Source organism: Streptomyces sp. NPDC014676, from assembly GCF_043084105.1.
Classification (GTDB): Bacteria; Actinomycetota; Actinomycetes; order Streptomycetales; family Streptomycetaceae; genus Streptomyces.
On sequence record NZ_JBIBZI010000006.1, the window covers coordinates 282,507 to 394,987 of the forward strand.

The 112,481-nt window shown below is 72.6% G+C and carries 107 protein-coding genes, 3 pseudogenes and 1 riboswitch (1 of these 111 only partly in view); of the genes and pseudogenes, 54 read left to right on the forward strand and 56 right to left on the reverse strand.

Going from position 1 to position 112,481, the window contains the following annotated elements; all coding sequences use genetic code 11:
- Positions 1–313 precede the first annotated feature (313 nt).
- Positions 314–1,087, forward strand: coding sequence for a helix-turn-helix domain-containing protein (locus ACF1DX_RS19365; protein WP_391792383.1), 774 nt, complete (start codon positions 314–316; stop codon positions 1,085–1,087).
- A gap of 119 nt (positions 1,088–1,206) precedes the next feature.
- Here the strand turns inward: ACF1DX_RS19365 and ACF1DX_RS19370 are convergent.
- Positions 1,207–1,392: pseudogene (locus tag ACF1DX_RS19370) on the reverse strand (MFS transporter); the annotation flags it as partial.
- 71 nt (positions 1,393–1,463) lie between these two features.
- Between ACF1DX_RS19370 and ACF1DX_RS19375 the strand changes: the two are divergent.
- Positions 1,464–2,489: a GlxA family transcriptional regulator gene (locus tag ACF1DX_RS19375; protein WP_391792384.1), complete on the forward strand. Its 1,026-nt coding sequence runs from the start codon at positions 1,464–1,466 to the stop codon at positions 2,487–2,489.
- 555 nt (positions 2,490–3,044) lie between these two features.
- Here the strand turns inward: ACF1DX_RS19375 and ACF1DX_RS19380 are convergent.
- The 3 genes from ACF1DX_RS19380 to ACF1DX_RS19390 all read right to left on the reverse strand — a co-directional run bounded on the left by ACF1DX_RS19380 (position 3,045) and on the right by ACF1DX_RS19390 (position 5,048).
- A complete protein-coding gene (locus ACF1DX_RS19380; RefSeq protein WP_391792588.1) occupies positions 3,045–3,485 on the reverse strand; it encodes an ATP-binding protein in 441 nt (146 codons plus the stop codon).
- A 519-nt stretch (positions 3,486–4,004) separates the two neighbouring features.
- Positions 4,005–4,517, reverse strand: a complete 513-nt coding sequence (locus ACF1DX_RS19385) for an EF-hand domain-containing protein (RefSeq protein ID WP_391792385.1) — start codon at positions 4,515–4,517, stop codon at positions 4,005–4,007.
- A gap of 150 nt (positions 4,518–4,667) precedes the next feature.
- Positions 4,668–5,048: an STAS domain-containing protein gene (locus tag ACF1DX_RS19390; protein ID WP_391792386.1), complete on the reverse strand. Its 381-nt coding sequence runs from the start codon at positions 5,046–5,048 to the stop codon at positions 4,668–4,670.
- 357 nt (positions 5,049–5,405) lie between these two features.
- Between ACF1DX_RS19390 and ACF1DX_RS19395 the strand changes: the two genes are divergently transcribed.
- On the forward strand, positions 5,406–5,987 hold the full coding sequence (locus ACF1DX_RS19395; RefSeq protein ID WP_391792387.1) for a sigma-70 family RNA polymerase sigma factor: 582 nt from the start codon (positions 5,406–5,408) through the stop codon (positions 5,985–5,987).
- The gene (locus ACF1DX_RS19400) at positions 5,984–7,117 is read left to right on the forward strand and encodes a maleylpyruvate isomerase N-terminal domain-containing protein (protein ID WP_391792388.1); all 1,134 of its coding nucleotides are present in this window, start codon (positions 5,984–5,986) and stop codon (positions 7,115–7,117) included. The genes ACF1DX_RS19395 and ACF1DX_RS19400 overlap by 4 nt, the downstream gene beginning before the upstream one ends.
- A 115-nt stretch (positions 7,118–7,232) precedes the next feature.
- Here the strand turns inward: ACF1DX_RS19400 and purU are convergent, their stop codons facing one another.
- Both purU and ACF1DX_RS19410 read right to left on the reverse strand, forming a co-directional pair.
- Positions 7,233–8,114: a formyltetrahydrofolate deformylase gene (purU, locus tag ACF1DX_RS19405; RefSeq protein ID WP_391792389.1), complete on the reverse strand. Its 882-nt coding sequence runs from the start codon at positions 8,112–8,114 to the stop codon at positions 7,233–7,235.
- 47 nt (positions 8,115–8,161) lie between these two features.
- Positions 8,162–8,686, reverse strand: coding sequence for a hypothetical protein (locus ACF1DX_RS19410; RefSeq protein ID WP_391792390.1), 525 nt, complete (start codon positions 8,684–8,686; stop codon positions 8,162–8,164).
- A gap of 94 nt (positions 8,687–8,780) precedes the next feature.
- On the opposite strand from ACF1DX_RS19410, the gene ACF1DX_RS19415 reads away from it, so the two are divergent.
- Positions 8,781–10,094, forward strand: coding sequence for an ABC transporter substrate-binding protein (locus tag ACF1DX_RS19415; protein WP_391792391.1), 1,314 nt, complete (start codon positions 8,781–8,783; stop codon positions 10,092–10,094).
- 46 nt (positions 10,095–10,140) lie between these two features.
- On the opposite strand, the gene ACF1DX_RS19420 is transcribed toward ACF1DX_RS19415, so the two are convergent.
- Both ACF1DX_RS19420 and ACF1DX_RS19425 read right to left on the reverse strand, forming a co-directional pair.
- Complete coding sequence (locus tag ACF1DX_RS19420) at positions 10,141–11,832, reverse strand: hypothetical protein (protein WP_391792392.1); 1,692 nt, start codon at positions 11,830–11,832, stop codon at positions 10,141–10,143.
- A 177-nt stretch (positions 11,833–12,009) separates the two neighbouring features.
- Complete coding sequence (locus ACF1DX_RS19425) at positions 12,010–13,395, reverse strand: transcriptional regulator (RefSeq protein WP_391792393.1); 1,386 nt, start codon at positions 13,393–13,395, stop codon at positions 12,010–12,012.
- A gap of 315 nt (positions 13,396–13,710) precedes the next feature.
- Here ACF1DX_RS19425 and ACF1DX_RS19430 point away from each other — a divergent pair, with 315 nt between their 5' ends.
- The 3 genes from ACF1DX_RS19430 (at position 13,711) to ACF1DX_RS19440 (ending at position 16,897) form a co-directional block, all read left to right on the forward strand.
- Entirely contained in the window at positions 13,711–14,364 is a 654-nt protein-coding gene (locus ACF1DX_RS19430) for a bifunctional DNA primase/polymerase (RefSeq protein ID WP_391792394.1), read from the forward strand.
- Between the two features lie 164 nt (positions 14,365–14,528).
- Positions 14,529–15,293 (forward strand): ABC transporter ATP-binding protein, encoded by a 765-nt coding sequence (locus tag ACF1DX_RS19435; RefSeq protein ID WP_391792395.1) that lies wholly within the window; start codon positions 14,529–14,531, stop codon positions 15,291–15,293.
- Between the two features lie 5 nt (positions 15,294–15,298).
- Positions 15,299–16,897, forward strand: coding sequence for a transporter (locus ACF1DX_RS19440; protein ID WP_391792396.1), 1,599 nt, complete (start codon positions 15,299–15,301; stop codon positions 16,895–16,897).
- Positions 16,898–16,904: 7 nt separating this feature from the next.
- On the opposite strand, the gene ACF1DX_RS19445 is transcribed toward ACF1DX_RS19440, so the two are convergent.
- Positions 16,905–17,792 (reverse strand): alpha/beta fold hydrolase, encoded by an 888-nt coding sequence (locus tag ACF1DX_RS19445; RefSeq protein ID WP_391792397.1) that lies wholly within the window; start codon positions 17,790–17,792, stop codon positions 16,905–16,907.
- 518 nt (positions 17,793–18,310) lie between these two features.
- Complete coding sequence (locus ACF1DX_RS19450; protein ID WP_391792398.1) at positions 18,311–19,003, reverse strand: metal-dependent transcriptional regulator; 693 nt, start codon at positions 19,001–19,003, stop codon at positions 18,311–18,313.
- A 237-nt stretch (positions 19,004–19,240) separates the two neighbouring features.
- Between ACF1DX_RS19450 and ACF1DX_RS19455 the strand changes: the two genes are divergently transcribed.
- Positions 19,241–19,996: an SIS domain-containing protein gene (locus ACF1DX_RS19455; RefSeq protein ID WP_391792399.1), complete on the forward strand. Its 756-nt coding sequence runs from the start codon at positions 19,241–19,243 to the stop codon at positions 19,994–19,996.
- 116 nt (positions 19,997–20,112) lie between these two features.
- On the opposite strand, the gene ACF1DX_RS19460 is transcribed toward ACF1DX_RS19455, so the two are convergent.
- Both ACF1DX_RS19460 and ACF1DX_RS19465 read right to left on the reverse strand, forming a co-directional pair.
- Positions 20,113–21,507, reverse strand: a complete 1,395-nt coding sequence (locus ACF1DX_RS19460) for a PAS domain-containing protein (protein ID WP_391792400.1) — start codon at positions 21,505–21,507, stop codon at positions 20,113–20,115.
- A gap of 521 nt (positions 21,508–22,028) precedes the next feature.
- Positions 22,029–23,129, reverse strand: a complete 1,101-nt coding sequence (locus tag ACF1DX_RS19465) for a citrate synthase 2 (RefSeq protein ID WP_391792401.1) — start codon at positions 23,127–23,129, stop codon at positions 22,029–22,031.
- A gap of 299 nt (positions 23,130–23,428) precedes the next feature.
- Between ACF1DX_RS19465 and pdxH the strand changes: the two genes are divergently transcribed.
- Together pdxH and ACF1DX_RS19475 are read left to right on the forward strand one after the other, a co-directional pair.
- Entirely contained in the window at positions 23,429–24,097 is a 669-nt protein-coding gene (gene pdxH / locus ACF1DX_RS19470) for a pyridoxamine 5'-phosphate oxidase (RefSeq protein ID WP_391792402.1), read from the forward strand.
- Positions 24,094–24,252, forward strand: a complete 159-nt coding sequence (locus tag ACF1DX_RS19475) for a hypothetical protein (RefSeq protein ID WP_391792403.1) — start codon at positions 24,094–24,096, stop codon at positions 24,250–24,252. Before pdxH ends, ACF1DX_RS19475 begins: the two co-directional genes overlap by 4 nt.
- 12 nt (positions 24,253–24,264) lie before the next feature.
- Here ACF1DX_RS19475 and ACF1DX_RS19480 read toward each other — a convergent pair whose 3' ends face one another.
- From ACF1DX_RS19480 to ACF1DX_RS19520, 9 genes are all read right to left on the reverse strand, one after another.
- A complete protein-coding gene (locus tag ACF1DX_RS19480; RefSeq protein ID WP_391792404.1) occupies positions 24,265–24,846 on the reverse strand; it encodes a hypothetical protein in 582 nt (193 codons plus the stop codon).
- 34 nt (positions 24,847–24,880) lie between these two features.
- Positions 24,881–25,495, reverse strand: coding sequence for a TetR/AcrR family transcriptional regulator (locus ACF1DX_RS19485; protein WP_391792405.1), 615 nt, complete (start codon positions 25,493–25,495; stop codon positions 24,881–24,883).
- Positions 25,483–26,217: an enoyl-CoA hydratase family protein gene (locus ACF1DX_RS19490; RefSeq protein WP_391792406.1), complete on the reverse strand. Its 735-nt coding sequence runs from the start codon at positions 26,215–26,217 to the stop codon at positions 25,483–25,485. Before ACF1DX_RS19490 ends, ACF1DX_RS19485 begins: the two co-directional genes overlap by 13 nt.
- Positions 26,214–27,794: a 4-coumarate--CoA ligase family protein gene (locus ACF1DX_RS19495; RefSeq protein ID WP_391792407.1), complete on the reverse strand. Its 1,581-nt coding sequence runs from the start codon at positions 27,792–27,794 to the stop codon at positions 26,214–26,216. Before ACF1DX_RS19495 ends, ACF1DX_RS19490 begins: the two co-directional genes overlap by 4 nt.
- 34 nt (positions 27,795–27,828) lie before the next feature.
- On the reverse strand, positions 27,829–28,965 hold the full coding sequence (locus ACF1DX_RS19500; RefSeq protein ID WP_391792408.1) for an acyl-CoA dehydrogenase family protein: 1,137 nt from the start codon (positions 28,963–28,965) through the stop codon (positions 27,829–27,831).
- Positions 28,966–29,072: 107 nt separating this feature from the next.
- Positions 29,073–30,917: an acetyl/propionyl/methylcrotonyl-CoA carboxylase subunit alpha gene (locus ACF1DX_RS19505; protein ID WP_391792409.1), complete on the reverse strand. Its 1,845-nt coding sequence runs from the start codon at positions 30,915–30,917 to the stop codon at positions 29,073–29,075.
- A gap of 7 nt (positions 30,918–30,924) precedes the next feature.
- The gene (locus ACF1DX_RS19510; RefSeq protein ID WP_391792410.1) at positions 30,925–32,523 is read right to left on the reverse strand and encodes an acyl-CoA carboxylase subunit beta; all 1,599 of its coding nucleotides are present in this window, start codon (positions 32,521–32,523) and stop codon (positions 30,925–30,927) included.
- Complete coding sequence (locus ACF1DX_RS19515) at positions 32,520–34,202, reverse strand: acyclic terpene utilization AtuA family protein (protein WP_391792411.1); 1,683 nt, start codon at positions 34,200–34,202, stop codon at positions 32,520–32,522. The genes ACF1DX_RS19510 and ACF1DX_RS19515 overlap by 4 nt, the downstream gene beginning before the upstream one ends.
- Complete coding sequence (locus tag ACF1DX_RS19520; protein ID WP_391792412.1) at positions 34,199–34,993, reverse strand: TIGR03084 family metal-binding protein; 795 nt, start codon at positions 34,991–34,993, stop codon at positions 34,199–34,201. The genes ACF1DX_RS19515 and ACF1DX_RS19520 overlap by 4 nt, the downstream gene beginning before the upstream one ends.
- Positions 34,994–35,108: 115 nt before the next feature.
- On the opposite strand from ACF1DX_RS19520, the gene ACF1DX_RS19525 reads away from it, so the two are divergent.
- Both ACF1DX_RS19525 and ACF1DX_RS19530 read left to right on the forward strand, forming a co-directional pair.
- Positions 35,109–35,504 carry a type II toxin-antitoxin system RelE/ParE family toxin gene (locus ACF1DX_RS19525; protein WP_391792413.1) on the forward strand — a complete coding sequence of 132 codons (396 nt, stop codon included), beginning with the start codon at positions 35,109–35,111 and terminating at the stop codon, positions 35,502–35,504.
- A 14-nt stretch (positions 35,505–35,518) separates the two neighbouring features.
- Entirely contained in the window at positions 35,519–35,809 is a 291-nt protein-coding gene (locus ACF1DX_RS19530; RefSeq protein ID WP_391792414.1) for a helix-turn-helix domain-containing protein, read from the forward strand.
- 11 nt (positions 35,810–35,820) lie between these two features.
- On the opposite strand, the gene ACF1DX_RS19535 is transcribed toward ACF1DX_RS19530, so the two are convergent.
- Entirely contained in the window at positions 35,821–36,771 is a 951-nt protein-coding gene (locus ACF1DX_RS19535; protein ID WP_391792415.1) for a DMT family transporter, read from the reverse strand.
- Positions 36,772–36,996: 225 nt separating this feature from the next.
- Here ACF1DX_RS19535 and ACF1DX_RS19540 point away from each other — a divergent pair, with 225 nt between their 5' ends.
- Entirely contained in the window at positions 36,997–37,449 is a 453-nt protein-coding gene (locus ACF1DX_RS19540) for an NUDIX hydrolase (protein ID WP_391792416.1), read from the forward strand.
- Between the two features lie 107 nt (positions 37,450–37,556).
- On the opposite strand, the gene ACF1DX_RS19545 is transcribed toward ACF1DX_RS19540, so the two are convergent.
- Entirely contained in the window at positions 37,557–40,424 is a 2,868-nt protein-coding gene (locus ACF1DX_RS19545; protein WP_391792417.1) for an FAD-linked oxidase C-terminal domain-containing protein, read from the reverse strand.
- A 299-nt stretch (positions 40,425–40,723) separates the two neighbouring features.
- Between ACF1DX_RS19545 and ACF1DX_RS19550 the strand changes: the two genes are divergently transcribed.
- From ACF1DX_RS19550 to serC, 7 genes are all read left to right on the forward strand, one after another.
- Positions 40,724–42,793 (forward strand): ATP-binding protein, encoded by a 2,070-nt coding sequence (locus tag ACF1DX_RS19550; protein WP_391792418.1) that lies wholly within the window; start codon positions 40,724–40,726, stop codon positions 42,791–42,793.
- Positions 42,790–43,197, forward strand: coding sequence for a roadblock/LC7 domain-containing protein (locus ACF1DX_RS19555; RefSeq protein WP_391792419.1), 408 nt, complete (start codon positions 42,790–42,792; stop codon positions 43,195–43,197). The genes ACF1DX_RS19550 and ACF1DX_RS19555 overlap by 4 nt, the downstream gene beginning before the upstream one ends.
- The gene (locus ACF1DX_RS19560) at positions 43,194–43,541 is read left to right on the forward strand and encodes a DUF742 domain-containing protein (protein WP_391792420.1); all 348 of its coding nucleotides are present in this window, start codon (positions 43,194–43,196) and stop codon (positions 43,539–43,541) included. Before ACF1DX_RS19555 ends, ACF1DX_RS19560 begins: the two co-directional genes overlap by 4 nt.
- The gene (locus tag ACF1DX_RS19565) at positions 43,522–44,139 is read left to right on the forward strand and encodes an ATP/GTP-binding protein (protein ID WP_391792421.1); all 618 of its coding nucleotides are present in this window, start codon (positions 43,522–43,524) and stop codon (positions 44,137–44,139) included. The genes ACF1DX_RS19560 and ACF1DX_RS19565 overlap by 20 nt, the downstream gene beginning before the upstream one ends.
- Complete coding sequence (locus tag ACF1DX_RS19570) at positions 44,136–45,371, forward strand: cytochrome P450 (RefSeq protein ID WP_391792422.1); 1,236 nt, start codon at positions 44,136–44,138, stop codon at positions 45,369–45,371. The genes ACF1DX_RS19565 and ACF1DX_RS19570 overlap by 4 nt, the downstream gene beginning before the upstream one ends.
- A complete protein-coding gene (locus ACF1DX_RS19575; protein ID WP_391792423.1) occupies positions 45,368–46,618 on the forward strand; it encodes a cytochrome P450 in 1,251 nt (416 codons plus the stop codon). The genes ACF1DX_RS19570 and ACF1DX_RS19575 overlap by 4 nt, the downstream gene beginning before the upstream one ends.
- Before the next feature lie 114 nt (positions 46,619–46,732).
- A complete protein-coding gene (serC, locus tag ACF1DX_RS19580; protein ID WP_391792424.1) occupies positions 46,733–47,851 on the forward strand; it encodes a phosphoserine transaminase in 1,119 nt (372 codons plus the stop codon).
- A 126-nt stretch (positions 47,852–47,977) separates the two neighbouring features.
- On the opposite strand, the gene ACF1DX_RS19585 is transcribed toward serC, so the two are convergent.
- Positions 47,978–48,952 (reverse strand): WD40 repeat domain-containing protein, encoded by a 975-nt coding sequence (locus ACF1DX_RS19585; protein ID WP_391792425.1) that lies wholly within the window; start codon positions 48,950–48,952, stop codon positions 47,978–47,980.
- 98 nt (positions 48,953–49,050) lie between these two features.
- On the opposite strand from ACF1DX_RS19585, the gene ACF1DX_RS19590 reads away from it, so the two are divergent.
- The 3 genes from ACF1DX_RS19590 to ACF1DX_RS19600 all read left to right on the forward strand — a co-directional run bounded on the left by ACF1DX_RS19590 (position 49,051) and on the right by ACF1DX_RS19600 (position 51,463).
- A complete protein-coding gene (locus tag ACF1DX_RS19590; protein ID WP_391792426.1) occupies positions 49,051–49,728 on the forward strand; it encodes an SGNH/GDSL hydrolase family protein in 678 nt (225 codons plus the stop codon).
- A gap of 109 nt (positions 49,729–49,837) precedes the next feature.
- Positions 49,838–50,440, forward strand: coding sequence for a Uma2 family endonuclease (locus ACF1DX_RS19595; protein WP_391792427.1), 603 nt, complete (start codon positions 49,838–49,840; stop codon positions 50,438–50,440).
- A gap of 30 nt (positions 50,441–50,470) precedes the next feature.
- A complete protein-coding gene (locus ACF1DX_RS19600) occupies positions 50,471–51,463 on the forward strand; it encodes an aldo/keto reductase (RefSeq protein ID WP_391792428.1) in 993 nt (330 codons plus the stop codon).
- A 158-nt stretch (positions 51,464–51,621) separates the two neighbouring features.
- Here the strand turns inward: ACF1DX_RS19600 and thpR are convergent, their stop codons facing one another.
- Genes thpR through ACF1DX_RS19615 form a run of 3 tightly spaced genes read right to left on the reverse strand, consistent with a single transcriptional unit; the run spans position 51,622 to position 54,108 of the window.
- Entirely contained in the window at positions 51,622–52,242 is a 621-nt protein-coding gene (gene thpR, locus ACF1DX_RS19605; RefSeq protein WP_391792429.1) for an RNA 2',3'-cyclic phosphodiesterase, read from the reverse strand.
- A gap of 15 nt (positions 52,243–52,257) precedes the next feature.
- On the reverse strand, positions 52,258–53,625 hold the full coding sequence (locus tag ACF1DX_RS19610) for an MFS transporter (RefSeq protein ID WP_391792430.1): 1,368 nt from the start codon (positions 53,623–53,625) through the stop codon (positions 52,258–52,260).
- A gap of 45 nt (positions 53,626–53,670) precedes the next feature.
- Complete coding sequence (locus ACF1DX_RS19615) at positions 53,671–54,108, reverse strand: MarR family winged helix-turn-helix transcriptional regulator (RefSeq protein ID WP_030868977.1); 438 nt, start codon at positions 54,106–54,108, stop codon at positions 53,671–53,673.
- Between the two features lie 155 nt (positions 54,109–54,263).
- Here ACF1DX_RS19615 and ACF1DX_RS19620 point away from each other — a divergent pair, with 155 nt between their 5' ends.
- Entirely contained in the window at positions 54,264–54,446 is a 183-nt protein-coding gene (locus ACF1DX_RS19620; RefSeq protein ID WP_037873132.1) for a ribbon-helix-helix protein, CopG family, read from the forward strand.
- 16 nt (positions 54,447–54,462) lie between these two features.
- Here ACF1DX_RS19620 and ACF1DX_RS19625 read toward each other — a convergent pair whose 3' ends face one another.
- Complete coding sequence (locus ACF1DX_RS19625) at positions 54,463–55,914, reverse strand: NCS2 family permease (protein ID WP_391792431.1); 1,452 nt, start codon at positions 55,912–55,914, stop codon at positions 54,463–54,465.
- A 181-nt stretch (positions 55,915–56,095) separates the two neighbouring features.
- Between ACF1DX_RS19625 and ACF1DX_RS19630 the strand changes: the two genes are divergently transcribed.
- Positions 56,096–56,386: a DUF2530 domain-containing protein gene (locus tag ACF1DX_RS19630; RefSeq protein ID WP_391792432.1), complete on the forward strand. Its 291-nt coding sequence runs from the start codon at positions 56,096–56,098 to the stop codon at positions 56,384–56,386.
- A 154-nt stretch (positions 56,387–56,540) separates the two neighbouring features.
- Positions 56,541–58,946 (forward strand): HAD-IC family P-type ATPase, encoded by a 2,406-nt coding sequence (locus ACF1DX_RS19635; protein WP_391792433.1) that lies wholly within the window; start codon positions 56,541–56,543, stop codon positions 58,944–58,946.
- Between the two features lie 10 nt (positions 58,947–58,956).
- On the opposite strand, the gene ACF1DX_RS19640 is transcribed toward ACF1DX_RS19635, so the two are convergent.
- The 3 genes from ACF1DX_RS19640 to ACF1DX_RS19650 form a co-directional block, all read right to left on the reverse strand.
- Positions 58,957–59,847, reverse strand: a complete 891-nt coding sequence (locus tag ACF1DX_RS19640) for a hypothetical protein (protein ID WP_391792434.1) — start codon at positions 59,845–59,847, stop codon at positions 58,957–58,959.
- 160 nt (positions 59,848–60,007) lie between these two features.
- Positions 60,008–60,787 (reverse strand): DUF5707 domain-containing protein, encoded by a 780-nt coding sequence (locus ACF1DX_RS19645; protein WP_391792435.1) that lies wholly within the window; start codon positions 60,785–60,787, stop codon positions 60,008–60,010.
- Between the two features lie 167 nt (positions 60,788–60,954).
- Complete coding sequence (locus ACF1DX_RS19650; RefSeq protein ID WP_391792436.1) at positions 60,955–64,086, reverse strand: sacsin N-terminal ATP-binding-like domain-containing protein; 3,132 nt, start codon at positions 64,084–64,086, stop codon at positions 60,955–60,957.
- Positions 64,087–64,193: 107 nt separating this feature from the next.
- On the opposite strand from ACF1DX_RS19650, the gene ACF1DX_RS19655 reads away from it, so the two are divergent.
- Positions 64,194–65,456: an SLC13 family permease gene (locus ACF1DX_RS19655; protein ID WP_391792437.1), complete on the forward strand. Its 1,263-nt coding sequence runs from the start codon at positions 64,194–64,196 to the stop codon at positions 65,454–65,456.
- A 351-nt stretch (positions 65,457–65,807) separates the two neighbouring features.
- Entirely contained in the window at positions 65,808–66,410 is a 603-nt protein-coding gene (locus ACF1DX_RS19660) for a M23 family metallopeptidase (RefSeq protein WP_391792438.1), read from the forward strand.
- A gap of 69 nt (positions 66,411–66,479) precedes the next feature.
- Here the strand turns inward: ACF1DX_RS19660 and ACF1DX_RS19665 are convergent.
- Together ACF1DX_RS19665 and ACF1DX_RS19670 are read right to left on the reverse strand one after the other, a co-directional pair.
- Positions 66,480–66,688: pseudogene (locus ACF1DX_RS19665) on the reverse strand (DUF397 domain-containing protein).
- A pseudogene (locus tag ACF1DX_RS19670) lies at positions 66,654–66,833 on the reverse strand (transcriptional regulator); the annotation flags it as partial. The pseudogenes ACF1DX_RS19670 and ACF1DX_RS19665, both read right to left, overlap by 35 nt.
- On the opposite strand from ACF1DX_RS19670, the gene ACF1DX_RS19675 reads away from it, so the two are divergent.
- The 3 genes from ACF1DX_RS19675 to ACF1DX_RS19685 all read left to right on the forward strand — a co-directional run bounded on the left by ACF1DX_RS19675 (position 66,825) and on the right by ACF1DX_RS19685 (position 68,464).
- Entirely contained in the window at positions 66,825–67,217 is a 393-nt protein-coding gene (locus ACF1DX_RS19675) for an ATP-binding protein (protein WP_391792439.1), read from the forward strand. The pseudogene ACF1DX_RS19670 and the gene ACF1DX_RS19675 overlap by 9 nt on opposite strands.
- A 210-nt stretch (positions 67,218–67,427) precedes the next feature.
- On the forward strand, positions 67,428–67,874 hold the full coding sequence (locus ACF1DX_RS19680; RefSeq protein WP_391792440.1) for a hypothetical protein: 447 nt from the start codon (positions 67,428–67,430) through the stop codon (positions 67,872–67,874).
- 23 nt (positions 67,875–67,897) lie between these two features.
- Positions 67,898–68,464 (forward strand): hypothetical protein, encoded by a 567-nt coding sequence (locus ACF1DX_RS19685; protein WP_391792441.1) that lies wholly within the window; start codon positions 67,898–67,900, stop codon positions 68,462–68,464.
- A 64-nt stretch (positions 68,465–68,528) separates the two neighbouring features.
- Here ACF1DX_RS19685 and ACF1DX_RS19690 read toward each other — a convergent pair whose 3' ends face one another.
- Positions 68,529–69,455, reverse strand: coding sequence for a DUF3027 domain-containing protein (locus tag ACF1DX_RS19690; protein ID WP_391792442.1), 927 nt, complete (start codon positions 69,453–69,455; stop codon positions 68,529–68,531).
- A 344-nt stretch (positions 69,456–69,799) separates the two neighbouring features.
- Between ACF1DX_RS19690 and ACF1DX_RS19695 the strand changes: the two genes are divergently transcribed.
- The 4 genes from ACF1DX_RS19695 (at position 69,800) to ACF1DX_RS19710 (ending at position 73,433) form a co-directional block, all read left to right on the forward strand.
- Positions 69,800–71,233, forward strand: a complete 1,434-nt coding sequence (locus ACF1DX_RS19695) for an MFS transporter (RefSeq protein ID WP_391792443.1) — start codon at positions 69,800–69,802, stop codon at positions 71,231–71,233.
- 64 nt (positions 71,234–71,297) lie between these two features.
- Positions 71,298–71,798 (forward strand): DUF2771 domain-containing protein, encoded by a 501-nt coding sequence (locus ACF1DX_RS19700; protein ID WP_391792444.1) that lies wholly within the window; start codon positions 71,298–71,300, stop codon positions 71,796–71,798.
- Between the two features lie 11 nt (positions 71,799–71,809).
- Complete coding sequence (locus ACF1DX_RS19705) at positions 71,810–72,529, forward strand: futalosine hydrolase (protein WP_391792445.1); 720 nt, start codon at positions 71,810–71,812, stop codon at positions 72,527–72,529.
- Positions 72,516–73,433: a 1,4-dihydroxy-6-naphthoate synthase gene (locus ACF1DX_RS19710; RefSeq protein ID WP_391792446.1), complete on the forward strand. Its 918-nt coding sequence runs from the start codon at positions 72,516–72,518 to the stop codon at positions 73,431–73,433. Before ACF1DX_RS19705 ends, ACF1DX_RS19710 begins: the two co-directional genes overlap by 14 nt.
- 7 nt (positions 73,434–73,440) lie before the next feature.
- Here ACF1DX_RS19710 and ACF1DX_RS19715 read toward each other — a convergent pair whose 3' ends face one another.
- Positions 73,441–73,824: a cold-shock protein gene (locus ACF1DX_RS19715; protein WP_030864536.1), complete on the reverse strand. Its 384-nt coding sequence runs from the start codon at positions 73,822–73,824 to the stop codon at positions 73,441–73,443.
- Between the two features lie 164 nt (positions 73,825–73,988).
- Here ACF1DX_RS19715 and ACF1DX_RS19720 point away from each other — a divergent pair, with 164 nt between their 5' ends.
- Positions 73,989–74,267, forward strand: coding sequence for a hypothetical protein (locus ACF1DX_RS19720; RefSeq protein ID WP_391792447.1), 279 nt, complete (start codon positions 73,989–73,991; stop codon positions 74,265–74,267).
- Between the two features lie 11 nt (positions 74,268–74,278).
- On the opposite strand, the gene ACF1DX_RS19725 is transcribed toward ACF1DX_RS19720, so the two are convergent.
- Together ACF1DX_RS19725 and ACF1DX_RS19730 are read right to left on the reverse strand one after the other, a co-directional pair.
- Positions 74,279–74,908: an HAD family hydrolase gene (locus ACF1DX_RS19725; RefSeq protein ID WP_391792448.1), complete on the reverse strand. Its 630-nt coding sequence runs from the start codon at positions 74,906–74,908 to the stop codon at positions 74,279–74,281.
- A 419-nt stretch (positions 74,909–75,327) separates the two neighbouring features.
- The gene (locus tag ACF1DX_RS19730) at positions 75,328–76,353 is read right to left on the reverse strand and encodes a hypothetical protein (protein ID WP_391792449.1); all 1,026 of its coding nucleotides are present in this window, start codon (positions 76,351–76,353) and stop codon (positions 75,328–75,330) included.
- A 117-nt stretch (positions 76,354–76,470) separates the two neighbouring features.
- Here ACF1DX_RS19730 and ACF1DX_RS19735 point away from each other — a divergent pair, with 117 nt between their 5' ends.
- From ACF1DX_RS19735 to ACF1DX_RS19745, 3 genes are all read left to right on the forward strand, one after another.
- Complete coding sequence (locus ACF1DX_RS19735; RefSeq protein ID WP_391792450.1) at positions 76,471–79,155, forward strand: helicase-associated domain-containing protein; 2,685 nt, start codon at positions 76,471–76,473, stop codon at positions 79,153–79,155.
- Positions 79,156–79,618: 463 nt separating this feature from the next.
- Entirely contained in the window at positions 79,619–79,804 is a 186-nt protein-coding gene (locus ACF1DX_RS19740; protein WP_391792451.1) for a hypothetical protein, read from the forward strand.
- Between the two features lie 96 nt (positions 79,805–79,900).
- Positions 79,901–81,544 carry a DNA repair helicase XPB gene (locus ACF1DX_RS19745; RefSeq protein ID WP_391792452.1) on the forward strand — a complete coding sequence of 548 codons (1,644 nt, stop codon included), beginning with the start codon at positions 79,901–79,903 and terminating at the stop codon, positions 81,542–81,544.
- Between the two features lie 3 nt (positions 81,545–81,547).
- Here ACF1DX_RS19745 and ACF1DX_RS19750 read toward each other — a convergent pair whose 3' ends face one another.
- The 4 genes from ACF1DX_RS19750 to ACF1DX_RS19765 all read right to left on the reverse strand — a co-directional run bounded on the left by ACF1DX_RS19750 (position 81,548) and on the right by ACF1DX_RS19765 (position 84,539).
- The gene (locus ACF1DX_RS19750; RefSeq protein WP_391792453.1) at positions 81,548–81,931 is read right to left on the reverse strand and encodes a hypothetical protein; all 384 of its coding nucleotides are present in this window, start codon (positions 81,929–81,931) and stop codon (positions 81,548–81,550) included.
- Positions 81,932–82,096: 165 nt separating this feature from the next.
- Positions 82,097–82,888 carry an ABC transporter permease gene (locus ACF1DX_RS19755; RefSeq protein WP_391792454.1) on the reverse strand — a complete coding sequence of 264 codons (792 nt, stop codon included), beginning with the start codon at positions 82,886–82,888 and terminating at the stop codon, positions 82,097–82,099.
- On the reverse strand, positions 82,885–83,841 hold the full coding sequence (locus tag ACF1DX_RS19760) for an ATP-binding cassette domain-containing protein (protein WP_391792455.1): 957 nt from the start codon (positions 83,839–83,841) through the stop codon (positions 82,885–82,887). Before ACF1DX_RS19760 ends, ACF1DX_RS19755 begins: the two co-directional genes overlap by 4 nt.
- Before the next feature lie 29 nt (positions 83,842–83,870).
- Positions 83,871–84,539, reverse strand: coding sequence for a DUF4097 family beta strand repeat-containing protein (locus tag ACF1DX_RS19765; protein ID WP_391792456.1), 669 nt, complete (start codon positions 84,537–84,539; stop codon positions 83,871–83,873).
- Between the two features lie 221 nt (positions 84,540–84,760).
- Between ACF1DX_RS19765 and ACF1DX_RS19770 the strand changes: the two genes are divergently transcribed.
- On the forward strand, positions 84,761–85,516 hold the full coding sequence (locus tag ACF1DX_RS19770) for a helix-turn-helix domain-containing protein (protein ID WP_391792457.1): 756 nt from the start codon (positions 84,761–84,763) through the stop codon (positions 85,514–85,516).
- 52 nt (positions 85,517–85,568) lie between these two features.
- On the opposite strand, the gene ACF1DX_RS19775 is transcribed toward ACF1DX_RS19770, so the two are convergent.
- The gene (locus ACF1DX_RS19775; RefSeq protein ID WP_391792458.1) at positions 85,569–85,754 is read right to left on the reverse strand and encodes a hypothetical protein; all 186 of its coding nucleotides are present in this window, start codon (positions 85,752–85,754) and stop codon (positions 85,569–85,571) included.
- Positions 85,755–86,025: 271 nt separating this feature from the next.
- Between ACF1DX_RS19775 and ACF1DX_RS19780 the strand changes: the two genes are divergently transcribed.
- On the forward strand, positions 86,026–88,107 hold the full coding sequence (locus ACF1DX_RS19780; RefSeq protein ID WP_391792459.1) for a HelD family protein: 2,082 nt from the start codon (positions 86,026–86,028) through the stop codon (positions 88,105–88,107).
- Between the two features lie 228 nt (positions 88,108–88,335).
- Here ACF1DX_RS19780 and ACF1DX_RS19785 read toward each other — a convergent pair whose 3' ends face one another.
- Both ACF1DX_RS19785 and ACF1DX_RS19790 read right to left on the reverse strand, forming a co-directional pair.
- Positions 88,336–89,025: a copper homeostasis protein CutC gene (locus ACF1DX_RS19785; RefSeq protein WP_391792460.1), complete on the reverse strand. Its 690-nt coding sequence runs from the start codon at positions 89,023–89,025 to the stop codon at positions 88,336–88,338.
- A 95-nt stretch (positions 89,026–89,120) separates the two neighbouring features.
- Complete coding sequence (locus ACF1DX_RS19790) at positions 89,121–89,801, reverse strand: maleylpyruvate isomerase family mycothiol-dependent enzyme (RefSeq protein WP_391792461.1); 681 nt, start codon at positions 89,799–89,801, stop codon at positions 89,121–89,123.
- Between the two features lie 138 nt (positions 89,802–89,939).
- Between ACF1DX_RS19790 and ACF1DX_RS19795 the strand changes: the two genes are divergently transcribed.
- Both ACF1DX_RS19795 and ACF1DX_RS19800 read left to right on the forward strand, forming a co-directional pair.
- The gene (locus ACF1DX_RS19795) at positions 89,940–90,602 is read left to right on the forward strand and encodes a hypothetical protein (protein ID WP_391792462.1); all 663 of its coding nucleotides are present in this window, start codon (positions 89,940–89,942) and stop codon (positions 90,600–90,602) included.
- Positions 90,603–90,636: 34 nt separating this feature from the next.
- Positions 90,637–91,698, forward strand: a complete 1,062-nt coding sequence (locus ACF1DX_RS19800) for a GNAT family N-acetyltransferase (RefSeq protein ID WP_391792589.1) — start codon at positions 90,637–90,639, stop codon at positions 91,696–91,698.
- On the opposite strand, the gene ACF1DX_RS19805 is transcribed toward ACF1DX_RS19800, so the two are convergent.
- Positions 91,680–91,958, reverse strand: a complete 279-nt coding sequence (locus tag ACF1DX_RS19805) for a DUF4031 domain-containing protein (protein WP_073934401.1) — start codon at positions 91,956–91,958, stop codon at positions 91,680–91,682. The two genes, ACF1DX_RS19800 and ACF1DX_RS19805, sit on opposite strands and share 19 nt — an antisense overlap.
- Entirely contained in the window at positions 91,955–92,368 is a 414-nt protein-coding gene (locus tag ACF1DX_RS19810; protein ID WP_391792463.1) for a hypothetical protein, read from the reverse strand. Before ACF1DX_RS19810 ends, ACF1DX_RS19805 begins: the two co-directional genes overlap by 4 nt.
- 56 nt (positions 92,369–92,424) lie before the next feature.
- Here ACF1DX_RS19810 and ACF1DX_RS19815 point away from each other — a divergent pair, with 56 nt between their 5' ends.
- Entirely contained in the window at positions 92,425–93,366 is a 942-nt protein-coding gene (locus ACF1DX_RS19815; RefSeq protein WP_391792464.1) for a MurR/RpiR family transcriptional regulator, read from the forward strand.
- A gap of 128 nt (positions 93,367–93,494) precedes the next feature.
- Positions 93,495–94,433 (forward strand): N-acetylmuramic acid 6-phosphate etherase, encoded by a 939-nt coding sequence (murQ, locus tag ACF1DX_RS19820; protein ID WP_391792465.1) that lies wholly within the window; start codon positions 93,495–93,497, stop codon positions 94,431–94,433.
- Positions 94,434–94,450: 17 nt separating this feature from the next.
- Here the strand turns inward: murQ and ACF1DX_RS19825 are convergent, their stop codons facing one another.
- Positions 94,451–95,080: a hypothetical protein gene (locus ACF1DX_RS19825; RefSeq protein ID WP_391792466.1), complete on the reverse strand. Its 630-nt coding sequence runs from the start codon at positions 95,078–95,080 to the stop codon at positions 94,451–94,453.
- A 102-nt stretch (positions 95,081–95,182) separates the two neighbouring features.
- On the opposite strand from ACF1DX_RS19825, the gene ACF1DX_RS19830 reads away from it, so the two are divergent.
- The gene (locus tag ACF1DX_RS19830; protein WP_391792467.1) at positions 95,183–95,752 is read left to right on the forward strand and encodes a hypothetical protein; all 570 of its coding nucleotides are present in this window, start codon (positions 95,183–95,185) and stop codon (positions 95,750–95,752) included.
- Positions 95,753–95,920: 168 nt separating this feature from the next.
- Here ACF1DX_RS19830 and ACF1DX_RS19835 read toward each other — a convergent pair whose 3' ends face one another.
- Together ACF1DX_RS19835 and ACF1DX_RS19840 are read right to left on the reverse strand one after the other, a co-directional pair.
- Positions 95,921–97,408, reverse strand: a complete 1,488-nt coding sequence (locus ACF1DX_RS19835; protein WP_391792468.1) for an MFS transporter — start codon at positions 97,406–97,408, stop codon at positions 95,921–95,923.
- A gap of 287 nt (positions 97,409–97,695) precedes the next feature.
- A complete protein-coding gene (locus ACF1DX_RS19840) occupies positions 97,696–98,826 on the reverse strand; it encodes an NADH:flavin oxidoreductase (protein ID WP_391792469.1) in 1,131 nt (376 codons plus the stop codon).
- Positions 98,827–98,984: 158 nt separating this feature from the next.
- Between ACF1DX_RS19840 and ACF1DX_RS19845 the strand changes: the two genes are divergently transcribed.
- Complete coding sequence (locus tag ACF1DX_RS19845) at positions 98,985–99,338, forward strand: hypothetical protein (protein WP_391792470.1); 354 nt, start codon at positions 98,985–98,987, stop codon at positions 99,336–99,338.
- A gap of 82 nt (positions 99,339–99,420) precedes the next feature.
- On the opposite strand, the gene groL is transcribed toward ACF1DX_RS19845, so the two are convergent.
- From groL to thrC, 4 genes are all read right to left on the reverse strand, one after another.
- The gene (gene groL / locus ACF1DX_RS19850; RefSeq protein WP_391792471.1) at positions 99,421–101,043 is read right to left on the reverse strand and encodes a chaperonin GroEL; all 1,623 of its coding nucleotides are present in this window, start codon (positions 101,041–101,043) and stop codon (positions 99,421–99,423) included.
- A gap of 368 nt (positions 101,044–101,411) precedes the next feature.
- Positions 101,412–101,615, reverse strand: coding sequence for a cold-shock protein (locus ACF1DX_RS19855; RefSeq protein WP_004929928.1), 204 nt, complete (start codon positions 101,613–101,615; stop codon positions 101,412–101,414).
- 430 nt (positions 101,616–102,045) lie between these two features.
- A complete protein-coding gene (locus tag ACF1DX_RS19860; protein WP_189729287.1) occupies positions 102,046–102,321 on the reverse strand; it encodes a ubiquitin-like small modifier protein 1 in 276 nt (91 codons plus the stop codon).
- A gap of 120 nt (positions 102,322–102,441) precedes the next feature.
- Positions 102,442–103,740, reverse strand: coding sequence for a threonine synthase (thrC, locus tag ACF1DX_RS19865; protein WP_391792472.1), 1,299 nt, complete (start codon positions 103,738–103,740; stop codon positions 102,442–102,444).
- A 17-nt stretch (positions 103,741–103,757) separates the two neighbouring features.
- Positions 103,758–103,905, reverse strand: a riboswitch (SAM riboswitch).
- A 140-nt stretch (positions 103,906–104,045) separates the two neighbouring features.
- Here thrC and ACF1DX_RS19870 point away from each other — a divergent pair.
- From ACF1DX_RS19870 to otsB, 3 genes are read left to right on the forward strand one after another with little or no spacing between them, the layout of a single operon-like run.
- Positions 104,046–104,990, forward strand: a complete 945-nt coding sequence (locus ACF1DX_RS19870) for a glucosyl-3-phosphoglycerate synthase (protein WP_391792473.1) — start codon at positions 104,046–104,048, stop codon at positions 104,988–104,990.
- Positions 104,991–105,049: 59 nt separating this feature from the next.
- A complete protein-coding gene (locus ACF1DX_RS19875) occupies positions 105,050–106,456 on the forward strand; it encodes a trehalose-6-phosphate synthase (protein ID WP_391792474.1) in 1,407 nt (468 codons plus the stop codon).
- A 59-nt stretch (positions 106,457–106,515) separates the two neighbouring features.
- Positions 106,516–107,379, forward strand: coding sequence for a trehalose-phosphatase (gene otsB / locus ACF1DX_RS19880; RefSeq protein ID WP_391792475.1), 864 nt, complete (start codon positions 106,516–106,518; stop codon positions 107,377–107,379).
- A gap of 196 nt (positions 107,380–107,575) precedes the next feature.
- On the opposite strand, the gene ACF1DX_RS19885 is transcribed toward otsB, so the two are convergent.
- Together ACF1DX_RS19885 and ACF1DX_RS19890 are read right to left on the reverse strand one after the other, a co-directional pair.
- Entirely contained in the window at positions 107,576–107,833 is a 258-nt protein-coding gene (locus ACF1DX_RS19885; RefSeq protein ID WP_391792476.1) for a DUF3263 domain-containing protein, read from the reverse strand.
- A gap of 10 nt (positions 107,834–107,843) precedes the next feature.
- Entirely contained in the window at positions 107,844–109,112 is a 1,269-nt protein-coding gene (locus ACF1DX_RS19890; protein ID WP_391792477.1) for an extracellular solute-binding protein, read from the reverse strand.
- Positions 109,113–109,231: 119 nt separating this feature from the next.
- Here ACF1DX_RS19890 and ACF1DX_RS19895 point away from each other — a divergent pair, with 119 nt between their 5' ends.
- The 3 genes from ACF1DX_RS19895 (at position 109,232) to ACF1DX_RS19905 (ending at position 112,428) form a co-directional block, all read left to right on the forward strand.
- The gene (locus ACF1DX_RS19895; RefSeq protein ID WP_391792478.1) at positions 109,232–110,194 is read left to right on the forward strand and encodes an ROK family protein; all 963 of its coding nucleotides are present in this window, start codon (positions 109,232–109,234) and stop codon (positions 110,192–110,194) included.
- The gene (nagA, locus tag ACF1DX_RS19900; protein ID WP_391792479.1) at positions 110,194–111,378 is read left to right on the forward strand and encodes an N-acetylglucosamine-6-phosphate deacetylase; all 1,185 of its coding nucleotides are present in this window, start codon (positions 110,194–110,196) and stop codon (positions 111,376–111,378) included. Before ACF1DX_RS19895 ends, nagA begins: the two co-directional genes overlap by 1 nt.
- 120 nt (positions 111,379–111,498) lie before the next feature.
- A complete protein-coding gene (locus ACF1DX_RS19905; protein WP_391792590.1) occupies positions 111,499–112,428 on the forward strand; it encodes a 1-phosphofructokinase family hexose kinase in 930 nt (309 codons plus the stop codon).
- Between the two features lie 6 nt (positions 112,429–112,434).
- On the opposite strand, the gene ACF1DX_RS19910 is transcribed toward ACF1DX_RS19905, so the two are convergent.
- Positions 112,435–112,481, reverse strand: partial view of a carbohydrate-binding protein gene (locus tag ACF1DX_RS19910; RefSeq protein ID WP_391792480.1) — the final stretch only. 886 nt of this gene lie beyond the right edge of the window; only the last 47 of its 933 coding nucleotides appear in the window; its start codon lies off the right edge, out of view; its stop codon occupies positions 112,435–112,437.

The window sequence follows — 112,481 nt, forward strand, 5'->3', positions numbered from 1 at the left end:
GCCTCCACGTAATTGGGGGTCCGTGGTGCTCCGGTCATGTCGCCCACCCCTGCACTTGGCGCACAGGCACGGCGGCATCAGGCCAGTAGCGAGGGGTTCCCCGCCCTCACCCTCGTACAGGGTTCGTGGCTTTGTCTGAGTGCCGTCGGCTCTCACCGTGTAAGCGCTGATGCGGATGGACATGACGACCATGTTCCGGATCGATCACGACCATTGCGGCGACGTTCAAGGCGTCTCTCGGGCGTCATGTCGGTGTCACCCCCAGGGCGTCAAACCGGTGTCATTGGAGACGTGGCGTGGCTACCCTCGGATCATGACGACTACGGCCGAGCGTGAGCGAGTCCCCAACGACGTGCTGACCTCCGTACGCAAGTCGATGAACCTCAGCCAAGACGAGTTCGCCCGAGGCTTACGCGGCGCAGGCGAGGAGCTGGGGGAACCGAACGACGCCTCCAAGCGACTCGTGCAACGCTGGGAGTCCGGGGAGACCAGGACATGCCGCCCGCTGTATGCGCGGGCACTGAAGCGGTTCACCGGCCGTACCCCTGAGTCGCTGGGGTTCGCGATCCCGATGGCACGCGTCCACTCAGACGGGGCAGGAGGCCACGACATGGAGGCCGAGGAAGTCGGCACGGCTGACGCTGCCACAAGCCCGGAGCCGGAGCCGCAGAGCGAGTACGCGGGCATCTGGCTGTCCCGCTACGAGTTCTACTCGTCCAGCCGTGACGAGACGTTCGACTGTAAGCACCACGTCGTGATCGTCCAACACGGCAACCGGCTGACAGCCCAGAGTCTGCCCGGAGCGTCGACCAACCCGGACAGCCCATTGTCTTTGGATCTCACCGTTGATCGGAACGTCGTCACCGGTACGTGGACCGAGCAGACGGCGACTGACGGATACTACCAAGGCGCCCGGTACCACGGTGCGATTCAGCTACTCATCGAGCCGACAGGCCGACGCATGGCAGGCAAGTGGGTCGGGTTCGGCAAGGACTTCGATGTGAACACAGGCCCGTGGGAGCTGCACCTACTCGACCGATCGACAGGCCGCGCGAGCATCGAGCGGTACTCGACCACGCCGCAGTGAGGGATCGGGGCGCTCCCCCTGGGGGCCGCCCCGTGCGGGCGCCTGGCCGCCGAATCCGCCCCGCCCGGTTCGAACTGGCAGGTACCAAGAGACCCGCCTTCAAATTCCCCAAAGCATCACCACGCGAACTCGTCGTGCAGCGGGTCGATGAATAGGCCCGGTACGGAGCGGAAGGCGGCGGCACCGATGATCGTCACGAAGGTGACGGCGGCGACGAACCACGCGCGGTGCACGCGCGTGCGGCTTGGCTTCGGGCCGCTCGCGGGCGGCTCCACGACGACGGCTGTCTCGCTTGTCTGGGTCACGCCCTAGAGCTTCCGGGATCGGTCCCGCCACAACGAGTGGCCCGGAGGACAGCATTCACTAGGATCGGGCCATGGATCCGGTCGAATTCCCCCGAGTGTCCGCCGACTTCCGGCCCCACCGGGTCGTGGTCCTCGCCCTCGACGGACTGCTCCCCTTCGAGCTGGGCATCCCGCACCGCGTCTTCGGCCGCCCTCAGGACGGGCGGGGGCGGCACCTGTACGAGGTGATCACCTGCTCGGTCCGGCCGCCCGGGCCGGTGGAGACCGACGCCGACTTCACCCTCCACGTCGCCCACGGCCCCGAGGCCCTCGCCACCGCCGACACGGTGATCGTCCCGGCGTCCTACGAGCTCGGCCCGGTGTTCGAGCGGGGCGAGCTGACCGACGAGCTGGCCGCCGCCCTCGCCCGTATCCGTCCCGGCACCCGGCTCGCCTCCATCTGCACCGGCGTGTACGTCCTCGCCGCCGCCGGGTATCTCGACGGCCGGCCCGCCACCACCCACTGGGCCGACGCCGAGCGCTTCCAGCGGCTGTTCCCGCGGATCGAGGTCGATCCGGACGTGCTGTTCGTCGACGACGGGGACATCCTGACCTCGGCGGGCGTCGCGGCCGGGATCGACCTGTGCCTGCACATGGTGCGGCGCGACCACGGCGCCGTCGTGGCCAACGAGGTGGCCCGCCGTACGGTCGTACCGCCGCACCGGGACGGCGGGCAGGCGCAGTACATCGAGCGGCCGGTGCCCGATCCGCAGCAGTCCTCCACGAGCGGTGCCCGTGCGTGGGCGCTGGGCCGGCTGCACGAGCCGATCCAGTTGCGCGACATGGCCGCGCGGGAGGCGATGTCGGTCCGCACCTTCACGCGCCGCTTCCGGGAGGAGTCCGGGGTCAGTCCGGGGCAGTGGCTGACCCGGCAGCGGGTGGAGCGGGCCCGGCAGTTGCTGGAGTCCACCGATCTGTCCGTGGACCAGGTGGCCCGCGACGCCGGTTTCGGCACGGCCCAGTCGATGCGGCAGCACCTCCAGGCGGCGCTGGGGGTGACGCCGACGGCGTACCGGCGGACCTTCCGGGCCGGGACGGCCGCGCCGGCCCGGGGGTGAGCGGGAGGCCGCCCACAGGCTGTGGAGAACCCGGGTCCCCGCCGGCGGTGGCGGTGCGGCGCTGTCCGCCCCGAGCACGGCAGCGCCGCACCGCTCTTCGGCTTCGGCGTTCCCGCCCGGGGTTCCCCCCTCGGCCCTGGGGGAACCGACGCCGAATCACGACCCACACTCGTCGAGGACCCCCGTCGTCGGGCCCTCGCCGTCCCCTCGCGGCGAATCGCTGACGAACAGAGTGATCAAACGGTCACCGAACGTCAATACCGATTCGGGTGACAATGACCTGCTTGAGGCATATGCCCTGTTGGCCGAGACCGCGCACGGAAGCACACCCGGCGCACCACGTCACACCCCCGCCCGCCGACCTGGCCCCTCGTGCACCCGTGCACCTGCGGAGACGCGGACGACCGGGCGAGAAGGGACGCGGACAACTCCCCAAGGGGCACGGGGCCGTAGCGATATGCGGCTCCGCCGCGCGGGCGCGGTCAACCGCGAGGAACCCGCACACCCCGGCCGCCCGAGCCCTTCCGCGCCCACGCACCACGCGCCCCGCGCGTACTACACCGCCTCGTAAGCCAGCCCGCCACACGCCGGCGCCCCGTCGGGCACCTGCCCGCAGCGGTCCAGCTCGCACCAGATCCGCTTGCCGGCGCCCTCCGCACTCCACCCCCACCGATCCGCCAGCCCGTCCACGAGCGCGAGCCCGCGCCCGCCCGTGGCCTCACCGTCCACACAGCGCGGCACCGGGGCCCGTTCACTGCGGTCGGTCACCTCCAGGCGGACGGTGGCCTCCTCGGCGTCCTCCCCGGGCAGGGAGAGCCGCAGTACGGCCGGACGGCCGGTGTGCACCACGGCGTTGGTGACGAGTTCCGAGACGAGCAGGATCAGGGTCTCGGCGAGCGGTTCGTCGGCCTCTATGCCCGAGCCGGCCAGCCGCGAACGGGTCCACTGCCGGGCCCGTCCCACCTCAGCGGGGTCGGGCCGGATCTCCAGTTGCACTTGAAGCACCTGCACCGCTCACACCATCCGAACCGGCGGACACTTGGACTCGCGCCTCACGATGGCCACGATCGTAGCCATTTCCTGCATGGCCAGAACAACGGCCGGGACAGGGGTCACGGAACGTGAATCCCTTGTGGAACAGCATGGTTGACGTACAGTCACCCCAACAAGCGCTTCGGGCATATTCCAGCGCGAAGGAGTACACGTACGGCATACTGTGCGACGCCCGCCGCGGGGAGCCGCACGGGTGCCGGCGTTTCGCCTGGCCACCCGGCGGGAAGTCGCAGGCACCGGCCGGTACGGAGTCGCCTCGGGGGCGACTCCGGCGCGGTGCGTACGCGGGACCACTCGCATCCCACACAAGGTACCGGAGGGGACGTCCGACTCCGGGCCGTGACGAGTGCCGCACAGGACACAAGCCGGTATCAACCCTCCGTGATCATGAAAATGCCACGATCCGTGACATCCGCGCGGAGGTGTTCCACCGGGCCACCCGGACCGTCAGGGCCACCGGAGCTACTCGGGGACGGTGAAGTAGCGGGCGAAGGACCGGACGACCTCCTCCTCGCCGATCCTGCCGTCGCCGTCCGGGTCCAGCGCGGCGGCGGCCGTACGGGCGAGGTCCTCGGGGACGCCGAGCACCTTGAGGACCCGCGCGACGTCCTCGACGCCGGCCGTGCCGTCCCCGCCGGTGCCGGCGACGGCGAGCGCCGCGTGCAGGAAGGGGCGGGCGATCTCGGCGAACCGCTCCGGGTTGTCCCGCAGCCGCTTGACCGCGCCGTTCACGAACTCCTCGCGCGTGATGCGCTGGTCGCCGTCGCGGTCCGCGATCCCCGCCATGCCCTGCCAGAACGCCTCGGCGCCGACGTACAGGGCCTGGCCCCGGTCGGAGCGGGCCGCGACGGCGAACTCGGTGAGCAGCGCCTTGGCCGCTCCGCTGAAGTCCTCGCGGTCGATGTAGCCGTTGCCGTCCTGGTCGAAGCCCGCGAAGCGGGCCGCGATCCTTCGCTCGTACTCGCTGGTGACCATGTCTCTCTCAGGCCGCCTTAGGTCAGTGGGTCGTCTCGCTGGGAGCGTACGTGGTGGTGGGCCGCCGGGAAGCCGGAAAACGACGCCTGGACCAAGACCGGGGGAATAACGGGACAAGCGTGTGACACGTGTGAGCGCCCGCGCGTGCCGTCATGCCGACAGCGGGCGGGAGTCCTCGTCGACCGCGGAGGGGACGTCCGGGTGGATCTCGAAGAGCCGGCGGACCCCGAGGGCGCCGAGCACCTTGTTGACGTGACTGCCGTCGGCGGCCCCCCGCGCGGGGAGGATCAGCCGCAGGCTGCCCCGGCAGGAGCGGAGCAGTCTGCGGGAGGCTATGAGCACGCCGACCCCGCTCGAGTCGCAGAACCACACCTCGGAGAGGTCGAGGACGAGGCTGTGCCCGCCCCCGGCCACCACGTCGTGCACCCGCTGGCGCAGCACCGGGGACGTCACCAGGTCCAGCTCGCCCGAGACCCGGAGCACGGTCCACTCGCCGTGCTCCTTGTCGGTCACTTTGAAGGTCACCACCACGCCCCTCGCTCGCCGAAACGGAAGCAGTCCCTACGCTTCCTTGCAGCGCGGCTGCCCACCGGCCGTTCCCTGAAACGCGAGCCGAGAAACGGGTACCGAACAGAAAGGGCTTATTTTGGTCGTCTTCGATCCGATTCGATCGGTTCCGATCGGTGCGGAGGTGGGCGGATGCGGCCCGGACGGCGTCCGACGTGGGCGGGCGGCCCCTTACCATCCACGGCTCCTCCAGGGGCGCACATTGCCATAAAGGGGCGTGCGCCCTCCTGTGCGCCGACTACATTCTTGGGGTCGCAGGCCACACCGGAACCGGGTACCGACCAACCCGGGACCGGGAAGGAACAGGGGGTGAGGGGCCGCATGCCGAAAACGGACGTACCGCCCCGCTGGGACCGCAGGATGCAGCAGCGGCTCGCGCGCGGGGAGGCGGCGGCCCTCGGCGAGCTCTACGACCGGTTCGCCTCGCTCGTGCACGGCCTCGCCCACCGCGTCGTCGGCGACGAACACGCCGCCGACGCCATCACCCGCGACGTCTTCGCCCACGTCTGGGAACACCCGGACTCCTACGACCCCGCGCAGGAACCCCTGCGCACCTGGCTCGCCACGCTGACCAGCCTGCTGGCCGTACGACGGCTGCGCACCACAAAGACCGCGGCGCTCGCCCGCGGCGGCCCCGGCACCACGGAGGACCTGGAGCGCACGGTGCGGCACGCCTCGGTGGCGGCCCGCGCCGACTACATCGTCCAGTCCATGCCGGCGCCGCTGCGGGACGCCCTGGAACTGGCGTACTTCCAGCGCAGGGACTACCGCCAGACCGCCGCCGACCTGGGCGTCACCGACGACGAGGCGCGCCGCCGGCTCCGCCTCGGCCTGCAGTTGCTGGCCACCGCGCACGACACCGGGGCCCCGGGCGACCCGCCCGGGATCGGGGGCGCCGCGTGAGCGAGCACCGTGCCGGACCGCTCGTACTGGAGCACCACGTGCTGAAGTCGCTGCTGGGTGCCTGGGCGCTGGCCGCCTGCGCGCAGGCGGAGGCGGACGCCGTCGAGGAGCACCTCGGCGCCTGCGGGCCCTGCGCGGACGAGGCGCTGCGGCTGCGCGAGGCGGTCGGCCTGCTCCAGCGGCCCGAGAGCCTGGACCTGGACCCCGGCCTGCGCACCCGCGTCCTGGAGGCCTGCCTGGAGCGGCGCCCGCCCCGCGTCCCCGTGCCGGAGTGGGCCGCCGCGTACGACGCCGAGACCGCGCGGCTGGACGCGCTGCTCCAGGACTTCGGCGACTCCGAGTGGCACGCGCCGGTGCGGCTGCGCTGGTACGAGTCCGACGAGGCGAGCAGCCGCCGTACCACCGTCGCCGGGGTCATCGCGCATCTGCTGACGGTCGACGGACTGGTCGCGGTCGCCCTCGGCCTCGACGACCCGCTCGGCGACGCCACGGCCGCCCGGCCCACCCCGACGGACCGCACCGAGGCGTACTGGCGGGCGGCCCGCTTCCCGCCCACCCGCTCGGTGCGGGCGCCCTGGCGGGAGCAGAGCCACGACCTCGTGCGGACGGTGTCCTTCACGGGCGGCGGCACCGGACGGCTGCCGGTGTCGTACGGCGACTACGAACTGCCGCTGCACGACGCGATGCTGGACCGGGCCTTCGAGTGCTGGGTGCACGCGGAGGACATCGCCGAGGCGGTGGACTACCCGTACGACCCGCCCTCCGGGCGGCATCTGCACCGCATCGTCGACCTGGCCGCGCGCATGCTGCCGGCCGTGCTGGAACACCGCCGGCAGCACGGGCTGGCCTCCCCCGTGGAGCGGCACCTGGTCGCCGCCGGGGCGCCGGGGCGCAGCCTGCGGCTGGAGATCGAGGGGTCCGGCGGGGGCGAGTGGCTGATCCCGCTGGACTCTCCGGCGGCGAAGGGGTCGGCCGAGCACGAGGTGGCGCACGTCGCGCTGGACGGGGCGGAGTTCTGCAGGCTCGCGGCGGGGCACGTGTCTCCGCGCGAGGCCGCGGTGGGGCAGGTCGGAGACCGTGACGCCATCAAGGACGTGCTGTTCGCGGCGGCGAGCATGAGCCGGATGTAGGGGCGGGTTCCGTCTCGTCGGCGGGCGCGGGTGCGTGGGGGTTGCCCGCGCGGTTCCCCGCGCGACCGGCCACAGACCACCCGCAGTCGCCACCGAGCCGGAACCCCCCGAGCCCTCAGGCGAAAACGACCGTCCTCCGCCCGTTCAGGAGGATCCTCCGCTCCGCATGCCACTTCACCGCCCGCGCCAGCGCCTGGCACTCCACGTCCCGCCCGATCGCGACGAGCCCCTCGGGCGTGACGTCGTGCCCCACCCGCTCGACCTCCTGCTCGATGATCGGCCCCTCGTCGAGGTCGGCGGTGACATAGTGCGCGGTCGCGCCGATGAGCTTCACGCCCCGCGCGTGCGCCTGGTGGTACGGCTTCGCGCCCTTGAAGCTCGGCAGGAAGGAGTGGTGGATGTTGATGATCCGCCCGGAGAGCTGCTTGCACAGGTCGTCCGAGAGGACCTGCATGTAGCGGGCGAGGACGACGAGCTCGACCTCGTCCTCGCGCACGATCTCCAGCAGCCGGGCCTCGGCCTCCGCCTTGCCGTCCTTCGGCACCGGGATGTGGTGGAAGGGAATGTTGTACGAAGCCACCAGTTCGGCGAAATCGGTGTGATTGGACACCACCCCGGCGATCTCCACCGGCAGCGCACCGGTCCGCGCGCGGAACAGCAGGTCGTTCAGGCAGTGCCCGAACCGGCTGACCATGAGCAGGACGCGCATCTTCTCGTCGGCCCGGTTGATCCGCCAGTCCATGTGGAAGGAGTCACCGATCGCCGCGAAGCTCGCCCGCAGCTTCTCCACGGTCACCGGGGCGTCCGCCGAGAAGTGGACGCGCATGAAGAACAGTCCCGTGTCGTGGTCGCCGAACTGCTGGCTGTCCTCGATGTTGCAGCCGGTCATGAAGAGGTAGCTCGACACGGCGTGCACGATGCCCTGCTTGTCGGGACAGGACAGGGTGAGGACGTACTGGTCGGCGGGGGCCGCGGCTCGGGTGGACTGCTCGCTCATGCGGAAAAGGGTCCCACACACGCGGGAACGGCCGGCCGTCCGTTCCGCTACGCGGACCGCGTCACGATCCGCAGCACCTCGAGGGTGCTCGGCGGGGCGTCGGGGTCGTCGCCGTCGCTCGCCGCCATCCGCACGTGCGCGTCCCGCGCGGCCCGTACCGCCTCCGGCCACCCCTCGTGCTCGAGATAGGCGGCCACCGGCGCGTCCGGGCCGACCTGGTGCATGATCCGCAGGACGCGCAGCACCGCGGTGTCGACGAGCGCCGCCTCCTGGGAGTCGCGGAAGATCGTGCCGACGTACTTCTCGGCGGACCAGTTGTCCAGCCAGGTGTCCTCGACCAGCCGGTAGACGGCGTCGGTGACGTCGCCGTAACCGTCGGCCCCGGCCAGCCAGACGCCCCGCTGGAAGGCGGGGTCGGAGAGCATGTGCAGCGCGGAGCGCACATTGCTGCGCCAGCGCCACCACGGCATGTCGTTGAGTGGCATGCCGCCCATGGTGAAGGAGCGACGGCCACGACGGGAAGAGTTCTCCGAACCTTGCACGATCGTCGATCGTACGTTTCCGCGCCACATGAGTCATACGGGACCCCGTAATTCACCTCGGCGTCACCATCCGTTGACCAAGGGTCACTCCGAGGTTGGCCGTGTGGCGGAATCGTGGGGGAGCATGACCGGCAGGCGACGCATCCGCAGCATTCTCCTCCCCCGCCTCCTCCACCGGCCCGTCAGGGCCCGCGTCCTGGCCACGGGCGCGCTGGTGGCGTGCGCGTCGCTCGCCGCCGGGTGCGGGGTCGTCCCCGGTGCCACGGGGGGTTCCGGGGACGACGGCCCCATCACCGTGATGACGTGGGCACCCCAGGACACCGAGGCCACCAACAAGCCCGGAATGCCCGCGTTCGCCGAAGCGTACGCCCGCTGGATCAACTCCCAGGGCGGTATCAACGGCCGCCGGCTCACCGTACTGACCTGCAACGACAAGAACGACACCGTGGCCGCCGCGCGATGCGCCCGGCGCGCGGTGCAGGAGAACGCCGTCGCGGTCGTCGGCTCCTACAGCCAGCACGCCGACTCCTTCATGCCCACCCTGGAGGGCGCCGGAATCCCGTACATCGGCGGTTACGGCATCACCACCAACGAGTTCACCAGCCCGCTGTCCTATCCCGTCAACGGCGGCCAGCCGGTGCTGCTGGCCGGTCTCGGCCGCACCCTGGCCGACACCTGCGGGCCGGTCACCCTGATCCGGCCCGACACCATCGTGGGCGACCAGCTCCCCCCGCTGCTCGACTCGGGCCTGGCGGCGGGCGGGCACGCGCGCTCCAGTGACCAGCGGGCGGCGGAGGACGCCACCTCCTACGAGAGCCAGGCGCGGCAGGCCCTGGAGCGCGCCACCGCGGACACGGCCGCGCAGGGCTGCGTGGTGCCCGCACTCGGCGACCGCACGGGCACCTTCATGGACTCCTTCCGGCGGGCCCGCGCCGACTATCCCGAGGTGCACACCGCGACCGTGCTGGGCAGCGTCGACCAGAGCACGATCGACGCGTCCGGCGGGGCGTCGGGGCCGTACGAGGGGTCGTACGTCACCGGCTGGTACCCGGCGGCGAGCGACGCCCGCTGGAACCCGATGAAGAAGGTGATCAAGGAGGAGGCGTTCGGCGACAACCGGATCGACGCCGCGGACGCCGGGGTGCAGACCACCTGGATCGCCTACACCGTGTTCAAGCAGGTCGTCGAGGAGCTGGGGGACGGCGAGGTGAGCGCCGACACGGTGAGCGGGGCGCTGGACGGCGGGCTGAAGGTCACCACGGGCGGGCTCACCCCCACCCTGCGGTGGGACTTCCAGGACGATCTCGCCGCCGTCGGTTTTCCCCGCCTGGTCAACGCGAACGTGACGCTGCAGGCGGTCGAGGACGGCCGGCTGGTCGCGGCCCGCAAGGGCTTCACCGATGTGACGAAGACGCTGCGGGACGCGGATCTGGGCTGACCCGCGTTCCGCCCGGCCGGGCGGGACGCGGGTCGGCGGTGTCCGGTCAGAGCTGGGTCGGCTGGCGCTCGGTCAGGCCGTACCGCTTGGCGATCACGTTCCACAGCTTGGCGGCCTTCTGCTTCTCGGTGGTCGCGGTGCCGCTGGCCTGGTTGCCGGCCTGGGTCTGGCCGGTGGAGCGGGCCTGGCCCTTCTTGCAGCCCTTCTTGCCGGCGGTCTGGTCGGCCCAGGCCGCGTAGTGGTTGTCGGCCGAGGCCGACGCCTGCCACGCCTTGGTGAGCGCGGTGGTCAGCGCCTGGTGGTCGGGCAGCTTGTCCACAGACAGGCCGGAGAGGTCGGTCACGAGCTGGTTGCGCTGCCCGGCCGCTTCCCGCAGGTCCTCGGCCGCCCGGCCGAGATCGCGGCAGGCCTTCACATCGGCGACCGCGTTGATCACGGTGGTGCGGCTGTCGCCGCTGTCGGCCAGCAGCTTGTCCAGCTCGACGGCCTGTTCACGGGCCGGGTCGGCGGACGGCGAGCCGGAGGCCTCCGCGCTCGCGGGCGCGGTCGCGGACACGTTCTGGTTGTCACCGTCGTCGTCGCCGCCCGGGCTGCCGAGCAGCGCGCCCGCGCCGACACCGAGGACGGCGATACCGACGCCGATCGCCGCGATGAGCGGCACGCGTGAGCCGGTGCGTCCGCCGCCGCGTCCGCCCCGGCCGCCGGCCGGGACGGTGGGACCGGCCGGGCCGGCCGGTCCGCCGGGCGCGGTGCGGGCGGGCGGGCCGTAGTCGACGCGCGGGAGCTGCTGGGTGGATCCGGCCGGTCCCGCGGCACCGTCGCGGAAGAGGTTGTCGAACTCGGCGGGCGGCTGCCGGTTGCCGTCACCGGGCGGCGGGGCGCCGTAGGGCTGCCCGGGGGGCTGGTCGGTGACGGGGGCGATGTACTGGGTGGCCTCGGCGTCGGGGCCGCCGGCGGGCGGCAGGTGTCCCGCGCCGGGCGCGTTCCGCGGGGGCATGCCCGGGTATCCGCCGGCCTCGGAGCCGTGGGCGGGCGTCTCGGGCGGCAGCGCACCCGGCCCCACCGGGGGGATGAGCTGCGTCGCTCCCTCGTCGGCGGCGAGTACCGGGGGTATGAACTGCGTCGCCCCTTCGCCGGCGGCGACCGGCGGCATGTACTGGGTGGCCCCTTCCGTCCCGTCCGGCATGGCGGCCGGCGGGTACTGGGGGGCGCCGTAGCCGTTCCGGGCGGGGGCGCCGTAGGGGTCGGCGGGCGGCAGCGGGGCTCCGGCGGCGTACGGACCGGCACCGCCGTGCGGAACGTTCCCGTGCGGGCCGGAGGGGGTGTTCCCGCCGTATCCGGCGCCCGGCTGCGGGCCATTCGCGCCGTACGGCGGATGACCGCCGTGGGTCTGCGCGCCCTCGGGCGGGAGCGGGCCGGGGCCGCCGGGCGTGTTCCGCGCGCCCCACGGGGACGGCTCCGGGGTGCCCCACCGGCCGTCGGACGGGGGCTGCCAGTCCTGGCCGGGCGGTGCGGCCGGGCTCTGCTGCCCGGGGCCCCACGGCGTGTCCCAGGTCTGGCCGCCGGGCGGGGCCGAGGCGGGGAACCCTCCGCCGGAGGTGCGGCCGTCCGCGCCGCCGGGGGCGACCGGTCCGGCCGTCATGCCCGGCAGCAGGGGTTCACCACCGTCGGAGGGCAGCACGATGCCTTCGCGCGCGGGGCGCGCCGAGGGCTCCTCGCCCTGTCCACTCTGCGTCACCGGGACTCCTACCAATGGGGGACCTTGTGAATCGTCGGCTCACGCTACCGGGTCCCCGGAGCCCGGTGCCACGCAGCACAGGGCCTGACCTCCTGCCCTGTGAGCGCGGTAACAAAACCGGGACACCGTAAGCCGCTTGCGCCACCCCCTTCGCCCCTGCCCGTCCCGTCGTGGACGTCAGGCCGCCGTCTGGAGCTCCATCCGCGCCCCGAACTCCCGTACCACCGACTCCTCCCGGTACGGTTCGAGGCGCTGCTGGAGGTCCTCCAGGTACTCGGCGCCCCGGTTGGAGCGGAGTCCGCCCAGCAGCTCCACCGCCTTCAGGCCCGTACTGCAGGCCTGTTCGACCTCGCGCTGCTGCACCTGCGCGGTGGCCAGCAGCACGAGGCCGATCGCCCGCCGCCGCGCCCGCGACACCGGATGCCCCTCCAGCGCCTGGCGGGCGCACCGCGCGGCGGCCTCCGCCTGGCCGAGGTCCCGGTGGCAGTGCGCCAACTCGTCCGCCAGATAGGCCTCGTCGAAGTGCGCGATCCACACCGGGTCGTCGCCCGAGGCCGGATCGACGGCCTCCATGGCGCTCACCGCGCGCCCCGCCGCCGTCTGCGCGGCGTGCACGTCGCCCATCAGCGCGTGCCCGCGCGCCTCCGCCGCGTGGAACATCGCCTCCGCGCGGGGGGTCACGCGCCCCCGCGCGCCCTCCTGCGCCGCACGCGCCAACTGCGCGATCTCACGCGGGTTTCCGAGCTGTGCGGCCAGGTGGCTCATGGAGGCGGCGAGCACGTACCCGCCGTATCCGCGGTCCCCGGCCGCCTGCGCCAGCCGCAGCGCCTGGATGTAGTAGCGCTGGGCGAGGCCCGGCTGCCCGGTGTCGACGGCCATGTACCCGGCGAGTTCGGTCAGCCGCGCGACCGCCGCGAACAGGTCGCGCCCCACGGCCTCGCGGTACGACCCCGCCAGCAGTCCCGAGACGACGCTGTTGAGGTAGTGGACCACCACCGGGCGTACGTGCCCGCTGCCGTACTGGTGGTCCAGGTCCACCAGCGCCTGCGTCATGGACCGCACGGCCGCCACGTCGGACTGGCCCACGCGGGGCCCGGCGGAGCGCGCCACCTGCCCGTCGGGCGCGGAGATCAGCCAGTCGCGGCTGGGCTCCACCAGCGCGGAGGCGGCGACGGAGGACCCGGACAGGAAGTCCCGCCGGCCCACGTCGCTGCGCCACAGCTCGCAGACCTGCTCGATGGCCCCCAGTACCGTCGGCGAGAACTGGAGGCCGACACCCGAGGCGAGGTTCTTGCCGTTGGCCATGCCGATCTCGTCGATCGTGACCGTACGGCCCAGTTTGCGGCCCAGTGCCTCCGCGATGATCGCCGGCGCCCGGCCCCGCGGCTGCTGTCCACGCAGCCAGCGCGCCACCGACGTCTTGTCGTAGCGCAGGTCGAGGCCGTGCTCGGCGCCGCACATGTTGACCCTGCGGGCCAGCCCGGCGTTGGAGCATCCGGCTTCCTGGATGAGCGCCTGCAGCCGTTCGTTCGGCTGCCGTGCGACGAGAGGCCTTGCGGCCATTGGCGTACCCCCTGAGGCTGCGGTGCCCTGCCACGCACCGAGTTGACGTGTCTTCCGCGGCCGTACGTCTCGCGTCCCGGCGATGGATGCGGCCGGGAAGATCAATGCCCCACCGAAGTACCGACAATGCGGGACATGTGAGGATTGCCGGGGTAACGGCGGATGCCGGCCCCCCTCCTGGTTACCCACCGGGGACGCGGATCCTCCCGCGCGCCCCCATGGATGCACCCATGCGCCCCGAACACGGAGCCGGTGCTCCTCCCCCGCGCATGCGCGGGGGCGTAACCCCTGGTGACGGCCGTAGTTGTGTTCATCGTGGAAGAGACGATCGCGGGCGCCGACGCCGTACAGATCCCGAAGCAGCGCGGGGAATCGCTGCTGGACACCGCAGTTCGCTACGCCGAGGAGCGGCACTGGGACGTGTTCCCGGGCACCTGGCTGGAGGCCGTCGAGGGGGTGCAGCGCTGCTCGTGCGGTGACGCCGCGTGTCCCGCGCCCGGCGCGCACCCGGCCCGCCCGGACTGGGCGGCCCAGGCGACCGGCAGCGCCACCGTCGCCCGCCGGATGTGGCAGAAGCAGCCGGACGCGTCGATCCTGCTGCCCACCGGGCGGACGTTCGACGCGGTCTCCGTGCCGGAGACGGCGGGGTTCCTGGCGCTCGCGCGGATGGAGCGGATGGGGCTGACGCTGGGGCCGGTCACGGTGACGCCGGACCGGCGGACGGAGTTCTTCGTGCTGCCGGGGGCTTCCGCGAAGGTGCCGGAGCTGCTGCGCAGGCTGGGGTGGTCGTTGTCGTCGCTCGACCTGGTGGTCCTCGGGGAGGGGGCGTACGTGGCCGCGCCGCCCACGCGGGTCGGGTGCCGGGGGGCCGTGCAGTGGGCCTGCCGGCCCACGGCTGTGAACCGGTGGCTGCCGGATGTGGAGGAGCTGGTCTCGCCGCTGGCTTATGCGTGCGGTCGGGATCGGTAGGGCGCCTGTTGTCCTGCGGGGCTTGTGCGGTGTCGCGACCGCGGGTTCGTCGTGGCGTGTCGCGCCCACGCGGCGGAGCCGCGTATCGACACGTTCCCGCGCCCCTTCGGGGCGCTCCGCTCCCCTAGGCTTCTCTGCTGACGGAGGGAGACCTGGTGGGGATCATGGCCGTAAGTGTGCGGGGGCTGTGGAAGCGGTTCGGGGAGCAGGTCGCGGTCGGGGGGATCGATCTGGAGCTGCCCGCGGGGCGGTTCATCGGGCTGGTCGGGCCCAACGGGGCCGGGAAGACCACCACCTTGTCCATGGTGACCGGGCTGCTGCGGCCCGATCAGGGCACCGTCGAGATCGCCGGGCACGACGTGTGGCGGGATCCGGTGGAGGTCAAGGCGCGGATCGGGGTGCTGCCGGAGGGGCTGCGGCTGTTCGAGCGGCTGTCGGGGCGTGAACTGCTCGCGTACACCGGGCGGTTGCGGGGGCTGCCCGGTGCCGAGGTCGACAAGCGGGCCACGCAGTTGCTCGACGTCCTCGATCTGGCCGGTGCCCAGCACAAGCTCGTCGTCGACTACTCCACCGGCATGCGCAAGAAGATCGGGCTCGCCGCCGCCCTGCTGCACAATCCCGAAGTCCTCTTCCTGGACGAGCCGTTCGAGGGGGTCGACCCGGTCTCCGCGCAGACCATCCGGGGTGTTCTGGAGCGGTACACGGCGTCCGGCGCCACGGTCGTCTTCTCCTCCCACGTCATGGAGCTCGTCGAGTCGCTGTGCGACTGGGTGGCGGTGATGGCCGTCGGCCGGATCCGCGCCCACGGCCCGCTCGCCGAGGTGCGCGGGGACGCGCCCTCGCTGCAGCGGGCGTTCCTGGAGCTGGTCGGGGCGGACAGCCGGGACGCCGGTTCGGATCTGGACTGGCTGGGCGGGGGTTCCCGGTGAGCGCCGTGAGCACTCCCGCCGCCCTCACCTCCGTCTTCGTCCGGCTGAAACTGTCCCTGCTGCGCAACGGGCTGCGGCAGTCCGGCGGACGGAAGGCGGCGTACATCGCCTCCGCCGTCGTCGTCCTGCTGTTCGCCGCGCTGCAACTGCTCGGGCTGATCGCGCTGCGCGGCTCCGGTCACGTCGAGTCGCTGGTGGTGCTGCTCGTGGCGGTGCTGAGCCTCGGCTGGGCGGTGATGCCGCTGTTCTTCCCCGGGGGCGACGAGACCCTCGACCCGACCCGGCTGGTGATGCTGCCGCTGCGGCCGCGGCCGCTGGTGCGGGCCCTGCTCGTGTCCTCGCTGGTCGGTGTCGGGCCGCTGTTCACGCTGTGCCTGCTCGCCGGTTCCGTGATCGCCGTCGCGCACGGCGGGGCGGCGTTCGCCGTGGGCGTCCTCGCCGTGCCGCTGGCGCTGCTGGTGTGCGTGGCGCTCGCGCGGGCGGTGGCCGCCGCCAACGTACGGCTGCTCACCAGCCGCAAGGGCCGGGACCTCGCGGTGCTCAGCGGGCTGGTGATCGCCGTCGGGGCTCAGGTGGTCAACTTCGGGGCGCAGCGGCTGGGTTCCTCCGGTCTGGAACAGCTCGACCCGGCGGCGGACGTGCTGCGGTGGTTCCCGCCGGCGTCGGCGGTCGCCGCGGTGCACACGGCGGGCGAGGGGGCGTACGGGGTCGCGCTGGCGCAACTGGCGCTGAGCGCGGCGGCGTTGGCGGGGCTGCTCGCGCTGTGGTCGCGGTCCTTGACGCGGCTGATGACCTCGCCGGACGGTTCCACCCTCCAGGCGGCCGGGGACACGGCGGTCCGTGACCGCGCGTCGACGGGACTGTCCCGGCTGCTGCCGCCGGGCCGCACGGGTACGGTCATGGAGCGCAGCCTGCGCTACGTCTGGCGTGATCCGAAGACGAAGGCCGCGTGGGTGACCTCACTGGCGATCGGGCTGATCGTGCCGGTGTTCAACGCCTGGCAGGGCACCGGCTCGGTCTACTTCGCCTGTTTCGCCGCCGGGATGCTCGGCATCCAGATGTACAACCAGTTCGGGCAGGACACCTCGGCGTTCTGGATGGTCGCGATGACGATCTCGTCGGCCCGGGACGCGTACGTCGAGCTGCGCGCCCGCGCGCTGGCGCTGCTGCTGGTCACCCTGCCGTACGCCACGCTCGTCACCGTGCTGACGACGGCGATGCTGGGCGACTGGGCGCGGCTGCCGGAGGCGCTGGGCCTGTCCTTCGCGCTGCTCGGCGCGATGCTCTCGACGGGCGCGTGGACCTCGGCCCGTTTCCCGTACTCCATCCCGCAGGAGGGCCACAGGAACGTCGCCCCGGGGCAGGTCGGGCTGGCCTGGATCTCCATCTTCGGCGGCATGGTCGCGGCGGCGGTGCTGTGCGTCCCGGTCATCGCCCTCACCGTCTGGCTGAACATCGCCGAGGGCGGCGACGACCGGCTGTGGCTGCTGCTGCCGGTGGGCACGGCGTACGGCGCGGCCCTGACGTTCCTCGGCCTGCGGCTGGCGGCCCCGCGGACGGCCCGCCGGCTGCCGGAGATCCTGACGGCGGTGAGCAAGGGGTGAGCCGCGGTCAGTCCTCGCCCGGTGGGTCCAGGGAGTCCAGGAAGGGTTCGACCGCCGCGAGCCAGGTCTCCGGCTGGTCGTAGTGGACCAGGTGGCCGGCGTCGGCGACCTCCGCGTAGCGGCCGTGGGGCATGACGCGGACCATCTCCTGGGCCTCCGCGCGGCCGAGTTCGCCGTCGAGGCCGCGGACCACCAGGGCGGGGCAGCGCACCTGGGCCAGTTCCTCCCAGTGGGCGTCGAAGACCCAGGTCTCGCGGGAGCGGAGCATCTGGTCCGGGTCGAACACCGGACGCCAGCCGTCCGGGGACTCGGCCATCACCTCGGCGTAGAACGCGCCGCGGGCCGGGTTGGGCCGCTCCACCCAGGGGTCGTCCTCGCCGAACCACTTGCGTACGTCGGCGAGCGTGGCGAACGGGACCGGCCAGGCCTTGAACCACTCCGCCCACTCGCGCTGCGAGGCGGCCCCGAGGGCGGAGGCCCGCATGTCGCAGATGACCAGCCCGCGCACCAGGTCGGGGCGTTTGGCGGCGAGCTGCCAGGCGGTCAGCGCGCCCATCGCGTGGCCGATGAGGACGGTGGGGCCGAGACCGAGCTGCTCCACGGCGGCCTCGGCGTCGTCGACGTAGGCGTCACGGGTGAAGGAGGCCTGCGGGGGCTTGTCGCTGCGGCCGTGGCCGCGCTGGTCGAGGGCGATCGCGCGGTACCGCCCGGAGAGCCGGCGGGCGGTGGACGCCCAGTGCGAGGCGCGGCCCATCAGGCCGTGCAGTAACAGCACACCGGGGGCGTTCCGCCCGGCGCTCTCCGCCGGGTCGGCCCCGTTCTTGGGCGGGTCGCCGAACTCCCAGGCGGCGAGCCGTACGCCGTCCGCCCCGGTCACGTCGATGCGTCGCGCCATGGTCCTGGCACCCCCAAGCTCGCTGCCTGTCCGCTGCCTGTGTACTGGCCCTGCCCGTTGCCACTGCCCGCAGGCTATCGAATGAGCATTCGAAAATGGCTTTTTGCCCGGCAACACCCCTCGTTCGAGTGACCCCCCGCGGGGATTGATCGCCGCGGCCCGGGGGAGATCTTCATCGGGAGGCGGACCGCTCGGGGAAAACGGTCCGAAGGGGATGACCCTGAGAGCTCGGGGCTCCGGGTCAGCACAGGGGAGGACAGGCCCCGGCGCCGTGCGGCGCCGGGGCTCCTCACGTGGTCACGGCACATCGTCCCGCCCCTCCCCTGCCGGGATGACATCGCTGTCGGCCCGGCCAGAGCCACTCAGGTCATATGCCTCACGCGACAGCCTCGCACGCGAATCCGGTGAGCGCTGCGATTCGCCGCAGCGGATCCGGGATTCGGCGCGTTCACACCTCACACCGGCGGGCGCGGACCGGCCGCCCGGCCTCCCGTCCCACCGGCCTGTCCGCCGGCCGGTCAGGGCTTGGCGACGAACACGTGCGAGGCCACCTCCGACTCCAGCTCGGCCGCCTCGCCGCTGCTGCCCACCAGCACCCCGCCCGCCGACTCCGTCACGCTGACCACCGAGCCGGGCTGCACACCCGCCCGGCGCAGCGTGTACATGAGCTGCGCGTCCGTCTGGATCGGCTCGCCGATCCGGCGCACCACGACCGTCTTGCCCCCGACGCCCGGGTCGAGGTCGGCCAGGGACACCATGCCCTCGTCCAGGAACGGGTCGGCCCCGTCCTCCTCGCCCAGCTCCTCCAGACCCGGGATCGGGTTGCCGTACGGCGACTCGGTGGGGTGCCTCAGCAGCTCCAGCACCCGGCGCTCGACGGCCTCGCTCATCACGTGCTCCCAGCGGCAGGCCTCGGCGTGGACCTGCTCCCACTCCAGACCGATCACGTCGACCAGGAGACACTCGGCGAGGCGGTGCTTGCGCATCACGCGCGTGGCCAGCCGGCGGCCCTCTTCGGTGAGCTCCAGATGCCGGTCCGGGGCGACGGACACCAGGCCGTCGCGCTCCATCCGCGCCACCGTCTGGCTGACCGTCGGCCCGCTCTGGTCGAGCCGCTCGGCGATCCGGGCGCGCATGGGGACCACACCTTCCTCCTCCAGCTCGAGGATGGTGCGGAGATACATCTCCGTGGTGTCGATCAGTCCGGACATACATGCCCCTTGATGAGATCTGCGGATGGCTCTGCCGGAGGCTGGACGGCTCACCGGCGCGTGCGCTGGCCCAGGACCCAATTCTGACGCATCGGACCGACAACCGGGCCGCGCAGTGGAAACGAGGGGCCGCGCGGAGGGGAAACCCCGCCGTCGGACGCCGTATTGACACGGCACTGGTCCAGACCGCACGGTGATCCGCGACACTCCTGCCCGAAGTGCCCGAAGGGATGCCGCATGAGCGACCGCACGCCGGCCGATCGGTTCCTCGACTCCGCGATCGACCTGCTGCGGCGGATCCGCGACGAGGAGGCCGAGTCCGTCACGGCTGCGGGCACGCTGCTCGCCGACACGGTCGCGGACGGCGGCCGGCTCTTCGCCTTCGGCGCCGGGCACTCCTCGCTGGCCGCGCAGGACCTCGTCTACCGGGCCGGCGGACTCGCCCTGATGAACCTGCTCGCCGTCCCGGGGGTCGTCGGCGTCGACGTGATGCCGGCCACGCTGGGCTCCGCCCTGGAACGGGTCGACGGCCTCGCGGGCGTCGTGCTCGACTCCTCACCCCTCCGCGCGGGCGACGCGCTGATCATCGTCTCGCTGTCCGGGCGCAACGCGCTGCCCGTGGAGATGGCCATGAAGGCCCGGGAACGGGGCGTACGGGTGATCGGCGTGACGTCGGTGGCGTACGCGGCGCAGACGACGTCCCGGCACTCCTCCGGGACGTTCCTGAAGGACCACTGCGATCTCGTGCTGGACTCCCGGATCGCGGTCGGTGACGCGGAACTCACCCTCGACAACGTGCCCGCGCCCTTCGCTCCCGCGTCCACGGTGGTCACCTCGGCGCTCCTCCAGGCCGTCATGGCCACGGCGGCGGCGGTTCTCGCCGACCGCGGCATCGAGCCTCCGCTTCTGCGCTCCGGCAACGTGGACGGCGGCCATGAATGGAACGCCCGCATCATGGACGAGTACGGCGACCGGATCTTCTACCGCCACTGACCCGGGACGACGGTTTTTCTCGCCCCCGCCGCCCCTTCCCGTCCCGAGCCCGGGACTCCGGGGGGCAGCGCCTCCGGGAGGGGACGGGTAAGGGCGGCGGGGCGAGAAAACAAATGTCAGCGGTCGTCGCCGAGAAGCCCCGCCAGATCCAGGGCCGCGGCGATGCGAACCGCCACATCCTCCGCGTACATCGCGTCGGAGCGCTCGAACGCGTGACGCCCCACCCCCCGCAGAAACGTCACAGCACCAAGCGACCGCCCCCGGCTGCGCAACACCGCGCACAAGGCGTGCACCGCGTCCCCCGGCCACTGCCGCGCCAGCGCCCACGCCCGCGCCTCCTCGGCCCCCATGGACCCGGCGTCCACCCGCACCGTCCCGGCCCGCTCCACACACTGCACCGCCGGATGCCCCTCGCCGTACCGCACCGGCAGCCCCGCCCGCCCGGCGAGCCTGCTCGGCCCCGGCGCACCGGACGGCGTGGCGGCGATCCGCACCAGCCGCACCCGGCCGACGTCCTCCGTGCCACCGGCCACCCGGTCGATCAGCGCGTGGTCGGCGAACCCGGCCAGCGCGAAGTCCAGGTGGACCGTCACCGCCTCCGCCGGATCCTCGCACTCCGCCGCCGCACGCGCCGCGCGGTGCAGCTGCTGCGCGCGGAACCGCAGCAGCGACGCCTCCTGCTCGCCCCGCCGGGACTCGGTCACGTCCTGGAACAGCCAGCCGACCCCGAGCGGCACCGGCTCCTCCGCCAGCGGTGACGACAGCCGCACGAACCCGCTCCGCCAGCACCGCCGCCGCTCGCCCTCCGGCGTGCGCACGCTCACCCACAGGTCGGCCGGCGCGGGCGGGGCGCCCTCCGCGAGGACATGGGTGAGCGCGCTCTCCAGCTCCTCCACGCCCTGCGCCAGCAGCTCCCCCAGCGGCCGGCCCAGTACGGACGTCCGCCCCGTCCCCAGCGCCCGCGCGGCGTGCGCGTTCACCACCGCGGGCCGCAGGTCCGCGTCGACCAGGACGACACCCCAGCTCGCCTCCTCCAGCAGCGCCTCGCTCAGCGCGATCGACCGCTCCAGGTCGATCTGCGCGTGCACCTCGCTGAACGCGCAGTACACCCCCGCCGGCTTCCCGTCCGGTCCGCGCACCGCCGCGGACTGGGTCCGCACCAGCACCCGGCCGCCGTCCTTCGTCAGCAGCGCGAACTCGTCGACCTGCCGGCCCGGCGCGTCCATGGCCGACATCAGCCGCGCCTCGACCTCCTCGGCGTCCGCGCTGCGCACGGCCCACCCGGCGAACCCGGCCCGGCCCACCGCCTCGTCCGCGCTCCAGCCGAGGATCCGCTCCGCCTCACGGTTCCAGTGCGTGACCGTCCCGTGCGCGTCGAAGGCGCACAGGGCGGCGTCCATACCGTCGAGCAGCGCGGCGAGGAGATCGGAGCCGTCCGCCCCCTCCCGCGCGGGCTCGGGCTCGTCCGGCCCCAGCTCGTCGGTGGTCCCACTACGCCGGGAAGCACTCACCTGGACCCCCTGCAGGCTGCGTCCGCACGTACGGCACGACGGTTCGCTCACTTGCAATCATTCAACTTGAACGTGACTCAGCGCACACCGGGTTCCCGCAAGATTGCGGGAATCGTTGTACGGCCCCGCCCGATCCGCCCGTCCACGGGGGAAAGGCGCCGGCCGCAGCGTCAGCCACAGTCCGCTCCCCCGGCGGAACGTACCCGCTCGACCTCGTCGAAGCCCCCCGCGCGAAGGTCAACGAAAAAAGCGGTTGATACGGCGAGAGGCGGTTCTTAAGGTGGGCGGTACTTCAGAAGGGAGGTGGTTCGGCAGATGTATGACAACCGGACGGAAGAGGTGGCTGCGGGCCAGTAGCCCGCCGTCGTACTCGGTTCGGCGCCGGGCCAGCGTGTGCGAGATACACGCAGCCGGCCCAATCCAACGCAGTCACCCGACCCGCGAGTCGCCGGTAACGTCCGGCCGGCTCCTCCCCAGGGAGGAACCAGACTCGCGGGTCGTCTGCGTTTCGGGGCCTTTCCTCAGTGGGCGATGTCCCCGTAGCCCTCGATCTCGCGCGGGTCGCGCGTGCCCGGGCCGACGTAGCGGGCCGAGGGCCGGACCAGGCGGCCCGTGCGCTTCTGCTCCAGGATGTGCGCCGACCAGCCCGCCGTACGGGCGCAGGTGAACATCGAGGTGAACATGTGCGCCGGGACCTCGGCGAAGTCCAGCACGATGGCCGCCCAGAACTCCACGTTGGTGGCGAGCACCCGGTCCGGGCGGCGGGCGTGCAGCTCGGCCAGGGCGGCCTTCTCCAGGGCCTCGGCGACCTCGAAGCGCGGGGCGCCGAGTTCGCGGGCGGTGCGGCGCAGGACGCGGGCGCGGGGGTCCTCCGCGCGGTAGACGCGGTGGCCGAAGCCCATGAGGCGCTCGCCCTTGTCGAGGGCCTGCCGGACGTACGCCTCGGCGTCCCCGGTGCGCTCGATCTCCTCGATCATGCCCAGCACGCGCGAGGGGGCGCCGCCGTGCAGAGGTCCCGACATGGCGCCGACGGCTCCCGAGAGGGCCGCCGCGACGTCCGCGCCGGTCGAGGCGATGACCCGCGCGGTGAACGTGGAGGCGTTCATGCCGTGCTCGGCGGCCGACGTCCAGTACGCGTCGACGGCCGCGACGTGCTTGGGGTCGGGCTCACCGCGCCAGCGGATCATGAAGCGTTCGACGATGGACTCGGCCCTGTCGATCTCGCGCTGCGGCACCATGGGCAGGCCCTGGCCGCGCGCGGACTGGGCGACGTAGGACAGGGCCATGACGGCGGCGCGGGCGAGGTCGTCGCGGGCCTGCTCGGCATCGATGTCGAGGAGTGGTTTCAGGCCCCACACGGGCGCCAGCATGGCCAGCGCGGACTGCACGTCGACGCGGATGTCGCCGGAGTGCACGGGGATCGGGAACGGCTCGGCGGGCGGCAGTCCGGGGTTGAACGCCCCGTCGACGAGCAGCCCCCACACGTTGCCGAAGGAGACGTGCCCGACCAGATCCTCGATGTCGACGCCCCGGTACCGCAGGGCCCCGCCCTCCTTGTCGGGTTCGGCGATCTCCGTTTCGAACGCGACGACTCCTTCGAGCCCGGGTACGAAGTCGGACATCTGGCGGCTCCTTGTGAGGTGGGTGACAGATGGTGTTGTGGGGTGGGACGACCAGGTCCGGCGGTCTGCGGTCGGCGGAAGCGTGGACGGGCGTCCGGTGGATCCACGGTCCGTATCGAACGGATTCGCGGTCCGGGACGTCACCCCTGTGATGCCCGGCTGGCGGTCACCCAACCGGATCAGTGGCAGCACGATATCCCCGAGTGCCATCTTTGGGGAGAGTTCGCGGCACTCAGTGCCACCACGTGACGCAGGACACCCCGTTCTCGGGGACTCCGCGCATACGGCAGGATGACGGCGTGACCGACCGAGACGCCGTCCCCTTCGATCTCGCCTCGATGCGCAAGCAGTACCGGACCGAGGGGCTCTCCGAGACCGACCTGGCCGCCACCCCCGTCGAACAGTTCGCGCGCTGGTTCAAACAGGCCGCGACGGACGGCGGGCTGTTCGAACCGAACGCCATGATCGTCTCGACGGCGGACGCGGAGGGACGGCCCAGCTCACGCACGGTGCTGCTGAAGCACTTCGACGACGATGGGTTCGTCTTCTACACGAACTACGACTCCCGCAAGGGCCGCGACCTGGCGGAGAACCCCCATGTCTCGCTCCTCTTCCCCTGGCACCCGATGGCCCGGCAGGTCATCGTCACCGGCACCGCGCGCCGCACCGGCCGCGACGAGACGGCCGCCTACTTCCGCACCCGCCCGCACGGCTCCCAGCTCGGCGCGTGGGCCAGCGGCCAGTCCTCGGTGATCGCCGGCCGCGCGGAGCTCGACGCGGCCTACGCCGGCCTGGCGGCCCGCTATCCGGAGCACGAGCAGGTCCCGGTGCCACCCCACTGGGGCGGCTTCCGGGTGACCCCGCGGGAGGTGGAGTTCTGGCAGGGCAGGGAGAACCGGCTGCACGACCGCCTGCGGTACGTCGCGGAGGCGGGCGGGGGCTGGCGGGTGGAGAGGCTGAGCCCGTGAACGAGCGGGAGTCCCGTGCGGGGGACGAGGAGGCGGCACTGTCGCCGGCCGAGGCGGCGGTGGAGGCCCGTGACATCGCCGCGCGGGGTGGGGTCACGGCGGACGACGTGACCGAGGTTCTCCGCGCGGTGCGCGAGGCGCGCGGGCGGGCGTGATCGCGCGCGTTCTCACAGCTTGCCCCACACGCGTCTGACGCGGTGGCCGCCGAGGGCCTGGGAGAACCGGGTCAGGAACTCCGGCGTGAACTCGGGCCAGTTCCAGAACTCGAAGCCGAGGTGGGCGAAGGCGAACCAGTCGTCGGCCCAGTCCCACTCGGGGAGCGGGACGGGGCGAGCGCAGGCCGGGCAGGTGACCTGGGCTTCCCCGGTCTCCTGCCAGGTGGTCATGGCGTCACCGAAGGGTGCCCAGGCGTCGTCGATCGGGTCCCAGCCGTCCGTGAGCAGCGGCGTGGTGACCGCGCACCGTGGGCAGGTCACCGCCTCGGGTTCGCCCTGGCCGCCGTCGAAGACCGTGCGCCCGACCTCCACGGCCAGTCCGTCCCACGGCTCCTCGTCGGCGTCGTCCTCCGCCACGGCGCGGTGCCAGTTCGGGCCGGGCGGATGCCCGAGCGGCTGACCGAGGACGCAGTCGGTGCGCTCGGCGAGGACGATGCCCTCGTCCACCAGCCACGCGACCACGCGGTCCGCGAGTCCTGGCGCCTCGTCGGCGCCGGCGTCGAGGTCGACGATCGTCTGGAAGTGATCACCCATACGGAGACCGTAGGCCCCGCCACCGACAACGCCCTCAGCCCAGCGCCTCGTCCAGCAGCGCCGCCCACTGGGTCACCACGCGCTCGCGGCGGACCGTGTCGTCGGTGAGGAGGTTGGCGAGACCGAGACCCCGGGCCATGTCGAGGAGGCCCTGGACGGTTTCGCGGACGCCGGGGCGGGACTCGTCGGCGCCGAGGAGGTCGACGGCGATGCGGTGGGCCTCGCGGCCGACGCGCAGTTCCAGCTCGGTCACGCGCGGGCGCAGTTGTTCCTCGTTGGAGGCGGCGACCCACAGGTGGAGCGCCGCGCGGAAGACGGGGCCGGTGTAGAGGCCGACCAGCGCCTCGATCACCGCGCGGCGGTCACTCGCCGCGGCGCCCTCCGGGAAGAGGGCGCGCAGGGCGGTGGAGCGCTCCTCGGCGACGTACTCGACGGCGGCCGTGAAGAGGTCCTCACGGGTCGGGAAGTGGTGCTGGGCGGCCCCCCGGGAGACGCCCGCGCGTTCGGCGACGACCAAGACCGTGGAGCCCGCCCAGCCGTGTTCGGCGAGGCAGGCCACGGCGGCTTCCAGGAGCCGCTGCCGGGTGGCCCGGCTGCGGTCCTGCTTGGGGACTCGTTCGGCACGGTCGGCCGTGCTCACACCACCCATTCCGGATCCCGTCGTTCGAGGAAGGCCGTCATTCCCTCGCGCGCGGGGGCGGAGGCGAAGAGGCGCGCCGAGAGCGCGGTCAGGTCGGCCGCGTCCCGGTCGAAGGTCTCCAGCACCCTAGCCGTGAGCAGCCGTTTCGTCTCGGCCAGGGCGTCGGGGGCGGATCTGCGCAGGCCGTCGAGGATCGGCGCGAGGACCTCGTCCACGTCGTCGCCGGCGGCGGTGAGCAGGCCGATGCGGGCGGCCTCGGCGGTGTCGAGGCGCTCGCCGGTGAGGTAGTAGCGGGCCAGGGCGCGCGGGTCGGTGCGGGGCAGCAGCGGCAGTGAGATCACGGCGGGCGCGACCCCGATGCGGACCTCGGTGAAGGCGAACGTCGCCGCGCGGGAGGCGACGGCGATGTCGCAGGCGGCGAGCAGGCCGAGGCCGCCCGCGCGGACGTGCCCGGTGACCCGCGCGAGGACCGGTTTGGGCAGCTCGACGATCTGCCGCAACAGACCCACCAGCGCCTCGGGGGCGGGCGGGTCGCGCAGGTCGGCGCCCGCGCTGAAGGTGTTGCCGGTGTGGGTGAGGACCACCGCGCGGACGCCGGTGTCCTCGCCGGCGCCGGTGAGCGCGTCGGCCAGTTCGCCGACGAGGGCGGCGGACAGGGCGTTGCGACGCTCCGGGGCGTCGAGACGGAGCGTTTCGACGCCCCGCGCGCGGGTGCGGCCGATCAGGGTCACGAGGGCTCCTCGCGCGCCGCGCGGAGTTCACGGCGCAGGATCTTTCCGGAGGCGGCGCGCGGGACGCCGTCGATGAAGGTGACGTGCCGGATGCGCTTGTACGGGGCGACGCGTTCGGCGACGTACCTCATGACCTCGCCCGCGGAGAGCTCCGGGGCGGACGGCTGACGGACGACGTGGGCGCGCGGGACCTCGTTGCCGTCCTCGTCGTAGACGCCGATGACGGCGGCGTCGGCGATGCCGGGGTGGGTGAGGAGCAGCGCCTCGAGTTCGGCGGGGGCGACCTGGAAGCCCTTGTACTTGATCAGCTCTTTCACGCGGTCCACGACGAAGAGCCAGCCTCCCTCGTCGACGTGGCCGACGTCGCCGGTGTGCAGCCAGCCCCCACCGTCGATCATCGCGGCGGTGGCGTCGGGGCGGCCGAGGTAGCCCTTCATGACCTGGGGCCCGCGGATGAGGATCTCGCCGGGCTCGCCGGGTCCGAGGTCCTTGCCGGGGTCGTCGAGGGAGACGATCCGCATCTCGGTGCCGGCGATGAGCTTGCCGACGGTGCCTGGGGGCGCTTCGCTCATGGAGTCCAGGGGGACGACGTGGGTGCCGGGCGACAGTTCCGTCATGCCGTACGCCTGGCCGACGGGCGGCAGTCCGAGTCTCCGCGAGCAGGCGGCGGCGAGGCTCGCGTCCAGGGGTGCGGCGGCGCTGATGATGTGCTTCAGGGACGACAGGTCGTACTGGGCGACCAGCGGGTGCTTGGCGAGGGCCAGGACGATCGGCGGGGCCACGTACAGGCCGGTGATGCGGTGGTTCTGGATGGCCGCGAGGAACGTCTCCAGGTCGAAGCGCGGCAGGACGACGACGGTGGCGCCCTGACGGAGGGGGGCGTTCATCAGGGCCGTCAGGCCGTAGATGTGGAAGAACGGGAGCACCGCGAGGATGCGGTCACCGGGACCCGCCGTGATCAGCGGCTGGAGCTGCGCGAGGTTGGTGGCGATCTGGCGGTGGGTGAGCATCACCCCCTTGGGGACGCCGGTGGTGCCGGAGGAGTACGGCAGGGCGGCGACGTCCTCGACCGGGTCGATGCCGACCACCGGCTCGGGCGCGGTGGAGGCCAGCATGCCGATCAGGGAACGGTGTCCGGGCGCGCTGTCGCAGACGAGGATCTCCTCGATCCCGCCGGCCAGCTCGGCGGCCCTCCGCGCGGTGTCCAGCAGCGGTGAGACGGTGACGATCCAGCGGGCCGCGCAGTCCTTCAGCTGCTTGCCGAACTCCTCGGCGGTGGCCAGGGGGTGCACGGTGGTGACGGCGGCTCCCGCGCGGGTGGCCGCGTAGAACGCGGTGGGGAAGGCGACCGTGTTGGGGCTGTGCAGGGCGAGCACGTCCCCCTTGCGCACGCCCGCCTCGGCCAGCCCCGCGGCGACCCGCCGGTGGAAGCGGTCCAGTTGCTCGTAGGTGAGGGTGGTGCCGTCGGTGCCGTCGATCAGTGCCGGGGTGTTCCCGAACTCGGCGGCCCGCGCGAGCACCGCGTCGTGGATGGGGAGTTCTACGGGCGGGACGTCTGCGTACTCGCTTCGGAACACGGTTCCTCCAGGACGGCCGAGGGGCCATGAGGGCTTAGTACGACTTGGGAAGGCCCAGGGTCTGGTGGGAGACGTAGTTGAGGATCATCTCCCGGCTCACCGGGGCGATGCGGGACACGCGTGCGGCGGTGATCAGCGAGGCGAGCCCGTACTCGCGCGTGAGGCCGTTCCCGCCGAGGGTGTGCACGGCCTGGTCGACGGCCTTCACGCAGGCCTCGGCCGCCGCGTACTTGGCCATGTTGGCGGCCTCGCCCGCGCCGATGTCGTCGCCGGCGTCGTAGAGGTGGGCGGCCTTCCGCGTCATCAGGCGGGCCAGTTCGAGGTCGATGTGCGCCTGGGCGAGGGGGTGGGCGATCGCCTGGTGGGAGCCGATGGGGGCGTTCCAGACGGTGCGTTCACGCGCGTACGCGACGGCGCGGGCGAGCGCGTAGCGGCCCATGCCGATCGCGAAGGCGGCCGTCATGACGCGTTCGGGGTTGAGGCCGGCGAAGAGCTGGAGCAGGCCGGCGTCCTCGTCGCCGACGAGGGCTTCGGCGGGCAGCCGTACGTCGTCGAGGACCAGCTCGAACTGCTTCTCCGCGGCGTGGAGTTCCATGTCGATGGGGCGCCGCTGGAAGCCCTCGGCGTCGCGCGGGACGATGAACAGGCAGGGCTTGAGCTTCCCGGTGCGGGCGTCCTCGGTGCGGCCCACGACGAGGGTGGCGTCGGCGATGTCGACGCCGGAGACGAACACCTTGCGGCCGGTGAGGAGCCAGTCGGTGCCGTCGCGGCGGGCCGTGGTGGTGATGCGGTGGCTGTTGGAGCCGGCGTCGGGTTCGGTGATGCCGAAGGCCATCAGGCGGCTGCCGTCGGCCAGGGCGGGCAGCCACTCCCGCTTCTGGGCCTCCGTGCCGAAGCGGGAGATGACGGTGCCGCAGATCGCCGGGGAGACGATCATCATCAGCAGGGGGTTGCCGGCGGCACCCATCTCCTCGAGGACGAGGGAGAGTTCGGTGATGCCGCCGCCGCCACCGCCGTAGGCCTCCGGCAGGTTGACGCCGATGTAGCCGAGCTTGGCGGCTTCCTGCCAGAAGGGGCGGTTGTCGGCGCCGGGGGCGTGAGGGTGGTTGTTCGCGAAGGAAGCTACCGCTTCACGAAGGGCTTTGTGCTCATTTGATTCGATCAACGGCATGAGCGCTCCTAAGGATGAGGGGCTTCGGGGCGTCGGGGGGTGCGGGTTCTTCATGGGCGCTCGCGCCCACGAGGCGGTAGCCGCATATCGGGCACAGACCCGCGCCCCTAGGAGGTTTCCTCCACGACCGCCAGGAGGGTGCCGGGCTCCACTTGTTGGCCCAGGGCCGCGCGGAGGGTGCTCACGACTCCCGTGACCGGGGCGGTGATCTTGTGCTGCATCTTCATCGCCTCCAGCCACAGCAGGGGCTGGCCGGCCTCCACCTCCGCGCCCTCGGTCAGGTTCTCCGCGAGGCGGACGACCGTGCCCGGCATGGGGGCCAGGAGGGAGCCGGGGGCGCGGGGGGCGGTGGGGGCGGGGAAGCGGGGCAGGGCGGTGAGGGTGGTGGCGCCGACGTGGACGCGGTCGCCGTAGCGGCTGACCTCGTAGCGGCGCCGTACGCCGTCCACGTCCAGGATCACCAGCCCCGCGTCGGCGTGCACGACGTGCACCCCGTCGGCCGCGAGACCGTCGCGCGTGTGCCGGTAGCGGACCTCGTGCTCCTCGCCGGCCATGGCGTACCGCTTGGTCTGCGGCTGCGAGGGCAGGTTGCGCCAGCCGCCGAAGCGGGAGCGGCCGTGGGCGTCGGCGAGGGCGGCGGCGAGCGGGGCGTACGGGTCGGGGGCCGGGGCGGTCAGCTCGGGCAGGTGACGGTCGTAGAACCCGGTGTCCGTGCGGGCTTGCGCGAACTCCTCGTGCCGCAGGGAGCGGACGAGGAGGTCCCGGTTGGTGACGGGGCCGTGGATCACCGCGCGGTCCAGCGCCGAGGCCAGCTTGCGGACCGCCTCCGCGCGGGTGGGGGCGTGGGCGACGACCTTGGCGAGCAGGGGGTCGTAGTGGACGCCGATGTCGTCGCCGTCCGCGTAGCCGGTGTCCAGGCGCACGGCGTCGGGGACGGCGAGGCGGTGCAGGCGGCCGGTCTGCGGTGCCCATCCCCGGGACGGGTCCTCGGCGTAGAGGCGGGCCTCCACGGCGTGCCCACGCGCGTGTGGCGGGTCGCCCGGGAGGGCGTGGCCCTCGGCGACGCGGATCTGCTCGGCGACGAGATCGATCCCGAAGACGGCCTCCGTCACCGGGTGCTCCACCTGGAGGCGGGTGTTCATCTCCAGGAAGTGCGCCCGGCCGTCGGCGACGAGGAACTCGACGGTCCCGGCGCCGACGTAGGAGACGGCACGCGCGGCGCGTACGGCGAGGGCGTGGAGCTCCTCGGTGAGCGGGCCGGTGAGACCGGGTGCCGGGGCCTCCTCGATCACCTTCTGGTGGCGGCGCTGGAGGGAGCAGTCGCGGGTGCCCAGCACCCACACCGTGCCGTGGGTGTCGGCGAGCACCTGTACCTCGACGTGCCGGCCGCCCTCCACGTACGGCTCGACGAACACCTCGCCGTCGCCGAAGGCGCTCGCGGCCTCCGCGCGGGCGGCGTCCCGTTCACCGTCCAGGTCCGCGAGGCGCCGTACGACGCGCATCCCGCGCCCGCCGCCGCCCGCCGCCGCCTTCACCAGCACCGGCAGGTCGGCCTCGGTGACCTCGCGCAGGGGCTCGATGCCCATCAGCTCCTTGGCGCGCGTCTTGGACGCCATCGCCTCGATCGCCTCCGGAGGCGGCCCGATCCACACCAGGCCCGCGTCCCGGACGGCCCGCGCGAAGCCGGCGTTCTCGGAGAGGAAGCCGTAGCCGGGGTGCACGGCGTCCGCGCCGGCCGTGAGGGCGGCCTTCACGATCAGGTCGCCGCGCAGGTAGGTGTCGGCGGGCGCGACCCCCGGCAGCCGTACGGCGGCGTCGGCCACGCGCGCGTGGAGGGCGTCCTCGTCGGCGTCCGAGTGCACGGCGACCGTCCGGATTCCCAACTCACTGCAGGTGCGGGCGATCCGGCAGGCGATCTCGCCCCGGTTCGCGATCAGCAGGGAAGTGATCATCGGTCCCTCACATCCGGAAGACGCCGAAGCCGCCGCGCGCACCCTCGTAGGGCGCGGTGTGGACGGCCGACAGGCACAGGCCGAGGACGGTGCGGGTGTCGCGCGGGTCGATGACGCCGTCGTCGTACAGCCGCCCCGACAGGAACATCGGCAGGGACTCGGACTCGATCTGCTGCTCCACCATGGCGCGCAGCGCCGCGTCCGCCTCGTCGTCGTACGGCCGTCCCTTCGCCGCCGCCGACTGGCGGGCGACGATGGACAGCACGCCGGCGAGCTGCTGCGGGCCCATGACGGCGGACTTGGCGCTGGGCCAGGAGAAGAGGAAGCGGGGGTCGTAGGCGCGGCCGCACATGCCGTAGTGGCCGGCGCCGTAGGAGGCGCCCATGAGGACGGACAGGTGGGGGACGCGGGAGTTGCCGACCGCGTTGATCATCATCGCGCCGTGCTTGATGATGCCGCCCTGCTCGTACTCCCTGCCGACCATGTAGCCGGTGGTGTTGTGCAGGAAGAGCAGGGGGATGTCGCGCTGGTTGGCGAGCTGGACGAACTGGGCGGCCTTCTGTGACTCCTCGCTGAAGAGGACCCCCCGGGCGTTGGCGAGGATGCCGACGGGATAGCCGTGGAGAGCCGCCCAGCCGGTGGTGAGGCCGGCGCCGTAGAGGGGTTTGAACTCGTCGAAGTCGGAGGAGTCGACGATCCGCGCGATGACCTCGCGCGGATCGAAGGGGATCTTGAGGTCGCCCGGGACGATGCCGAGGAGTTCGTCCTCGTCGTACTCGGGCGGTGCGGCCGGTCCCGGGTCGCCGTACGCCTTGCGGTGGTTGAGGCGGGCGACGACCCGGCGGGCCTGGCGGAGCGCGTCCGGTTCGTCGACGGCGAAGTGGTCGGCGAGGCCCGACACGCGCGCGTGCATCTCGGCGCCGCCCAGGGACTCGTCGTCGCTCTCCTCCCCGGTGGCCATCTTCACCAGCGGCGGGCCGCCGAGGAACACCTTCGCCCGCTCCTTGACCATGATCACGTGGTCGGACATGCCGGGGATGTACGCGCCCCCGGCGGTGGAGTTGCCGAAGACGACGGCGATCGTGGGGATGCCGGCCGCCGACAGCCGGGTCAGGTCCCGGAAGATCGCGCCCCCGGGGATGAAGATCTCCTTCTGGGAAGGAAGGTCGGCGCCGCCGGACTCGACGAGGCTGATCACGGGCAGCCGGTTGGCGAGCGCGATGTCGTTGGCGCGCAGGGCCTTCCTCAGGCTCCAGGGGTTGCTGGCGCCGCCGCGCACGGTCGGGTCGTTGGCGGTGATCAGGCACTCCACGCCCTCGACGACCCCGATCCCGGTGACGAGCGAGGCGCCGACGGTGTACTCGCTCCCCCAGCCCGCCAGCGGAGACAGCTCCAGGAAGGGCGTGTCGGGGTCGAGGAGCAGCTCGACGCGCTCGCGGGCGAGCAGCTTGCCGCGCGTGCGGTGCCGTTCGACGTACTTCTCGCCGCCGCCCGCGAGGGCCTTGGCGTGCTCGGCGTCGAGTTCGGCGAGCTTGGCGAGCATGGCGTCGCGGTGCGCGCGGTACTCCGGGTCGACCGTGTCCAGGGCGGATGTGAGGACCGTCACAGCAAGACCTCCGGGATGTCGAGGTGCCGGGAGCGCAGCCATTCGCCGAGCGCCTTGGCCTGCGGGTCGAAGCGGGTCTGGGCGGCGACGCCCGCGCCGAGGATGCCCTCGACCACGAAGTTGAGGGCGCGCAGGTTGGGGAGCGCGTGCCGGGTGACGGGCAGGGTGCGGGCCTCGGGGATCAGCTTCCGGAACCGCTCGACGGTCAGCTCGTGCGCGAGCCACCGCCAGGCGTCGTCGGAGCGGACCCAGACGCCGACGTTGGCGTTCCCGCCCTTGTCGCCGCTGCGGGCGCCGGCGAGGAGGCCGAGGGGTGCTCTCGTCGTGGGTCCCGCGGGCAGCGGTTCGGGGAGCGCGGGTTCCGGTACGTCTTCGAGTACGGCAGTGTCGTGGGCCGGCGGCACGGGGATACGGCGTCCGTCATGGAGGACGGCCACATGGTCGACGTCACCATGGGGGACGTACACATCCTCGAAGACGCCAAAGGGAGAGCCCTTGCCCGGTGGTGCCATCACATGGAATCCGGGGTAGCTGGCCAGCGCCAGCTCGATGGCGGCCCCGCTCAGCACCCGTCCGACCTTCTCCTGGTCGGGGTCCCGTACGACGAGCCGCAGCAGCGCGCTCGCGGTCTCCTCGGTGCCGGCGTCGGTCCGGTCGGTGCGGACCAGCTCCCAGCGCACCTCGGCGGGCGGCGACTTGGCGAGCGCGTCGCCCATCTGCTCCTTCACGAGGCCGGCCTTGGCCTCGATGTCGAGCCCGGTGAGCACGAACACGACCTCGTTGCGGAAGCCGCCGAGCCGGTTGCGCCCGACCTTGAGCGTGGGCGGCGGGGCTTCCCCCCGGACACCTTCGACGCGCACCCGGTCGGGCCCGTCCTGCCGCAACCGCACGGTGTCGAGGCGTGCGGTGACGTCCGGCCCGGCGTACCGGGCCGCGCCGGTCTCGTACAGCAGTTGCGCGGTGACGGTGCCGACGTCGACGAAACCGCCGGTGCCGGGGTGCTTGGTGATGACACCGCTGCCGTCGGCGTGGATCTCGGCGAGCGGGAATCCGGGCCGCCGGAGGTCGCCGGGGCTGCGCTCGCCGAAGAAGGCGTAGTTCCCGCCGGTCGCCTGCGCCCCGCACTCCAGCACGTGCCCGACGACGACCGCCCCCGCCAGCCGGTCGTACTCGGTCGGCTTCCAGCCGAAGTGCGCGGCGGCGGGCCCGGTGACGAGGGCCGCGTCGGTGACCCGCCCGGTGACGACCACGTCGGCGCCCGCGCGGAAGGCTTCCGCGATCCCGAATCCGCCGAGGTAGGCGTGGGCGGCGAGGCTGCCGGGGTACCGCGCGGTGAGGTCGTCGCCCTCGACGTGGGCGACCCGTACGGGAACGCCGAGCCGGCCGGCGAGGGCGCGTACGGCGTCGGCGAGTCCGGAGGGGTTGAGTCCGCCCGCGTTGGCGACGATCCTGACGCCCCGCTCGTGGGCGAGCCCGAGGGTCTCCTCCAGTTGCCGCAGGAAGGTGCGGGCGTACCCGGCGGAGGGGTCCTTCAGCCGGTCGCGGGCGAGGATGAGCATGGTCAGCTCGGCGAGGTAGTCGCCGGTGAGGACGTCGACCTCGCCGCCGGTGAGCATCTCGCGCGGGGCGTCGAAGCGGTCGCCGTAGAAGCCGGAGAAGTTCCCGATGCGCAGGGTCACCGGGTGCCCTCCTTCGGCGGGCGTCCACCGCCGGGGGGTCCGGCGAAGGCCTGGGCGATGTCCAGCCAGCGGTCGGCGTCGGGGCCGTCGGCGGTGAGGGCGAGGTCCGCGCGGTGGGCGCGCTGGGTGACGAGGAGGCAGAAGTCGAGCGCGGGGCCGGTGATCCGCTGGGGCGCGTCCTCGGGGCCGTACGCCCACACCCCGCCCCCCGGCCCGGCGAGCTCGACCCGGAAGGGATCGGCCGGCGGGGTGAGTCCGTGCGTCGCGTAGGCGAAGTCCCGGGTCCGCACCCCGAGCCAGGCCACATGCCGGAGCCGCTCAGTGGGTGGCCGCATCACACCGATCGCGTCCGCCACGTCCTGTCCATGGGCCCAGGTCTCCATGAGGCGGGCGGTGGCCATGGAGGCGGCGGACATGGGCGGCCCGTACCAGGGGAACCGCGCCCCGGCGGGCGCCTCCCGCAGCGCCTTCTCCAGCGCCGCGCGGCCTTCCCGCCACCGCGCGAGCAGGTCGGCGGGCGCGGACCGGGCGTACTCCTCGGCCCCCTCGTCCACGAAGGTGTGCGGGGCGGCGAGGGCCTTCTCCACCAGCGTCCGGAACCCGTCCGGGTCGGTGACGGCGAGCAGCGCGGAGCGGTCGGTCCAGGCGAGGTGGGCGACCTGGTGGGCCACGGTCCAGCCCGCGGCGGGCGTCTCCCGTCCCCACTGCTCCGTACCCGCCCCGGCCACCAGCCGGTCGAGGTCGTCGCTCTCGGCACACAGGTCGTCGATGACACGCGTCGGGTCGGCCATGAGGGGAGCATGGCAGGGGCGAATAAAACAATCAAGCATGCTTGCTCGTTTTTATTCGCCGGGTGACAACTCGCCCACTTGCCCAAAATATTAGCCTGTGCTAATTTCTTCAGGTGTGGCCGAACCCTATGAGCTGCGCTTCTTCGAAGACGTACTGGACTGGATCAAGACGCTCGCCAAGGAGGACCCGGAAAGCCACCTTCACGTGATAGCCGCTCTGGAACGACTCCAGGAAGTGGGCCCGGCGCTTCGGCGACCAACGGTCGGGGCGATCGAGAAAAGCCGCTACCGGAATATGCGGGAGTTACGTCCCCGCAACGGCGGGACGGTGAGCATCCGCATGCTGTTCGTCTTCGACCCCGAGCGGCGGGCCATCTTCCTGGTCGCGGGCAACAAGGCCGCCGGGCGCCAGTGGGCCGCCTGGTACCCCAGGGCGATCAAAGAGGCCGACGACAAGTTCACGGCATACCTTGAGGCGCTGGAACAGGAGAAGAGGAAAGGGCAGGGCTGATGAACCTTGGTTCCATGGACGACCTGACGGCCGACATCACCCCCGAGAAGCGCGAACGCATCGATGCCATCAAGGCGGAGATGGTCGATGCGGAGCGCGGACACGAGCTGGCCACGCTCCGCAAGGCTCAAGGCTTCACCCAGGTCCAGGTCGCCAAGGCGATGGGCGTCACTCAGGGCCGGGTCAGTCAGATCGAGCGGGGGACCGCTCGCCTGGACACCTCGACGATGGCGGCGTACCTGCACGCGATCGGCGGCGAGCTGACCATAACGGCCACGGTGGGAAACCTTTCGGTACGGCTGTAGAGCGCGCCGGATCACAGCCCGGCGCCGTCGGCCTTCCCCCGCCCCACCTGCGTCCGCACCGCCCCCATGCTCGCCGCGATGACCAGGGCGATGGCGGCGGCCTCGGCGGTGGAGAGGGCCTGGTCGAGGACGAGGAAGCCGGCGGCTGCGGCGAGGGCCGGTTCCAGGCTCATCAGGATGGCGAAGGTGGAGGCGGGCAGGCGGCGCAGGGCGAGGAGTTCGAGGGTGTACGGGAGGACGGAGGACAGCACCGCGACCGCCGCGCCCAGGCCGAGGACCGTCGGGTCGAGGAGCTTCGTACCGGACTCGATGACGCCCAGCGGCAGGAAGAGGACCGCCGCCACGGCCATGGCGAGGGCGAGACCGTCGGCCTGCGGGAAGCGGCGCCCCGTACGCGCGCTGAAGACGATGTACGCCGCCCACATGGCGCCGGCACCCAGTGCGAAGACCACACCCAGCGGGTCGAGACCGCTGAAGCCGCCGCCGCCCAGGAGGAACACACCGGCGAGGGCCAGGGCGGCCCACACGAGGTTGACCGCCCGCCGGGAGGCCAGCACGGACAGCGCGAGCGGGCCGAGGACCTCCAGCGTGACCGCCGGGCCGAGCGGGATGCGGGCGACGGACTGGTAGAACAGCCCGTTCATCGCCGCCATGGAGACGCCGAAGACGATCACCGTGCCCCAGTCGGCGCGCGCGTGTCCGCGCAGCTTCGGCCGGCACAGCACCATCAGCACGAGCGCCGCCACCAGCAGCCGCAGCGTCACGACCCCGAGCGCACCGGCCCGTGGCATCAGCGTCACCGCCAGCGCCCCGCCGAACTGCACGGAGACCCCGCCGGCGAGGACCAGCCCGACCGGCCCGAGGGAACCCCGTCCGCGCGGGGCGCCGGCCGGGGCGGGCGCGTGGCCGTGCCGCCCCGTCCCTGCTGCGGTGGACGGGGTGGCGGCGCTGGGGGTGGTCACGGGGCCTTCCAGGGACGTCGGAGCGGACACTTGCCTGTACCGAGTGTGCATCCTGATGAACTCCTCGGTCCAGAGTATTGGACCAAGTCAGCACCGTGAAGCACTTATATACCTGACCATGCGGTCCCCGTCCCGTCCAGGTCAACTCCGTTCGTCACCTGGACCCAGCGGGTACCGTTCCCACCGGTGATCACCCGCGTCCGCTCCCACACCGTCCGAGGTCCCGTGCACCGACTCATTACCCGTCTCTGGCGGCTCCTGCGCCCCGTGCAGAGCCGCATCATGTGGCTGCTGCACACCAAATACGTGGTGGGCGTGACCGGTGTGGTGCGCGACGACGAGGGGCGGGTTCTGCTGCTGCGGCACCGGATGTGGCCGCCGGGCCGCCAGTGGGGCCTGCCGAGCGGCTTCGCCCGCAAGGGCGAGGACTTCCGGCAGACCGTGGTGCGCGAGGTCAAGGAGGAGACGGACCTCGACGTGGAGGTGGGCCGCCTGGTCATGCTGAACAGCGGCTTCCGTACACGTATGGAGGTGGCCTACGAGGCCCGCCTGCTCGGCGGCGAACTGCGCCTCGACCCCTTCGAGATCCTGGAGGCCCGCTGGTGCCGCCCGGACGACCTCCCTGAGGGCGTCCAGCCGGTGTGCGGACCGCTGGTACGGGGCGAGACGACTCCCTGAGCCCGACGGGCCCGTGCGCGCGGACCTTACGCCTCAGGCCGCTCCGCGGCGGAGGCTGGAGCGGCTCAATTGAGCGCGCTGAGGACACCAGGGCCGCGACTGCTCACCTATTTCTCCAGAGCATCCGCCAGCACCTCCGCCAGGTGCCGCCCCCGTACGCCCGCCAGGTGCTCGAGCTGCGTCCGGCAGGAGAAGCCGTCGGCCAGGACGACCGCCTCGTCCGGGGCCTCGCGCACCGACGGGAGGAGCTGGTCCTCGGCGCAGGCGGCCGAGACCTCGTAGTGGCCCTCCTCGAAGCCGAAGTTGCCCGCCAGTCCGCAGCAGCCGCCGGCCAGGTCGCCGGTGAGTCCGGCCGCCTCACGCAGCCGTCGGTCGGCGGCCTCGCCCAGCACCGCGTGCTGATGGCAGTGGGTCTGGCCGGTGACCGGGCGGTTCAGCACCGGTGGGGTCCAGTCCGGGGCGTGCCGCTCCAGCACCTCCGCGAAGGTCAGGACCCGTGCGGCGAGCCGCGCCGCACGGGGGTCGTCGTGGAGGAGCTCCGGGGCGTCGGTGCGCAGGGCCGCCGCGCAGCTCGGTTCCAGGACCACCAGGGGGGCGTCCGTGGCGAGGACCGGTTCCAGGAGATCCAGCGTTCGGCGCAGGACCGTACGGGCACGGTCGAGCTGGCCCGTGGAGATGTACGTCAGGCCGCAGCAGACCCGGCCCCTGCGGGCCGTCAGCAGCGAGAGGGCCGAGCGGGTGCGGGCGTCACCGACCGGGCGGCTCCCCGGCCGCAGGGTGGGGGGCAGCGCCACCCGCAGGCCCGCCGCCTCCAGGACCCGTACGGCCGCCCGGCCCACCGACGGCGACAGGTGCTCGGTGAAGGTGTCCGGCCAGAGGACCACCGGCTCGCCCTCGCCGGAGGGCGAGCTTCCGCGTTTGCGCCACCAGCGCGTGAACGTCTCCTCCGCCACCTTGGGGACGTCCCGCTCCCGCGCGATCCCGCCCAGCCGTTTCGCCACGTCCGCGAGCGGCCCCACCGAGGCGAGGGCGTTCACCGTCCCCGCCGACCTCGTCCGCGCCACCCAGCCCAGCCACACCGGCAGCCATCCCATCGCGTAGTGCGCGGCCGGACGGCGACGGCCCTGGTAGTGGTGGTGCAGGAACTCCGCCTTGTACGTGGCCATGTCGACCTCGACCGGGCAGTCCGAGCGGCAGCCCTTGCAGGACAGGCACAGGTCCAGGGCGTCCCGTACCTCCGTGGAACGCCAGCCGTCGGTCACCAGCTCGCCCGCGAGCATCTCGTGCAGCAGGCGGGCGCGCCCGCGCGTGGAGTGCCGCTCCTCGCCCGTCGCGCGGAACGACGGGCACATCACCGCCGGCCCCGACACGGACGTCGTACGGCACTTGGCGACGCCCACGCAGCGCCGTACCGCCGCCGAGAAGTCGCCGCCGTCGGCGGGGTAACCGAAGGCGACGTCGACCGGTTCGCGCGGGAGGACGGAGAAGCGGAGGTTCGTGTCCAGGGGCGCGGGGCGGACCAGCATGCCGGGGTTGAGCAGGTCGTCCGGGTCCCAGACGGCCTTCACGCGTTCGAAGAGGGCGACCGTCTCCGCGCCGTACATGCGCGGCAGCAGCTCGGCCCGCGCCTGCCCGTCCCCGTGCTCGCCGGAGAGGGAGCCGCCGTGCGCCACGACCAGACCGGCCAGGTCCTCCGAGAAGCGCCGGAAGCGGGCGACGCCCGGCCCGGTCAGCAGGTCGAAGTCGATGCGGACGTGGATGCAGCCGTCCCCGAAGTGCCCGTACGGCGTGCCGCGCAGCCCGTGGTCCGCCATGAGGGCCCGGAAGTCGCGCAGGTACGCGCCGAGCCGGGCCGGCGGCACCGCGCAGTCCTCCCAGCCGGGCCACGCCTCCGTACCGTCCGGCATCCGGGTCGCCGTACCGCTCGCGTCCTCCCGGATGCGCCACAGCGCGCGCTGCCGTGCCGGCTCGGTGACCACCAGGGCGTCCACGACGTCCGCCGCGCGGACGATCGTCTCCGCACGCGCGCGTGCCTCCGCCTCCGTGTCCCCGCCGGTCTCCACGAACAGCCAGGCGCCCCCGCGCGGGAGGTCCGCGGCGGACGGCACGAGGTCCGCCGCCATGCCCTCCACGGTCAGCGGGCCGTGCTCCAGCAGCCCCGCCGCCGCCTCCGCGGCCCCGCTCTCGTCCGCGTACGCCAGCACGGCGAGCGCACGCGCGCGGGGTGCCCGTACGAGATCCACGACCGCCTCCGTGAGCACGCCCAGAGTGCCCTCCGAGCCGCAGAAGGAGCGGGCGACGTCCGCGCCCCGCTCGGGCAGCAGGGCGTCCACGGCGTATCCGGAGATACGGCGGGGGAGGTCGGGGAAAGCCGTGCGCAGGCGGGCCAGTTCGCCGTCCACCAGGTCCCGCAGTCCCGCCGGTGCGCCCGCCCAGCCCCGTCCCGGCCGCAACCGGTCCCCGCGCGGGGTGACGACCGCGAGCTCGCGCACGCTGTCGGCCGTCGTGCCCCAGGCCACCGAGTGGGAGCCGCAGGAGTTGTTGCCGATCATGCCGCCGAGGGTGCAGCGGCTGTGGGTGGAGGGGTCCGGGCCGAAGCGCAGGCCGTGCGGGGCGGCGGCCTCCTGAAGGCGGTCGAGGACGAGACCGGGCTGGACGACGGCCGTGCGTGCCCGGGGATCGAGGGACAGCAGACGGTTCATGTGCCGTGTGAAGTCGAGCACCACACCGGTGCCGGTCGCCTGCCCCGCGATCGACGTACCGCCGCCGCGCGGCACCACGGGGACGCCGTACGTCCGGCACACCGACAGCGCCGCCGCCACGTCGTCGGCGTCCCGCGGGGCCACCACACCGAGCGGCACCCGGCGGTAGTTGGAGGCGTCCATCGTGGTCAGCGCCCGTGCGGTCGCGGTGAAGTCGACCTCGCCGCGCACGGCCGCCCGCAGCCCGGCCGGCAGTTCCCGGTGATCCGTCATGCCCTCAGGATGCCTCCGCGGAGACCGGGCGCAGGAGACGGCGCCCGCATGTCCCATCGCGCCACGGAAAGTCCCGGCATATGCCCGAGGTGGGCGATGGGTGAAAACGGAAGCGGAATCTTCCCAAGTCGAACACGAACTCTCATATAGTGACCGCGAGTTGCGCGCAGTTGTCGGCCTCGTTCGAAAGCGACCCCGAAAACCGAGTCCGGCATTCCCGTGGAACCGCCCGAGGGCCGCGCAGACACGACGGTGCACGCCCGCGGACCGACCGAGGAACCGACCGAGGACCCCGATTGATGACCTCCCCCCTGCTCCCCGGCGACCGCCCCACCCCCCGCAGCCTGCTGCCCGTCCCGGTGCTCACCGCGGCAGTCACCGCGGCAGGGGTCCTCGCCGCCCTCTTCCTCGTCCCGGACGACGCGGTCGGCTCCGTCGTGGTGGTCGGGACGGTCGCCGCCGTACTGCTGTGCGCGGCGGCCACGGTGGCCACGTACGCCGTCCTGTCGGCGCGGGCCGCCCGGACACGGCTGGACGCCGTCACCCAGGACGTCGGCCGACTGCTCCAGGAACGCGCCCGGCTGGCGGAGGAGTCCCGCCGCCAGCACGAGCGGCTGACCGGCGAACTCACCCGTGAGCGCGCCCGGTTGTCCGCCGAACTGGACCAGGAGCGCAACCACCTCGCCGAGACCCTGGCCGCGGAACGCGACCGTCTCGCCGAGCAGCACACCGCCGACACCGCCCGCCTGACGCGGGAGCACGCCGACGAGCGGGCCCGGCTCACGGACGACCACACCACCGCACTGAGGCGGCTCACCGAGGAACACGCCGGGAAGCTGCGCCTCATCACCGAGGAACACGAAGCCCACACCGCCCGGTCGGCCCGCGACCACGCGGAGGAGCTCGGCCGGCTGGCCGAGGAGCGGGACCGGCTCGAGGCGGACCGGGACCGGCTCACCGCGGAGAACGTACGGCTGGCCACCCGGCTGCGCGAGACCGACAGCGCCCGGGCCGCCGCACTGTCCGCGACCGCCAACGCGGCCGGACGCATGCAGGCCCTGGCCACCGGCATGCTCGCCGACCTGCGCGCGATGGAGGAGAAGCACCACGACGAGGAGGTCCTCGCCGACCTGCTCCACCTCGACCACCGCACCGCGCAGGCGGGCAGGCTCGCCGACTCCGTCGCCGTCCTCACCGGCGCCCGCTCCGGCCGCCGCTGGGCCCGGCCCATCGCCATGGAGTCCATCCTGCGCGGCGCCATGGGCCGGATCAGCGGCTACCAGCGGGTCAGGGTCCACTCCGCCAGCGACACCGCGGTCGCCGGACACGCCGCCGAGGGCGTGATGCACGCGCTCGCCGAACTCCTCGACAACGCCGCGAACTTCTCGCCGCCGACCGCCGAGGTCCACGTGTACGTCGAGGAGGTACCGGCCGGGGTCATCGTCTCCGTCGAGGACAGCGGGCTCGTCATGGGCGAGGCGCAGCTGCGCCGCGCCGAGCGCGCGGTCTCCGGCGAGTCCGCCGGACTCGGGGGCCTCACCGGCACCCGGCTCGGCCTCGCCGTGGTCGGCCGGCTGGCCCGGCGGTACGGGCTCCGGATCTCCTACCGGCCCTCGGCCCGCGGCGGCACGGGCGTCCTGATGCTCGTCCCGCAGGACATCCTCGTACCGCCGGACGCGGCATCCGCGGTCCCGGCGGCGGGAACCGCGGCGACCGGGGGCACCACCGCTCCGGCCGGCACCCCGTCCGTCCCCGCGACCCCCGCCGCACTCGTCGAGGCACTCGGCTCCGAGGGCCCGAAGGCTCCGCGGCCCCCGCAGGCCCCGCAGGCCCCGGCGGACGAGACGTCCGGCGGCCTCCTCCGGCACCGCGACCACCGCGCGGAGACCGTCCCCGGCCGGCCGGAACCGGAGACCAGCCACGGCAGCACGGGCGACAGCGACACCGGCATCGGCACCGACGCCGGCACCTCCCCGGTGGACCGCCCGGCGTCCCCCGGGAGCACCCGCCCCGCCCCCTCCTACGCGGCCTCCCGCGCGGGCGCCGACCTCGACCCCGACCCAGTGCCGACCCACGAGTCCCCGGACCGGACCGCCGACACCCCGCCCCTCGTCCTGCCCCGCCGCCGCCGGGGCCGGACCCTCGCCGAGGCGGAGCGCACCCGTCCGGGCGGCCGTGGCACCACGCCCCGGCCCGCCCCGACCGCCGAGGAGACCAAGGCGCGCACCGCCCGCTTCAGCAGCTTCCGCCAGGCCGTCCGCCCGCCCACCCCGGACGACACGGCCGACCCGGACACCGGCACCACCGCCGCCCCGACCCCCGAAGCACACCCCACCCCCGCGACCCCGGAAGGCGACACCACCTCATGACCGGCACGACGACCGCCGACGAGAAGCTCACCTGGCTGATAGAGGGCCTGCTGGAGCGAACGCCGGGCGCACGGCACGCACTCGTGCTCTCCCGTGACGGCCTGAAACTGTGCCGCACCCCGGAGCTCTCCACCGACCAGGCCGACCAGCTCGCCGCCATCGCCGCCGGCATCCAGTCGCTGTCGCACGGCGCCTCCGTCGAGTTCGGCGACGGCAGCGGCGGCGTGCGCTCGGCGATGACCGAGTTCTACGGCGGTGTGCTGTTCATCGTGGAGGCCGGGGAGGGCGCGCACCTGGCCGTGATCACCGCCGAGGACGCGGACGCCGGGCTCGTCGGACACAACATGAGCGAGCTCGTGGAACAGCTCGGCGAGCACCTGACCGCGCAGCCGCGCACCTCATGAGCAGGCCCGGCAGGGACGACTCCCCCGACCGGCTCTACACCCTCACCGGAGGGCGCAGCCGGTCCGGTCCCGACAACCCCTTCGACCTGGTGACCCTGGTCGTCGCCGAATGCGATCCGGTGCCCGGCATGCAGTCCGAGCACGCGGCGATCCTGCGGCTGGCCGAACGCCCCACGGCGGTCGTGGAGATCGCGGCCGAGCTGAAGCTGCCCGTGAGCATCACCCGGATCCTGCTCTCCGACCTGCAGGCGGCGGGCCGGGTCAGCGCCCGTCACCCCCGCAAGGCCGCCGTACCCGACCCCGACATCCTGGAGCAGGTGCTCGTTGGACTCCGCAACCTCTGAGACGCGTACACCGCTCGACGCGTCGGCCGACAACGGCCTGAAGATCGTGGTCGTGGGCGGCTTCGGCGCCGGCAAGACGACGATGGTCCGCTCGGTCAGCGAGATCCGTCCCCTCAACACCGAGGAGACGATGACCCAGGCCGGGGAGTCCGTCGACGACACCAGCGGGGTGAGCGGCAAGACCGCGACCACCGTCGCCTTCGACTTCGGCCGCATCACCCTCGACACCCGCAATGTGCTGTACCTGTTCGGGGCGCCCGGACAGGAGCGCTTCTGGTTCCTGTGGGACCGGCTGTTCTCCGGCACGCTCGGCGCGGTCGTGCTGGTCGACACCCGGCGCATCGACGACTCCTGGTACGCCATCGACCGGCTGGAGAAGCACGGCACGCCGTTCATCGTGGCCTGCAACGACTTCGGCGGGCCCACCTTCACCCCGCGGCAGATCCGCGAGGCCCTCGACCTCGATCCGCACGTACCCCTGGTCAACTGCGACGCGCGGTCCCGGGAGTCCAGCAAGATCGTGCTGATCACGCTGGTGGAGCACATCCAGGCCCTGTACGCCGGCCCGGCCCGAACCCCCCGTCAGGAGCTGGTGTGAGTCCCGCCTCCGTCCCCGACGCCGTCCGTTTCCAGGGGTCCCTGCTCCAGGACGACCCGGCCCGCGTGTACCGGGAGATGCGGCGCGAGCACGGCAACGTCGTCCCGGTGGTGCTGGACGGGGACGCACCGGCGTGGCTGGTGCTCGGCTACCGCGAGCTGCACCAGATCACCGGCGACCCGGTGCTGTTCAGCCGCGACTCCGACCTGTGGAACCAGTGGGAGAACATCCCCGACGACTGGCCGCTGCTGCCGATGATCGGCCGCAGGCAGCCGTCGATCCTGTACACCGTCGGCGAGCGGCACCGCGAGCGGGCCGGGATGCTGGGGAACGCGCTGGAGGCGGTCGACCCGTTCGAACTGCGCGGGTACGCCGAGAGGTTCGCGGACGAGCTGATCGACGGCATCTGCTCCGAGGGCACCGCCGACCTGATCCGCGAGTTCGCGATGCTGCTGCCGGTGCGGGTGCTGGCCCGGCTCTACGGCTTCCCCGACGAGGAGGGCCCGGGCCTGGTCACCGCCCTCAACGACATGATCGACGGTCGGGAGCGGGCGCTGGCGGGCCAGACCCACCTGTTCACGTCGATGACGGAGCTGGTCGCCGCCCGCAGGAGCGCGCCCGCCGAGGACGTCGTGTCCCGGATGCTCGCCGACACCTCGGGCTTCACCGAGGAGGAGATCGTCCAGGACCTGATGGTGATGATGGCGGCCGGGCACCAGCCGACCGCCGACTGGATCGGCAACTCGCTGCGCCTGATGCTCACCGACGCCCGGTTCGCCGCCTCCCTCTTCGGGGGCCGCAACAGCGTCGCCGAGGCGATGAACGAGGTGTTGTGGGAGGACACGCCGACCCAGAACGTGGCCGCCCGCTGGGCGTCCCGCGACACCCAGCTCGGCGGTCGCCGCGTCCGCGCCGGCGACATGCTGCTGCTCGGCCTCCAGGGCGCCAACTCCGACCCCCAGGTGCGTACCGACGGCTCGGCGCTGACCGGCGGCAACAGCGCGCACTTCTCCTTCGGTCACGGGGAGCACCGCTGCCCGTTCCCGGCGCAGGAGATCGCCGAGGTGATCGCCCGGACCGGCATCGAGGTCGTACTGGACCGGCTGCCGGACATCGACCTCGCGGTGCCGGCCGCGAAGCTGACCCGCCGCCCGTCGCCGTGGCTGCGCGGACTGTCCGAACTCCCGGTCACGTTCACACCCACCCCCGCCCTTGGAGGCTCGCTCGCATGACGGCTGGTACGGACACCATGACGACCGGCACCGGACAGACCCGTATCCCCCTCGACCCCTTCGTCTCCGACCTGGACGGGGAGAGCGCCGCGCTGCGGGCCGCCGGACCGCTGGCCGCCGTGACGCTGCCGGGTGACGTACCGGTGTGGGCGGTCACCCACCACGCCGAGGCGAAGAAACTGCTCACCGACCCGCGCGTGGTGAAGGACATCAACGTCTGGACCGCCTGGCAGCGCGGCGAGATCGCCCCCGACTGGCCGCTGATCGGGCTGGCCAACCCGCCCCGCTCCATGCTCACCGTGGACGGCGCCGACCACCGCCGGCTGCGCACCCTGGTCGCGCAGGCGCTCACGCCGCGCCGGGTGGAGCGGATGCGGGAGCGGATCACGGAGCTGACCGAGGGCCTGCTGGACCAGGTGGCCGCCCAACCCGGCGACACGGTCGACCTGAAGGCGGTGTTCGCCTACCCGCTGCCGATGTACGTCATCGCCGACCTGATGGGGCTCGCGGAGGAGCGGCTGCCGCGCCTGAAGGAACTCTTCGAGAAGTTCTTCTCCACGCAGACCCCGCCCGAGGAGGTCATCGCGACGCTGACCGAGCTGGCCGGGATCATGGCCGAGACGGTGGCGCACAAGCGCGAGAACCCGGGCGACGACCTGACCTCCGCGCTCATCCAGGCGTCGGAGGACGGCGACAGCCTCACCGACGAGGAGATCGTCGCCACGCTCCAGCTCATGGTGGCGGCCGGTCACGAGACGACGATCTCCCTCATCGTCAACGCGGTGGCCAACCTGTCCCTCCACCCCGAGCAGCGGGAACTGGTGCTGTCCGGCGAGGCGGACTGGTCGGCGGTGGTCGAGGAGACACTGCGGTACGCCACGCCGACGTCCCACGTGCTGATCCGGTTCGCGACCGAGGACATACCGGTGGGCGACAAGGTCCTCCCGGCGGGTGACGCGCTGATCGTGTCGTACGCCGCGATCGGCCGCGACGAGCAGGCGCACGGCCCGACGGCCGGCGTCTTCGACATCACCCGCGAGGTCACCAACCGGCACATCTCCTTCGGCCACGGCCCGCACGTCTGCCCCGGCGCGGCGCTGTCCCGCCTGGAGGCGGGCGTGGCCCTCCCGGCCCTGTACGCCCGCTTCCCGAAGCTGGACCTGGCGGTCCCGGCGAGCGAGCTGCGCAACAAGCCGGTGGTCACCCAGAACGACCTGTTCGAGCTTCCGGTGAAGCTCGGCGGGTGAACGACACGGGTGGTGGGCGGACCTCCCCCCGGTCCGTCCGCCACCCGTCCACCACCCGTCTCAGCGGACGGACGATGTTTCGCCCGGGTTTCCCGCAGCCGCTAGGCTCCGGTCGTGGCTGAGATCCGGATTCCTGCTGACATCAAGCCCGCCGACGGTCGTTTCGGTGCGGGTCCCTCCAAGGTGCGGACGGAGGCGCTGGACGCGCTGGCCGCGACCGGCACGTCCCTGCTCGGCACCTCCCACCGCCAGGCCCCGGTGAAGAACCTGGTCGGCAAGGTACGCGAGGGCATCTCCGAGCTGTTCCAGCTCCCCGACGGCTACGAGGTGGTCCTCGGCAACGGCGGCTCCACCGCGTTCTGGGACGTCGCGACCCACGGCCTGATCGAGAACAAGTCGCAGCACCTCACCTTCGGCGAGTTCAGCTCCAAGTTCGCCAAGGCCGCGAAGCTCGCCCCCTGGCTCGCCGAGCCCACCGTCGTCTCCGCCGACCCGGGCACGCACCCGGAGGCCGCCGCCGAGGCGGGCGTGGACGTCTACGCCTTCACCCACAACGAGACCTCCACCGGCGTCGCCATGCCGGTCAAGCGCGTCGCCGGCGCCGACGAGGGTGCCCTCGTCCTGGTGGACGCCACCTCCGGCGCGGGCGGCCTCCCGGTCGACATCGCCGAGACGGACGTCTACTACTTCGCCCCGCAGAAGTCCTTCGCCTCCGACGGCGGCCTGTGGATCGGCGTGTTCTCCCCGGCCGCGATCGAGCGCGCCGAGCGGATCCACGCCTCCGGCCGCCACGTCCCGGAGTTCTTCAGCCTCCCCACGGCGATCGACAACTCCCGCAAGAACCAGACGTACAACACCCCGGCGCTGGCCACCCTGTTCCTGCTCAACGAGCAGCTCGAGTGGATCAACGGCCAGGGCGGCCTCGCCTGGTCCACGGCCCGCACGAAGGACTCCTCGACCCGCCTGTACACCTGGGCGGACGAGTCCAAGCACGCCACCCCGTTCGTCACCGACCCGGCCAAGCGCTCCCAGGTCATCGGCACGATCGACTTCACGGACGAGATCGACGCCGCCGCCGTCGCCAAGGTCCTGCGCGCCAACGGCGTCGTCGACACCGAGCCCTACCGCAAGCTCGGCCGCAACCAGCTCCGCGTGGCGATGTTCCCGGCGATCGACCCGGCGGACGTCGAGGCCCTGACGAAGTGCGTGGACTACGTCATCGAGCAGCTGTAGACCGTCGTACGCGAGTGAGGGGCGCCCGGCGGACGATCCACCGGGCGCCCCTCACGCATCCGTACGCTCTCCTCCCCGGCGGACCAGGGTCCTTGGCGTGTGCCGGCACAGCGACGGGACGGCTGATCAGCGGTTGCGGCGGCGCAGCAGCCGGAAGAGGAGCACGCAGAGGAGGGCCGCCGCGGCGGCGGCGCCGATCTTGACGCTGCCGCCGGTGCCGTCGGCGGCGGCACCGCCGCTCCCGCGCTTCTCGCCCTCGGCGCCCGCACCCGGCTCTCCACCGCCTCCGGGCGCGTCCTCGGCCGCGACGGGGCTCTGGGCCCCCTCCATCCCGAGCAGCAGCTTCCTGCCGTCGGTGGTGTAAGTGGCGGACTCGCCCTGCCCCAGGGGCACGCTGATCCGCCCCCCGCGCCGGATCTCGCCGCCGTTCCAGTCGTACCAGATGCCTCCGAGGTAGCCGCGCACGGCGAGCCGCTCGCCGTCCGGGGAGAACGCGGCGTCGGTGGCCCACAGGTCGACGGGGGCGGTGGGCTTGAAGACGTTCGTTCCGGAGGCGGAGAGCTTCGCCGGACCCTCGTACAGGTGTCCGCCGTCCTCGTTCTTGTCGATGATGTAGACCCGTCCGGTCTTCGGGTGGACGACCATCGACTCCGCGTCGCGGGCGCCGTCCGCGTACTTCACGACGTACTGCGTCGCCCGGACCGTCCGGTCCTTCAGCTCCGTCGGCTCGGGCAGCTCGTAGATCCACACGTGGGGCCAGGTGCCGCCGAGGTTGTCCCCGATGTCACCGACGAAGATCTTGTTGCCGGGGCCGACGGAGATGGCCTCGACGTCGCGGAGCGTGCCGACGCCGGAGAGCGCGACGCGTGCGACCGTCTCGCCGGTGCCGCCGTCGACGGCGTACAGGTAGGGCCCGTCGTCCTGGTCGTTGTGGGTCCAGTAGACGCCGGGGTGGAGGCGGGAGGCGGCGAGTCCGCTGGACTCGGTGATGCGCGGGTCCTTGAGGGTGAAGCCCTCGTCGCCGTCGGCTGCGGAGGCGGCGGGCACGGTGAGCGCACCCGTGAGGAGGGTCGCGGCGATCAGGGCGAAGGGTCGGCGCATGTGCCAAGAGTGCCATCGATCAACGCACTTCAGGGTGGGTGTCCGGACTCACATCGCGACGGATCGCGGCGGCCGGACCGATCGTCCATGATGATCGGGTGCTCAGGTTCATGCCCGTAGGTGACTCGATGACGATCGGGAGCGCGGGTGAACACACCTGGCGCTACCGGCTGTGGCAGCACCTGTGCACGGCGTACGGCGGTCCCTTCACGCTGGTCGGCCCGCGCGAGACGCTGCACGACCCGGGGACGGACGCCCCCACCTCGTACGCGTACGCCGACCCCGGCTTCCCGCGCGCCCACCTGGCCGGCTGGGGCGAGGGCTGGCAGCACATGGCCCCGCTGATCGGCGGGGCGGTGCGCTCCTGCCGCGCGGACGTGCTGCTGGTGTCGCTGGGCCTGATCGACCTGGGCTTCTACACCAACGCCGAGCAGACGGCGGAGAACGTCCGCGCCTTCGTCGCCGGGGCGAGGGCCGCGAACCCGCGCGTCCGCGTGGCCGTCATGCCGGTGATCCGCAACATCCGGGTGGAGGCCGACCCGGCCTTCGCCGGACAGGTCGCCCACTTCAACGAACTCCTGGCGAAGACCGTCGCCGACCTGGACGAGGCGGACTCGTCACTGCTGCTGGTCCCCCCGCCGGCGTCGTACGACTTCCACACGGACACGTACGACGGCACGCATCCCAACGAGAGCGGCGAACACAGGATCGCGGGGGCGTTCGCGGAGGCGATGTGGCGGGGGTGGGGGCTGGGCGGGCCGTACGGGGCGGCGTAGCGGCCGGGGAGTTCTGGCATATGCGCCCGACCCCGTGTCCTGCTCGCCGTGCGTATCGTTGTACCGCGCGGCCGCACTCGTCCGTGGGCGGCCGTGGAAGAGCGCCACGATGACCGTCCTTGAAGACAGGATCGCCATGGCCGACGTCAACACGCAGCGCTTGGACGAGTGGTTCGAGCGCCTGGAGCGGATGCCCGTCCCCGAAGGATTCAGGGTCGAGATCGTCGGGGGCACCGTCTACATGACACCGCAGCGTGACACTCATTGGGGGATCATCCGCCGGATCGTGCGGGCCGTCGAGGACAGGTTCGGGATGGATGTCCAGGTGTTCTCGGACGTCCGCATCGACTTCCCGGGCCACGAGAACGGCCTCTGTCCCGACGTGGCCATGCTCCGGGATTCCGCCGAGAAGGACGACGAGGGCCACTGGCGGTACGAGGACGTCGAATTCGTCTTCGAGGTCATCTCCGAGGGCACGGCCGCCAACGACTACGGCCCGAAGAAGGCCGCCTACGCGACCGCCGAGGTCCCCCTCTACGTCATCGTCGACCCCTACCAGGGCCGCTGCTACGTCTACACCGACCCGAAGAACGGCGACTACGTCACGCGGACTCGGGTGGACTTCGGCGACGACATCGATCTGACCGGCACCGTGGCCGACCTGACCGTGAGCACCAGCGCCTTCCCCCGGGACCCGTCCCCTCTTGCATAGAGCGCACTCCAGGCCGTTGGCTTGACGACCATGAAGTACACACAGCTCGGACGCACGGGACTCAAGGTCAGCCGGCTCGTCCTCGGGACGATGAACTTCGGTCCGCAGACCGACGAGGCCGACAGCCACGCCATCATGGACGCCGCGCTGGACGCGGGACTGAACTTCTTCGACACGGCCAACGTCTACGGCTGGGGCGAGAACAAGGGCCGGACCGAGAGCATCATCGGGAACTGGTTCGCGAAGGGCGGCGAGCGCCGCGACAAGGTGGTCCTCGCGACCAAGGTGTACGGGAACATGGGCGCCGACGGCGAGGCGTGGCCCAACCACGACAAGCTGTCCGCGGTGAACATCCGCCGGGCCGTCGACGCCAGCCTGAAGCGGCTCCGGACGGACTACATCGACGTCTACCAGTTCCACCACGTCGACCGGAACACCCCGTTCGAGGAGATCTGGCAGGCGATCGACGTCCTGGTCCAGCAGGGCAAGATCCTCTACGCCGGTTCCTCGAACTTCCCCGGCTACAAGATCGCCCAGGCCAACGAGATCGCCGCCCGGCGCGGCGGCACCATCGGCCTGGTCAGCGAGCAGTGCCTCTACAACCTCGCCGAGCGCCGCGCCGAGATGGAGGTCATCCCGGCCGCGCAGGAGTACGGGCTCGGGGTCATCCCGTGGTCGCCGCTGCACGGCGGGCTGCTGGGCGGTGTGATCAAGAAGGAGGTCCAGGGCGGCCGGCGCGCCTCCGGGCGGGCCGCCGACACGCTGGCCGACCCGTCGTCCCGCGCGCAGATCCAGGCGTACGAGGACCTGCTCGACAAGCACGGCGTCGAGCCCGGCGAGGCCGCGCTGGCCTGGCTGCTCACCCGGCCCGGCGTGACCGGCCCGATCGTCGGCCCGCGCACGGCCGAGCAGCTCGCCTCCGCGCTGCGCGCGGTCGAGCTGGAGCTGAGCGAGGAGCTGCTGACCTCACTGGACGAGATCTTCCCGGGTCCGGGGCCGTCGCCGGAGGCCTTCGCCTGGTAGCGGCGCGTACGGGGCGGTCGGCGGCGCCGATCGCCCGGCGCCGCGTACGGCGGCGGCGCTAATTTCCCAGTGCCGCCGCCAGCGCCACCACGACGAACATCAGTACGAGCACACCGGCCATGATCCGGTTACGGGTCTTCGGGTCCACGCCGTCGAGCCTAACGGGCCGCGCCCAGTGCCCGCCGGGCGACTGGCGTATAGCGGGGCTGCTCGCCCGGCACCCCGGACGTCGGCAGGTCGCTGCGCACCAGCACCGCCTCGTCCACGGTCCAGGTGCGGCTGCGGAAGGCGTGCAGGGCCCCCACGTACGGCCGTACGTCGACGGCGTCCCGGCTGCGGGCCACCGTCAGGTGGGCCTTGTAGCGCCGGTGCTCGTCCATCGGCACGCCCGCCTTCCGCGCCGCCGCCTCGGCCCGCTCGGCCAGCAGCCGCATCGTGCGCAGGTCCCCCTCCGCACCGGCCCACAGCACCCTGCCGTGCCCGAACTGCCCGCCGCCGCACAGGGCCAGCTCGAAGGGGTCCGTCCGGGACGCGGCCCGTCCCAGCCGCGCCGTCAGCTCCGGTACGAGCTCGTCGTCGACCTCACCGTAGAAGGCGAGCGTGAAGTGCCAATCAGCGGCTCCGCCGCGGGGCCAATCAGCGGCTCCGCCGCGGGGCCACCCGGCCCGCCCGGTCCACCGCATCCCGTCCGCCCCGGGCAGCCTCCGCAGCCGGGCGACCTCGAAGGCGAGCTCCTGGACCACGTCCTCGGGCGGCAGTACGGCGGCGAAGAGTCTCATGGGACCAGTCTGCCGTCAGACCGCCGGCGCCAGGGCTTCCTGACGCTCACGGGGTACGAAGCGGACGCTGGGGTGGCCCCGGTGCCAGCCGACCGACAGGCGCAGGCCGCCGACCCTGGCCAGGATCAGGCCGATGACGGCCGCCGCGGCCACCGCGACCGCGCCGCCGGCCGCGAAGCCGACGCGGGCGCCGTAGGTGTCGGTGATCCAGCCGACGATCGGGGCGCCGACCGGGGAACCGCCGAGGAAGACCATCATGTAGAGGGCCATGACCCGGCCGCGCATCGCCGGGTCGGTGGCCATCTGGAGGCTGGTGTTGGTGGTGACGTTGACCGTCATCGAGAACAGGCCCAGCGGGACCATGATCAGGGCGAACATCCACAGCTCCGGCGACGCGGAGGCCAGGATCTCCAGCCCGCCGAAGGCCAGCGCGGCCAGGATCAGCAGCCGCAGCCGGGCCGTGCCGCGCCGGGCGGCGAGCAGGGCGCCGGAGACGGAGCCGACCGCCATCAGGGTGTTGAACATGCTGTAGACGCCCGCGCCCCCGTGGAAGACGTCGTCGGCGAAGGCCGAGAGGTAGACGGGGAAGTTGAAGGCGAAGGTGCCGATGAAGCCGACCAGGACGATCGGCCAGATCAGCTCGGGCCGTCCGGTGACGTAGCGCACGCCCTCCCGGAGCTGTCCCTTGCCGCGCGGGGCGCGCTCGACGGCGTGCAGCTCGCGGGCGCGCATCATCATCAGGCCGGCGAGCGGCGCGACGAAGGACAGGCCGTTGAGGAGGAACGCCCAGCCGGTGCCGACGCCGGTGATCAGCAGGCCCGCGACGGCGGGGCCGACCAGGCGGGCGGACTGGAAGTTCGCGGAGTTCAGGCTGACCGCGTTCTGGAGCTGGCCGGGGCCGACGAGCTCGGAGACGAAGGACTGGCGGGCCGGGTTGTCGACGACGGTCGCGAGACCGAGGGCGAAGGCGGCGACGTAGATGTGCCAGACCTCGACCCGTCCCGTCAGGGTGAGGGCGGCGAGCACGAGGGAGGTGAGGGCCATCGCGGTCTGCGTGACGAGCAGCGTGGGGCGCTTGCGCAGGCGGTCGACGAGGACACCGCCGTACAGGCCGAACAGCAGCATCGGCAGGAACTGCAGGGCCGTGGTGATGCCGACGGCGGCCGAGGAGCCGGTGAGGCTGAGCACCAGCCAGTCCTGGGCGATGCGCTGCATCCAGGTGCCGATGTTGGAGACGACCTGGCCGAGGAAGAACAGGCGGTAGTTCCTGACCCTCAGCGAGGCGAACATCGAGGTCTTGCGGGTGGGGGTGGGGTCGGGGGCGGCCGGGGTGTCGTGGGGGTCAGGTGCGGGGGCGGAAGCTGCTCCGGATCCCGTACTCAAAAGGATTCGCCTCCTTGCTTGCTGCCGTACTGCCGTACTGCGTGCTCAGACGTGCGCCAGTTTCTCCAGCACGGGGGCGGCGGCGCGCAGTGTCGCCCACTCGTCGTCGTCGAGTTCCTCGACCAGCGCGGCCAGGAACGCGTTCCGCTTGCGGCGGCTCTCCTCGAGCATCGCCTCGGCCCGCTCGGTCTGCGTGACGACCTTCTGGCGCCGGTCGTCGGGGTGCGGCTCCAGGCGGACCAGTCCCTTGGCCTCCAGCAGGGCCACGATGCGGGTCATCGACGGCGGCTGGACGTGCTCCTTGCGGGCGAGCTCGCCCGGGGTGGCCCGGCCGCAGCGGGCCAGGGTGCCCAGCACCGACATCTCGGTGGGGCTGAGGGACTCGTCGACGCGCTGGTGCTTGAGCCGACGGGACAACCGCATCACGGCGGATCGGAGGGCGTTCACGGCGGCTGCGTCGTCACCATGGCTGAAGTCCGGCATGTTCTTTAGCGTAACTCATTACTCTCGCTAAGGACCACTTGGGAGGCATGTACACGCCCGTGACCCCCGCCACTGTCACGCCGTATCACCCATACGAGTGATCCATCCGCGAATCGTGGCGCGGCGCACCGTGGTGTGCAGGGACCCTCATGCGCATGGGGACCGACGTGCTCAGCCTGCGTATCGATCACGACCTGCTCGAACGGCTCCGGGAGCATGCCGCCAAACGCGGCATGAGCGTCCAGGACTATGTCGTCCGGACGCTCATGCGCGATGACTTCGACCAGCGGTTCCAGACCGCCGTCGAGGAGACGGAGAGGTTCTACGGGGTCACGTGAGCCCCCGCGTGCACGGTCAGGTCAGGCCCAGCGCCGGCATCAGGTAGTAGAAGGCGAAGACCGCCGACACCACGTACATCGCCGCCGGGATCTCCCGGCCGCGCCCGGCCGCCAGGCGCAGCACCACGAAGGTGATGAAGCCCATGCCGATGCCGTTGGTGATCGAGTAGGTGAACGGCATCATCACCATCGTCACGAAGGCCGGAATGGCGATCGTGTGGTCCGCCCAGTCGATCTCCTTGACCGAACCGGCCAGGATCAGGAAGCCCACCGCGACCAGCGCCGGGGTGGCCGCCTGGGACGGGACCATCGTGGCGATGGGCGTGAGGAACAGCGCCACCGCGAACAGGCCGCCGGTGACGACGTTGGCGAAGCCGGTGCGCGCACCCTCGCCGACGCCGGCCGTGGACTCCACGAAGGCGGTGGTGGCCGAGGCGGAGGCGGCACCGCCCGCGGCGACCCCGACGCCGTCGAGGAACAGGACCTTGTTGACGCCGGGCATCTGGCCCTGGGCGTCGGTCAGCTTGGCCTCGTCCGAGACGCCCATGATCGTGCCCATCGCGTCGAAGAAGCTCGACAGCAGCACGGTGAAGACGAACAGGATGCCGGTCAGTACGCCGACCTTCTCGAAGCCGCCGAACAGGCTGACCTGGCCGATCAGGCCGAAGTCGGGGGTGGCGACCGGGTTACCGGGCCACTCGGGGGTCGTCAGGCCCCAGGTGGGGATGGAGGCCACGGCGTTGATGATCAGCGCGAGGACCGTCATCGCGACGATCGAGATGAGGATCGCGCCGGGCACCTTGCGCGCGATCAGCACCAGCGTGAGCAGCGCGCCGAGGACGAAGACGAGGACCGGCCAGCCGGTGAGGTGACCGGTGCCGCCGAGCTGGAGCGGGACGGTGGTGTGGGCGGCGTCCGGGATGCGGGAGACGAACCCGGCGTCGACCAGGCCGATCAGCATGATGAACAGGCCGATGCCGATGGCGATGGCCTTGCGCAGACCGTGCGGGACGGCGTTCATCACGCGCTCGCGCAGACCGGTGGCGACCAGCAGCATCACGATGAAACCGGCCAGCACCACCATGCCCATGGCGTCCGGCCACGACATGCGCGGCGCGAGCTGGAGCGCGACGACGGAGTTGATGCCCAGGCCCGCGGCCAGCGCGATCGGGACGTTGCCGATGACGCCCATGAGCAGCGTGGTGAACGCGGCGGTCAGGGCGGTCGCGGTGACGAGCTGGCCGTTGTCGAGCTGATGGCCGTACATGTCCTTCGCGCTGCCCAGGATGATCGGGTTCAGCACGATGATGTACGCCATCGCGAAGAAGGTGGCGAAACCGCCGCGGACCTCACGGGACAGGGTGCTGCCGCGCTCGGAGATCCGGAAGTAGCGGTCGAGGGCGCCGGACGCGGCACCGGACCCCGGCTGCTCGGGGGTGGGGGCCTTGGTCGTGGCCGACGGGGACATGCGGAGACCTCATCACCGGTGGGCGCCCCCCGAAGCCCTTTGGTGTTTTCTACGAATGAAAGCGGTCAGAGACAAACGGATTCAGTATGAACATATAACGCCGTCCACGCTATCTCCGCGCGTAGAACCGTGTGGCCCCGTGCGGTCCCCGTCACGTGCCGGGCCTCGTAAGCTTGTCCGCATGGCGAAGTGGACCCCCAAGCACGAGGCGCCGGAGCCCCTGGAGGGCCCCGTGGTCGCCACCATCATCGGCGGCACGATCGTCTGGTTCGCCCTGTTCCTGGTCCAGCTGCCGTTCTACGGCTGGTTCGACGACCACGGCCACACCTGGTGGCTGTGGACCTGCCTGGCCGGCGGCGGGCTCGGTTTCATCGGCATCTGGTACGTCCGCAGGCGTGAGGCCGCGATCCAGCGGGCGCGGGCTGCCGGGACGCCGGAGCCGGACCGCTCCCCCGCCCCGTCGGCCGACTGAACCCGGCCGGCCTCCGCGCCACCGCCGTACGGCTGAACCCTGCCGGCTCCGACGCCACCGCCGTACGACCACGGCACTACGGCCGTCCTCCCCAGGTCGGATCTTCCGCCGATCGGGTGGGTGGCCCCCCGGATCCGCACGTACCGTCGAATGCATGACGCATCTCGAGGCGGGCGACCGGGTCGACGGCGTGCGACCCGCCGAGGTCACCTCACCGGTGACCGGGCTGACGGCCGCGGAAGTCGCCGAACGGGTGGCGCGCGGGCAGGTCAACGACGTACCGGTGCGCAGCAGCCGGTCCCTCGGCGAGATCGTCCGCGCGAACGTCTTCACCCGGTTCAACGCGATCATCGGCGTGCTCTGGCTGATCATGCTGGTGGTCGCGCCCATCCAGGACAGCCTGTTCGGCTTCGTGATCCTCGCCAACACCGGCATCGGCATCGTCCAGGAGTGGCGGGCGAAGAAGACCCTCGACTCCCTCGCGGTGATCGGCGAGGTACGGCCCACGGTGCGCCGGGACGGGACGGCCACGGAGGTCGGCACCTCCGAGATCGTGCTGGACGACCTGATCGAGATCGGGCCGGGCGACAAGGTCGTCGTCGACGGGGTGTGCGCCGAGACGGACGGCCTGGAGATCGACGAGTCGCTGCTCACCGGCGAGGCCGACCCCGTGGTGAAGCGGCCCGGGGACCAGGTCATGTCCGGCAGCTTCGTCGTCGCGGGCGGCGGCTCCTTCCAGGCGACCCGGGTGGGACGTGAGGCGTACGCGGCGCAGCTCGCCGAGGAGGCGTCCCGGTTCACGCTGGTCCACTCCGAGCTGCGCTCGGGCATCTCCACGATCCTCAAGTACGTGACGTGGATGATGGTCCCGACCGCGATCGGTCTGATCATCAGCCAGCTCGTGGTCAAGGACAACGAGCTGAAGGACTCGGTCGCCCGCACGGTCGGCGGGATCGTGCCGATGGTCCCCGAGGGGCTGGTGCTGCTCACCTCCGTCGCCTTCGCGATCGGGGTGATCCGGCTGGGGCGCAAGCAGTGCCTGGTGCAGGAGCTGCCGGCGATCGAGGGGCTGGCCCGCGTCGACACGGTCTGCCTGGACAAGACGGGCACGCTCACCGAGGGCGGCATGGACGTCACCGAGCTGCGGGTGCTGGGGGACGGTGACGAGGCGTACCTGCGCAAGGTGCTGGGCGAACTCGGCTCGGCGGACCCCCGCCCGAACGCCTCCCTGAAGGCGATCATCGACGCGTACCCGGACACCACCGGGTGGCGCCTCACCGACACGCTGCCCTTCTCCTCCGCCCGCAAGTACAGCGGCGCGACGTTCGAGGAGGGCGCGGACGGCGGAGCGGTGACCTGGCTGCTGGGGGCGCCCGACGTGCTGCTGGACCCCGACGACCCGGCGCTGGCCGAGACCGGACGGATGAACGAACAGGGGCTGCGGGTGCTGCTGCTCGCCCGTGCCCGCGACGGTGTGGACGTCGACGACCCCGGGGCCGCCGAGGGCGTACGGCCGGCCGCGCTGGTGGTGCTGGAGCAGCGGTTGCGGCCGGACGCGGCCGACACCCTGCGCTACTTCGCCGAGCAGGACGTCCGCGCCAAGGTCATCTCCGGGGACAACGCGGTGTCGGTCGGGGCGGTCGCGTCCAAGCTGGGCCTGTCCGGTACGACGGTGGACGCGCGCCGGCTGCCCGCCGACCCGGACGGCATGGCGAAGGCGCTGGACGACGGCACGGTGTTCGGGCGGGTCACCCCGCAGCAGAAGCGGAACATGGTGGGCGCGCTCCAGTCGAGCGGCCACACGGTCGCGATGACCGGGGACGGCGTGAACGACGTGCTGGCGCTGAAGGACGCGGACATCGGCGTGGCGATGGGCTCCGGTTCGGAGGCCACGCGGGCGGTCGCGCAGATCGTGCTGCTGAACAACAGCTTCGCCACGCTGCCGTCGGTGGTGGCGGAGGGGCGCCGGGTGATCGGCAACATCACCCGGGTCGCGACGCTGTTCCTGGTGAAGACGGTGTACTCGGTGCTGCTGGCGGTGCTGGTGGTGATCTCGCAGGTGGAGTACCCGTTCCTGCCGCGCCATCTGACGCTGCTGTCCACGCTCACCATCGGCGTCCCGGCGTTCTTCCTCGCCCTCGCCCCCAACAGGGAACGCGCCCGGCCGAACTTCGTGCGGCGGGTCATGCGGTACGCGATCCCTGGCGGGGTGCTGGCCGCGCTGGCGACGTTCGCGTCGTATCTGGTCGCCCGGGAGCAGTACACCGGTGCGGGCGCGCTGGAGGCGGAGACGAGCGCGGCGACGCTGACGCTGTTCCTGATCTCGATCTGGGTGCTGGCGATCATCGCCCGGCCGTACACGTGGTGGCGGATCGGGCTGGTGGCGGCGATGGGCGGGGCGTTCCTGGTGGTGCTGGTGGTGCCGTGGCTGCAGGAGTTCTTCGCGCTGAAGCTGGTCGGCACGGTGATGCCCTGGGCCGCGGTCGGCATCGCGGCGGTGGCGGCGGCCGCCCTGGAACTCCTGTGGAGACTGGTCGACCGCCGCTTTCCCGCCGGGTAGGCCCCGGGGGTTACTGCACGCCGATGTAGTCACCGGTGGCGGTGGCCTTGCCGCCGGTCGGGGAGCCGTTGAAGACGAAGCGGTAGTGGCCGCTGGCGCTCGCCTTGACGGTCGTCTTCAGGGCGCCGGTGGAGGTGGACTTGATCCCCTTGACGTTGCCGTAAGTGCTGGAGCCCTTCGCGCGGTACTGGAGGACCACGGACTGGCTGCCGTAGCCGACGTACCTGTTGGTGTCCCAGTCGGCGCGGGTCAGCTTGCCGGTGATGGTGATGGTCGCGCCCTTCTTCACCGGCTCCGGAGCGGCGTCGACGGTCACCTTGGAGGTGCGCAGGACCTTGCGGGTGCCCACGTTCTCCAGGGTCACCTCGTCGCCCTCGGTGACCACGACGACGCCGACGCGCCAGGTACCGGCGTCCTCGTTGAGCAGTTCGTCCGGCAGGAAGGTGACGGTGGTCGAGCACTTCAGGGCGGTCGAGGAGACCTCGGTGCAGGCGGCCGCGTCGTCGGAGGCGAAGCCCCAGGTCGCGTCGTCGATCGAGGTGCCGTGGTAGATCATCGCGGCGGTGCCGTAAGCACCCAGGTCGCCGGTGTGGTTCAGGGTGTACGTGAGCGGCACGGTGTAGGTGCCGGTCGTACCGACGACGACGTCCTTGTTGTTGTTGACCGACACGCCGGAGACGGTGACGTCGAGCGCGGCGGCGGCCTCCACGGAGGCGCCGCTGCGGGCAGCGGGCGCGGGCGCGTCGGCCTTGAGGTCGGCCTTGAGGCCGGCGGTGGTGTCGCTGACGGTCGCCCCGAAGGACGGCCGGGTTTCGTCGGCGGCCTGTGCGACGGCCGGCACGGCGAGGGCGGAGAGAGCCAGGGCGCCGGTGACGGCAGCCACGGTGGCATGTATGCGCATGTGTTGGATCCCCCACAGGGTGACAGTGGAGTCTGGTGACTCACATGATCCGATCCGTGGCAGGAGTGACTGGTTGTACGCCATGCGAAGGCTTGGTGGAAACGGCACCGGCAGTTCACCCTGATGCCCAGGAGGTGAACTGCCGGTATCGGAGGTCGGGTTACTTCACATCGATGAAGTCACCCGCGGCGTTGACCGCCGGGGTGGTCGAGGTGCCCGCGAAGGAGTAGCGGTAGTAGCCGTCGGCGGAGGCCTTGACGGTGGTCTTCAGCTCGCCCTTGGAGTTGGTCTTGATGGTCTTGACCGTGGTGTAGGTGCTGGAGCTCTTCTTGCGGAACTGGAGCTTCACCGACTGGCCGGTGTAACCGGCGTACTTGCCGGTCTCCCAGTTCGCGCGGGACAGCTTGCCCGTGACGGTGATGGTCTTGCCCTTCTTCACCGGCTCGGGGGAGGCGTTGACGGTGAGCTGGGAGGCCCGCTGGACCTTGAAGCTCTTGACGTTGTCCTTCTGCACGAAGTTGTCGTCCTTGGCCGCGGCGACGGCCCACACCTTCCAGGTGCCGGCGGACGCGTTGACGATGTCGTAAGCCGGCTTCAGGGTGAAGGTGGACTTGCAGGTCGACGTCGTGGCGTTGACCTTGGTGCACGTGGCCTCGCCGTCGTTGCCGTCGGCGATGGCCCCGGCGTCGGAGTTCTCGATGGTCGAGCCGTGGAACAGGACGGCCTGTGCCCACGCGACGCCGGAGTTGTCGGTGACGGTGAAGGTGACGGTGACCTTCTTGGCGGCGGTGGCGCCGATGACGACGGACTTGCCGCCGTTGACCACCACGTTGGAGATCTTCGTGTCGCCCAAGGAGTCGTCGGCGTGGGCGGCCGGGACGGCGAGGGCGGACAGGGCCAGGGCGCCGGAGACGGCGGCCACGGTGGCGCGTATACGCATGTGTTCCCCACATTGGAGAAGGGGGCCCCGGCTCTGGTCGTTTCGTACGGCTCGTCGTCGGCCGGGGCCCCGGATGATCAGGGAGTCTGTTGACTCGCATGATCAGATGCACCACTTGGTCACATGGTTGTACGAGAAGTGGAAAATTCGTGCGGGATTTCCCGGGCTCAGTCGAACCAGCGGTCCCGCGCCAACTCCTCCGTCCGGGACGGGTCCTCCAGCAGTGCCGCCACCTCGAAGCGCCGGGGCCACTGGCCCGCCGCCCAGGCGAGGCCCGCGGCCACGCCCTCCAGGGTCGCCGCGTGCAGGACGCCGTCGTTCGTCAGCCGCCAGTCGATCTCCACGCCGTCGACGACCAGTTCCTCGTGCTCGACGTACGACGCCGGGGTGCGCGGCCCCAGCAGCACCCGTACCGGCTCCGGTACGTCGTGCTCCGTGCCCTCGGAGTCCACCTCCCCGGTGACGGACTCGCTCAGCCGCCGCACCTGGAACAGCTCCGCCAGTTCGGCGGCCCGCGCCGGCCGTACGGGCAGCAGCGGCATCCCCGACGTGAACGGCAGCAGGTCGGGTGAGTCGACGACCACCGCGTCCGCGGCGTCCACCACCTCCACCCGGCCGTCGACCACGGCCCGCAGATCGTCCGGCAGGGTCACCTGCTCGGGGTCCAGCTCGGCCAGCGCGCCGTAGAGCGCGTGCAGCTGGGCCGCCGTGACCGGCCGGCCGGGGTCGGCGAGCCGGTCCAGCAGTTCGGCGGCGCCTCCCGGCTCGTCGAGCAACGCGGCCACCGAGGTCCGTACGCCCAGCGCCCGCAGCACCTGTTCGTCCTCGAACCCGGTCGCGTCGGCCTCGTCGTACAGGCCGCGCAGCAGCGGGTCGCCGCCGGCCGCGCGCAGTCCGGCGGGGCGGCGCCCGCCGATCACCGGGTGCCCGCGCAGCCACCACGCGGTGTACGGCCGTACGACCTCGTGGGTGCCGTCGTGCAGCAGGATCCGCACGGGCTGGACGAGCGCGTCGCGCAGCGGGGGGCGTGAGAGCAGGGCGAGGGCCTGGGGCCAGCGGTCGTCGTCGACGAGGTCGAGGTCGCGCACGGCGACGATCTCGGTGGCGACGGGCGGGACGGGGCTGTCCGGGAAGCGGTCGAGGACGTCCTCGCTCCACACGTCCACGGCGTCGAGCAGGCCCGCGTCGTCGGGCTCGGCGAAGTCGCCTTCGCGCGGTTCCAGTTCGTCCGGGTCGAGGACGACGTCGGTGGCGCGGATCAGCGCGAAGTCGACCAGCACCCCGCAGGCGGCGAGCGGCTGTTCACCCCACCGCTCGGCCAGTTCGCCGTCCACGGCGGCGAGTTCGCCCTCCCGCATGACCTGGGCGAACGGCCCGCCGGGGAAGACCAGTTCGCAGGCCGGGGAGAGTTCGCCGTCCTCGTCGGGGAGGGCGAGGGCGCCCAGCCACGGCTCGTCACCGGGTTCGAGGGCGGCGTCGCGTACGAGACCCAGCACGGTGTCGGCGAGTTCCTCGGCGTCCGGGGTGTCCTCCTCCCAGTTCACCGGGCCCTCGTCGTCCAGGGACGCGGCGACGGCGGCCCGCACCTGCGGGGTGGTGAGGACGGCGCGCGGGGTGGCGGGGAGCGCGCCGAGCTTCTCCAGGAGGGGGTGGGCGGCGTCCGGGTGGGCGACCTTGAGACCGAGCCGGGCCAGCACCTCGGGGTCGATCCGGGTGGCCTCCGCCCCGGGCAGCAGCACCTGCCGGGGGCCGATGGTGGTGCGTCCGTCGGCGAGCGGCACCGGCAGCCCGGACAGCCGGTCGGGGTCGACCCCGGCGAGGCTGTCGTACAGCCGCCGCCACCATTCGGGGGACTTCTCCAGGCCGGCCAGCCGGTCGACCGCGTCGGTGAGCGGGACGCGGGCCACGCCCAGCGTGCGCAGCTCCGCGCGGCGTTCGAGACCGGCGGGCAGGAGGGTCGGGAGGACTTCGGCCAGTACCCGTACGGTGTCGGCGCCCGCGCCCTCGACGACCTCGGCGTCGCGGGGCCGCAGCGACTGCGGCAGCTCGGAGTCGTCGTCCTGCCCGCGCGGCCCGGCGGCCGGTGGCAGGAAGGACGTGCGGGGCAGCCGTTCGAGGACCGCCCGGCGCAGGGCGCCGTCCAGTTCGCCCTTGCCGAGCGGGCCCGGCACGAGGTCGATGATCCCGGCGGTCACCGGGTGCCAGTCGGCGAGGAGTCCGGCGTAGGCGTCGGCGGCGCGCTGCACGAGGAAGTCGGTGAGCGGGCCGGGGGCGGCGTGCCGGCGGGTGGAGTCCAGCGGGAAGGAGGCGATGAGCAGGGCGGGCACGCCGAGCGGCTCGTCGCTGGGGGTGGGCGCGTGCACGACGGGGCTGGTGCGGGGCCGGGCGGGGCCGCCGTCGGCGTCCACGGGGACGGCCCAGGTGACCGACCAGTGGGGGCGCAGCCGCTCCTCGACGGGCCGGTCGGCGAGCAGTTCGGGGGTGAGCGGGCCGTGTGCGGCGGCGGTGCGCCAGCGGGTGGTGCCTTCCCGGCTGTCCTCGACGACGGTGAGTGCGCCGTCGGCGCGGCGGCTCACCGTCCGGGGTTCCCCGTCCCCGATCTCGACGACCACCTCCTCCAGGCCGGGCAGGGCGAGCAGCAGGGCGTCGTCGACGGCGTTCAGCAGCCGCTCGGTGAGGCCGGCGGCGGCGGTGTCGCGCAGGGGGAGGATGACGGCGGTGTCGTACGGGCCGGGCGCGGTGCCCTCGGCGGCGAACGGGAGCCGGAGCAGGGGTACGTGCCCGTCACGCCGCCGGATCTCGTCCCCGAGCCCTGGACTGTGCCGGGCGGTGTCGCCCGCGAGTTCCCGCGCCTCGGCCAGCGACCAGCGGACCCCGCCGTGCCGTCCGACGACGGCGGGCTCGTCGGTGACGGCGAGGACGGCGGCGAAGCCGACACCGAAGCGTCCCACGGCCCGGTCCGGCGCGTCCCGCTTGGCGGAGGCGCGCAGGGTGGACAGCGATTCGACACCGGCCGCGTCCAGCGGGGCCCCGGTGTTCGCGGCGACGAGGACCCCGTCGCGCAGGGTGAGCCGCAGCCGTCCCGGTACGCCGGCGCGGGCGGCGGCGTCGGCGGCGTTCTGGGCGAGTTCGACGACGAGGCGGTCCCGGTAGCCGCCGAGGACGAGGTCCTCCTCGGCGTTGGCGTCCTCACGGAAGCGGGCGGGGCTGGTGACCCAGGCGTCCAGGACCCCGCGCCGCAGACGTGCCGTACCGAACGGATCGGCACCCTCGGCGGCGGGCCGCACGAACTTGCTCACGTTCATCTCTCCTCATCGGCCCCACATCGGCGCATCGGCGTGAGGTCGAAGGTACCGCCCCACGCCGTTGCGGCGACGCGGTGTCCACGTCCCGCCGCCCCCTGTGGATGATCAGGACTGTGCTGCTCGAATCGTTGTCCGTCGCCGCGCTGGCCGTGGTGCTGGTGTATGCCGTCGTCCGTCCCTTCCGCTGGCCGGAGGCGGTATTCGCGGTACCCGCGGCCGGCGTCGTGATCGCGGCCGGCGCGATCCCGTTGGACGCGGTGCGGGAGGAGGCCGTCCGGCTCGGGCCGGTGCTCGGCTTCCTCGCCGCCGTGCTGGTGCTCGCCAGGCTCTGTGCCGACGAGGGCCTCTTCCACGCCTGCGGGAGCTGGATGGCCCGCTGGTCGCGTCACCGGCCGCGCAGGCTGCTGGGCGCGGTCTTCGCCCTCGCCTCGCTGATCACCGCCGTGCTCAGTCTGGACGCCACCGTGGTGCTGCTGACGCCGGTGGTGTTCGCCACCGCCACCCGCATGGGTGCCCGTCCGGCTCCCCACGTCTACGCGGGCGCGCACCTGTCGAACACGGCGTCGCTGCTGCTGCCGGTGTCGAACCTGACGAACCTGCTCGCGTTCACCGCCACGGGACTGGGCTTCACCCGTTTCGCGTTGCTGATGACCCTGCCGTGGCTGGCGGCGATCGCCGTGGAGTACGCCGTCTTCCGCCGCTTCTTCGCCGCCGACCTGGATGCGGTGCCCACCGCTCCGGAGGTGCCGGAGGAGCCGGTGGGGCCGCCGCTCTTCGCCCTGGTGACGGTGGCCGCCACGCTCGCCGGGTTCGCCGTGGCGTCCGCGCTCGGCGTCGACCCGGCGTGGGCGGCGGCGGCCGGCGCGACGGTGCTGGCCGTACGGGCCCTGTCGCGTCGCCGCACCACCCCGGCGGCGCTCCTCCGCTCGGCCGACCTGCCGTTCCTCGCGTTCGTCCTCGCCCTCGGCGTGGTCGTACGGGCGGTCCTGGACCACGGTCTGGGCGACGCGCTCGGCGCGGTCCTCCCCGACGGCACGTCGCTGCCGGCCCTGCTGGCCGTCGCGGGCCTGGCGGCGCTGCTCGCCAACCTGATCAACAACCTGCCGGCGGTCCTGGCCCTCGTCCCCCTGGCCGCGCCGTCCGGCCCCGGCGCGGTCCTCGCGGTCCTGCTGGGCGTCAACATCGGCCCGAACCTCACCTACGCGGGTTCCCTGGCCACCCTCCTGTGGCGCCGCATCGCCCACCACCACGCCCATGAGGTCAGCCTCAGGCGCTTCACGCTGCTGGGCCTGGCCACCGTCCCGACGGCGCTGGTGGCGTCGACGGTGGCGCTGTGGGTGTCGCTGGAGCTGCTGGGCGGGTGATTCCGGACGGAGACCCCGGAGACCCACGCCACATCCAGGCGGGCCGCGGATCGGGCTCCCGGTGACAAGCGGCACAGGCGTTCCGTCCGGTACTAACCGGGATAGTGGAAAAGTGGTTGAATTCAAAAGGGACATTTAGGGTGAAGAGCTGAGGGATCAGCTTGGAATGGAGGGTTTCGCCCCGCCCGGACCCACCGGTCAAGAGACGTGCGTCTCATGCCTGAAGTACGGCCTTTCGTCGTAGGTCACACCTTTGCGGCTTCTGTCCGGTTCCGGTTACCAAGGAACAGCCAGCGCGGCACGGACCCGTTCCGCCGCCGGCTTCCCTGTCCCCTCACCCATGAGGTCTCCATGCTCCAGCGCGTCACGTCCCGTCTCCCCCGTACGTCCCTGAACCAGACCCGCGCGGCCGTCCTGGCCGCCGGTATGGGCGCCACGGTCGTCCTGGGAGTCGGGGCCGCGGTCGCCGCCGAGAACACGGCCGCGCCCGGCGCCGCCACCACCGCCCAGGCGCAGGCCGCCGCGAAGACGACGGCTTCCTGGACCTCCCCGGTCAAGAGCTACAAGCTGTCCGCGAGCTTCGCCCAGAACGGCGGCATGTGGGCGCACAAGCACAGCGGCCAGGACTACGCCGTCCCGACCGGCACCACCGTGATGGCCGCGCACGGCGGCACCGTCGTCAAGGCCGGCCCCAACGGCGCCGGCGACGGCCCCGCGTACGGCAACGCCGTCGTCATCAAGCACGGCAACGGCACGTACTCCCAGTACGCCCACCTGTCGCAGGTCAATGTGAAGATCGGCCAGATCGTCAAGACCGGCCAGAAGATCGCCCTGTCCGGCAACACCGGCAACTCCAGCGGCCCGCACCTGCACTTCGAGATCCGCACCACCCCGAACTACGGCTCCGCCATGGACCCGGCGAAGTTCCTGCGCGCCAACGGCGTGACGGTCTGACCCACCGCGCACCCGGCACCACCCGAGCGACCCCGAGAACGGCTCTGTTCTCGGGGTCGCTTTCGGTGATCAGTTCTCGGCCGCGTACGGGACGAAACGCGCCCACGCGTCCGGTGCGAGGGCGAGACGGGGCCCGTGAGGGTCTTGGAGTCGCGGACGTGGACGGTGCCGGGGGTGAGGGCGAGTTCGACGCAGGAGTTGCCGTCGGTACCGTCGCTGTAGCTGCTCTTGAACCACACCAGGTCAGAGACGTCCCTGGCGGATGCCCTGCGGTTCATGAGCCCGAAGCGAAAACTCAAGGACGCGGAGCTGCCTCGGGTCAGAGACAGCAGGCCCGTTGAACTTACCGTCGGAGCGCCCCACTGCCGTACCGTCCAGGAACTTCAGCGACTCGATTCGGCCGTCCAGTCCTGGGTGCGGTTCAGCGTGCTGCTCTCCCCCACGCCACGCGGTGCTCACCAAGTCCGGCGACTGGGAGCGGACCAACCGCGCTCCTGGGGGCTGCCCGTGGACCCTACTCGCCAGGTCATCGCGGAGCCGGCCGTCAACGCGGCGGCCCACGGTCGCGTCACGGGACGGGACTTCCGGCTCACGCTCCACGTCGTCGCCGACACCCTCCGCATCGAGGTCACCGACACGTGCGGCGAGCGCCTGCCCCAGCCGCAACAGGCCGATTCCGACACGGAGTGCGGGTGCGGCCTGCTGCTGGTCGAGGCGCTCGCCGACCGCTGGGGCGCGACGGAGGGCCGTTTTCCACGCAAGACGGTCCGGGCCGAACCGAGGATCCCCTCCGGCCGGGTGCCGTAGGCCATCGGCGGCGATGGGCGCGTTCGTCCCTTCGAGGAGCGTGGACGGGGTGCGAGCCGTCGCGCCCCGTGCCGCGAGGCGCGGTTGACGGGAAATCAGTCGCGCGAGGGGTTGTCAGACTGGGAGGATTGTTCAACGATCCTACAGGAGAGGCGCGTTGCCGGGCGCCGGCTTCCGCGCCTGTGGTGGACAGCCCGGAAGGGAAGTGCCATGGGGGAACTACGCGAGGGAGCACGGATCGGCACATGGCTCGTCTGCGGGATCGTCGGCCTGGCGATTCTGTACGTGGTCGGCGCGTTCGCCTTCGGGGGCGCCGGGTGGATCACGGCGCCGTTCCGCGGTGAGGTCGAGGAGCGGGAGCGGACCGTCGGGTCCGGCGCGTTCCGGCTGACGACGTACGAGGAGTTCTTCGACCTGTGCGAGGCCGTGCAGAACGCCGAAGGGACGATTCTGGCGCTCCAGCAGGAGCGGGAGTCGGCGTCCGAGGCGCGCAGGGCCCAGATCGACCAGTCGGTCACCGCGCTGCGGGCGACACGGATCGAGTCCGTCAACGACTACAACACGAAGGCCGCCCAGGAGCACCGCGCCCCCTTCCGTGACAGGGACCTGCCCTACCGGCTCGACGTCGACGCCGAGAAGACGACCTGCACCGCCTGATCCCGGGAAGGGGACGACCGACCATGCGCAGGATCGCACGCATCTCCCTGACAGCCGTCTCGGTGCTCGCTCTGGGCCTCGGACTGGCCTCCTGCACCGACGACTCCAGCCAGGACAAGGAGAACAAGGCCAAGCAGGACGGCTACGACCGGCTCGTGGCGCGGCAGCCCGCGGGCCGCATGGAGTACTCGCCGACCCGTGAGGCGATCAACCAGTGGGTCGAGACCTGGGGCAAGCGGGGCAAACTGTCGTACGTCTACATCCAGAACGCCAAGGGCGAGTACGGGTACTTCATCATGAAGGGCCTGCCGGTGCCCCGCTGCAAGATGCTCACCCCGACCGAGCGGATGGAGAGCACGTCCCACGGCGTGGCGGTCCTGCCGCAGCCCGGTATGGACGGCACGTACTCGGCAGGCTCCATGTGCCACGCGTACTACGGCTTCGACGCCACGACCGGCGCGTACATGGAGTTCACCGTGGGGACGAACCAGTCGTTCTTCCTCTTCGACAAGCCCATGACGATGCCCGAGTACGCCAGCGCCAGCCAGATGGGCCCGTCCTCGATCGAGGACGTCGAACAGCGGCGCTGAGCCCCGCCCCGCCCGTCACGGCGTGACGTGATCCGTCGCGCCGTGGCCGGCGAGCCGCTCTCGCCTACGAGTGGCCCAGCTCCGCCGCCAAGGCGTCCTCCGTCGCCGGGACCGAGCCGGAGTCGGGGGCGGGGCGGAGGGGGAAGGGGTCGACGCGGGTCTCGTCGATGACCGGCGGGGCCGGCTGCGGAGGCTTCGGCATGACCGCGGCCTCGGAGTGGCCGCCGCAGCCGTAGGCCAGGGAGACGACGTGGCCGTCGGCCGGGGAGAACTCGTTGGCGCACACCCCGAACGCCTGGCCCAGCGAGCCGCCGATGGGGGCGAGGAAGCCGCACGACACGCAGGAGGCGGGAGCCGCCTGCGCCATCGGGGTCTTCGCTCCGAACCCCTCCTCCCAGCGGTCGGCGGCGCTGTGCAGGCCGTAACGGGACAGGACCCGGGCACGGCGCATGCCGAGTTCCTCGGCGACCGCCGCGATCGAGCCGCGGGACGGGGCGACCGGCAGGCCGGCCGGGGCGCCGGCCGTGACCTCGGCGTCCTCCGCCTCCACCAGGTCGGCCATCTCATGGGAGACCGCGGAACTCGGCGGCGGCTCCTCCTCGCCGGAGAAACCGGGCTCCAGACGCAGGTCCTCGGCCTCGGTGGGGAGGAGATCTCCGGGGCCCATGTCGCCGGGGCGCAGCCGCTCGCTCCACGGCACCCACTCCGGGGCGAGGACCGCGTCGGGACCGGGCAGCAGCACCGCCTCGTCAACCGTGACGATCTTGGCGCGGGAGGCTCGGGCCACGGTGACGGCCCAGCGCCAGCCGCGGTAGCCGGGCTCGTGGCACCCGAAGAAGTGGGTGACGACGCGGTCGCCCTCGGAGACCAGCCCCTCGTGTTCGCCCACGACCCCGGGCGCGGCGACCTCCTCGGCTGCGGCGCGGGCGAGGTCGACGGCCTCGGCGCACAGACGGTCGGGGGTGCGGCTTCGCGTTGTCGCTGCGCTCACAGGTATCGCTTCTCTCCTACGCCGTCTCACGAGTGCGCCACTCCCAGCACGGGGGGCGGACGGAGCGGACAGTGGGACCGCGTCGACGTCCGCGCCACAACGTGCTCGGGCGCGCCTCCATCCATTCTGCGGGATGGCTGAGATACGCACGCTACCTTCTCGCGTGCGCTGGGCCTACACCGACGGTTGTTACGGAGTCCCGCGCGCCGGTTTCCGAGGGGCGGCCGGCCGGCCCCGGCGACGTGTTTCCGTCGGCCTCCGGCGTTCGGCCGTACAGCCGCACCACGGGCGGCGTCCACGGCGATACGGCATTACACACGGCCATCTCGGGGCACTATGGCGTCGTGGCTACCGCGAGGACACCCCAGGGCGCCACCGGGACCGGTGGGCCGAAAGGGGTCAGGGGCAGCGGCCGACGCTCCGGGACGAGCCGGGCGGGCGGTCCTCTTCGCGCGTTCGGGCGCGCCCTGCACTTCCCGGTGACCAGAACCGCGCGGGGCATCCGCCGGGCGACCCACGCGCACGGCGCCGGGGAGTCCGGGCTCGGCAAGCTGATCGAACTGCACGGCGTGAACGGCGCCGGCGATGTCATGATCACGGTCGCGCTGGCGTCCACCGTGTTCTTCTCGGTGCCGACCGACGAGGCGCGCGGCCGGGTCGCCCTCTACCTCGCCATCACCATGGCACCGTTCACCCTCCTCGCCCCGGTGATCGGCCCGCTCCTCGACCGCATCCCGCACGGCCGCCGCGCCGCCATGGCCGGCGCGATGCTCGCCCGGGCGCTGCTCGCGCTGGTGCTGTCCGGCGCGGTCGTCAACGGCGGGCTGGAGCTGTATCCGGCGGCGCTGGGCGTGCTGGTCTCGTCGAAGGCGTACGGGGTGGTCCGGAGCGCGGTCGTGCCGCGGCTGCTGCCGCCCGCCTTCTCCCTGGTGAAGGCGAACTCGCGGGTCACCCTCGGCGGGCTGCTGGCGACCGGGATCGCCGCGCCGATCGGCGCGGGCCTGCAACAGGTCGGGCCGCGCTGGCCGCTGTACGGGGCGTTCGTGATCTTCGTGGCGGGGATGTTCCTGTCCTTCCGGCTGCCGCCGAAGGTGGACTCCGCGAAGGGCGAGGACGTGGCGCTGCTCGCCGCCGACGAGCGGCATCTGCACGGCCCGCGCGGCAAGGCGGAGAAACGTCCCGGCCTGCGGACGGTCGGCCCGGCCGTCACCCACGCGCTCGGCGCCAACGCCTCCATCCGCTGCCTCACCGGCTTCCTGATCTTCTTCCTCGCCTTCCTGCTGCGCGAGCACCCGATGACGGGGCAGAGCGCCGCCGTGTCCCTCGGCATAGTGGGCGTGGCGGCGGGGGCGGGCAACGCGCTCGGTACGGCGGTCGGGGCGTGGCTGCGGTCGCGCGCCCCGGAGATCATCATCGTGACGGTGGTGGCGTGTGTGGCGAGTGCGGCGATCCTGGCCGCCGCGTTCTTCGGCGCGGTCCTGGTGGCGTGTCTCGCCGCGGTCGCCGGGTTCGCGCAGGCGCTGGCCAAGCTGTCGCTGGACGCGCTGATCCAGCGGGACGTGCCCGAGCTGGTGCGGACGTCGGCGTTCGCGCGCTCGGAGACGCTGCTGCAGATGTCGTGGGTGCTGGGCGGCGCGATCGGCATCGTGATGCCGCTGATCGGCGCGCTGGGGCTGGCGGTGGGCGCGACGATCGTCGCCGCGGGCTGGCTGACCACGGTCCGGGGACTGATCCGTTCGGCCCGGCAGGGGAACGCGGGGCGGGCGCGAGTGGCGTAACGGCGCGGCCACGCCGTACCCCCGCATGGGGAGTGTGGCGGACGCGCCAGATAGCCTTCGCCCCATGACCACGTTGCCCCGCGGCGCAGCCGCTTCGAGTCACCGCGCTGTGCGACGCCGCCGTGCCGTCGCCGCCGTCGGCGCCGTATCCGCCGGACTGCTCGTCCTGGCCGCCTGTGACAAGCCGACGCCGATGGCCACCATCACGGTGGGCGGCGACTCGGTGAGCTCGGAGGCCACCTGTGGTGGTGAGGGCGAGGCCCTGAACACCGAGACGCTCAACAAGTGCCTCCAGGACAAGGGCATCGACGAGATCACCGTCGACTCCACCAAGGAAGTGCGCTTCGGCGTCGACCCGGAGATCGCCGACCACGGCTGGACCATCCTGATGAACGGTCAGCCGCTGGTCGACTCCAGCAAGAAGACCTACCAGGTCATCCCGGGCAGCGTGTTCTTCAACGCCCAGTACGGCGCCCAGGGCGACTCGACCCTGGTGTCGATCAAGGAGGGCGAGCAGTCGGCCACGGGGCTGTGGTCCTTCCGGCTGAAGAAGAAGGAAGACTGATCGGTCCGGTCGTGTCGTCCTCACGCGTCCTCGTGGCCACCGCGGTCCCCGTCGAGCGGGACGCGGTGGCCGGGGCGTTCCCCGGGGACGCGGAGCACGTGCACCTTCCCGGGGTGAGCCTGGTCCGCACGGGCGGCGGGTTCGACCTGCTGGCCGCCGGTGTCGGCCCCGCCGCGGCCGCCGCCTCCACCGCCGCCGCGCTGACCGCCGCCGCGCTGGACGGCACCCCTTACGGTCTCGTCGTCTGCGCCGGCATCGGCGGGGGGTTCCAGCCCGAGGCGCCCCTCGGCTCGCTCGTCGTCTCCCGCACGATCACGGTGGCCGATCTCGGCGCCGAGACCGCGGACGGCTTCCTCCCCGTCACCGAACTGGGCTTCGGGCACGTCACGCACCCCTCCCCGCGGTCCCTCGTACGGGAGGCCGTCCGGGTGACGGGCGCCCGCCCCGGCACCGTCCTCACCGTCTCCACCGTCACCGGCACCGCCGACCGGGCAGCCGCACTGCGCGCCCGCCACCCGGACGCCCTCGCCGAGGGCATGGAGGGCTTCGGTGTGGCCGAGGCGGCCGTCGCACAGGGTCGGCCCGTGCTGGAGGTGCGGGCGGTGTCGAACCCCGTCGGCCCGCGCGACCGCGCCGCCTGGCGCATCGGCGACGCCCTGAGCGCCCTCACCGAGGGCTTCGGGAAGCTCGCGCCCGTCCTGGAGAGTTGGATTCAGCATGACCACCCCTGAACAGCAGCAGCGCCTGCGGATCGCCTACTCGCCCTGCCCGAACGACACCTTCGTCTTCGACGCCCTCGCCCACGGCCGCGTCCCCGGCGCGCCCGCCGTCGACGTCACCTTCGCCGACATCGACCTCACCAACGGCATGGCCGAGCGCGGTGAGCTGGACGTGCTGAAGGTGTCGTACGCGGTGCTGCCGTACGTCCTCGACGAGTACGCCCTGCTCCCCTGCGGGGGCGCGCTGGGGCGGGGCTGCGGGCCGCTGGTGCTGACCCGGGAGGCCGGGACGGACCTGACCGGGCGTACGGTCGCGGTGCCGAGCGAGCGGTCGACGGCGTACCTGCTGTTCCGGCTGTGGGCGGCGGACGTCGTTGGAACCAAGGGGGGCGGGCCCGAAGGGCCCTCGGTTGAGGGCGGTGGTGGGCGACGGGCGGGCGGGGTGGGCGAGATCGTGGTGATGCCGTTCCACGAGATCATGCCCGCCGTACGGGACGGGAAGGTCGACGCGGGACTCGTCATCCACGAGGCGCGCTTCACCTACCAGGACTACGGGCTGCACAAGCTGGCCGACATGGGTGAGCACTGGGAGCGGACCACCGGACTGCCGATCCCGCTGGGCGCGATCATCGCGAAGCGGTCGCTGGGCGAGGAGACGCTGACGCGACTCGCCGACGCCATTCGCACATCTGTACGGATGGCCTGGGACGAGCCGGAGGTGTCACGTCCGTACGTCATGGAGCACGCCCAGGAGATGGACCCGGCCGTCGCCGACCAGCACATCGGGCTGTACGTCAACGAGTTCACGGCCGGTCTCGGCGAGGACGGCTACGCGGCCGTACGGGGGCTGCTCACGCGTGCGGCGGCCGAGGGACTGGTGCCGCCCCTCGGCCCGGACGCGCTGCGGTTCCCCTGAGCCGGCTCTAGACGTCGAGCTGGTCGGCGACCGCGCGGAGCAGACCGGCGATCTTCTTGCCGGCCGCGCGGTCGGGGTAGCGGCCCCGCTCCAGTGACGGCGTGATGTTCTCCAGCAGGGTCGTCAGGTCCTGGACGATGGAGGCCAGCTCGTCCGGCTTCTTGCGCTGGGCCGCCGCGACCGACGGAGCCGGGTCCAGGACGGTCAGGGAGAGGGCCTGGTCACCGCGCTGTCCGGCGACCACGCCGAACTCCACGCGCTGGCCCGGCTTGAGGGCCTCGACTCCGGCGGGGAGGACCGAGGAATGCACGAAGACGTCCCCGCCGTCGTCACGGGAGAGAAAGCCGAAGCCCTTCTCGCTGTTGAACCACTTGACCTTGCCGGTGGGCACGTCTGTCCTCGTCCTCGTACTCGTCGGGAAAACTGCTTCGGAAAACGGCTCTTGATAGCACTCGGGCGGGCCCGATGACCCGCCGGTACCAAGGCTAATGGTCTTCGGGCCGGTGACAAGACGTCACCCGGTTGTTCCTTCGCGCTGGGAACTACCCTGGTCCGGTGCGTGACAAAACCCAAGCGAATTCCCCCGCGCCCGGTGACGGTCTGGTCCGTGCCGGTGCCATCGTCTTCTTCGTCGGCGCCGTGGCCACTCTGGTCACCGTGGCCCCGTTGTTCCTCGGGACGACGCCCTTTCCCACGTACATGTTCGGACTGAGCATGTTCATGGCCGTCGGATTCCTGATGGCCGGCGCGGGCGTACTGCGTTCGGCCGCGGCGGGGCGCCGCCGGGCACGGGCGGGACAGGTTTCCGGGCAGGTTTCGGATCCGGTTTCCTGAGCGGTTTCCGGTCAGCCGTTCGAGCAGTAGTCCGAAAACCACCGCGGGAATTCCGGCAGACCGGTGAGGACGACGTCCGCGCCGGCCTCGCGCAGTTCCGTGGCGTCGCAGGGACCGCTGGCGACGGCGACGGACAGCGCGCCGGCGGTCCGCGCGCCGCGCACGTCGCCCACGTGGTCGCCGACGTAGACGGCGGCCTCGTGCTCGCGCAGCGCGAGCGCCTTCTGCTCGGCCCACAGGTCCCCGATCACGGCGTCCGGCTCGATGCCGAGGTGGGCCAGGTGCAGTTTGGCGTTGGGCTCGTACTTGGCGGTGACGACGATCGCGCGCCCGCCCGCCTCCTGCACGGCGGCTATCGCCTCACGGGCGCCGGGGAGGGCGGGCGTGGCGGTGATGGCGTACGCCGGGTACATCGCCCGGTAGAGGTCCGCCATCTCGTCGACCCGCTCGGCCGGGAACCAGTTGGCCAGCTCGTCCGCCAGCGGCGGGCCGAGGCGGGTGACCGCGAGGTCGGCGTCGATGTACGTCCCGGTCCGCTCGGCCAGCGCGAGGTAGCAGGCGCGGATGCCGGGGCGGGAGTCGATGAGCGTCATGTCGAGGTCGAAACCGACGGTGGGCGGGAGGGGGACGGTGAGGGCCATGCGCGCCATTGTCCCAACACCCCGGCCACGGCCAGACGCACCGCCCGCGGCCACGGGCAGGCGTGCCGCGTAGCCGCAGGCAGTCGCACCGCGTAACCGCAGGCAGACGTGCCGCGTAACTGCGGGCAGTCGCGCCGTGTAACTGCGGGCAGTCGTGCCGCTGGGGCGGCACGGGTGGGCGCAGCGGCGCCTGGCAAGCGCCGTGAGCGCAACCGGACGCCCGGGTTGGATCGCCCCCGCCGCCCCTTCCCATTCCCGTCCCCGGGGGCGCTGCCCCCGGACCCCCGCTCCTCAAACGCCGGAGGGGCTGAGTACAGCCAAAGGGCTGGGTCCAGCCGGAAAGGCTGAGTTCAGCTGAAGGCGCTGAGCTGAGCTGAAGGCGCTGAGCCGAGCCAAGTGCGCTGAGCCGACCCGAAGGGTCAGCGCCGGCGCTGTGAGCGCCAGACCAGGAACAGCGCCGTGGTGAGGGCCGCGGCCCGGATGACCCACGGCCACGTCTCGGAGATCGCGGCGTTCATGTGCCCCTCGGCGATGGGCGTACCCCAACGCCCCGCCGTCCTCCCCCAGAGCCACACGACACCGCCCGCGAGCGCGAGGCCGGGAAGGATCACCACCGCCCATTTGATCTCCGCCTGGGTCAGGCGACGGGAGGCGTAGGCGATGAGCCAGCCCAGGAGCAGTGCGCGCCAGTCACCGATCACGGTCCCGGCGACCAGCAGGCCGGCGGCGAGCAGGAGCAGGGGGTTGCTCCAGCGGCCGGACGGCAGGCGCGGAAGGAAGCGGCGGCGACGGGAAGCGGCGGGCTCCTCCTCTGCCTCGGGCACGGCGGCCGGCTCAGCCGGCGTTTCCTCCTTCTCCCTCGCCGGGGGCGGCTTGAGGAGTTCGGGGATCTCGACCCCGCCGACGAAGCCCGGCACCTCGTCACCGATGCCGAACGCGCTGTTGTCCACCCGCCACCAGTCGGGCTGGGTGGCGCTGTCACCGAGTTCGTCCGTGCCGGCCCGGTGCGGCGGGGACGGCACGTCGGCGGGGGCGGGACCGCCGTCCGACGCCCCGGCGACAGGACGGGGCCGGGGGACGAGCCGGCGCAGGACGCCCTTGGGGCGGTCGGCACGGGCGTCCTCGCGAGCCCCGGCACGGGCGTCCTCGCGGGCCCCCGCGCCGCCCTCCCGCTCCCGCTGCACCGGCACGGCCGCAGGCGGCGCGGCGGCGGCAGAGGTGTCCTCGGCCGCCGTGACGACCTCGGTCGGTGTGCCGATGCGGGAGATGATGCGGCGGACCGCCGCGGGCGAATCGACCACGGCCTTCGCCCGCCGCCGGTCGATCTCGTCGCGCAGCTCGGCCACCAGCCGCATACGGGCCGCCGACGGCAGCTGCCGCTGCTGCGCCACGTCGCCGACGCGGCTCAGATACTCGTAGACGACCTGGTCGCTCTCGATACCCACGAAGTCCCCTCCGGGACGGATGCGTCGGGACACCGTCGCCCGACGGTACCGCGAGTGGGACCGGCCGACCCAACTCCCGGCACGCCACCGGCGTACCCACCCGCTAACGTGAGGCGGATGAGCACCGAGGAGAAGCCCGCGGCGGCCCCCCGATCCCTCGCCGAGGCCCTCCGGGGGCGGGACGACGCGGCGCTGGCCGCGCTGCTGCGCGGCCGGCCGGACCTCGTCACGCCCGTGCCCACCGACCTCACCCAGCTCGCCACCCGCGCCGGCACCCGCGCCTCGGTCGTACGGGCGCTGGAGCGGCTGGACCGGTTCACGCTGCAGACGGCGCAGGCGCTGGCCGTGGCGGCGGATCCGGCGTCGTACGGCGAACTGCTCGGGCTGATGGCGGGCGACGACCGCGACCCGGCGGTCTCCGCCGCGCTGCCGCACGCGCTCGGCGTGCTGCGCGAGCAGGCGCTGGTGTGGGGCGGTGACGACCGGCTGCGGCTGGTGCGCGCCGCCCGTGAGCTGCTGGCGCCGTCGCCGCAGCACCCCTCGCCGACCGGGCTCGGGCCGACCGTGCGGGAGGCCACCGCCGGGATGTCGCCGGGGCGGATCCAGGAGATCGTGGCGGCGGCGGGACTGCCGTCGACGCACGACTCGGTGTCCGCCGTGACCGCGCTGACCGCCCTGTTCGACGACCCGGAGCGGATGTCGGCGCTGCTCGACGGGGCGCCGGCCGAGTCCGTGGAGGTGCTGGAACGGCTGGTCTGGGGCCCGCCGTACGGGCAGGTCACCGCCGATCCCGCGCCCCGGCTGCGCTGGCTGCTCGACCGGGGGCTGCTGCTGCCGACGGCGCCCGGGACGGTCGTCCTGCCGCGCGAGGTCGCGCTGCGGCTGCGGGCCGGACGGGCGCACCGGGCGGTGGAGCCGTCGCCGCCGCCCGTCGAGGCGGCCGCCGCGCACCGTCCACAGGTGGTGGACGCGACGGCGGCCGGGCAGGCGTACACGGCGCTGTCGACGGTCGAGGAGCTGCTGAAGGACTGGCACGAGGGCGGCCCGGCGGTGCTGCGGGCGGGCGGGCTGAGCGTGCGGGACCTGAAGCGGACCGCCGCCGCCCTGGACGTGCCCGAGCCGGTGGCCGCGTTCTGGGTGGAACTCGCCTACACGGCCGGGCTGCTGGCCTCCGACGGGGAGGCGGACGAGCGGTACGCGGCGACCCCGGCGTACGACCAGTGGCGCGAACGGCCGGACGCGGAGCGGTGGGCGCACCTGGCCACGGCGTGGCTGACGGCGACCCGGACGGCGGGGCTGGTCGGCGGGCGGGACGCGAAGGACCGCACACTGTCGGCCCTGGGCCCGGGCCTGGACCGCTCGGCGGCCCCGGAGGTACGGCACAGGGTCCTGGCCCTGCTGTCCGGCCTCCCGGAGGGGACCGCACCGGCCCTGGAGTCGGTCCTGGCACGACTGCGCTGGGAACGCCCCCCGCGCGGGGGCGGGCGGGGTTCCGCCGGTACGGCCTCTCCGGCGGCGGAGGGCGCCCACCGGACGCCGGGCGGCCCCGGGGCCGGGGACGGCAGGGGGGCGGGTGCGTACGGCTCCGTCGCCGGAGGTGTCCGCGGGGCGGAGGGGGCCTCGGCGGAGAGGGACGGCGAGGATCTGCGGGCGCGGATCGCGCGGTGGACGCTGTCCGAGGCGGAGATGCTCGGCGTCACCGGGCGCGGCGCGCTGTCCGCGCACGGGCGTGCGCTGATCGGCGCGCCCGCGGCCAGGCGGGCGGAGGCGGAGTCCGAAGGGCCGGGCGACAAGCTGCCCGTGCACCACCGGCCCGCCCCGGCGCCGGCGCCGCTCTCCCCCGCCGAGCAGGCCACGGCCGCCGCTGCCGCCGCCCGCCTGCTCGCGCCGCTGCTGCCCGAACCGCTGGACCACGTGCTCCTCCAGGCCGATCTGACGGCGGTGGCGCCGGGCCCGCTGGAGCGTCCGCTCGCCGACGTGCTCGGGGTCCTCGCGGACGTGGAGTCGAAGGGTGGCGCGACCGTCTACCGGTTCACGCCCGGCTCGGTACGGCGTGCCCTCGACACCGGGCAGACCGCCTCCGACCTGCACGCCTTCCTCGCCGCGCACTCCCGTACGCCGGTGCCGCAGCCGCTGGCGTACCTCATCGACGACGTCGCCCGCAGGCACGGGCACCTGCGGGTGGGCGCCGCCTCGGCCTACGTCCGCTGCGACGACGACGCCGTGCTCAGCGAGATCCTCGCCGACAGGCGGGCCGCGGGGCTGGGCCTGCGCCGGCTGGCCCCGACCGTGCTGGCCGCGCAGGCCGGTCCGGCCGGCCTGCTGGAGGGGCTGCGCGCGATGGGGTTCGCACCGGCCGCCGAGTCGGCGGAGGGCGATGTGGTGATCGCCCGCGCCGACGCCCACCGCACCCCGCCGCGTACTCCCCCCGCGCCGGTCCCGGACGGGCCGCCGGTCCCCGACGACACCCTGCTCACGGCGGCGGTCCGCGCCGTCCGCGCCGGCGACCTGGCCTCCACCGCCCCGCGCAGACCGGCCGGCGGGAGCGAGCCGGACCGCGGGGAGCCGCCCCGTACGACCGCCGCCGAGACCCTCGCCACCGTGCAGGCCGCCGTCCTCACCGGCGAGGCGCTGTGGATCGGCTACGTCAACGCCGAGGGCGGCGCCAGCCAGCGCGTCATCGCCCCGGTCCGGGTGGAGGGCGGCTTCGTCACGGCGTACGACCACACCGCGGACGAGGTGCGTACGTATCCGCTGCACAGGATCACGGGGGTCGCGGAGCTGGCGGACGACGAGGGCTGAGCCGTTCGGGTGTACGGCGGACTTCATGCGCGCCACGCCGGGATGTTCCCCCTGATGGGCGAGGTTGTGGGGTGTCGCGCATCCCGTGGCGGGCCGTTGGGCAGCCACCGGATGTCCTGGACGGGCCCGGAAGCCACCGCGGTCCGTTCGCACGCAACAGAAAGGAAGTCCCATGCGTGCCGTTCGTCGCGTCGCCGCCGTACTGACCTCCACGGCCGTGTTGCTCGGAGCGTTCGCCGCCGAGGCCGCCGCGGTCGGGATCGACCTCGGCGGGGGTGTGACCTTCTGACACGTGTCCGTGTCCTGACCCGTCCCGTGTTCTGATCCGTTCCGTTTCTCGTTCACGGCGGGCCGGTCCCTCGTCCCCGGGGCCGGCCCGTTCCCGTCGTCCGGAGAAGCCCGAAGAAGCCCGAAGAAGTCGAAGAACAGGTCGAAGAAGTCCGAAAGAAATGAAGGGTGTCCCGTGACTTCCACGTTCCGTGCGGTGGCCGTCTGTCTCTCCGCTCTCGCGCTCGTCGCGGTGCTCACCCCGGCCGCCGCCGCGCTGCCGCTGCCGGTTCCGGCCGCCGGAGGGGAGCCGCTCCTCACCGAGGGGGTGCTCGTCGAGGGGCCGCTGGTGAACAACCTCACGCTGCCCGCGCTGACGTAGCCCGGTCCGCTCAGGACCACGAACGCGCGCGATCGGGCAGACTGGAGGTTTGGCCGAAGGGCCCGTGCCGAGCCCGTCGCAGAAAGGCAGCCGCGCGTGAATGGTCCGCTCATCGTCCAGTCCGACAAGACCCTGCTCCTCGAAGTCGACCACGAGCAGGCCGACGACTGCCGTCGTGTCATCGCGCCGTTCGCCGAGCTGGAGCGGGCGCCCGAGCACATCCACACCTACCGGGTGACCCCGCTCGGCCTGTGGAACGCGCGGGCGGCCGGGCACGACGCCGAGCAGGTCGTGGACGCGCTGGTGCAGTACAGCCGCTACCCGGTGCCGCACGCGCTGCTCGTCGACATCGCCGACACCATGGACCGCTACGGCCGGCTCAGCCTGCACAAGCACCCGGCGCACGGCCTCGTCCTGACCAGCACCGACCGGCCCGTGCTGGAGGAGGTGCTGCGCTCCAAGCGGATCGCGCCGCTGGTCGGCGCCCGCATCGACCCCGACACGGTGGTCGTGCACCCCTCGGAGCGCGGGCAGATCAAGCAGACGCTGCTGAAGCTGGGCTGGCCGGCCGAGGACCTCGCCGGGTACGTGGACGGCGAGGCGCACCCCATCGAGCTGGTCGAGGACGGGTGGGCGCTGCGCCCGTACCAGAAGCAGGCCGTGGAGAACTTCTGGCACGGCGGCTCCGGTGTGGTCGTCCTGCCCTGCGGCGCGGGCAAGACGCTGGTCGGCGCGGGGTCGATGGCGCAGGCCAAGTCGACCACGCTGATCCTGGTCACCAACACCGTCTCGGCCCGGCAGTGGAAGCACGAGCTGGTGAAGCGGACCTCGCTGACCGAGGACGAGATCGGCGAGTACAGCGGGACGCGGAAGGAGATCCGCCCCGTCACCATCGCCACCTACCAGGTACTGACGACGAAGCGGAAGGGGATCTACCCCCACCTGGAGCTGTTCGACTCCCGGGACTGGGGCCTGATCCTCTACGACGAGGTGCACCTGCTGCCCGCGCCGGTCTTCAAGTTCACCGCCGATCTCCAGGCCCGGCGGCGGCTCGGCCTGACGGCCACCCTGGTGCGCGAGGACGGCCGCGAGTCGGACGTGTTCTCGCTGATCGGCCCGAAGCGGTTCGACGCGCCGTGGAAGGAGATCGAGGCGCAGGGCTACATCGCCCCGGCCGACTGCGTGGAGGTCCGGGTCAACCTCACCGACTCCGAGCGGCTGGCGTACGCGACGGCGGAGCAGGAGGAGAAGTACCGCTTCTGCTCGACGACGGCGACCAAGCAGAAGGTGACGGAGGCGATCGTCCGGCGGTTCGCGGGGCAGCAGATCCTCGTCATCGGGCAGTACATCGACCAGCTCGACGAGCTGGGCGAGCACCTGAACGCGCCGGTGATCAAGGGTGAGACGTCGAACGCCCAGCGGGAGAAGCTGTTCGACGCGTTCCGGGAGGGCGAGATCAGCGTCCTGGTGGTGTCCAAGGTCGCGAACTTCTCGATCGACCTGCCGGAGGCCACGGTCGCCATCCAGGTGTCGGGCACCTTCGGCTCGCGGCAGGAGGAGGCGCAGCGGCTCGGCCGGGTGCTGCGGCCCAAGGCGGACGGGCACCAGGCCCACTTCTACTCGGTGGTCGCCCGGGACACCATCGACCAGGACTTCGCTGCGCACCGCCAGCGGTTCCTGGCGGAGCAGGGGTACGCGTACCGGATCATGGACGCGGACGAGCTGCTCACCGACGGCTGACGGTCATCCCTCGGGCAGGTTGAACACCAGCGCCAGGACGAGCAGCCAGGGCAGCAGCGACAGGCCCGCCAGCCAGGCCCGCGGCACCGACCAGCGGCGGGTCCAGGGCAGCAGCCAGGAGGCCAGCCAGGCGCCTGCCGCGAGGATGCCGCCGAAGAACAGGGTTCCGAAGACCATGTTCAGGGCGGTCGTCAGCGCCTGCGAGCAGTCGTCGGGTCCGCAGCCGTCGGTCGCCATCACGGACAGCCCGCCGAACAGGAACGCCACGGGTGCCAGCAGCGCCCCGAGCACGGTCGCGACGGTGGGCGCCACCCAGGCGCGGGGGTCCCGCTCGGCCCGGTCCTGCCAGGCGGAGGGAACGGGGGCGGCGGCGTGGTGGTGGCTCATACGGCCAGTGAAGCGGCCGGGCGGTGGCCGGCGCACCGGCGCGGGTACTCAGCCGGGACGTGTCGGCGTACTCAGACGCCGAAGGGGCGGCGTGCGCCGACTCGGTGTCGGAGTACGCCGCCCCTGGGGCCGGAGCGCGGGACATGGTTCGTCCCCTCATGAGGGCTACTTCGGGTCCTGGCCGAACCTGGCGGCCGACCAGAAGTAGCCGAGGACCGCCAGGCCCAGGCACCAGGCCACGGCCAGCCATCCGTGGTGGCCGATCTCCGTGCCGAGCAGCAGCCCGCGCAGGGTCTCGATGGCGGGCGTGAAGGGCTGGTACTCGGCGATCGGCTGGAACCAGCCCGGCATCCCCTCGACCGGGACGAAGGCGCTGGACAGCAGCGGCAGCAGGATCAGCGGCATCGCGTTGTTGCTGGCGGCCTCGGCGTTCGGGCTGACCAGGCCCATGCCGACGGCGATCCAGGTGAGCGCTAGGGCGAACAGCACCAGCAGCCCGAACGCGGCCAGCCATTCCAGGGCCGTGGCGTCCGTGGAGCGGAAGCCGATGGCCACGCCGACGGCACCCACGAGGACCACGCTGGCGACCGACTGCAGCACGCTGCCGATGACGTGCCCGATGAGCACGGAGCCCCGGTGGATGGCCATGGTGCGGAAGCGGGCGATGATGCCCTCGGTCATGTCGTTGGAGACGGAGACCGCGGTGCCGATCGTGGTGGAGCCGATGGTCATCAGCAGCAGGCCGGGCACGATGTAGGCGATGTACGCGGACCGGTCGCCTCCGCCGTCCCCGAGGCCGGCGCTCATCGCGTCGCCGAAGATGTAGACGAAGAGCAGCAGCAGCATGATCGGCGTGAGCAGCAGGTTCAGGGTGAGCGAGGGGTAGCGCCGGGCGTGCAGGAGGTTGCGGCGCAGCATGGTGGACGAGTCGCGGACGGCGAGGGCGAGGTTGCTCATCGGACGGTCTCCTTGGGCTGGGCGGGGACGGCGGTGGGGCCGGTGAGGGCGAAGAACACGTCGTCGAGGTCGGGGGTGTGGACGGTGAGTTCGTCGGCTTCGATGCCGGCGGCGTCCAGGTGGTCGAGGATCGCGCGCAGTTCGCGCTGGGTGCCGTCGCTGGGGAGCTGGAGGGCGAGGGCGTCGTCGTCCCGGCCGGCCTCGGTCAGCGCGGTGGCGGCGGTGCGGTAGGCGGTCGGGTCGGTGAAGCGGAGGCGGATGTGGCCGCCGGGGACGATCCGCTTGAGTTCGTCGGCGGTGCCCTCGGCGGCGATCCTGCCGTCGTGCAGCACCGCGATGCGGTCGGCGAGTTCGTCGGCCTCCTCCAGGTACTGGGTGGTGAGGAAGACGGTGACGCCGCCGGTGACGAGCTCGCGGATGATCTGCCACATGGTGTGGCGGCTGCGCGGGTCGAGGCCGGTGGTCGGTTCGTCGAGGAAGATGATCCGCGGGTCGCCGACCAGGGTCATGGCGATGTCGAGGCGGCGCTTCATGCCGCCGGAGTAGGTGGAGGCGGGCTTCTTCGCGGCCTCGGTGAGGTCGAACCGCTCCAGCAGTTCGGCGGCCACCCGCCGCCCCTCGTGCTTGGGGAGGTGGTGCAGGTCCGCCATCAGGAGCATGTTCTCCTCGCCGGTGATCAGGCCGTCCACGGCGGAGAACTGGCCGGTGACGCCGATCGCGGCGCGCACGGCCTGCGGGTCGGTGGCGAGGTCGTGGCCGCCGACGCGCAGGTCGCCCGCGTCCGCGGTGATGAGGGTGGAGAGGATCTTGACGGCGGTGGTCTTGCCGGCGCCGTTCGGGCCGAGCAGGGAGAAGATCGTGCCTTCCGGGACGGTCAGGTCGACGCCGTCGAGGACGGTCTTGTCGCCGTAGGACTTGCGCAGGCCGTGCGCCGCGATGGCCAAGCCGGTCATGGGGGATTCTCCTTCGGGTGCTGTGGGGGTCACAGGCTGCGGGCGGTGATGTCGCCGTAGGCGGTGGTCGCGTGGACGGTCAGGCCGGCGGCGGCACCGTCGGCGTTGTTGAGCGTGTTGTGGATCCGGCCGTAGCCGGTGCCGGCGTCCAGGGAGGCGGAGACCTCGCGGGCGGCGCCGACGGCGATGTCACCGTGCTCGGTGCGCAGCGTGACCGTGCCGCGCACGGCCTCGGTGACAAGGACGTCGCCCTTCTGGGTGCTGATCTCGGCAGGACCGCCCAGGCGGCCGACCGAGATGTCGCCGGCGAGGACGGTGAGGCGGGCGCTCGCGGTCTCGTCGAGCTTGACCGGGCCCTGCGCGCCCTCGAAGACGACGTCGCCGAGCCGGCCGACGCCCCGCAGCTCCGCGCCGGCGGCCTTCGCCTCGACGTGGGAGCCGGTGGGCAACTGGACGGTGATCTCGACGGATCCGGACGGGCCGAGGAGCTGGTTCTTCGCCGACGGGCCGTCGATCCGCAGGACGCCGTCGCCGTATTCGACCCTGGTCTGCTCCGCCGCCTTCGTGTCGCGGCTCTTCCTGGCGTCCGCGGGCAGGACCTCGACCACGGTGTCGGTCCGGTCGGCGGCGATGAACCGGATGCGGCCGGCGGGGACGTCGAGGGCGACCGAGATGGGGGCGGGGGTGTCGAACTGCATGGTGCGCTCCTTCGGATTGTCGTTTCTGACACCGGAAACGCTACGTTGCGTTCATAGTTACGGCAACTAGTTCGTTGCATTCGATATCGATTTATGCAGGTCAGAGCAGTGAAATCGTTGCAACGAGATGAGAGATAACGCAACGAGAGAAGGTATGTTCGTTGCAATGAATTGAAGCGAAAGCTATGCTGGCGACATCACGGACCACGAAGGAGACCGCATTGCCAGGAGGCAGGCTCACCCAGCAGGAACGCCAGCAGATCGCGACGGGACTGGCCGACGGGCTCGCCTACGCGGAGATCGCCCGGCGCCTGGACCGCCCCACCTCGACGATCACGCGCGAGGTGATGCGCAACGGCGGCCCCGCCGGTTACCGCGCGGACCTGGCCCACCGCGCCACCGAACGCCGGACCCACCGGCGCGGACAGGCCACGTCGCGGGGGTCGAAGGCGCCCACGGAGGACTACGGCCGCGACGCGGAGGCCGTGCGTGCGTACGAGGAGACGCTCACCACCGTCTTCATAGCGTCGGGCACGCCCAAGATGATGGCCCGGGTCATGGCCTGCCTCGCCCTCACCGACAGCGGGAGCCTCACCGCCGCCGAACTCGCCCAGCGCCTCGAAGTCAGCCCGGCGTCCATCTCCAAGGCGATCACGTTCCTGGAGAGCCAGGACCTCGTCCGCCGATTCCGCGAGGAGGGCCGCCGTGAGCGCTACGGCTTCGACGAGGACATCTGGTACCAGTCGATGATGGCCAGCGCCCGTTCGACCGCCCAGGTCGCCGAGACCTCACGGCAGGGCGTCGCCGTCATGGGGCCCGGCACACCGGCCGCCGTGCGTCTGGAGAACGCCGCCCGCTTCCTCGACTTCGTCTCCGAGACCATGATCCGCGCCGCCGAACAGGCCCGCGAGGTCCTGTACACGAAACCCGGGACGACCTCGGACGACACAACCGGACCGGGTCAGGATCACGGGTGACCGGCCGGCCGCGGGCGCGACGGCCGCCGTACGGGGCGGAGGAGGGCGCCGCCTACCCGCGGCGGACGCCCGCCTCCTCGCCGTACTCACCGAGGATCATCACGTCGAAGGCGGCGCCGAGGAACACCTTCACGGCGCGCAGGGCGTCGCCGAGGCGGTGCGGGTGACCGCCCCGGAGCGAGGTCGCGCCGGCCGGCCGCACCGGCGGTGGGGTGGGGTGGAGGGTCGCTGCGCTCATGTCTCCATGGTTGCTCCCCGGCCGGGTTACGGGCATCGGCCGGAGGGACCGGTCCGCGGGCCATCCGTGTACGTCTCCGGGGCGACCCCGTACTTCTCAGGCGGGAGCCCCCACCGCCAGGGGCGGACGGTAAATGGTTTGGAGCGCACCGGCCCGGCGTCCTAGAATCTCCGCTCTTCCCCGCCTCCCCTCACGGAGCGCCGCCGCCCGGACGGAAACCGGCCGGCATTTCGCCGCAGCAACCAGCAGCAGGTCCCCCGGAGGCACCCCCTTGTCCGCGTCCACACCGGCAGACGAGCCCGTAGACGGTCCCGCGACCACCCCCGCGGACGACCCGCTCGCCCGCGAACGCTCCCACCTCGCCGCGTCCCGTTCCGCGCTGCGCGCCATGCGCGAGGACGTCGAGGCCCTCGACATCAGCGACGTCACCGCGAACTGGGTCAACGCGGCCGCGCTGGCGCACCAGATCGAGGAGCGCATCAAGGCGCTGGCCGACCTCAGCGACACCCCGCTGTTCTTCGGCCGGCTCGACTACCTGCACTCCCCCGGCGCCGAGCAGGCGGAGGGCGCGGAGGGGGAGAGCTTCTACATCGGGCGCCGGCACGTGCACGACGCGGACGGCGACCCGATGGTGATCGACTGGCGTGCGCCGGTGTCGCAGCCGTTCTACCGGGCGTCCAAGAAGGACCCGCAGGACATCGCGCTGCGCCGCCGCTTCGGCTACACCGGCGGCGACCTCACCGCGTACGAGGACGAGCACCTCTCCGACCCGGCGGAGGCGGCGACCACCAGCAAGCTGCTCCAGCAGGAGATCGAGCGTCCGCGCGTGGGCCCGATGCGGGACATCGTCGCGACGATCCAGCCGGAGCAGGACGAGATCGTACGGTCGGGGCTGTCCGGCAGCGTGTGCGTGCAGGGAGGTCCGGGCACCGGGAAGACGGCCGTCGGCCTGCACCGGGTCGCCTACCTCCTCTACGCCCACCGCGAGCGGTTGGCCCGCACCGGCACGCTGGTCGTCGGGCCGAACCGGTCCTTCCTGCACTACATCGAGCAGGTGCTGCCCGCGCTGGGCGAGCTGACGGTGGCGCAGGCCACGGTGGACGACCTGGTGGTGCACGTGGAGGTGCGCGGGACGGACGACGCGAGCGCGGCGGTGGTCAAGGGCGACGCCCGGATGGCGGAGGTCCTGCGCAGGGCCCTCTACTCCCACGTCACGATGCCCACCGAGCCGGTCGTCGTCGTCCGCGGTTCACGCCGCTGGCGGGTTCCGGCGTACGAACTGGAGGAGATCGTCCGGCAGTTGCTCGACCGCGGCATCCGCTACGGCGCCGCCCGCGACGCCCTTCCGCAGCGCATCGCGCACGCCGTGCTGGTGCAGATGGAGCGGGCGGGCGAGGCACCGGACGACAGGGTGCAGGACGCGGTGGCCCGCAACGCGGCGGTGAAGGCGGCGGTGAAGGCGGTCTGGCCGGCCGTCGACCCGGCGAAACTGGTGCTGCGGCTGCTGAGCGACCCGGAGTTCCTGGCGGAGCACGCGGAGGGCCTGCTCGACGAGCAGGAGCGGAAGACGATCCTGTGGGCGAAGCCCGCCCGCTCGGTGAAGTCGGCGAAGTGGTCGGCGGCGGACGCGGTGCTGATCGACGAGGCGACCGACCTCGTCCAGCGCACGCACTCCCTCGGACACGTGGTGCTCGACGAGGCGCAGGACCTGTCCCCCATGCAGTACCGGGCGGTGGGCCGCCGCTGCACGACCGGTTCGGCGACCGTCCTCGGCGACCTGGCCCAGGGCACCACGCCGTGGGCGACGCGCAGTTGGCACGAGGCCCTGCTCCACCTGGGCAAACAGGACGCGGTGATCGAGGAGCTGACGGCCGGTTTCCGCGTCCCCACGGACGTCATCACCTACGCCTCCCGGCTCCTCCCGCACATCGCGCCGGGTCTGACCCCGGTGGTGTCGATCCGTGAGAACCCGGGCTTCTTCGAGGTCCGCCGGTCCGGGGGGACGGACGACGTGGTCTCCGCCTGCCACGAACTCCTGCGCAACGAGGGCTCGGTGGGCCTGATCGCGGCGGACACCCGCGTCCCGGAGCTGGCCGAGGCACTGACGGCGGCGGGGACCACGTACGTCGCCCCCGGCGAGGAGACGACCCACGCCACCCGCCTGACCCTGGTCCCCGCCTCCCTGGCGAAGGGCCTGGAGTACGACTACGTGGTCCTGGACGAACCCCGGGCGGTGGTGGACGCCGAACCGGACGAACGCACCGGCCTGCGCCGCCTGTACGTGGCCCTCACCCGAGCGGTCTCGGGCCTGATCGTGACCCACACGGCCCCGCTGCCGGACCAACTGACGTAACCCCGCGGCCAACCGCCTACCACCCGGGCAGCCGCCTGCCGCCGCAGCCACGGGCAGTCGTGCCGCTGGGGCGGCACGGGTGGGCTGGGGGTACCCCCTCTGGGGGAGGCACCCCGCAAGCGCCGGGCGTCGCGACCCACCCCCGCCCGGCAACAGCACCGTCCAGCTGCAAGCCCCGCCGGGCAACAGCACCGCCCAGCCACCACCCCCGTCAAAAAGGAGCCCCGCTCAACCCCCCAGCACCCGCCGCCACTCGGCGACGGCCTCCGCCGACACGGGCCCGGCCCACCCTTCGGGACGGGCCGCCCCGCCGATGTGGAAAGCATCGATCCCGGCCTTCAGCAACAGCGGCACGTGCTCCAGCCGCAGCCCGCCCCCCACCAGCAACCGCTGCCCGTACCCCGGCTCCCCCCGCCGCCCCGCCTCCGCGAGCAGCGTCGGCATCCCCACGTCGACCCCCTCGGCCGCCCCGGCCGTCAGGTACGTGTCCAGCCCCGGGAAGTCCGCGAGCCGCTTGCGCAGGGCGCCCCGGTCGGCGGCCCGGTCGATGGCCCGGTGGAACGTCCACCGGCACCCCTCCAGCTCACGGACGACCCGCTCCACCGCCCCCAGGTCCACGGCCCCGCCCGCGTCGAGGAACCCGAGCACGAACTCCTCCGCCCCGGCCTCGCGCATCGCGCACGCGGCAGCCACCAGCCGCTCGACGTCCCCCGCGGCGAACCCGTCCGCCAGCCGCAGCATCACCCGCGCCGGGATGTCCACGGCCGCCCGGATCCCCGCGACGGTCGCCGCCGAGGGCGTCAGTCCGTCCGCCGCCATGTCGGTCACCAGCTCGAGGCGGTCCGCACCTCCGGCCTGGGCGGCCACCGCGTCCTCGACGTCGAGGGCGATCACCTCCAGGACTGCACGCTTGCTCATGGGACCCCATTCCTCGGCATCAGACGGCGACTACAGGTCTAGTCCAATCCAAGACTACGCCCGGCCGTCCGCCCGAGGCCGCCCCGCCCCTCCGCTCAGTCCCCGAAAATGTTCAGCTCCGCCGCCTCCGCCCCGGCCAGCTCGTACGCGGCACCGTCCACCGGACGCCCCGCGTACAGCCGTACGAGGGTCGGACCGTCCCCGATGTAGCGGGCCGGGGGACGTTCCCCCGTGGCGTCGCCCAGCCGCAGCGGCTCGTCGGCGTCGTCGAGGTCGGCGTGCAGCGGCAGGTGGCCCTTCCGGCCGGTCACCTGGCCCAGCAGGGCGAGCGCGTACGGCAGTCCCGCGCCCGCGTACGCGCCCGGCTCCCCGAGCGCGACCCGTACGTCCCCGGCGTGCACCCACTCGCCCAGCGCGAGCCCGTCCAGCGCCCCGCCCGCCTCGGCGATCACGGGTCCCGCCCCGGTCATCCCGCGCTCCAGCTCGTCCACGACCCGGGCGTTCGTCCACCCGGCCCGCTCGGCGATGTCCCGCTCATTGCTCCCGGGCGAGAACACCCCCTCCTCGAACCGCCGCTCCAGGACGCGGGTGAACGCGGCCGAACAGTGCGCCAGCACATCCCGCACCGTCCACCCCGGACACGCCGCCACCGGCAGCGCGAAGTCCCCGTCGGACCTCCCCCGCAGCAACGGGATCAGCGCGTCCCGCTCGACGGCCAGCAGCCGGCCGGGCAGTTCGGGGTCTCGTACGTTCCGCACATCCGCAGGAGTCGTCATGCCGCCCACGCTAGTGCGGCGGGGGCGCGCGGCCCACCGGGCGTCGGCCTGGCGGCCGGCCCGGCCGGCGGAACGGATCCGTGTGATCATCATCTCCGTGTGCGGCAGGCGCCGGGAGCCGGGGCGGACAATGGGCCCATGGCCGACACCGACGCCCTCCGTGCCCGCTGGCTGCGCGCTCTCCTCCCGGCACGGGACGGCGCGTGCCACCCCGAGCCGTCCCGGTACGCCGACGCCCTGCTGCGCCGCTGGTCGGAGCCCCAGCGGCACTACCACACACTCACCCACCTGACAGCCGTCCTGGACCACATCGACGTGCTGGAGGAGTACGCCGACCATCCGGACGTCGTACGGCTCGCCGCCTGGTTCCACGACGCGGTCTACCTGCCGGACCGGTCCACCAACGAGGAGCGCTCCGCCCGGCTCGCCGAGCGGGCGCTCCCCGAGGCCGGGGTGTCCGCGGAGAAGACCGCCGAGGTGGCCCGGCTGGTGCGGCTCACCGTCACGCACGATCCGGCCGACGACGACCGGGACGGGCAGGTGCTGTGCGACGCCGACCTGGCGATCCTCGCCGCGTCGCCGTCGTCGTACGCCGCCTACACCGCCGCCGTCCGCGAGGAGTACCACTTCGTGCCGAACGACGCGTTCCGGGCGGGGCGGTCCGAGGTGCTGCGGCAACTCCTCGCCCTGCCGCGCCTGTTCCGTACGCCGTACGGGCGGGAGCACTGGGAGGCCACCGCCCGCCACAACATGCGCGGCGAGCTGGAAATGCTGTCGACCGCGCCCGCGCCGCCCGCCTAGCCTGCCCCGCATGCATGCTGTGGGAGCGGACCAGGTGGAGGAAGCCGTCGCGGACTGCGTGGCGGCGCTGGGGACGGTCACCGACCGGGACTGGACGGGGGTACGGGCCGGGCGGCTGGAGTGGGACTGCCGGGAGACGGCGGTGCACATCGCGAGCGATCTCATCGCGTACGCGGGACAGCTCGCCGGACGGGCGCGGGACGCGTACGTGCCCTTCGACATCACCCTCGACGGCGGCGAGGACGGCCCGGACGCCGTCGGCAACGCGGGTGTCCTCCAGGTGATCACCACGGCCGGTGCCCTGCTCGCCGCCGCCGTCCGCACCACCCCGCGCGCGGTCCGCGCCTTCCACCCGCACCCCTTCCGGCACGCGAACCGTGAGGGTTTCGCCGCGATGGGCGTCGCCGAGGTGCTGCTGCACACGCACGACATCGCCGAGGGGACGGGCATCGGCTACGAGCCGCCGGCCGGGCTGGCCTCCTTCGTCCTCACCCGGATCTTCCCGCGGGTCGAGCCGGGGCCCACGCCGTGGCGGACGCTGCTGTGGGCCACCGGGCGCGGTGAACTGCCGGGGCGGGAGCCCGTCACCGAGTGGAAGTGGGACAACAACCCGGTGCTCCGGTCGGAGCGGCTGACCCTGGAGGGCGTCACCCCGGCGGCCGCCGCCGACCTGTCCCTGACGGGTGACGGCGGTCACGAGTGGGTCGGCGGGGCCGCCGCCGACGGCACCCGCGAAGGCGCCGGGATCATGGTCCAGCAGTACGAGGAGGGCCTGTTCCACCCGGAGTGGGGCATGTACGTGCTGGTCCGGCGGGACGACGACCGCGCGGTGGGCGCGATGGGCTTCCACGGCGTCCCGGACGGGGACGGCCGCGTGGAGATCGGCTACGACCTGGTCGTGGGCGCCCGCGGTCACGGTTACGCCACCGAGGCGCTGCGCACGCTGTCGCGCTGGGCGCTGGAGCAGGACGGCGTACGGACGGTGGCCGCCGTCGTCGACCAGGAGAACGTGCCCTCGCAGAAGGTCGTCACCCGGGCCGGTTTCACCGAGGTGTCCCGGCAGGAGGGGCAGATCTCCTACGAACTCCGCGGCTGAGCCGCGCCCTTGCGGCGCCGCAGCCCCGCCCCGTGCAGCAGCCGCACCACCTCACGGCTGCTGACCTCGACCGCCCCCGCGCGCACCGCGTCGGCGTACCGGTGGGCGGGGACGTCGTAGTGGTCGCGTTCGAAGGCGCGGCGGGGGACGCCCAAGCGGTCGGCGAAGGTGTGCAGTTCGTCGTAGGAGAGGTCGCTGACGAGGTGGGACCACATCCGGCCGTGGCCCGGCCAGGTGGGCGGGTCGATGTACACGGTCACGAGGGGACCGCTCCGCCCAGCCGGCCCACCGCCGCGACCTTCACGCCCGCCTTGTGGCACACCCAGTGCGGATCGGGGCCGAGTTCCGGTTCCACGTCCAGCGCGTGCGGGTCGCCGGTGCCGCAGACCGGGCACAGCGGCCAGCGCCCGTGCCGCTCCAGCAGGGCGTCCTGTACGTCCTGGGCGACCAGGCCGGCGAGGAACCCGGCACCGTCCGGCCACTGTTCCACCCACCAGCGCCGGTGCGTGACGGACTCCTCGACGAGGGAGACCACGTCCGCCTCGGCGACCTCGCGCGCGACCAGATCGGCGAGCACGAGGGCGCGCGCCGCGTGCAAGGCTTGTTCCAGGGGGCTGACCGGGCGGAGTCCGGGGGCGCCGGGTTCACCGGGCGGATCGTCGGGGGCCATGCCTCCATTGTGCGCACTCTTGACCGCACGACCGGAACGAAAATATCTTTCATACCGTGACCCGTGAAGTGAAGGAAATTTTCGGGACCGGTTCGGGCGGCGGCAAGCCCTCCCCTCCCGCGCCCGCCGCCCTGGCGGCCAAGGTGCGCACGCTGGCTCCGTCGATGACCCGTTCCATGCAGCGGGTCGCCGAGGCCGTCGCCGACGACCCGGCCGGCTGCGCGGCCCTCACGGTCACCGGACTCGCCGAACTCACCGGCACCAGCGAGGCCACCGTCGTCCGCACCGCCCGCCTGCTCGGCTACCCCGGCTACCGTGATCTGCGCCTCGCCCTGGCCGGGCTCGCCGCCCAGCAGCAGTCCGGGCGCGCGCCCGCCATCACCACCGACATCGCGGTGGACGATCCCATAGCCGACGTCGTGGCGAAACTCGCCTACGACGAGCAGCAGACCCTCGCCGACACCGCGGCCGGACTGGACACCGTCCAGCTCGCGGCGGCCGTGGCCGCCCTGGCCGGGGCCCGCCGCACCGATGTGTACGGCGTCGGCGCGTCGGGGCTCGTCGCCCAGGACCTCACCCAGAAGCTGCTGCGCATAGGCCTGATGGCGCACGCCCACAGCGATCCGCACCTCGCCGTCACCAACGCGGTGCAGCTGCGGTCGGGGGACGTGGCGATCGCCATCACCCACTCCGGATCGACCGGGGACGTCATCGAACCGCTCCGGGTCGCCTTCGAGCACGGGGCGACGACGGTGGCGGTCACCGGACGCCCGGACGGTCCCGTCACGCAGTACGCCGATCATGTCCTGACCACGTCCACGGCACGGGAGAGCGAGCTGCGGCCGGCCGCGATGTCGTCCCGGACGGGGCAGTTGCTGGTCGTGGACTGTCTGTTCGTGGGGGTCGCCCAGCGGACGTACGAGTCGGCGGCGCCGGCGCTGTCCGCGTCGTACGAGGCGTTGGCGCACCGGCACCGGGTGCTCCGCAAGGGGCCGTAGGGGTGCGGCGCCGTTTTCGACCGCGGGTGGTCCGTGGCCGGCCGCGCCCACGCGACGGTGGCCGCGCATCGGACACGACCCCGCGCCCCTGAGGCAGGCCGCCCACTCCCGGACCGGAAAGATCCGCCATGAATTCCACCTCCCACCACCACGATCTCCGTGCCCAGCTGGAGACGCTGACCACCGAGGCGTTCCGGCCCGAGCTGGCGGACGTCGACCGGCTGCCCACGCTCGACATCGCGCGGCTGATGAACGGCGAGGACGCCACGGTGGCCGGTGCCGTGGCCGAGCAGGTGCCGGTGATCGCCGCCGCCATCGACGCCGTCGCCGAGCGGATGGCCCGGGGCGGGCGGCTGGTCTACGCGGGCGCGGGTACCGCCGGCCGGCTGGGGGTGCTGGACGCCTCCGAGTGCCCGCCGACCTTCAACACCGACCCGGCGCGGGTCGTCGGCCTGATCGCGGGCGGGCCCGACGCCATGGTCACCTCGGTGGAGGGCGCCGAGGACTCGCGCGAACTGGCCGAGGCCGACCTGGCCGCGCTGGAGCTGACCGCCGACGACACGGTGGTCGGGGTCTCCGCCTCCGGCCGCACCCCCTACGCGGTCGGCGCCGTCGCGTACGCCCGTGCGCGCGGCGCCCTCACCGTGGGGCTGGCCTGCAACCGGGGCAGCGCGCTGGCGGCGGCGGCCGAGCACGGCATCGAGGTCGTCGTCGGCCCGGAGTTCCTCACCGGCTCCACGCGCCTGAAGGCCGGTACGGCACAGAAGCTGGTGCTGAACATGCTGTCGACGATCACGATGATCCGGCTGGGCAAGACGTACGGGAACCTGATGGTCGACGTGCGGGCCTCCAACGAGAAGCTGCGCGCCCGTTCCCGCCGCATCGTCGCGCAGGCGACGGGCGCGGCGGACGACGTCGTCGAGCGCGCCCTGGCCGCCACGGACGGCGAGGTCAAGGACGCGATCCTGGTCGTCCTGGCGGACGTGGACGGCCCGACGGCCGCCCGCCTGCTCGCGGAGTCCGACGGCCACCTGCGGGCGGCGCTGGCCCGGGCCCGGTCCGGCTGAGACCCGGGGACGAGCGGCTACCCCCTGCGGCGCAGGCCCCCGTACAGCAGACCGCCGGCGACGAGGAGCGTCAGACCGGCCGTGCTCGCGAGGGTGATCTCCGCGGTGTCCCCCTGACCGGGACCGTCCGGCAGCCGGGGGTCGAGCAGACCGAGCGGGTCCTCGCGGATCACGACCCGGTCCCCCGGTTCCGCCCGCCCGAAGCAGTTCTCCCGCTGGGAGACCTCGTACGTCCTGCGTTCCCCGCCCAGTTCGCGGACCGTGCAGAACATGTCCGGGCCGCGCCGCTGGTCCCGGTCGACGACCCCGGTCACCACGGCGTCCACCGGCTCGCCCACGGTCCGCATGTAGCCGTCGTACACCGCGGACCCGGCGAACAGCGGCAGGGCGAACCCGGCGCAGCAGACGAGGACGGCGGCGCCGGCCCGGTGCCAGACGCCGCCGACCAGACACCCGGCGACGGCGACGGCCGCCAGCGTGATCACGACGCCGAGCCAGACGGACCACGGGTTGACGGCGGCGCCGAGCAGCAGCGCGACCGTCAGCGCGAGCGCCCACAGCACCGAGTTCAGGACCACCCCGCCACCGGACCGGCCCCCGGGCCCGCCACCGGAGACCTCCACCGCCACCGGCTCGATTCCGTTCATGCCCCCGCACCCTTCGACGACCGCCCGTTCGACCAGGCATCGTAGATCCTCGCCATTCGGCGCACGCTGGGATACTGGACCGACCCCCTATGGAGAACCACCATGAACCACGCGCAGCTCACCGCCCTGGGCCGCGCCCTGCGCGTGCTCGGGGAGCACGGCGAGGCGCTGTCCGCCGACACCCCTGACGCCCGGCTGCACGAAGTGAAGGACGACCTGAAGCGGGCCCTGGACCTGCTGGAGGAGAGCGTCACCACGGCCGCGCCCAGCACGCGCTGCGCCGAGCACCCGACCGGACCGGTCGACAAGAGCGCCCCCGACCTGTGCCTGCTCTGCGAGACCCGGCGCCGCACCGCCCGCCGCGCCGAGTTCAACGGCCCGGCCCCGCAGGCCCGGCCCGCCGAGCCCGCGCCGTCCCGGTACGGGGTGCGCGCGGACCGGCCGCAGCCGCAGCAGCGCTGGCTGCCGGAGCTGTGGAACGGGCAGGCGTGGCAGCTGTGCGGCACCCCGCGCCGGGACCGGCGCGAGGCGGAGCTGTACATCGCGGCCCAGCGGCGCGGGCCCCGGGCCGCCATGGCGTACCGGATCGTGCACGAGTTCACCGACTACGAGGTGCTGCGCGTGTGGGGGACGCCGGTGCGGGTCGACATCGAGCCGATGGGCAATCTCTGAGCCGGTCCGGAGCCGGCCCTCTCCTCCGCCTCCACGGCCCGGTCCCCCGGGGACGTTCCCGGGGCTCGTCCGGAACGCCTCGTCGGCCGCGTCCGGCCGCCGTGACGACGAACGGCCGCCGCCCGGGAGGATTCCGGGGCGGCGGCCGTCGGCCGCGGTGAACCGCGCCTACGCCGTGGACGCCACCCCCGTGGACTCCTCGGCCGGGGCCTCGGCGACGGCGTGCGCGTCCGCCGCCGCGGCCGGCCGGCGCGGGATGAAGGCGGCGATGGCGAAGCCGATGAGCGCGGCCCCGGCGCCGAGCGCCAGGACGGTGCGGAAGCCGTCCTCGCCGGGCAGCGCGTACGAGCCGAACCGCGTGGTCATCTGCGCCAGGACGACACCGGCGACGGCGCTGGCGACGGAGGTGCCGATGGAGCGCATCAGGGTGTTGAGGCTGTTGGCGGCGCCGGTCTCGGAGGCGGGCACCGCGCCCATGATGAGGGCGGGCATCGCGCCGTAGGTGAAGCCGATGCCGGCGCCGATGACGCAGGACGCCAGCACGAAGTGCCAGACCTCGCTCATGAGCAGGACGTTCAGACCGTAGCCGGCTGCCACGATCAGGGCGCCGATCATCAGCGTCACCTTCGGGCCCTTGGCGCGGGAGACCAGCGCGGAGACGGGCGCCAACGCCATCATCACCAGGCCGGACGGGGCCATGACCAGTCCGGCGGCGAGCAGGGACTGGCCGAGGCCGTAGCCGGTCCGCTCGGGCAGCTGGAGAAGCTGCGGGATGACCAGGGACATGGAGAACATGCCGAAGCCGATCGCCACCGAGGCGAGGTTGGTGATCAGCACCTGGGGGCGGGCGGCGGTGCGCAGGTCCACCAGCGGCTGGTCGACGCGCAGTTCGAAGAAGCCCCACGCCAGCAGGACGACGACGGCCGCCGCGAACAGGCCGAGGGTGGTGCCGCTCCCCCAGCCCCAGTCGGCGCCCTTGGAGATCGCCAGCAGCAGGCAGACGAGTCCGGTCGCCATGCCGGCCGCGCCGGCCAGGTCGAACCGTCCGCCGGTGCGCACCTTCGACTCCGGTACGAGGACCACTACCAGGAGCAGGGCGACGACACCGAGGGCGGCGGAGGTCCAGAACAGCGCGTGCCAGTCGAAGTTGTCGGCGATCAGTGCGGCGGCGGGCAGGCCGAGGGCGCCGCCGACGCCGAGCGAGGCGCTGATCATCGCGGTGGCCGAGCCGAGCCTCTCCGCGGGCAGTTCGTCGCGCAGGATGCTGATGCCGAGCGGGATCACACCGGACGACAGGCCCTGCAGGGCGCGGCCGACGATCATCGGGACCAGGGAGTCGCTGAGTCCGGCGACGACGGAGCCGACGACCAGCATGGCCATGCTGACCAGCAGCATGCGGCGCTTGCCGTACATGTCTCCGAGGCGGCCCATGACCGGGGTGGCGACGGCCGCGGCGAGCAGGGTGGCGGTGATGGCCCAGGCGGTGTCCGCGGCGGAGGCGTTCAGGTACTGCGGCAGTTGCCCCACGATCGGGATCACCAGGGTCTGCATCAGCGAGACCACGATGCCGCTGAGGGCCAGTACGGGTACCACGGCGCCGGTCTTGGGCGGCGCGGCGGTGCCGGACGTGGGGGAGCGGTCGAGTGCGTCGGACATGAAGGAGGTCTCCGTCGGGACTCAGGCCAGTACTTGACTCAGGCAACCTTAAAGCGATTGATTGACTTAAGCAAATTAAAAACGGGTGACATGCGGATGGCGCCCCCGCGTCCGGGAGCGCCATCGGCCGGCTCGGCCCGGCGCCTTCACGGAGGCCGCCGACCCGTGCACCGTCAGCCCGGCACCTTCATGGCCGCCGGCCCGTACGGCGTCAGCTCAGCGTCCGCGGGGACACCGGCCCGTACGACATCAGCTCAGCGTCCGCGGGGACACCGGCCCGTACGACGTCAGCTCAGCGTCTGCAGGGACGCCGCCTCGTACGGCGTCAGCTCGTCGAAGCGGCCGGCCAGCACCTTGGCCGCCCACTCCGGGTCCTGGAGCAGCGCGCGGCCCACGGCGACGAGGTCGAACTCGTCCCGCTCCATCCGGTCGAGCAGGTTGTCGATGCTGCCGAGCTCGGCGCCCTGCCCCTGGAAGGCCTTGAGGAACTCGCCGTTCAGGCCGACGGAACCGACGGTGATGGCGGGCCTGCCGGTCAGCTTCTTCGTCCAGCCGGCCAGGTTGAGGTCGGAGTCCTCGAACTCCGGGAGCCAGTAGCGGCGCGTGGACGCGTGGAAGGCGTCGACACCGGCCTCGGCGAGCGGGGCGAGGATCGCCTCCAGCTCCTGGGGCGTCTCGGCGAGCCGGGCGTCGTAGGCGTCCTGCTTCCACTGCGAGTAGCGGAAGACGACCGGGAACTCGGGCGACACGGCGTCGCGCACCGCCGCCACGATCTCCGCCGCGAACCGCGCGCGGGCCACCGGGTCGCCGCCGTAGGCGTCGGTGCGGCGGTTGGTGCCGGACCACAGGAACTGGTCGATGAGGTAGCCGTGGGCGCCGTGCAGCTCCACGCCGTCGAAGCCGATGCGCTCGGCGTCGGCGGCGGCCCGCGCGAAGGCGCCGACGACATCGTCGATGTCGGCCTGCGTCATCGCCTCGCCCTTGCCCTCGGTGCCGTCCGTGCGCACCCCGGACGGACCGACCGCCGGAGCCTCCGGGTACGGCGCCTGGCCCTGCTCGCGGACCATGCCGATGTGCCAGAGCTGCGGCACGATCGTGCCGCCCGCCGCGTGCACCGCCTCGGCGACCTTCGCCCAGCCCGCGAGCTGCTCCTCCCCGTGGAACCGCGGCACCCGGTCGCTCTGCCCGGCCGACTCGTGGCCGACGTACGTGCCCTCGGTGACGATCAGACCGACACCGGCCGCGGCACGACGGGAGTAGTACGACACCACGTCCTCACCGGGCACACCGCCCGGCGAGAACATCCGGGTCATCGGCGCCATGGCGATGCGGTTGGGGACGGTCAGGCCGTTGATCGTGACGGGCCGGGAGAGAATCGCGGCCGCTCGGGCGGCGGTGTCCGGGGCGGTGACGGTCACGTGGGGGCTCCTTCGCTTCGAATACCGGTCGGTATGTGTACGTGCATTAAATGCACGTACAGTGCCAACCGGGAAGCGAGGAGGGGCATTCCCCTTCGGGCCCCGGGCGTGACTCCGGTCACGGGACGCCTTCCCGCGCACCGGGGTACGGTCGCCCGGTGAGAACACGCCTTCTGCGTTTCGGCCTCTACGCGGACGACGAAGGGCTGGCGTGGGCCGGCTCGGTCGTCGACCGGGCCATGGCGCCCCGGAGCGCCCGGATCGTCGGCCGGGACGTCGTCCGCACGCTCCCCGGCAGCGGGATGACGACCGCCGACCTCTACGACCACCTGGCGGAACAGTGGGCCTGGGAGCACCCGGGCCGAAGCGGCGGCGCACGGGAACCGGTCGAGCTGCGCGTCCGCCTGGTGTGCTCGCTGCGGACCTGGCGGGCGGTCCGCAAGGCGGTGCTGCGGGGTCTGTGCCCGCAGGGCACGGCACCGCACGTCTGCCGCGTGCCGTGGTGCGCCTGAAACGCCCGAGGGCGGCACCCCCTGTCGGAACAGGGGGTGCCGCCCTCGGGCGTACGACGGACGGATCCGATCCTCGAAGGGATCAGAAGTCCATGTCACCGCCCGGCATGCCGCCGCCGGCCGGGGCCGCGGCCTTCTCCGGCTTGTCGGCGATGACGGCCTCGGTGGTGAGGAACAGCGCGGCGATGGAGGCGGCGTTCTGCAGCGCGGAACGGGTCACCTTCGCCGGGTCGATGATGCCCTCGGCGATCATGTCGACGTACTCGCCGGTCGCGGCGTTCAGGCCGTGGCCGACGGGCAGGTTGCGCACCTTCTCGACGATGACGCCACCCTCGAGACCACCGTTGACGGCGATCTGCTTGAGCGGGGCCTCCAGGGCGAGCTTCACGGCGTTGGCGCCGGTCGCCTCGTCACCCTCGAGGTCCAGCTTCTCGAAGACCGTGGAGGCCTGGAGCAGGGCCACGCCACCACCGGCGACGATGCCCTCCTCGACGGCCGCCTTGGCGTTGCGCACGGCGTCCTCGATGCGGTGCTTGCGCTCCTTGAGCTCCACCTCGGTGGCGGCACCGGCCTTGATGACCGCGACACCGCCGGCGAGCTTCGCCAGGCGCTCCTGCAGCTTCTCGCGGTCGTAGTCCGAGTCGCTGTTCTCGATCTCGGCGCGGATCTGGTTCACGCGGCCCTGGACCTGGTCGGCCGAGCCCGAACCGTCGACGATGGTGGTCTCGTCCTTGGTGATGACCACCTTGCGGGCCTTGCCCAGCAGGTCGAGGGTGGCGTTCTCCAGCTTGAGGCCGACCTCCTCGGAGATGACCTCGCCGCCCGTGAGGATGGCGATGTCGCCGAGCATGGCCTTGCGGCGGTCGCCGAAGCCCGGGGCCTTGACGGCGACGGACTTGAAGGTGCCGCGGATCTTGTTGACGACCAGGGTCGACAGGGCCTCGCCCTCGACGTCCTCGGCGATGATCAGCAGCGGCTTGCCCGACTGCATGACCTTCTCCAGGAGCGGGAGCAGGTCCTTGACGTTGGAGATCTTGGAGTTCGCGATCAGGATGTACGGGTCGTCGAGGACGGCCTCCATACGCTCCATGTCGGTGGCGAAGTACGCCGAGATGTAGCCCTTGTCGAAGCGCATACCCTCGGTGAGCTCCAGCTCCAGACCGAAGGTCTGGGACTCCTCGACGGTGATGACGCCTTCCTTGCCGACCTTGTCCATGGCCTCGGCGATCAGCTCGCCGATCTGGGTGTCGGCGGCGGAGATGGAGGCCGTGGAGGCGATCTGCTCCTTGGTCTCGACGTCCTTCGCCTGCTCCAGCAGGGCACCGGAGACGGCCTCGACGGCCTTCTCGATACCGCGCTTCAGGGCCATCGGGTTGGCGCCGGCGGCCACGTTGCGCAGACCCTCGCGCACCAGGGCCTGGGCGAGGACGGTCGCGGTGGTCGTACCGTCACCGGCGACGTCGTCCGTCTTCTTGGCGACTTCCTTGACCAGCTCGGCGCCGATCTTCTCGTACGGGTCCTCGAGCTCGATCTCCTTGGCGATGGACACACCATCGTTGGTGATCGTGGGGGCGCCCCACTTCTTCTCGAGGACGACGTTGCGGCCCTTGGGGCCGAGCGTCACCTTGACGGCGTCCGCGAGCTGGTTCATGCCGCGCTCGAGGCCGCGCCGCGCCTCCTCGTCGAACGCGATGATCTTGGCCATGTGAAGTGGTCCCTCCAGGACTGGGGGTGATTCCTTCGGACCGCGCCCGCGCCCGCGACGGACGGCTCGCCGACCCCGTGGTTCCTTGCCCCACACGGCCCGCGGGCCTCACCGACCCGGTCCTTCGTTGTCACTCTCACCTTCAGAGTGCTAACGCCAATGATTAGCACTCGACCCATGCGAGTGCAAGCGCCCATGGGGAGTACACGGGGGCGCCCGGCCACCCGCGGACGCCCCTCGGCCGCCCGCGGACACGGTTCAACCACCCACGGGCACCGCTCGGCCGCCCGCGGGCACGGCGAAGGGCCCGCACCCCTGAGGGGTGCGGGCCCTTCGCCGGCAGAAGATGCTTGCGGCTGGTAGCGCGTTCAGGCGCTGAGACGAACCATGTCGGCCTGTGGGCCCTTCTGACCCTGCGAGATCTCGAACTCGACCCGCTGGCCTTCTTCGAGGGTGCGGTAGCCGTCCATCTGAATCGCGCTGTAGTGGACGAAAACATCCGCACCACCGTCGACCGCGATGAAGCCGTACCCCTTCTCCGCGTTGAACCACTTGACGGTGCCCTGAGCCATGCCTAACTCCCCTATTACTGGCCCTTGCACAGATCCGCACTTCGCGGATCCGGGTCAGACCTCACCCCCCAACGGTTGGGGGCGTGCGCCGGAACGCGTCGACCGCGGCTGAATGTATCTGTCCAACTGCCGTCTGCAACAGGTCAATCGGACGAGAAATCTGGACGACGCCGGTCCGGAATGTGGCGAGAATTCGCCTTAATCCAGGGCAAGTCGGGCCACGCAAAGGCCGCAAATGCCGCGGAGAGTGCCCGCACTTTGGCTACATCCAGTCGGGCCCGCGGCAGGAATTCAGTGTTTCCGATCAAGAGATCAGGAGCGCTTTCCCCAACTCTACCGCGCTCAATCCCATGGAATTGCCCCCTCCGCTTCTCTCACGGAGGGGGCCGCATCCTCAACGTTCGGTCATCGTCATTACCGAAGGTAATGATCAGCCGCCGGCCACCGCCGGAATGATCGACACGCCGGCCCCGTCCGGGGTGGCCGTCTCGAGCCCCTGCTCGAACCGCACGTCGTCGTCGTTGACGTAGACGTTCACGAACCGCCGCAGCTTGCCCTGGTCGTCCAGCACCCGGGCGGCGATCCCGGTGTGGTTCTTCTCCAGGTCCGAGATGACCTCGCCGAGGGTGGCCCCCTCGGCGGCGACCTCGGCCTGCCCACCGGTGTAAGTACGCAGGATGGTAGGGATTCGAACAGTAACGCTCACTTTGAAACCTCCGGTCAGGTGACGTACCCAGGGGCGCGGGGCTGTATTGATATGCGGCTACCGCCGCGTGGGCGCGACCAGCCCCCATCGGCCCGCGGACGAGAACGGTGAGAAGGGCCCCTAGGCGAGTCCGGCCTCACGGAACGACTCAAGGCTCGGACGGATCGTCGCAGTCATCCCCGTGCCGGCCACCGCGTCCAACGTCTTCAGACCATCCCCGGTGTTGAGCACGACCGTGGTCAGAGACGGGTCGAGCACCCCGCTCTCAAGCAGCTTCTTCGTCACGCCGACCGTGACACCCCCCGCGGTCTCCGCGAAGATCCCCTCGGTGCGCGCCAGCAACTTGATCGCATCGACGATCTGCCCGTCGTTCACGTCCTCCACCGCCCCGCCCGTCCGGCGGGCGATGTCCAGCACGTACGGCCCGTCCGCCGGGTTCCCGATCGCCAGCGACTTGGCGATCGTGTCCGGCTTCTGCGGACGGACGACGTCGTGCCCCGCCTTGTAGGCGGTGGACACCGGCGAGCACCCCTCGGCCTGCGCGCCGAAGATCTTGTACGGCCTGTCCTCGACCAGCCCCAGCTTGATCAGCTCCTGCAGCCCCTTGTCGATCTTCGTGAGCTGCGAGCCGGACGCGATCGGGACGACGATCTGGTCCGGGAGCCGCCAGCCGAGCTGCTCGCAGATCTCGTACGCGAGGGTCTTGGACCCCTCCGCGTAGTATGGCCGCAGGTTGACGTTGACGAAGCCCCAGCCCTCGCCGGCCGGGTCGCCGATCAGCTCGGAGCAGAAGCGGTTCACGTCGTCGTAGTTGCCCTCGATGCCGACGAGTTCACCGCCGTAGACGGCGGCCATGACGACCTTGCCCTGCTCCAGGTCGTGCGGGATGAACACGCAGGACCGGAAGCCGGCGCGGGCCGCTGCGGCGCCGACGGCGCCGGCGAGGTTGCCGGTGGAGGAGCAGGAGAGGGTGGTGAAGCCGAAGGCGCGGGCGGCCTCGATGGCCTGGGCGACGACGCGGTCCTTGAAGGAGTGCGTCGGGTTGCCGGAGTCGTCCTTGACGAACAGCTTGCCGGCGTCGACGCCCAGCTCACGCGCGAGGTTGTCGGCCTGGACGAGCTTGGTCCAGCCGGGGTTGATGTTCGGCTTGGTCGCCACGTCCGCCGGGACGGGCAGCAGCGGCGCGTAGCGCCAGATGTTCGCGGGTCCCGCCTCGATCCGCTTGCGGAGCTCCTCGGTGTCGTGGGCCGAGAAGTCGTACGCGATCTCCAGCGGGCCGAAACACTCCTCGCAGGCGAAGACGGGCCCGAGGGGGACCCGGTGTCCGCATTCGCGGCAGGAGAGCGCGGCGGCGGGGCCCAGGTCGACGGAGTTCGCGGCGGCGGAATCGGTGGTGCTTGCAACAGTCTGCACAGCCATGGAGGCGAGGCCCTTTCTCCTCATCTTCCTCACGACGCACCTCGCCGTGAGACGGATTTGGCACCTTCCCTAGCCGGGAGCCTCGCCACGTCCGTGTGACAAGAACCGACTGGAGGGTTGCCGGGGCTTCATCGGGCCGTATCCCTCTGCCCCTCTGGATGAGCGGTGTTCAGTTGTCGTCCGCGCGGTGACCCCGGCATGCGGTGGTCATCGGCGTTGTTCAAGACTGTAACCGAAGGCCTGCATGGTTGAGATAGTCGTCCGAACCGCGAGATGGATCACAGGCCAGTGAGGAGCCCGGGACCGTGCTGGAAGAAGTCGAGCGCTGGCTGACCGACCGGTCCTGGTCGGTGGCCGACCGCCCGCTCCACCGGATCCTGGCGGCGAAACGCGCGACGGGGCAGACGGTGAGCGTGGTGCTGCCCGCGCTCGACGAGGAGGCGACGGTCGGCGACATCGTGTCGGCGATCCGGCACGACCTGGTGCTCCAGGTCCCGCTGGTCGACGAGGTGGTGGTGGTCGACTCGGGCTCGACCGACCGCACGGCCGAGGTGGCGGCGGCGGCGGGCGCGCGCGTGGTGCACCGGGACGCGATCCTGCCCCGGATACCGGCGGTGCCCGGCAAGGGCGAGGTGCTGTGGCGCTCCCTGCTCGTCACCCGCGGCGACATCGTGTGCTTCGTCGACGCGGACCTGCGGGAGTTCTCCTCCGACTTCGTCTCCGGCATCGTCGGCCCGCTGCTCACCGAGCCGGACGTGCAGCTGGTCAAGGCCATGTACGACCGTCCCCTCGGCTCGGCGGCCGGTCAGGGCGGCCGGGTCACGGAGCTGATGGCCCGCCCGCTGCTGAACATGCACTGGCCCCGGCTGGCCGGCTTCGTCCAGCCGCTCGGCGGCGAGTACGCGGCCCGCCGGAGCCTCCTGGAACAGCTCCCGTTCCCGGTCGGGTACGGCGTCGAGCTCGGCATGCTGGTCGACGCCCTGCACCTGGTCGGCCTGGACGCCCTCGCCCAGGTCGACGTCGGCGTGCGCGTCCACCGCCACCAGGACGGCCAGGCCCTCGGCCGGATGGCCGCCGCGATCTACCGCACCGCCCAGCTCCGCCTGGCCCGCGGCCATCTGATCCGGCCCTCCCTCACCCAGTTCGAGCGGGCGGGCGACGCCTTCGAGCCCCGCACGTACTCCGTCGACACGGAGGAACGGCCGCCGATGACGGAGATCGCGGAGTACCAGGCACGGCGGGTGGCCTGACCCGTATACGGCCGATCTTGTGCGTTTGAGGTCTCCGGGGCCGGGCTAGGTTGACATTCATGGCTGTCACGCAGGCTGCTCAGGGTGCTCAGGTGCTGGTCGCGTCGAATCGCGGGCCCGTCTCGTACACGGTGGAGGACGACGGTTCACTGCGGGCCGGGCGGGGCGGCGGCGGGCTGGTGTCCGGGCTGTCGGCGATCGGGCCGGACGCCGGGGCGCTGTGGGTGTGCTCGGCGCTGTCCGACGGCGACCGCGAGGCGGTGCGGCGCGGGGTCGGCGAGGACGGCGTGCGGATGCTGGACATCCCGGCGGACGTGCACGCCGACGCGTACAACGGGATCGCCAACTCGGTGCTGTGGTTCGTGCACCACATGCTGTACCAGACGCCGCTGGAGCCGGTCTTCGACGCGAAGTTCCGCCGGCAGTGGGCGTCGTACGAGGCCTACAACCGGGCGTTCGCCGAGGCGCTGGCCGAGGAGGCGGCGCGGGGCGCGGCGGTGCTCGTCCAGGACTACCACCTGACCCTCGTCCCCGGGATGCTCCGCGCACTCCGCCCCGACCTGCGCATCGCGCACTTCTCGCACACGCCGTGGGCACCGCCGGAGTACTTCGCGATGCTGCCCGACGACATCGCGCGGCAGGTGCTGCGCGGGATGCTCGGCGCCGACCGGCTCGGCTTCCTCACCCGCCGCTGGGCGGACGCGTTCACCGCGTGCTGCGAACGCTTCGCGGGCGGCCTCGGGGACACCCGGATCGGCGTGCACGGCCTGGGCGCCGACGCGGACTTCCTGCGCGCCCGCGCCCACGAGGCGGACGTCGAGGAGCGGATCACCGCGCTGCGGGAGGAGATCGGCGCGGGGCGCCGGACGATCGTCCGGGTCGACCGGACCGAGCTGTCGAAGAACATCGTGCGCGGACTGCTGGCGTACCGGCAGCTCCTGGACGACCACCCCGAGTGGCGCGAGCGCGTCGTGCACGTCGCGTTCGCCTACCCCTCCCGGCAGGACCTCGCCGTCTACCGCGACTACACCGCCGAGGTGCGGCGGGTCGCCGAGGACATCAACGAGCGGTACGGCACCCCGGGCTGGCGGCCGGTCGTCCTGCACGTCGAGGACGACTTCGCGCGCTCGCTCGCCGCGTACCGGCTGGCGGACGTGGCGCTGGTCAACCCGATCCGCGACGGCATGAACCTGGTCGCCAAGGAGGTCCCGGTCGTCTCCGACGCGGGCTGCGCGCTGGTGCTGTCGCGGGAGGCGGGCGCCCACGAGGAGCTGGGCGAGGACGCGATCACGGTCAACCCGTACGACGTCGTCGGGACCGCCCGCGCCCTGCACGAGGCCCTGACGACGGGCCCGGACGAACGCGCCGAGCGCACCAAGCGCCTGGCCGCGGCGGCGACCGCGCTGCCCCCGGCCCGCTGGTTCCTGGAGCAGCTGGAGGCGCTGCGGGACGGAACGCCCGGCTGATCGCGGGTATGGCCGGTCACACAGGCGTGCGAGGGGGCGGGCGCGGATAGGTTGGACGTATGGCCAGCCATACGGATTCCACGGAGCCGAACGCCACGCCGACGCCCGCCACGCAGGCCGGGCGGGAAGGGCTGGAGGCGCTTCTCTCCCGCCCGGGGAAGGCACTGATCGGGCTCGACTTCGACGGGACGCTCGCGCCGATCGTGGCCGACCCCGAGCAGGCCCGCGCACACCCCGACGCGGTACCCGCGCTCGCCGCGCTCGCCCCGAAGGTGGCCGCGGTCGCCGTCGTCACGGGCCGGCCGGCGGGGGTCGCGGTCCGCCACGGCGGCTTCGCGGGCGTTCCCGGCCTGGAACACCTCGTCGTTCTCGGCCATTACGGCGCCGAGCGCTGGGACGCCGTCACCGGCACGGTCACCGCGCCCGCCCCGCACCCCGGGGTCGCCGCCGTCCGCGCGGAGCTGCCGGGGGTGCTCGACCGGGTCGGCGCGTGGCAGGGCACGTGGATCGAGGAGAAGGGGGGCCGGGCGGTGGCGGTCCACACCCGCCGGGCCGCCGATCCGCAGGCCGCGTTCGAGGCCCTGCGCGAGCCGCTCGCCGGGCTCGCCGCCCGGCACGGTCTGATCGTCGAGCCCGGCCGCATGGTGCTGGAGCTGCGTCCGCCCGGGATGGACAAGGGCGTCGCCCTGCTGGAGTACGCGCGGGACATCGGCGCCGAGTCGGTCCTGTACGCGGGTGACGACCTGGGCGACCTGCCCGCCTACACGGCCGTCGACAAGCTCCGCTCCGCCGGCACTCCGGGGCTGCTGGTGTGCAGCGGCAGCGACGAGGTCACCGAGCTGCGGGAGCGGGCGGACCTGGTGGTCGACGGGCCGGCGGGGGTGGTGGGGCTGCTGCGGGCGCTGGCGGGGCGGATGCGCTGACCGGATTTTTTCGCCCCCGCCGCCCCTTCCCGTTCCCGTCCCTGGGGGCTACGCCCCCGGACCCCCCTTCGGCCCTGAACGGGCCTCGTCCTCGAACTCCCCCAGACGGGCTGGTTTCAGCCCCTCCGGCGTTTGAGGAGCGGGGGTCCGGGGGCTGCGCCCCCGGGTCGGGACGGGAAGGGGCGGCGGGGGCGAATCAACGCTCTGTGCGGCGGGTCTCCCGTACGCGGCGCAGGCGGTTGACCGTCACCGGGTCGTGGGCGAGGGCGCGGGGGTCGTCCAGGAGCGCGTTCAGGAGCTGGTAGTAGCGGACGGGTACCAGGCCCAGCTCCTCGCGGATGGCGCGTTCCTTGGCGCCGGGCCCGGGGAAGCCCCGGCGTTCCAGCGCCAGGATGTCCTGTTCACGCCGGCCCAGACCCGCGCCGGCCTCGTGCTCCTCGTCCCCCGTGCCCATGCCCCGCAGGTTACTCCGCGCTCTCCGCGCGCGTCGCCGTCGCCTGGAGTCCGCCGAGGACGCCGGCGGGGCTGCCGTTCGGGGCGACCGCCTTGCCGATCTGCTTCTTGACCGCCGCGTTGACCGCCGCCCAGGAGGTGTTGCCGACCGGGTAGAGCTCCGAGGTCGCGAGCTGGTCGAGGAAGGGCCTGAGGTCCTTGTCCTGGTCGGACGCGGCCATCGTCCGGAACGCGGAGGTGGTGACCGGCAGCAGGTTGTACTCGCGGGAGAAGCCGAGGACGTTCTTCTCGCTGTAGACGAAGTCGAGGAATTCGCCGACCTGGTCGCGGTGGCCGTTCTTCTTGAAGGCCATCATCCAGTCGGCGACACCGAGGGTGACCGGGCTCGCGCCGTCGATGCCCGGCGTCGGCACCATGCCGAACTCCACGCCCTTCTCCTTCGCCGTCTCCATCAGCGAGGGGTGCCCGTTGAGCATGCCGACGTCCCCGGCGGCGAACGCCGCAAACGCGTCGGCCCGGTTGAGCTTGCCGGGCGCGACGGGACCGGTCAGGCCCTTGTCGACCAGCTCGTCCTTCAGCCAGGAGAAGGTCTCGACGTTCTGCGCGGAGTCGATGCTGTACGTGCCCATGAGGTCGGTGTAGCCGCCGTCGCCGCTGAGCATCCACTGCATGGTCTCGGCCTGTGCCTCCTCCGGGCCGAGCGGCAGCGCGTACGGATACTTCACGCCCTTCGCGTCGAGCGCCCGGGCGGCCTCGGCGAGCTCGTCCCAGGTCTGCGGCGGGGTGATGCCGGCCTCGGCGAACAGCTTCTTGTTGTAGAACAGCACGCGCGTGGAGGAGGCGAACGGCATGCCGTACTGCACGCTGTTGACCTCGCCCGCGGTGGTGAGCTGGGCGAGGAAGTCCGCCTGGACGGGGATGGAGAGCAGGTCGCCCGCCTTGTAGAGCTCGCCCTCGGCCGCGTAGTCGGCGTACGCGCCGATCTGCGCCATGTCCGGCGGGTCGCCCGCGTCGACCATCTCCTTGACCTTGCGGTCGACGTCGTTCCAGGAGTAGACGTCCACGTCGATCTTCACATCGGGGTGCTCGGCCTCGTACCGCTCGACCAGGCCGGCCCAGTACTTCTTGGAGCTGTTGGCCGCACTGTCGCCGTAGTCGGCGGCGACCAGCCTCAAGGTCACATCGGAGGACCCGCCGCCGAGTCCGCATCCGCCGAGGACTCCCGTCAGCCCCAGTGCGGACACCACCGCGATCGCCCTTGTCCTGACCTGCCGCTGCACTTGCCTTGCCCCTGCCCCGGCGCATCGCGCCATCCGAAAGCCTTCCGATAATCGGAATAAGGTCTACACCACGCGAGTGGACTAGACCTCTTGCGGGTCCGGGGGTCACACTGTTCCACGTGAAACACGTCATCGCCCTCGATGTGGGCGGCACCGGGATGAAGGCCGCCCTGGTCGGGGCGGACGGCACGCTGCTGCACCAGGTCCGCCGGGCCACCGGCCGCGAACGCGGCCCGGACGCGGTCGTCACGGGCATCCTCGACTTCGCGGCGGACCTGCGCGCCCACGGCGTACGGCAGTACGGCGAGGCCGCGTCCGCCGTCGGCATCGCCGTCCCCGGCATCGTCGACGAGGCGGAGGGCGTCGCCGTCTACGCGGCCAACCTCGGCTGGCGCGACGTCCCGCTGCGCGCACTGCTCACCGAACGCCTCGGCGGCGTCCCCGTCGCCCTCGGCCACGACGTGCGCACCGGCGGTCTCGCCGAGGGCCGCATCGGGGCGGGCCGGGGCGCGGACCGGTTCCTGTTCGTGGCGCTGGGCACCGGCATCGCGGGCGCCATCGGCGTCGACGGCCGGGTGGAGGCGGGTGCGCACGGCTTCGCGGGCGAGATCGGCCACATCGTCGTACGGCCCGGAGGCGCCCCCTGTCCGTGCGGGCAGCGCGGCTGCCTGGAGCGGTTCGCGTCCGCCGCCGCGGTGAGCGAGGCGTGGGCGGCGGCCTGCGAGGACCCGGGCGCGGACGCGGCGGACTGCGCGAAGGCCGTCGAGTCCGGGGACGTACGGGCCCGTCAGGTGTGGCAGGACGCGGTGGACGCGCTCGCCGACGGGCTGGTCACCGCGCTCACCCTGCTGGACCCCCGGGCTCTGATCATCGGTGGCGGGCTCGCCGAGGCGGGGGAAACCTTGTTCACACCGCTGCGGGAGGCCGTCCGGCGGCGGATCACCTTCCAGAAACTGCCGTCCCTGGTCCCCGCGGCCCTCGGGGACACCGCCGGATGCCTGGGCGCGGGACTCCTCGCCTGGGACCTGATCGACGCCACTGACCCCTCGTATCCCTCGTATCCCTCGGAGGTAACCACCTGATGGCCCCCACCAAGGTTCTCGCCGGTGCCCGGGTGGTCCTGCCCACCGGGACCGTGGACGACGGCCGCGTGATCGTCGAGGGCACGCGGATCGCGGGTGGGGGTCCCCCCGGGCCGGAGCCCGCCGGAGGTCCGGGAGGGGCGCCCGCCGGCGCCGAGACGGTCGACCTGAGCGGCCACTGGGTGGTCCCCGGCTTCGTCGACCTCCACAACCACGGTGGCGGCGGCGCGTCCTTCGCCGGCGGCACCGCCGAGGACGTCCTCAAGGGCGTGCACACCCACCGCGCGCACGGCACCACCACGGTGGTCGCCTCCGCCGTCACCGGTGACCTCGACTTCCTCGCCCGGCACGCCGGGATGCTCGCCGAGCTGGCCCAGCAGGGCGACATCGCCGGCATCCACTTCGAGGGGCCGTTCATCTCCCCGTGCCGCAAGGGCGCGCACGACGAGGCGCTGCTGCGCGCCCCCGACCCGGCCGAGGTGCGCAAGCTGCTCGACGCCGCGCACGGGCAGGCGCGGATGATGACGCTGGCCACCGAGCTGCCGGGCGGCCTGGACTCCGTACGGCTGCTCGCCGAGCACGGGGTGATCGCGGCGGTCGGGCACACGGACGCCACGTACGAGCAGACGCTCCAGGCCATCGACGCGGGCGCGCGCGTCGCCACCCACCTGTTCAACGCGATGCCGCCGCTCGGCCACCGCTCCCCCGGCCCGATCACCGCCCTGCTGGAGGACGAGCGGGTCACCGTCGAACTGATCAACGACGGCACCCATCTGCATCCGGCCGCCCTCCAGCTCGCCTTCCACCACGCGGGCGCCGCGCGGGTCGCCTTCATCACCGACGCGATGGACGCGGCCGGCTTCGGCGACGGCCGCTACATGCTCGGCCCTCTGGAGGTCGAGGTCGCGGACGGGGTGGCCCGGCTGGTGGAGGGCGGCTCGATCGCCGGCTCCACGCTCACCCTGGACCGCGCCTTCAAGCGGGCGGTGACGGTGGACAGGCTGCCCGTCGAGGACGTCGTACGGGCGATCTCCGCCAACCCGGCCCGGCTGCTCGGCCTGGACGACCGGATCGGCTCCCTGGAGCCCGGCAAGGACGCCGACCTGGTGGTGCTGGACGCCGCCTTCGACCTGGTGGGCGTCATGCGGCAGGGGGAATGGGTGGTCGATCCCCAACTGGGCTGATCCGTCCCGCCGTCGACGGACGGCGGCCGGTCCGGGGGGTGGGCCGACCGTCGTCCGTTTGGCATGATCGTGACCACGGGTTTCACGGCAGAAGCAGGCGTCAAGGGGGAGGTCGGCCCGGTGATCCTCACGGTCACGCTGAACACCGCTCTCGACATCACCTATCGCGTACCGTCCCTGCGGCCGGGGGCCTCCCACCGGGTCGCCGAGGTGACGGAACGCCCCGGCGGCAAGGGCGTCAACGTGGCACGGGTGCTCGCGGCCCTCGGCCACGAGGTGACGGTCACCGGCTTCTCGGGCGGCACGACGGGCCGGATCCTGCGCGACCGGCTCGCCGAGGTCCCGCACCTGACGGACGCGCTGGTCCCGGTCTCCGGCACGACCCGGCGCACCGTCGCCGTCGCCGACGGGCGCTCCGGCACCACCACCCAGCTCAACGAGCCCGGCCCGGTGATCACCCACGCCGAGTGGTCCGCGTTCCAGGAGGTGTACGAGGAGCTGCTGGCCGCCGCCTCGGCGGTGGCCCTGTGCGGCAGCCTGCCCCCGGGCGTCCCGGTGGGCGCCTACGCGGGCCTGATCCGCACCGCCCGCGCGGCCGGGGTCCCCACCCTCCTCGACACCAGCGGCGCGGCGCTGCGCCGCGGGGTCGCCGGGCGGCCCGACGTCCTCAAGCCGAGCACCGAGGAACTGGCCGGACTCACCGGCTCCCACGAGCCGCTGCGCGCCACCCAGGAGGCCCGTCGGCGCGGCGCGGGCGCGGTGGTCGCCTCCCTGGGCCCGGAGGGCCTGCTCGCGGTGACCCCCGAGGGCCTCTGGCGTGCGGTCCCTCCGCGGCGGCTGCGCGGCAACCCGACCGGCGCCGGCGACTCGGCCGTCGCGGGCCTGCTGTCGGCCCTGGTGGAACACCGTCCCTGGCCGGACCGGCTGGCCCGCGCGGTCGCCCTGTCGGCGGCGACGGTCCTGTCCCCGACGGCCGGCGACTTCGACCGGGCGGCCTACGAGGAGCTGCTGACCGGGGTCACGGTGACCGGGGAAGCGACCGCGGCGTAGGGCAGGTCACTTCTCGACCTGGCCCTCCTTCAGCCACAGCTGGTCCAGCAGGA

Coding starts and splice junctions, on each gene's coding strand:
- ACF1DX_RS19365 (WP_391792383.1), top strand. CDS start 314: ATGACGACTACGGCCGAGCGTGAGCGAGTCCCCAACGACGTGCTGACC.
- ACF1DX_RS19375 (WP_391792384.1), top strand. CDS start 1,464: ATGGATCCGGTCGAATTCCCCCGAGTGTCCGCCGACTTCCGGCCCCAC.
- ACF1DX_RS19385 (WP_391792385.1), bottom strand. CDS start 4,517: ATGGTCACCAGCGAGTACGAGCGAAGGATCGCGGCCCGCTTCGCGGGC.
- ACF1DX_RS19395 (WP_391792387.1), top strand. CDS start 5,406: ATGCCGAAAACGGACGTACCGCCCCGCTGGGACCGCAGGATGCAGCAG.
- purU (WP_391792389.1), bottom strand. CDS start 8,114: ATGAGCGAGCAGTCCACCCGAGCCGCGGCCCCCGCCGACCAGTACGTC.
- ACF1DX_RS19410 (WP_391792390.1), bottom strand. CDS start 8,686: ATGTGGCGCGGAAACGTACGATCGACGATCGTGCAAGGTTCGGAGAAC.
- ACF1DX_RS19415 (WP_391792391.1), top strand. CDS start 8,781: ATGACCGGCAGGCGACGCATCCGCAGCATTCTCCTCCCCCGCCTCCTC.
- ACF1DX_RS19425 (WP_391792393.1), bottom strand. CDS start 13,395: ATGGCCGCAAGGCCTCTCGTCGCACGGCAGCCGAACGAACGGCTGCAG.
- ACF1DX_RS19435 (WP_391792395.1), top strand. CDS start 14,529: ATGGCCGTAAGTGTGCGGGGGCTGTGGAAGCGGTTCGGGGAGCAGGTC.
- ACF1DX_RS19445 (WP_391792397.1), bottom strand. CDS start 17,792: ATGGCGCGACGCATCGACGTGACCGGGGCGGACGGCGTACGGCTCGCC.
- ACF1DX_RS19450 (WP_391792398.1), bottom strand. CDS start 19,003: ATGTCCGGACTGATCGACACCACGGAGATGTATCTCCGCACCATCCTC.
- ACF1DX_RS19455 (WP_391792399.1), top strand. CDS start 19,241: ATGAGCGACCGCACGCCGGCCGATCGGTTCCTCGACTCCGCGATCGAC.
- ACF1DX_RS19465 (WP_391792401.1), bottom strand. CDS start 23,129: ATGTCCGACTTCGTACCCGGGCTCGAAGGAGTCGTCGCGTTCGAAACG.
- ACF1DX_RS19480 (WP_391792404.1), bottom strand. CDS start 24,846: ATGGGTGATCACTTCCAGACGATCGTCGACCTCGACGCCGGCGCCGAC.
- ACF1DX_RS19485 (WP_391792405.1), bottom strand. CDS start 25,495: ATGGGTGGTGTGAGCACGGCCGACCGTGCCGAACGAGTCCCCAAGCAG.
- ACF1DX_RS19500 (WP_391792408.1), bottom strand. CDS start 28,965: ATGCCGTTGATCGAATCAAATGAGCACAAAGCCCTTCGTGAAGCGGTA.
- ACF1DX_RS19505 (WP_391792409.1), bottom strand. CDS start 30,917: ATGATCACTTCCCTGCTGATCGCGAACCGGGGCGAGATCGCCTGCCGG.
- ACF1DX_RS19520 (WP_391792412.1), bottom strand. CDS start 34,993: ATGGCCGACCCGACGCGTGTCATCGACGACCTGTGTGCCGAGAGCGAC.
- ACF1DX_RS19530 (WP_391792414.1), top strand. CDS start 35,519: ATGGACGACCTGACGGCCGACATCACCCCCGAGAAGCGCGAACGCATC.
- ACF1DX_RS19545 (WP_391792417.1), bottom strand. CDS start 40,424: ATGACGGATCACCGGGAACTGCCGGCCGGGCTGCGGGCGGCCGTGCGC.
- ACF1DX_RS19550 (WP_391792418.1), top strand. CDS start 40,724: ATGACCTCCCCCCTGCTCCCCGGCGACCGCCCCACCCCCCGCAGCCTG.
- ACF1DX_RS19555 (WP_391792419.1), top strand. CDS start 42,790: ATGACCGGCACGACGACCGCCGACGAGAAGCTCACCTGGCTGATAGAG.
- ACF1DX_RS19560 (WP_391792420.1), top strand. CDS start 43,194: ATGAGCAGGCCCGGCAGGGACGACTCCCCCGACCGGCTCTACACCCTC.
- ACF1DX_RS19575 (WP_391792423.1), top strand. CDS start 45,368: ATGACGGCTGGTACGGACACCATGACGACCGGCACCGGACAGACCCGT.
- ACF1DX_RS19585 (WP_391792425.1), bottom strand. CDS start 48,952: ATGCGCCGACCCTTCGCCCTGATCGCCGCGACCCTCCTCACGGGTGCG.
- ACF1DX_RS19595 (WP_391792427.1), top strand. CDS start 49,838: ATGACCGTCCTTGAAGACAGGATCGCCATGGCCGACGTCAACACGCAG.
- ACF1DX_RS19600 (WP_391792428.1), top strand. CDS start 50,471: ATGAAGTACACACAGCTCGGACGCACGGGACTCAAGGTCAGCCGGCTC.
- thpR (WP_391792429.1), bottom strand. CDS start 52,242: ATGAGACTCTTCGCCGCCGTACTGCCGCCCGAGGACGTGGTCCAGGAG.
- ACF1DX_RS19615 (WP_030868977.1), bottom strand. CDS start 54,108: ATGCCGGACTTCAGCCATGGTGACGACGCAGCCGCCGTGAACGCCCTC.
- ACF1DX_RS19620 (WP_037873132.1), top strand. CDS start 54,264: ATGGGGACCGACGTGCTCAGCCTGCGTATCGATCACGACCTGCTCGAA.
- ACF1DX_RS19625 (WP_391792431.1), bottom strand. CDS start 55,914: ATGTCCCCGTCGGCCACGACCAAGGCCCCCACCCCCGAGCAGCCGGGG.
- ACF1DX_RS19630 (WP_391792432.1), top strand. CDS start 56,096: ATGGCGAAGTGGACCCCCAAGCACGAGGCGCCGGAGCCCCTGGAGGGC.
- ACF1DX_RS19635 (WP_391792433.1), top strand. CDS start 56,541: ATGACGCATCTCGAGGCGGGCGACCGGGTCGACGGCGTGCGACCCGCC.
- ACF1DX_RS19640 (WP_391792434.1), bottom strand. CDS start 59,847: ATGCGCATACATGCCACCGTGGCTGCCGTCACCGGCGCCCTGGCTCTC.
- ACF1DX_RS19645 (WP_391792435.1), bottom strand. CDS start 60,787: ATGCGTATACGCGCCACCGTGGCCGCCGTCTCCGGCGCCCTGGCCCTG.
- ACF1DX_RS19655 (WP_391792437.1), top strand. CDS start 64,194: ATGATCAGGACTGTGCTGCTCGAATCGTTGTCCGTCGCCGCGCTGGCC.
- ACF1DX_RS19660 (WP_391792438.1), top strand. CDS start 65,808: ATGCTCCAGCGCGTCACGTCCCGTCTCCCCCGTACGTCCCTGAACCAG.
- ACF1DX_RS19680 (WP_391792440.1), top strand. CDS start 67,428: ATGGGGGAACTACGCGAGGGAGCACGGATCGGCACATGGCTCGTCTGC.
- ACF1DX_RS19685 (WP_391792441.1), top strand. CDS start 67,898: ATGCGCAGGATCGCACGCATCTCCCTGACAGCCGTCTCGGTGCTCGCT.
- ACF1DX_RS19700 (WP_391792444.1), top strand. CDS start 71,298: ATGACCACGTTGCCCCGCGGCGCAGCCGCTTCGAGTCACCGCGCTGTG.
- ACF1DX_RS19710 (WP_391792446.1), top strand. CDS start 72,516: ATGACCACCCCTGAACAGCAGCAGCGCCTGCGGATCGCCTACTCGCCC.
- ACF1DX_RS19725 (WP_391792448.1), bottom strand. CDS start 74,908: ATGGCCCTCACCGTCCCCCTCCCGCCCACCGTCGGTTTCGACCTCGAC.
- ACF1DX_RS19735 (WP_391792450.1), top strand. CDS start 76,471: ATGAGCACCGAGGAGAAGCCCGCGGCGGCCCCCCGATCCCTCGCCGAG.
- ACF1DX_RS19750 (WP_391792453.1), bottom strand. CDS start 81,931: ATGAGCCACCACCACGCCGCCGCCCCCGTTCCCTCCGCCTGGCAGGAC.
- ACF1DX_RS19755 (WP_391792454.1), bottom strand. CDS start 82,888: ATGAGCAACCTCGCCCTCGCCGTCCGCGACTCGTCCACCATGCTGCGC.
- ACF1DX_RS19760 (WP_391792455.1), bottom strand. CDS start 83,841: ATGACCGGCTTGGCCATCGCGGCGCACGGCCTGCGCAAGTCCTACGGC.
- ACF1DX_RS19765 (WP_391792456.1), bottom strand. CDS start 84,539: ATGCAGTTCGACACCCCCGCCCCCATCTCGGTCGCCCTCGACGTCCCC.
- ACF1DX_RS19775 (WP_391792458.1), bottom strand. CDS start 85,754: ATGAGCGCAGCGACCCTCCACCCCACCCCACCGCCGGTGCGGCCGGCC.
- ACF1DX_RS19785 (WP_391792460.1), bottom strand. CDS start 89,025: ATGAGCAAGCGTGCAGTCCTGGAGGTGATCGCCCTCGACGTCGAGGAC.
- ACF1DX_RS19790 (WP_391792461.1), bottom strand. CDS start 89,801: ATGACGACTCCTGCGGATGTGCGGAACGTACGAGACCCCGAACTGCCC.
- ACF1DX_RS19795 (WP_391792462.1), top strand. CDS start 89,940: ATGGCCGACACCGACGCCCTCCGTGCCCGCTGGCTGCGCGCTCTCCTC.
- ACF1DX_RS19810 (WP_391792463.1), bottom strand. CDS start 92,368: ATGGCCCCCGACGATCCGCCCGGTGAACCCGGCGCCCCCGGACTCCGC.
- murQ (WP_391792465.1), top strand. CDS start 93,495: ATGAATTCCACCTCCCACCACCACGATCTCCGTGCCCAGCTGGAGACG.
- ACF1DX_RS19825 (WP_391792466.1), bottom strand. CDS start 95,080: ATGAACGGAATCGAGCCGGTGGCGGTGGAGGTCTCCGGTGGCGGGCCC.
- ACF1DX_RS19830 (WP_391792467.1), top strand. CDS start 95,183: ATGAACCACGCGCAGCTCACCGCCCTGGGCCGCGCCCTGCGCGTGCTC.
- ACF1DX_RS19835 (WP_391792468.1), bottom strand. CDS start 97,408: ATGTCCGACGCACTCGACCGCTCCCCCACGTCCGGCACCGCCGCGCCG.
- groL (WP_391792471.1), bottom strand. CDS start 101,043: ATGGCCAAGATCATCGCGTTCGACGAGGAGGCGCGGCGCGGCCTCGAG.
- ACF1DX_RS19855 (WP_004929928.1), bottom strand. CDS start 101,615: ATGGCTCAGGGCACCGTCAAGTGGTTCAACGCGGAGAAGGGGTACGGC.
- thrC (WP_391792472.1), bottom strand. CDS start 103,740: ATGGCTGTGCAGACTGTTGCAAGCACCACCGATTCCGCCGCCGCGAAC.
- ACF1DX_RS19875 (WP_391792474.1), top strand. CDS start 105,050: ATGGCTGTCACGCAGGCTGCTCAGGGTGCTCAGGTGCTGGTCGCGTCG.
- otsB (WP_391792475.1), top strand. CDS start 106,516: ATGGCCAGCCATACGGATTCCACGGAGCCGAACGCCACGCCGACGCCC.
- ACF1DX_RS19885 (WP_391792476.1), bottom strand. CDS start 107,833: ATGGGCACGGGGGACGAGGAGCACGAGGCCGGCGCGGGTCTGGGCCGG.
- nagA (WP_391792479.1), top strand. CDS start 110,194: ATGGCCCCCACCAAGGTTCTCGCCGGTGCCCGGGTGGTCCTGCCCACC.